We start from the raw sequence: 115,343 nt of genomic DNA, 5'->3' as shown, positions 1-115,343 counted from the left end.
GCGATGTGTACTTCAGGGTGCGTTCTTACGAGGCCTACGGCAAACTCTCTGGCCGCAGCCTCGACGAGCTGCTTTCCGGGGCGCGCGTGGCCCCCGGTGAAGAAAAGGAAGATCCGCTGGATTTTGCCCTGTGGAAGGCCGCCAAGCCCGGCGAACCCTCATGGGAAAGCCCCTGGGGGCAGGGCAGGCCCGGCTGGCACATCGAATGCTCGGCCATGAGCGAATCCTTTCTGCCTCTGGACATACACGGCGGCGGTCAGGACCTCATATTCCCGCACCACGAAAACGAAATCGCCCAAACCGAGGCTGTATGCCATTGCCATCTGGCCCGCTACTGGGTGCATAACGGCTTTGTGCAGGTCAACGCGGAAAAGATGTCCAAGTCGCTTGGCAACTTCAAAACCATCCGCGACATTCTTGAAAGCTATTTGCCGGAAACCCTGCGGTTCTTTTTGCTGGGCAAGCATTACCGCAGCCCCATTGATTTCACGGCAGACAGCATGGACGAAACGGAAAAAGCCCAGCACCGCGTGTACCTCGCCCTGCGAGAGGCGGAAAAAGCCCTTACCCGCGAAAAATGGAAGAAAGTCCCCCTGCCCCAGCAGATTGCCGATGAATGGGCAGCGCAGCCCAAGGCGCTGGACGAGGCAATGGATGACGACCTTAATACAGCGCAGGCTCTGGGGCACATATTCACCCAGGTGCGCATCATAAACCGCCTGCTGGAAGACAAAAACCTGCGCGCCAGCGAAGCAGGCCGGGATGTTCTGCAAGAATTTCTTGCCCGTGCGCAACAGTGGAATACACGCCTGGGCCTTTTTGGCCAAAACCCTGAAACCTTTCTGGCTGCTTTGCGCACTATGCGCGCCAGCCGTAAAAATATTGATATGCCCCGCGTTGAAAGCCTGCTGCGTGAGCGGCAGGACGCCCGCGCCAGCAAGGATTTTGCAAGCTCCGACGCACTGCGTCAGGCTTTGCAGGACCTGGGCGTGAGCGTACGCGATACCCCTGAAGGGCAGGACTGGGATCTGGAGTAGACCCAGTCACGGGCACTCGGGAGAACCTATGTTGCATTACTGCGCCCCACGTCGATGGACGGCCCTGATTGTACTGCTGGCCTTTCTGCTGCCGCAGATATGCCCGGCGCCCGCGCATGCCTTCTTTTTCGGCGGCGTGACCATCAAGGACGAAAAGGAGATGGGGCAGAAGTTCGACATTATGGTGCGTTCCAATCTGCCGGTCATTGAAGACCCTGAAGTCAAACAGTATGTGGACTACATGCTGTCCCGGCTGGTAAAGGCCATCCCGCCCCAGCCATTCAGCTTCAAGGCCACCACAATACTGCACAACTCTCTCAACGCCTTTGCTGTGCCCGGTGGATACGTTTATGTATTCACCGGCCTTATCATGAATCTGGATAAAGAAGAGGAACTGGCTGGCGTTTTGGCCCACGAACTGGCCCACGTCACGCAGCGCCACGTTGCTTCGCGCTTGCAGCGGGCCCAGTTTGTGACCCTTGGCTCCCTGCTGCTGGCCGTCGCGGGTGTGGCGGCAGGCGGTGCGGGCGGCGGCGCTTTGGCAGTCGGCGCCATGGGGGCCGGGCAGTCGGCCATGCTCAACTATAGCCGCATGGATGAAAATGAGGCCGACCACATTGGTCTGCAATACCTCATTGCCGCAGGCTACCCCCCGGGAGGCATGGTCGGGGGCTTCAAGGTGCTGCGCCAGAAAAGCTGGATGAGCGGCATCAGCGTACCCACCTATCTTTCCACACACCCAGACCTGGGCGACCGTGTCAACGGGCTCCAGGCGCGTATTCAGACCATGTCCAAGTCTGTTCAGGACCGCAACCAGGACAGCAAGCGCTTCACGCGTGTAAAAACCCTGCTGTGGGCCAGATACGGCGACGAACAGGCAGCCCTGCAACGTTTTTCGGCCAATGACGGACTTTCGAGCATGGGACGGGGCATTGTGCTTGCGCGGCAAAACCGCATCAATGAGGCCAGCACAGCCTTTGATCAGGCTCTCAAGGTCGCGCCCGACGATCCGCTGGTATTGCGGGAGGCAGGAGCCTTCCATTACCGCAAGGGAGATATGAGCCGGGCTGATGGTTTGTTATCCAAGGCCATGCGCATTGATCCTAAGGATTACATGGCCTCTTTCTTTTATGCGCGCATGCTGGACGAAACTGGCAGGCAGGCCCAGGCTGCCAACCACTACAAAGATGTGTTGCGGTATGTGCCAGAGGATGCCGAGGTACACGAAGCTTACGCCCGCTCACTGGGCAAGGCTGGCAATACGTCCGATGCCTACATCCACATGGCTTACAGCGCCCTGTACTCCAACAACAAAAAACTTGCCGAGCGTTACTTCAACGAAGCCAAGAGCATGTCGAGCCGCAGCACGGACAAGCGCGCTTTTCAGCGTCTTGAGGCCGCCTACAAGGAACGCAAGGAAATATGGGACAAGAATTGATGGAAACGCACGCCACAACTATTCTCGCCGTTCGTAAAAACGGTCTGGTGGCCCTGGCCGGTGACGGGCAGGTGACCATGGGGCAGACAATGATTATGAAGCATGCTGCCCAAAAGGTGCGCCGCCTGCACGACGGCAAGATTCTGGCTGGCTTCGCCGGGGCCACTGCCGACGCATTTACCCTGTTTGAGCTTTTCGAGGCCAAACTCAAGGAAGTGCGCGGCCATATGGTGCGCGCTGCCGTTGAAATGACAAAAGACTGGCGCAAGGACAAATACCTGCGCAAGCTTGAAGCCATGCTGCTTCTGGCCGACAGTGAACATATTCTGGTGCTTTCGGGCACGGGCGACGTCATTGAGCCGGACGACAATGTGGCAGCCATAGGCAGCGGCGGCCCCTACGCTCTTGCAGCGGCCAGGGCACTTTCACGCCACAGCGACCTTGACGCCGAAACCATAGCGCGCGAATCTATGCGGATTGCCGCTGAAATCTGCGTGTACACCAACGACCACGTAACTCTCGAAACCCTGTAAACCTACGGTATGAGAACAAGGATACGGCCATGAGCGTTCTCACCGCAGGCTGCAAGGTGAATCTGGGGTTGCGCATCACCGGAGTTCGCCCGGACGGCTACCACGAAATAGATTCTCTCTTTTATCCTTTGTCGCGCCCCTGCGATCATCTCAAGTTGCAGATTACAGACAACGCTGGCATTGTGGTGCGCTGCGACGAGGCAGGCCAAGCGGTACTGGATGAAGGCAACAATACCCTGACCAGGGCCTACGCGGCCTTTGCCGCCGCAGTTAGCTGCCCGGTGCCCGGCCTGAACGTACGCCTGCGCAAGGGCATTCCCTCCGGTGCGGGCCTTGGCGGCGGCAGCAGCGATGCAGCCGCGCTGCTGCGCTGGCTCAACAAAACTGTGCCCGCTCCACTTGACGCCCCGGCTCTTGCCGCTGTCGCCCTTGCTGTTGGAGCAGACGTACCATTTTTTCTTCACGAAGGCCCTTGCCGGGTGCGTGGCATAGGTGAAATTATCGAGCCTGCCGAACTGGATTTATCCGGCATGCGCATGGTGCTGGTGTGCCCGGAAATCCATGTGAGCACGCCTCGAGCCTTTGCCGATTACGATGCCTATCTGGCTTCACGCGACGGCAAAGAAGGTCAAAATAACTTGACAAGAGGCCCAAGCAAGGCTAATGGAACTTTTCTCTCCCGAGGGCGGTTTGACGCTGGCCTGGACAACGACCTCGAAACAGTTGTCTTTATGCGTCACCCCGAGCTTGCCGACATCAAGGCCACCCTGTTGCGCTGCGGCGCGGCAACGGCCTGCATGAGCGGCAGCGGCTCCAGCGTTCTGGGGCTTTTCGGGCGTGAGGCGTTTGTGGAAACACAGGCGGCCACGGCCACACTGCAGGGAGAGAACAGGCGCGTTTACGCGCATGTGCTGTAACAATACTGGGATGTAGCCAAGTGGTAAGGCAACGGACTTTGACTCCGTCATTCGAAGGTTCGAACCCTTCCATCCCAGCCACAGTATATTGCGAAGCGCGCTTTGACTGCCGGAGCGAATGTTATCGGAAGTATCCGGGCGCTCCGGTTGCCGCGCGGGAAAAATCCCGCATCCGGCGCCACAAGGGCGGTTGTCTGACAGTCAGCAACGCCTGGGGCTGGCGGCAGGCAAAGGTGTATAACCTAAATTGCTCTTTGACGCGCACAAGGCAGGGCGGTTCATGTTCAGCGATCTGAAGATCGTCACCGGTTCTTCCAATCCGGAATTGGCCAAGGCCATTTGCAACCATCTGGGCTGTCAGCTCACCCCAACGTTGTCCACAACGTTCAGCGACGGGGAGTTGCGAATTGAAATCGGCGATAATGTCCGTGGCGACGACGTTTTTGTGGTACAACCCACATGTCCGCCCACAGTCAATCGCAACCTGGTGCAGCTCTGCCTCATGCTGGACGCCCTCAAGAGGGCCAGCGCCGGGCGCATCACCGCCGTAATACCTTACTACGGCTATGCCCGGCAGGACCGCAAGGTCAGCCCTCGCGCGCCCATAAGCGCCAAGATGGTGGCTGACTTCATCAGCGTGGCCGGGGCGGAACGCGTAGTTACCATAGATTTGCATGCGGGCCAGATTCAGGGCTATTTTGATTGCCCGGTAGACAACCTTTTTGCCGTACCCGTTATGCTGGATGCCCTGCGCAAGCTTGGCGACGAAAAAATGGTCATTGTTTCACCCGATGCTGGCGGTGTGGAGAGAGCCAGGGCTTATGCCAAGCGCCTCAACGCTCCTCTGGCCATCGTGGATAAAAGACGCGACAAACCCAATCAGGCCCAGGCCATGCACGTCATCGGCGACGTGGAAGACCGGCTGGCCATTGTGGTTGACGACATGATCGACACCGCGGGCACCCTGTGCGCCGGAGCCGAAGTTCTGATGAAAAACGGGGCCAGAAAGATTGTGGCCTGTGCCACCCACCCCGTGCTGTCCGGCCCGGCCATTGACCGCATCAATGCCACCGAGGCGCTTTCACAGGTCTTTGTTACCGACACGATCCCGCTGGGCGACAAGCTGGAACGCTGCCCCAAGCTTGAGGTCATTTCTGTGGCCGCCATCTTGGGCAAAACCATTCACAACATCCATACCGGCTCGTCGGTCAGCGTGTTGTTTGTTTAGCAAAAAACCGTCGGCTCAAAGCCTTCGCGCATGACCGCACGGCATAATCCCGCAAGGGAATGGCAAGTTTACAGTAAAGAACTTTTCCGCACGTATCAGGCGGCGGTAAGCCAAGGAGTGGACCATGAATATTGAAAAGACTTTGAGCGTGCAGAAGCGCGAAGCCTGCGGCAAGGGCCCCAGCGGCCGCCTGCGTGCCGAGAAACTGATTCCTGGCGTGTTCTACACCGCCACTGGCGAGAACATTTCCGTGCAGGCTCCCGCACTGCCCCTTGAAAAGATCTACGGTGAAATGGGCCACACCACGGTGTTCAACCTCGAAATCGAGGACAACGGCCAGAAGACCATGCATCCTGTGCTCATCTGGCAGGTGCAGTTTCACCCCTACAAGCGCGCTTTCACCCACATCGACTTCTACGGCGTTGATCTGGACAAGGAAGTCACCGTTGACGTGCCCGTGGAATTCGTGGGTACCTCGCGCGGCGTGAAGCTTGGCGGCCGCCTTGAAACCTACCGCGAAATCGTGCGCCTGTGCAGCAAGCCTTTGGCCATGCCCCAGAAGATCACCGTTGACGTGACCGATATGGGCATCAACGACACCATCACCGTCTCTGATCTCAAGCTGCCCGAAAACGTGCATGCCATCTTTGATCAGAACTTTGCTCTGGTCAGCGTCATCTCCAAGGGCAAGGACGAAGAAGCTGAAGGCAAAGACGCTTAAGTTTGCCAGCGGCCTGTAAGCCGGCATGCCCGGTTACGGTCATTTCGCCTTATATATGGCCGGTTCCTTGCGGAACCGGCCTCGTTTTTGGAATTTTTGCATGCTGACGGCGCAAAAAATTCACGCTCCAAAGCCTTGTGCTCCAAGCGTGATATAGGCATTCTGCCCTTTAGAGCAGATTGACTTTGGAATACGTCGCATTTCAAAGTTGTCTTCTGCCAAAAGGACAATGTCCGGCAGAACGCATGCCGCGTTGCGGCGCGCTGCATTTTCGTGCAATGTCAGAGAGTTGAAACTTTTTCATAGTTGCAATGCTCTGGAGCAGGTATGATTGACATGCCTGCCGATCGACTGTTGAAGCCACCCATACCAGATATGCCACTTCCCGATGTGACCTACCATTCTTTGCGCCCACAGGGCAGCAAGGCAAGCCTGGAATTCTGGCCCAAGCAGAATGCCGGGGTCATATTGTTTTATCCCGGCACCATGCTGTCCCCCGTACAGTACCGCCCTCTTCTTGCGGCGCTGCATGAGGCTGGCTTTGCGGTTGCTGCGCTGCATCTCACCGGGCATGGCCGCAACAATCATTGGACAGGCTTCACTTTTGCCGATCTGCTGCAGGACGGGCTTGCTGCGGAGCAATGGCTGCGGCAACAAGGGCACAACGCCATTGCTGTCTGCGGGCACAGCCAGGGTGGTATTCTGACCTTGGCGCATGCGGCGGCCTCACAAGGGCTTACGGCTGCATTCCCCATTACTGCCATATTGCCCCAAAACGATGACGCCATCGAGCTGACGCGGTTCAGGCGCTGGAAAAACAAACGGCGAGAACTCACGGCGCGCATAAACGCTGTTGCCCGCTGGCTGCCTCGCCTTCCTCTGCCCCTGCTGAGTTATTTGTCCGTAAGGCGCATAACATCTGGAGCAAGGCGCATTATTTACAACAGAAGGTATTCTCGCCTGACCTACCCTCTGAGCTTTTTGTCCAGCCTGTTTTCAGCAAGGGTAGCCAACAAAATGCACTGCCCCCTTTATTTTTTCAGCGCCATCAATGACGCCCTGTTCACTTCAGAGACCACCAAGGCCACTTTTGAACAGCTAGAGGCTCCTGTAAAAAAACTCTTCTGGCTGCCAGGCGGCGGCCATTTGGCTGCTATGAATCCCCCACTGTGTCGGTTTATCGCGCGTCACGCCGCCGCGGCCTGTGCAGGCCTGGGTTTGCCACTACAACTGGAAAAGACGCGTCACACGCAGGGAGGCGCACGCTATGGACTATAATGGCGTTCTGGTGGGCCTGGGCAATCCGGGTTCCCGTTACGAAGGCACCAGGCACAATTGCGGCTTTGCTCTGGTGGATGCCCTTGTGGACATGGCCCAGCGCCAGGGTTCGGCGGAATCGCTTAATGGCAACAAATTTTCGTGCGAACTGTGGCGCATACGGCTGAATCAGCTCGACGGCCTATGGCTGGCCGCCAAGCCGCAAACCTATATGAATCTCAGCGGGCAAAGTGTGCAGCCCCTTCTGGCCTGGCACAAGTTGCGCCCTTCTGATCTTGTGGTAGCTCATGACGAGCTGGACATCGCGGCAGGAGAGCTGCGCTTCAAGCTTGGCGGAGGCAACGCCGGGCATAATGGGCTCAAATCCATCACAGAACTTCTGGGCACACCGGACTTCTACCGTCTGCGGATAGGCATCGGGCGGCCGCCCCACAAGGGTGACGTGACCAACTGGGTGCTGGGACGGCCGCAGGGCGAAGACGCCGAGCGCACGCAGCAAAGCATGTCTGCGGCTCTGGATACCCTGTTCGCTTTTGCTGACAAGGGGTTGGACAGCGCACTGCGCGTTGCCAGAAAGACGGCGCAGCCACGCAAAAAAAATACACCGGAAGACGCGCCCAGCGCCACCAGTGACAAAAACTAGGCCAGCATACATACTGGCCAGAACACGCGAGCATACGCCGACATGGGCCGGGGGCGGTCCATATCAGGCCATTGCCTGAAATATGAATAGTGAAGAAACCAGCCAATAAGTAGGCTTTGAAGTATTTCAAGGCGTATGCGTTTTTGCTTTTTCGGCTGGACTCTTCGCCTTTTTTGGACTAGGATAATTGAAGAGTAAGTTTCCGACTCATCTTTTTTTCAAACAAAAATTCGTGACTTCCAGCTAATTTCGCTCCAGGTCTCGTACAGTGGCGCTCCTTTGGGGCGTGTGGTGATATTCATGTTCACGCCGAACGATCTCGTGGTATATCCGGCCCAAGGGGTGGGCAAAATAGAACGCATAGACAGCCAGACTATTGGCGGCATCGCATGCGATTTCTATATTGTCCGCATTCAGGCCAACAATGTCACGCTGATGGTTCCTGTTAACAATGCCGCTCACGTCGGCCTGCGCACTCTCACTCCTCAGGATGAAGCGAGCCGCATACTTGAAGGGCTACGCAACAGCTCCGGCAAAATTGTTCACACAGGACAAAACTGGAATCGCCGCTTCCGCGAGTATTCAGAACGCCTCAAAAGCCCAGAGCTGGCCGTGGTAACGGAAGTATTGCGTGAACTGCTGCTCATCAGCCGTACCAAGGATCTTTCCTTTGGTGAACGCCGCCTTCAGGAACAGGCCATGGGCCTTGTAACTGGCGAGCTGGCCGAGGTGCTGGAAGTTGAAGAAAACAGCTTGCGGGATGAGCTGCTGGAGCTGTACGCGCCGCCGCCGCAGCCTGAAGACGATAAAGAGCAACCTGCATAGACCGCCGCTGCACAAGCGGCCCTGCGGGTACCGAGCAAGATTTTCCAACCCACTCAAATAACTGCTGGATTACTTTCCTTCGACTTCAATACAAACACGCTTTGTATAGACCAGCTTTTATTGAACTGAACCCGTCTCTGGTTCAAACAGCCACGTGACGCATTTTTTGTGGTGTGAGCGTCATTTTTCTCTTGCTATATTGTAAAAGATAAGCTAATCGCAATTTCGCACACCTATTTTGTCTCCTTACATCCGCTCATCTGCAATACAGTGTTGACTGATACTGTATAGTTTAAGTTTGTCTTCTTCAAAAGATCGGACAGTTATGCGCAAAAAGAAAGCTACTCCCACACTGTTGACCGACAGCGCCTTGAGTCTCACAGATCTCAAAACCCGCAGCATGCAGGAATTAATGGATCTGGCCGAGCAATATGAAATTGAAAATGCCAGTTCCATGCGAAAACAAGAGCTTATTTTTGCTCTGCTTTCCACCTGTGCCTCACAAAACGGGGCCATTTACGGGGACGGCGTACTGGAAATTCTGCCAGACGGTTTTGGCTTTCTGCGCTCTCCCCTGTGCAGCTACATGCCCGGGCCTGATGATATCTATGTTTCTCCTTCGCAGATACGACGGTTTTCTCTGCGCAAAGGCGACATTGTTTCAGGACAAATCCGTCCCCCCAAAGAGGGTGAACGCTATTTCGCGCTGCTCAAAGTAACCGAAATTGGATTTGAACCCCCGGAACACGCCAAGAATCTCGTTCTTTTCGACAACCTCACCCCAATCTATCCCGACCATCAGCTCGTCATGGAAAATGGCGAGAAAAATCTTTCCAATCGCGTTATCGACATCATGGCCCCCATCGGGCGCGGGCAGCGTGGCCTCATTGTGGCCCCGCCGCGCACAGGCAAAACAATCTTGCTGCAGTCCCTGGCCAATGCCATCAACGCCAACAATCCTGAAGTATACCTTATCGTGCTGCTCATTGACGAACGGCCCGAAGAAGTTACCGATATGGAGCGCACGGTCAAAAAGGCCGAAGTCATCAGCTCCACCTTCGACGAGCCCCCGCAGCGCCATGTGCAGGTCTGTGAAATGGTGCTTGAAAAAGCCAAGCGTCTGGTCGAACGCAAACGCGATGTGGTCATTCTGCTGGACTCCATCACCCGCCTGGGCCGCGCCTACAACGCTGTGACGCCCTCATCGGGCAGAGTGCTCTCCGGTGGTCTTGACGCCAACGCCCTGCAACGTCCCAAACGCTTTTTTGGCGCAGCCCGTAATATTGAAGAAGGCGGCAGCCTGACCATTATTGCCACGGCTCTCATTGATACCGGTTCCCGTATGGACGAAGTGATCTTTGAAGAATTCAAAGGCACCGGCAATATGGAAATCTATCTGGACCGCCACCTTTCGGAAAAGCGCGTCTTCCCCGCCATCGACATCAACCGTACTGGCACCCGCAAGGAAGACCTGCTTCTGGCCGAAGATGTGCTCAACCGCGTCTGGATTTTGCGCAAGATTCTGGCTCCCATGTCTTCTATCGACAGCATGGAATTCCTGCTGGACAAGATGCGCGCCACCAAGTCCAACAAAGACTTCATGAACGCTATGGGGAAGTAACCTTCCTCTTAACGGACGTTACTGCAAGCATACCGATTATTGGCCCCGGCGAAAGCCGGGGCTTTTTTCATGCGTGAAAGTATACCCGCGTTCCAGGCATATACAAATCTGCTGTAAGTATTTTTACTCTGTGCTACGGTGCAATCACAGGCGGCTTTTGCCCCTTATCGCCGTTTGGACAAAACGGCGCATATAAACAAGGAGAAACCCATGACCAAATATCTGCGACACGGAGTTCTCACGCTGGCTGCATTCCTGCTTGTAGCTGGAGTACAATCCGCAGTGGCCCAGGATGATGCACAAAAAGCTGGTGCGGAGTTGTACGCAAATAATTGCATGTCCTGTCACACTCCTACACCCGCCAAGATGATGGGCAAGCCCGTGGACGGCCTGCTCGCCAGCATGGATAAAGTCAAAAATATGAGCTCGCCCTCTGGCCCGCTGCAGAAAATGCAGCAGACCCTGAAAACACTGAGCCCTGAGCAGATGAAGGATATTGCCACCTACGTCAATCAGCTCAAACCATAACCAAGCACGGAAGATCCCCCGGATGCGCGACATACCGCATCCGGGGGCATAAAAATTTTCAAACAAATTTATTGCTGAAAGATATGACAAAAGCGCTTTTGTTGCAGCATGGCCAGACCTCGTCGCTGCAGCATGGTCTACCCTAGTCGCCGCAGGCTGCAGCAGTGAATATCTGTTTTTGCCATATTAAAATACCGGGTTGATTGCTGCGAATCCCCTATAGCGAATAATATTTTCGCGTAAGCAGAGAACGTGACGCTCGCAGGAAAGCAGACACCTCTGTTGCCGCATTTGGCCCGCCATGCATGCCTATGCTTTAAATTTGTGCATGAAAGATACCCGGTTGAAGTGTCATCAATCTGCGATCAGGCATAATTTGGTGATGACAAAGATATAAAAATACAGTAATGGTATCTTTCTTGACCGAGAATTTCGGGCAGTTAGCTCAGTTGGTTGAGCACCGCCCTTACAAGGCGGGGGCCACAGGTTCAAGTCCTGTACTGCCCACCAAATACGAAGACGGGTTACAGTTGCTCTGTAACCCGTCTTTCTTTTTCTACGCGATTCCCCACACAAACTGAAAACAAACCTGTTAAACGGCTGCTGCCCTGCAAAAAACAAGACAGAGCAAAGAGAATTATATTGAAGCAATAGCGCCTTAAAACCATCTGACGCGATGAAGGTAGTTAGCGTGTGGTCAGGTTCAAGATCAGGGCAGTAGGCAAGTAAACCGCAACACACGGTAAAAAAGCGGTCAAATTCATTATTCCTTTGAGCCCCCGAAGAAATACAGCACGTTGCCACAAGATGGCTCTGTGGCTATACTCAGCGCCCGGCGTGGCCTTTGAGGCTGACCTCCAACGAGCTGGCACAGACATCATACGATTACTGTGCGGCTGCCGGGGATTCCCCAACGCAGACAAGGCCGCTGAAGCAATAAAATGCCACTGGATGTCCGGCATCAAGCCAGCTATAGAAAAGGGCCATACGCTGCCCCGTATTGTTCCACAGCCAACCTCGAGCTTTAGCCACCCGTTATGCAGCCATGATTATCCTCGGAAACAGAGACATCAAAACGCTCCTTCTGGAACTCGCGCAGCAGCAGGCTGTGGAGGAAGTGCTTTCCCTGGTGGTCAAAAGCCTGGGAACCGCGCGTGACTCTGCCCTTGTGCGCATATGGCTTCTGGAACCCGACGACGGCTGCCCCACTTGCGTGGACAAGGCCGTCTGCGCGAGCCGAGGGCATTGCTTGCACCTCAAGGCAAGCTACGGGCAATCCCGTGTTGACGGGCAAATCTGGACCCAGACGGAGCAGTCAAACTTCTACCGCTTCCCCTTGGGCTACAGAAAGGTCGGGGCCATAGCCATGACCAACAATCCCCTTGAGGTTTCGCACATTGAAGGAAACGAAGACTGGATAGCCAGTCCAGCGTGGATGAAAGCAGAGGGCATTGTGAGCTTTGCCGGGCAACCTCTGGTGTGCCGTGGTGAAACCATCGGAGTCATCGCACTTTTTTCTCGTGCGACACTGGCGCAAGGCGCTATGGAGATGTTGCGCATGGTGGCCGATCACATTGCGTATGCCATCACCAACGCCCGGCTTTTTGAAATAAGCCGATCCATAACGCTGCGGAAAGAACTGGAAAATGCCCATCTGCGCGAGGAACTTTACGAAGCGCGGCAGTTCACGGGCATCATAGGCGAAAGTGCGGCCATCAAGGAAATTCGCGAACAAATTTTCATTGTCAGCAAAACAGAAGCTACCGTGCTTATCCAGGGCGCATCCGGTACGGGTAAAGAACTGGTAGCGCATGAAGTGCACAAGCACAGCCAAAGAAAGAATAATCCTTTCATAAAAATCAACTGCGCCGCCATTCCGCACCACTTGTTTGAAAGCGAATTTTTTGGTCATGTAAAAGGGGCATTTACCGGAGCCATCAACGACCGCATGGGGTTTTTCCAGATTGCGGATGGCGGCACCCTTTTTCTTGATGAAATTGCAGAAATTCCTCTGGAACTTCAGGGCAAACTGCTACGCGTGCTTCAGGAGGGCGAATTCAGACGGGTTGGAGAAGAAAAAAACCGCCATACTGACATCCGCCTTATCGCCGCAACCAACAAGGATCTCAAAGCGGCCATTCAAAAGCAAACATTCCGCGACGATCTTTATTACCGCCTGCAGGTTTTTCCGCTCACGGTTCCCAGCCTCAAGGAGCGGGAAGAAGATATTCCGCTTCTGGTGCGCCATTTTATTCGCATTTTCTGCCAAAAAAACGGACGCAACATTTTTGATGTGCCAGAAGAGCAGATGAACAAACTGCGCCAGTACGACTGGCCGGGCAATATTCGTGAATTGCAGAATTTTGTGGAACGTATGGTTATTACGGGACGGCCAGATCAAGCCCTGGCCTATCTTGCCCTGTACGAACCGCCGCGGCAGGAAGAATCAGTTCAGGAGCCCCGCTCTTCTTTCGGGATTCATAAAATTCTTACAGAAAAACAAGTGCGCCAGCTGGAAAAAGATAATATGTTGGCTGCGCTGGAGCGAACCAACTGGCTCATATACGGAAGCCGCGGTGCAGCTGCCCTGTTGGGTATGAAGCCGACCACGCTCATTTCCCGGCTTAAACGTTTTGATCTTTACAGGCTTCGGCCCAGTTCCATTTCAACTGACTGGCCTGTGGACCCTTCTGATACAAATTAATGCGAAAAGGCGAAGTTCCGGTGGCAATGGCATGTTCCGGAACTTCGCCCGCATTTATCTGCCTGCAGTGCAGATTGCATGATCAGGTGGCGGGATAAGGAAGCGGCCCCTAGCCCTCGCCTTCTGCCTGACTTTGCTTTCCAGCCCCTTTCAGACCGTACATGGTAGTACTTCCCGAGGACCAAAATTCCATTATTTCACTCTGTACCATAGCGGTAAGAATCTTCTTTACTTCGCGGGGGCCTTTGTCGGGAAAAATTTCCAGAAAGTCCTTGAAGTAAAACTTGGTCTTGTTCTTTGTGCTGATAAAATCAACGATCAACTGTTGATCAGGAGTCATAACGGCCTCTTTTGCTGAGCCACCCCGTCGCCGGGGTGGCTCCATTAGTAACCAGTGCTTTTTTAGAACTTGAACTGCGTGCTCTGGCGCCAGGTGTAGTAGGCGGGATCACGGAAGTCGTCGATCAGGTGGTGGGTGAACTCCAGGCCGGTCAGCTTGAAGAAGCTTTCCCAACCGATGCGTTCAGCCCAGTCGCCCAGGCGTTCGTACTTGTTGGCGTTGGCCGCGTACACTTCAATGATGTGCTTCACGGTCTTGGTCAGCGTGGGCCAGCGGGGCGGTTCGTTGGGGATGTAACCCACAACGACCTTGGAGAACTTGGGCATGCTGATGCGGTTGGAAACCTTGCCGCCAACCATGATGGCAACGCCGTCGCCTTCGCCGTCCGAAATGGGCAGCGCGGGGCACATGGTGTAGCAGTTACCGCAGTACATGCAGCGGTCTTCCTTGATGGCAATGGAGTTTATCTTCTTGCCGTCATGTTCAATCTTGGTAGGACGCACTGCTGCAGTGGGGCAAGCAGACACGGCCAGGGGAATTTCGCACAGCTGGTCAGTCCATTCGTGGTCGATCATGGGGGGCTTGCGGTGGATGCCCACAAGGCCGATGTCCGAGCAGTGCACGGCGCCGCACATGTTGATGCAGCAAGCAAGCGCGATACGCATGGGAGCGGGCAAACGCATGGACTTGAAGTCATCAAACAGGGCGTCCATCACAGCCTTGACCGGGCCAGAAGCGTCGGTGGCGGGCGTGTGGCAGTGGATCCAGCCCTGGGTGTGCACCATGTTGCTGATACCAGCGCCGGTGCCGCCCACGGGGAACTTGAACGAACCACCGTCAAACGTGCGGCTGTTCAATTCGTCGCGCAGGGCTTTCATGCCCTCTTCGCTGTCGACCATGAATTCAATGTTGCTACGGGTGGTCCAACGCAGACAGCCGTTGCAAAACTTGTCGGCGATGTCGCACAGCTCGCGGATGTGCGTCACAGACATGGTACGGGTGCCGCCTACGCGGACGGTGTAGCACTTGTCGCCGCTTTCGGCCACGTGCATAAGCACGCCGGGCTCAAGAATTTCATGATAGAGCCACTTGCCGAAGTTATTTTTGATAACCGGCGGGAAGAATTCGTCGTACTTACGGGGGCCAATATCGCTGATGCGGCCTTCCATAGGTTTGGCGGGATTGTACCCGGAAGAAATAAAAGCCATGTTTTTCTCCCCTTTTGACTAGCGTTGATGGCGTTTGCGGTAAGCAGCGAGGTCACGATCCCAGCCACCGGGCACTTCTTCTTCCTTGAAGAAGATATACGGATTGGAGCGGGGTTCCTTGACGTGGTAAGCGGCAGCAGGAGTGTCGGTGACTTCCAGCAGTTTCTGGAAGGACAGACGCTTCATGGTTTCGCCCACGCGTTCGCGGTTCTTGCCTTCTTCCATCCACCAGTCCCAAATCTTTTCGATGACTTCTTTGACGTCGTCGTAGGGAGCTTCACAGGAGACGAAGGGCACGAGCAGCGAACCCATCTGCGCGCCGTCAACCACGGGAGCCTTGGCGCCCACGAGGATGCTGGCGCCGCGTTCGTCACCAATGTGCAGAGCGCGAGGCATGGTGTTGATGCAGTGCATGCAGCGCACACAGTCAGCGGTCCTGATGGAGAGCTTGGAGCCGTCCCACTTCATGCACTGGGAGGGGCAGAGGTCCACCACTTCTTTCTGCAGGTCAAACTTGCCCCAGTCACGACCGGAGTGCGCACCGGCGTTGGGAGAAAATTCACCGGCCACGTAAGCCTTAACGGCTTCCTGGTCGATTTTGATGTCGTCCTTCCAGGTGCCGACAACGGCGAAGTCGGAACGCGCCATGGCGCACACGCAACCGTTGGGGCAGCCGTCGAACTTGAACTTGAACTTGTAGGGGAAGGCGGGACGGTGCAGTTCGTCCTGGTAGTCCATAGTGAGCTGATAGCACATGTCCTGCGTGTTGTAGCAGGCATATTCGCAGCGGGACTGGCCAAGACAGGCTTCAGGCGTACGCAGGTTGGAGCCGGAGCCGCCAAGGTCCACTTTCAGGTTGTGGGTCAGCTCGTGGAAGATTTCTTCAAGCTGAACGGTCTGGGTGCCAAGAAGCACGATGTCGCCGGTGGAGCCGTGCATGTTGGTCAGGCCGGAACCGCGCATATCCCAAATGTCGCACAGGCCGCGCAGGAAGGTACTGTTGTAGTACTTGCCCGAAGGCTGGGCAACACGCAGCGTGTGAAAATGAGCCACGCCGGGGAACATTTCGGGCTGGTCGCAGTAACGGCCGATAACGCCGCCGCCGTAACCGAACACACCCACGATGCCGCCGTGCTTCCAGTGGGTTTCCTTGTCATTGTAGGAAAGTTCAAGCACGCCAAGCAAATCTTCAGGAGCATCCACTGGAATCTGATATTCAATATTTTTGGCGTTGGCCGCGCGCTGCGCGGCTTCCTGCTTTATGTCGGACACAAAGCTCGGCCAGGGGCCGCTTTCCAGCTGGTCCAACTGCGGCGTTGCAAATTTTGCCATTATCACACCTCAAAAGTTCAATGTTATTGTACGAGCAAGCAAAGCAGACAAGCGGCGCATGAAAAGCAGGTACGGCAAAATACCTCCATGCCGGGTGACGGATATCAGCTTGCTTCATCCCCCAAATAGGCCCCCCCTGAAAACCACAGGAGCAGCAGTAACGTCACTATGTATTCAAGAATCAAGCCGTTTATTGTTTATTAATTTAAATCAGTAAGTTAATGATATTTTCCAGTAATAGCTCCCGAATATTGAATGAAATATCGCTGATTAGAACGAAACTTCGTTGTAAACTGCACAATATCATCTAGTTGTGCTAAAATGCACAATATACGCCACCACTCCCTAGGGATGCACAGAACGACAGCAGGCCAAATGGCGGCAATCCTGGCAAATCTAAATTTTTGCCATTTGTAGTTGGAGCATTTCAATCTTGAAAAAATTTGAAAGCTCTAACGCTGCACGAAACTCCAGCGCGTCACAATGCGGCATAGATTCAGCCGAAAACGGCGTTCCCACCCCAATGAACCGTTGGGCAGCGACATACTCAACGCTTAAAAACGCCTTTGCCGCGCTTTGCAGAGCCCCCAAATACCGTTGCCTCTTATGCTTGGGCGTCTGCTTACGCACCTGCCAAGGTTCTTCAAGACAAACAGGAGCCAAGGGCATGCTTTTTTCGCATCCCTCGGCTCCTTTCGTGCGCGTTACGTTGCCTAAACATCGTGCGTTATTTCTAAAAATTAATTGTACATTGCCACTCTGCATTACTTGAAAAGTGAAAAAAATCTTTATTAACAAATTATTTAGGGAATACTGGAGAGAAATTTTCCCTTATATTTTCCTTTTTTGCGAGTATAGACATGTAATTTTTACTAGAAAAAAAAATCACATTTAATATTATTTTGTGAGTATACGCACATCAACCCAATACTTTTCATGACATGCCATTGACACAATAGAATCTGGGGTATAGCCATAAAAGAAAATAGCATTTTTTGATGACAACGTAGATTTTATCCTTGGTTTAACAGTCCATTTTACGGAAACATTTGCATCGGTCTTCTGTTGAGCAACGGTCTTTTTATCCCAGGAGGCGTCCCAGCGTGACATCTCAAGAGTTGATTGACCTCATTTATATTGTCGTATTTTGCATGGGCGGCATCGGCTTTGCTGTTGGCCCCTTTATTCTTGTGTATTTCCTTCAGCCAAGATCCACCCGAAATACCGTTGGCAAAACGCTTCAGGTTGTGGAATGCGGCATGCCCCCCATTGGCGACGCCTGGATCAAATTCAGCGCGGTCTATTACCTCTACGCGCTGATGTTCGTGGCTTTTGCTGTCGATATTCTGTTTCTGATGCCTGTCGCCCTTGTTTACAACAAACCCGGACCTGTGGGCGACCTGCAGGCATTTCTGGAAATACTCATTTTTGTGGGCATCCTGTCTCTGGTTATTGTCTACGCATGGAAAAAGGGAGTGTTTCAGTGGCAACGCAAGACGTACTCGGATCAATAGTTCAGTTTTCGAAGCTGGATCAGCTTCTGAACCTGTGCCGGGCCAATTCGCTCTGGCCAATGACCTTTGGTCTGGCCTGCTGCGCCATAGAAATGATGGCTACCGGAGCTTCGCGGTTTGACCTGGCGCGTTTTGGGGCCGAGGTTTTTCGCCCGTCCCCGCGCCAAAGCGACGTGATGATTGTTTCCGGCACCATCAATAAAAAAATAGCCCCTGCGGTGCAGACGCTATACGACCAGATGCCCGAACCAAAATGGGTTATCGCCATGGGCAACTGCGCCATTTCCGGCGGGCCTTTTGTGTACAAAGGGCAGTACGGCGTTGTTGAAGGTGTGGACAAACTTTTTCCCGTGGATGTTTTTGTTCCCGGCTGTCCTCCACGCCCCGAAGCCCTCATTGAAGGCATCCTCAAGCTTGAAGAAAAGCTTACGGGTACGCGCCGTTGGCCGCGCGTTGCCCCTATTCCCCTGCCTGGCCCGGCAGCGGCCAGAGCGAAGGCGGAAGCTCGGGAAGCCAGCGAACCGCAGATGCAGCCCACACCGGATGCGTCTTCAGCCAATGACACTCCCGCAGAGTCTCCCACGCAGGCAACTTCGCCTTTGGAGGTCAAGTCATGACCCAGCAAAACGCGCCCAATGAAGCCCTTGCGGCGAAGCTTGCCGCCTTGTCGGGAGCCGAAGTGCGCCAGACGGACTACGCGGCAAAGGGCTATGATCTGGATGTAAGCCTGACCCCAGAAACTCTTGTGCCAGCCGTGACCATTATGGATGAGGCCGGATATTTTCTTGAGACCATCACAGGCGTTGACTGGCTTGGCGAACAAGCCGCCCTGCGAAAGGCTGCCGAGGCGGCTGAAGCAGCCGAAGCCAAAGCGCGTGCCGATGCACAGGCAAAACTGGCAGAAGAAACGAAGCCCGAGACTACGGGCAGTGAAAGTGCCGCTGCGACTTCGAGCGCTGCTCCAAACACCGCCCCAGGCACAGGTGCAGACGTAGGCACTGTCGCAGGCGCAGGTGCTGCTACTAATTCTGGCTCAGGCACTGCCACCAAAACTGGCGCAACTCCTGCTCAAGACACTGCCGCGCAAGTGCCGCCACCGGAAGCTGCCCCACTGCCCGAAGACGAAATTGAAGTGGTGTACGACTTCAACCGCTTTGAATCGCGCCACAGAGTCGTCTTGCGTGTACGCACGCCGCGCTCCCAGCCGCAGGTTCCCACAATCCTGAACATCTACCCCATAGCCCATTGGCACGAACGCGAGGCCCATGATTTCTTTGGCATCGTCTTCACCGGGCACTCCTACCTTGTTCCCCTGCTGCTGCCCGAAGATGCGGATTTTCACCCTCTGCTCAAGGATTACGGCGCATGAACGTTCTGCCACAATGCCCCATTGACGAATATTTCGTGCTGAACCTTGGGCCGCAGCACCCTGCGACCCACGGGGTGCTGCGTATCAAACTGGTCATGGACGGCGAGTATGTTTTCGAGGCAGAGCCGGTGCTGGGCTACATCCACCGCATGCACGAAAAAATGGCCGAAAACCGTACCTGGACACAGTTTTTTCCCAATACAGGCCGTATGGATTATTTGCATGCCCTAGCCTACAACCACGGCTACGCCTGTCTTGTGGAACGCGCCGCCGCCATCGAGGTGCCGGAACGCGCCGAATATATCCGCGTCATCACTGCGGAACTCAACCGCATTTCCAGCCATTTGCTCTGGTTCGGCGCTTTTGTGCTGGACCTCGGGGGATTTTCTCCCCTGCTCTACGCCTTTGACGACCGCGAACACATCCTTGACCTTCTGGAATCCGTCACAGGCTCGCGCCTGACTTATTGCTACTTCCGCTTCGGGGGCGTCGCCAACGATATTGACGATGACTTTATCACAGGCACGCGCGCCTTCATCAAGCGCATGCGCAGGCGGCTGCCCAAATACCACGCCCTTGTCACCAAAAATATCATCATTGTTAAGCGCTTGAAGGATATCGGCTTTATTCCGGCAGAAATGTGCCGCAAATACGGGGCCTCCGGCCCGGTAGCCAGAGGCGCGGGTATTGATTACGACGTGCGCCGCCACGAGCCCTATTCCGTCTACGGCCGCTTCAACTTTGACGTGCCCGTCTACCACGAGGCGGATTCCATGGCCCGCTACATGGTGCGGATGGATGAAATCGAGCAGAGTTTGCGCATCATCGAGCAGGCTCTGGATCAGTTGCCCGAAGGCCCCGTCATGGCGGCCAAGGTTCCCAAAACCCTCAAGCCCCCCAAGGGCGACTACTATCATGCGGTAGAAACGGCGCGTGGCCTGCTTGGCATGCGTGCCGTCAGCGATGGCACCAACACCCCCTGGCGGCTCAAGCTGCGCACCCCCTGCTTTGCCAACCTGCTGGTTTTTAGCGAGGCCAGCCGGGGTATGCTGCTGCCTGATGCCCTTGCCATGCTTGGCAGTTTGGATCTGGTTATTCCCGACATCGACAGGTGAGGACATCATGCTGCCTGATCCCGAAGTACTGCGCCTTATTGCCTATCTTGTAGGATTTTTCGCCTTTGTGGGTCTTAACGCCGCCTATCTGGTCTGGCTTGAACGCAAAGAGGCCGGGCATATCCAGCGGCGTATAGGCCCCAAGGAAGTGGGCCCGTTTGGCCTGTTGCAGCCCCTGGCCGACGCGCTCAAGCTCATGAGCAAACAGGTTTTCATTCCACAAGGTGCTGACCGGGTTCTGTACCTTGTGGGGCCAGTGCTGGTCATGACCCCGGCCTTCATGAGCTTTGTCACCATTCCCTACTCAGAAAATCTGAGCGCGCGCAATCTGAACCTCGGCCTTCTGGCCATATTCGCCTTTGCCTCCATAAACGTGCTGGGCCTGCTGCTTGGCGCGTGGGGTTCGCGCAACAAGTACGCCATCATTTCAGCAGCCCGCGTGGTTTCGCAAAACGTGGCCTATGAAATCCCCATGCTGCTGGTAGTGGTGAGCCTTGTGATGGTAACAGGCTCCCTGAATCTGCATGAGATCGTCATGACCCAGGCTGGCGGATTCTGGAAATGGAATGTGCTGCGGCTTTCGGCAAGTCCGCTCATGCCCGTGGCCTTCATCATCTTCTTCATCTGCATGCTGGCTGAAACCAACCGCGCGCCATTCGACATGGCTGAAGCCGAAAGTGAACTTATAGCTGGCGCTTTTACTGAATACGGCGGCATGGGCTTTGGCGTGTTCTTTATGGGTGAATACGCCAACATGGTGGTGGGCAGCAGTATTCTGACCATTCTTTTTCTGGGCGGCTGGGGCTGCCCTCTGGGGCTGTGGCCCGGGGTACACTGGTTTCTTATCAAGCTTTACGCCGTCATTTTCACGGTCATCTGGATACGCTGGACCTTTCCGCGCACCACATTTTACGGCCTGCTCAATCTTTCGTGGAAGGTGCTCATTCCCATAGCCCTTGCAAACCTCATTCTTACGAGCGCGCTGCTCAAGGTATTGTAATCATGACTGCCTACTTCAAAGACATTCTGGGCGGCGCATGGAGCCTGGCGGTGGGATTGTCCATCACCCTGCGCTATTTCTTCAAGCCCGTGGTGACCAAGCAGTATCCCTATGAGGTTCTGCCCATTCCACCACGCTATCGCGGGCATATTGACCTTGTGTATGACGAAAAAACCGGCTCAGACAGATGCATTGTTTGCGGAGCCTGCCAAAAGGCCTGCCCTTCGGGCTGCATTGCCCTGGCGGGTGAAAAGCCAGAGGGCGCCAAACAGAAAAAGCTTACCACCTATGAACTGGATTTCACCAAGTGCAGCCTTTGCGGGCTGTGCGTGGAAGCCTGCCCCACTGACGCCCTGGCTTTTTCCAAGGATTACAATCTGGCTGGCTTTAACGCTGAAGAATACCGCTTCGATCTTGTCAAAAGACTCAAGGAGCGTCCGTAATGCCCACATCTGATGCTTTGCAGATCATTGCCGGAGTCATCTTTCTGGTCTTTGTGGCTGCGACGTTTTTTGGGGCTGCCGTGGCTGTGACCACACGCCGCCTCATACGCAGCGTGGCAGGGCTGGCCCTGTGCCTTCTGGGCGTGGCTGGCATTTATTACTACCTGTCCAGCCCCTTTTTGGCCTTCATGCAGATACTCATCTACATCGGGGCCGTCTGCGTGACTCTTGTTTTCGCCATCATGCTGGCCGAACGGTCGCACCGGGTGCAAATGGAGCAAAAAGGGCCGCTGGTTCTGGCTCTGGGCACACTGGGCGGCAGTGTCTTTACGGCAACCCTGCTGGCCACGACGCTGACCGCCCAATGGAGCGATACGCCGCCGGCACAGGCAGACGGATCGCTTGAACGGCTCGGGCAATCTCTGCTTTCCACCTACTCTATGAGTTTTGAACTCATTTCCGTGGTGCTGCTGGTGGCGATGGTTGGCGCTCTTGTACTGGCGCGCGAAGGGAGGGACAGGCAGTGAGTATCTTCAATCTGAGCCAGCACCTTGAAACATATCTGTTCATCGGCACCCTGCTGTTCTGCATGGGGCTTATGGGCATGGCCTTCCGGCGCACCTTCATCGGAATGCTCATTGCCTCTGAACTTATTCTTTGCGGTGTTTCTGTAAATTTTATGGCCTTTGGCCGATTTGTCGCCCCCGACCAGACCACCGGGCAGATAGCCGCCCTCTTTGTCATGGCTATCGCCGCGGCGGAGGCAGTGGTGGCGCTTTCCATCATTATGGTCGTCTACCGCAACTACCGCACTGTGGAAACTGACGCCCCCAAAGAACTCAAGGGTTAACGCTGAACGGGATTTTCCGTCCCGCACCACAATCCCGTGCTCCGACGAACAGGAGAGGTACAAATGGAGATTGTTGCATCCATAAAACCGCTGGCAGCCGTGCTTTCCGCTCTGATCGGGGCGTGCCTGGTCATGCTTTCCAGACGGTACCCCAACGTACGCGAATCCTGGTCGCTGGCGGCGGCGTTGGTCATGTTTGGCATTATCCTTTCTATGGTGCCGGATGTGGCCCCGCAGCCAGTGGGGCGCGGCCTGACCCTGCATCAGACGCTTTTTCCCATCCTGCCCGGCCTGTCGCTGAGTTTTCGCGCCGACGCCTTTTCAATGGTTTTCGCCCTGGTGGGATCATTTTTGTGGGTCATCACCATATTCTATTCGGCGGGTTATATGCGCAGCCTGGAGGAACACGCCCAGACGCGCTTTAACGCCTGCTTTGCCCTGACGCTTTTTGGGGCAATGGGCGTGGCCTTTGCAGACAACCTCTTTACCCTCTACCTGTTCTATGAGGTGGTGAGCATCTGCACCTACCCGCTGGTGGCGCACCATCAGGATGAAGAAAGCTACACCGGGGCGCGCAAGTACATCGTCTACCTGACCACCACGGCCAAGGGCCTTGTGCTGCCGGCGATGATACTCATCTATGTGCTTACGGGTACGCTGGACTTCACCCATAACAGCCATCTGAGCATTCTTTCGCCAGAAATAAACGCGACACTCGTCACCATTCTTTACGTCTGCTGCCTGCTGGGTTTTGCCAAAAACGGCATCATGCCTTTCCACAACTGGCTGCCGGGAGCGATGGTTGCCCCCACCCCGGTTTCCGCCCTGTTGCACGCCGTGGCAGTGGTGACGGTGGGCGTGTTCTGCACCACGCGGGTCATGCTCTACGTCTTTGGCACCGACCTTATGACCAGACTCAACCTGGGCGTACCCACGGCCTACTTTGTTTCCTTTACCATCCTTACGGCCTCCATCATTGCCCTGAGCAAAGACAACCTCAAGGCACGGCTGGCCTATTCTACCGTGAGCCAGCTTTCCTACATCATTCTGGGTGTGGCCCTGCTGACAGTGGACGGCATACAGGGCGGCGTGGTGCACATGGCCAACCACGCCTTTGCCAAGATTACGCTGTTCTTCTGTGCCGGAGCAGTTTATGTGGCCACGCACAAAAAGTGCATTTCCGAAATGAGCGGACTTGGCCGCACCATGCCCATAACCTTCGCAGCTTTTGGCGTGGCTTCGCTTTCAATGATCGGCGCTCCCCCGGTGGCGGGTTTTGTCACCAAATGGAAGCTGCTGACCGGGGCTATGGAAATGCCCACACACGCCACAGGCATCCTGATAGTGCTTCTGGCCAGCACCCTGCTGAACGTGGCCTACTTCGCACCCGTGACCTTCAAAGCCTTTTTCGGCAAGCGCCCCGAGGGCGAAGCTGAAACCGGAATGCGCGAAGCTCCGCTGGCAATGGTGGTTCCTATCCTTATCGCAGCGGCTGTTTCCGTTTTTCTGGGCATCTACCCCGACATCATCATGGTTTTCGTGAAGGCGGTGACAGGATGATCGTAAAATTCATTGATTTCATTCGCGCAAGGCTCGCTACAACTATCAAGATATGCCTTGCCCTGCTGGTGCTGCTGGTACTGTGGGACGCCCTGCTGGTGGACAAGGAACACGCGCACACGCTTGTGGAGCGCATACCCGGATTCTGGGCTGTGTTCGGCTTTCTGGCCTGCGTGATTATCATCATCGTTTCCAAATGGTTCGGCCATCTGGGCATCATGACCCGCGAGGACTATTATGATGACTGATACCTGGATTCACCCCTCGGCAATCCTGCTGGCCGGAGCCGTCATTCTGCCCTGCCTGCCCAAAGCGTGGCGCAAGGTATTCATGATTATGGTGCCCCTGCTGGCCTTTGCCGATGTATTGAGCATGCAGGGCCATAACGGCGTGTTCGGTGTCATGAACGTTATGGACACCACAATGATTTTCGGCAGGGTGGACGCCCTGAGCATGGTCTTTGCCTACATCATGTCGCTCATGTGCATTATCGGCACTGTCTACGGGCTGCATGTGGAAAACCCGGTGGAGCAGTCCGCCGCATGGGTTTATGTGGCAGGTTCGCTGGGGGTTATCTTCTGCGGCGACTATCTGACGCTCTTTCTCTTCTGGGAGCTGATGGCCTTTTCGTCAGTATTTCTGGTCTGGTTTCGCCGCCGCAAAGAATCCCTGGCAACGGGCTACAGGTATCTGCTGGTACACACGGCTGGCGGCCTCATGCTGCTGGCGGGCATTGTGCTGCGCTTCAAGGCCACTGGCGGCGATATGTCCTTTGGCCCCATTGGTGTTGGTTCACCGCAGCTCTACACGTGGCTCATCCTTGCCGGATTTCTGCTCAATGCCGCAGTGCCGCCGCTGCACGCATGGCTGCCCGACGCCTATGCCGAGGCCACGGTGGCCGGGGCGGTGTTCATGTGCGCCTTTACCACCAAAACCGCCGTATACGCCCTGGCAAGAAGCTTTGCAGGCATGGAAATTCTGGTGCCGCTCGGGGTTATCATGGCGCTGTACGGCGTGGTCTACGCTGTTCTTGAAAACGACGCCCGGCGCCTGCTGGCCTACCACATCATCAGTCAGGTCGGATATATGGTGGCCGGGGTGGGCATAGGCACGCAACTTGCCATCAACGGCGCGTGCGCCCACGCCTTTGCCCATATTCTTTATAAGGGGCTGCTCTTTATGGGTTGCGGCGCAGTGCTGCAAATGACCGGAACCAGCAAGTTCACAGAACTGGGCGGGCTGTATAAAAAAATGCCCAAAACCCTGCTCTTTACCCTTATTGGCGGCCTTTCCATCTCTGCCTTCCCTCTGTTCAGCGGGTTCGTGACCAAGGCAATGATAGTGGCTGCCGGGTTTGAGGTCGAAAACTACTGGGCAGCCTTTCTGCTTACCCTGGCTTCAGCAGGCACTTTTTTGCACACCGGACTCAAGGTTCCCTACTTTATCTGGTTCGGCAAAAACCGCTGTTCAAAGCAGACGTGGCAGCGCGCGCAAGACCCGCCCAAGAACATGCAATGGGCCATGTTCATAGCCGCTGCCCTGTGCATATTTGTGGGCTGCTACACGCCCTATCTTTACGACATGCTGCCCTACCCGCAGGTTGCGGCTGCGTACCATCCCTATTCTGCCAGTCACATCGCTGAAACCCTTCAGATATTGCTGTTTACGGCTTTGGGATTCTTTCTGCTGCTCAAAAAGCTTGCGCCAGAACCCACCATCAGCCTGGATCTGGACTGGTTTTACCGCAAGGGCGGACGCCTTTTCTACTGGTTTGCGCGCAAGCCCGTACAAACAGCCGACACAGCCGTGGGCGAAGCCTGGAACCGTGAAGGCATTGTGCCGCTTATGCGTACGGCGCGTTTCTGGTCGTGGTTTGACTGGCACGTCATTGATACTGTGGTTGACGGTACGGCCCGCAATGTTCGGGCTCTGGGCGGCAAACTGCGGCTCATGCAGCGCGGCAAATTGCAGACCAGCATCACCTACATGGCCGTCCTGATGGCCCTCGCACTCGCGTTCCTGGCCTTGCCCTGAGCCCACCAGAGGAGATGGCAGCATGCAATTTCTGAGCATGAACACTTCGGGTTTTCCCATCCTTTCTGTGCTGATTTTCCTGCCGCTGGCAGGGGCCGCCATTCTGCCCCTGCTGGGCAGTAAAAAACAGGCGCGGATATGGACATTGCTGATAACCCTGGTCAACGGCGCGCTGTCCCTGCCGCTGTTTTACGATTTTTCCCTGCATTCGGCGCAGTACCAGTTTGCCGAGCACCATTCGTGGATAGCGTCTTTCAACATCAACTACACCCTGGGCGTGGACGGCATATCCCTGCTGCTGGTGCTCATGACCACACTTATCATGCCCTTGTGCGTTCTGGGTTCGTGGAAGTACATCCAGAGCAGGGTCAAGGAGTTCATGATCTGCCTGCTGGTTATGGAAACATCCATGCTGGGCGTGTTCATGGCCCTTGACCTTGTGCTCTTCTATATTTTCTGGGAAGCCATGCTCATACCGATGTTTCTGCTCATCGCCGTATGGGGCGGGCCGCGCAAGACATATGCCTCCATCAAGTTCTTTCTCTACACCCTTGCGGGTTCGGTTTTTCTGCTTGTGGCTATTGTGGCCCTGTACGTACACGAAGGAACCTTCAGCATCCCCGCCCTTATGGGGCAGCAGTATGCCGCCAACTTCCAGTTGCTGATTTTTCTGGCGTTCTTTCTGGCTTTTGCCATCAAGGTGCCAATGTTCCCCTTTCACACATGGCTGCCCGCAGCCCATGTGGAAGCGCCCACGGCAGGCTCGGTTATTCTGGCCTCGGTGCTGCTCAAAATGGGCACCTACGGCTTTATGCGCTTTTGCCTGCCCATTACGCCCGACGCCACCGTAACCCTGATGCCCGCCCTGCAATGGCTTTCCATCGCGGGCATTCTTTACGGCGGATTTACAGCCCTTGCCCAACAGGACATGAAGAAGCTCATCGCCTATTCCAGCGTGGGGCATATGGGATTTGTGACGCTGGGGATATTCGCCCTTGACCAGCGCGGGCTTGAAGGCGCGGTGCTGCAAATGGTCAACCACGGCATCACCACAGGAGCGTTGTTTTTGTGCGTGGGCATGCTCTATGAGCGCAACCACAGCCGCGAACTGTCGGCGGCAGCCGGGCTTGGACGCTTCATGCCCATCTATGTGACCTACCTGACAGTCTTTTCGCTGTCGTCACTGGCCTTTCCGGGCACCAACAGTTTTGTGGGCGAATTCATGATTCTGGCCGGGGCATTTTTCAACAACAAGATTGTGGCCGCCTGCGCCATACCCGGTGCGGTGCTTGCCGCGGCCTACATGCTGCGCATGCTGCAAAGGGTCGTATGGGGCGGCACCAATAACCCCGATCAATCGAAGCTCTGGGATCTGGGCTGGCGTGAAACCGTAACCCTGGCTCCCCTGCTGATCTTTGTTTTCTGGATTGGCCTGGCTCCCGAGCCTTTTCTGCGCGTCATGCGCCCGAGCCTCACGCATCTTCTGGTACAAACGGGCTACCACGCCCCGCAAACACAGGCTCTGGCGGAATTTTTCGCCCGCTGACACGAAACCACGATTCGAGACAAGGCGCACGCATGAACATACACTTTTTTCTTCCTGAGTTGGCCCTTCTGGCAGGCTGCCTTCTGGCTTTCTGCATGACCATCGGCAAGGCTGGAAAAAAAGCCATGCGCGGTGCGGTATTCTGCGCCGCCCTGGCCTATACTCTGGCCGCTGTATTGGCATTGCCGTTCAAGGGCAGCCTTTTTTACGACGCGTACCGTGTGGATCTCTTTTCGCAGATGGTCAAATGCGTCATGGGCGCCGGATTCTGCCTCATGTTGCTCTTTGGCGGGGAAATCAAGGGAATTGAGGGCGACGTAAAAGCCGAATACTACTTCTTTTTGCTGACAGCCCTGCTGGGCCTGACGTTGCTTGTCAGCAGCGTGGAGCTTATTACCCTGTTCATCGCGCTGGAACTGTCGTCATATTCCCTTTATCTTCTCGTGCCAATGCGCTCCGCACCTGACGGGCAGACGTGGCATGTGGAAGCCGCCGTCAAGTATCTGTTCTTCGGCGTTGCCAGCTCGGGTATCATGCTGTTCGGCATAAGCTGGATATTCGGTCTTACGGGAACCACCTACCTGTCCACAATTCTGCCTGTGCTGCATACGGTTTCGTCCCAGCCTGTGGGCGTTATGGCGCTTGTCATGCTGCTCTGCGGCATGTTTTTCAAACTGGCGGTCTTTCCTTTTCATTTCTGGACGCCCGATGTGTATCAGGGCGCGTCCAACGAAACCACGGCGTTCATATCCGCCCTGCCCAAAGTGGCGGCAGTTGCCGTTATGGCGCGGTTCTGCGCTCTGGCGGCTCCAGATTCCATAGCCCTGCCCACACTGCTTACCGTGCTTTCCGTGTGTTCGATGTTTTATGGCAACCTGACGGCCCTTGTGCAAAAGGACGTCAAACGCATGCTCGGTTTTTCGGGTATTGCGCACGCGGGCTATATTCTGCTGGGCATGGTCACCCTTAAAGCCTGGGGATTCGCCACGGCCCTGTACTACGGCATCGGCTATCTCTTCATGATGCTGACGGCCTTTCTGGTGCTGTACACTGTGGCTCCCAACGGCGGCAACGTAAGTGTTAAGAATCTCAATGGTCTTTCCCGCCGCTCGCCGTTGCTGGCCTTTATCATGACCGTAAGCATGTTCGCCCTGGCGGGCATTCCACCATTCGCGGGTTTTATGGGCAAATTCATGCTGCTCACAAGCGCCTACAACTCTGGCTATGTACTGTTGGTAATCATTGCGGCCATCAATACAGCCATCGGCATCTATTATTACTTGCAGGTGGTTCGTGCTGTGTACGCTGAAGACGATACCAGTTCAGCGGGTGCGCCCCTGACGACAGAAGCCGGAACCCGCGTCGCTGGCATTTGCCTTGTGGGCATAACGCTTGCTCTTGGCATCATGCCAGAAACCGTGGTGAGTATGGCATACAAAGCCATGCAGGCTGCCTGGTAAGACCGGGCAGACACCCTGTTTTACAAAGAAAATAGCGGCTCTTGCCGGGCAGGCCCTTGCTCTCTGATCTCAACGTGCGGCGTCAGCTGTGCAGGCCGCCCGAAGCTGTTTCTCTTGATGGAAGCCCTGCACCCGTACTGAAGCTGGCGCGCTGGCGCGAGAAACACTCAAATATTCAGCTTTTATATAACAAACAGACGGTTAACATTATTTACTTATAGGCAACACACGAAATGAATTCATACCTCTCTTTGCTACAATCCTTAAAAAGCTGATACCAAAGCAATAGAAAAGAGCCGGGATTCCCCGGCTCTTTTCTATTGCGGTGTGGAACCAGCTTTAATCAAGGCATGCACAAATCTCGAATCAATCAGCAACATCGCTGCATGTCACTGGGCATATTCAGTCGAAACCTTTCTTCGCGTTGACCGTTACCGCAGCTTTTCCATAACGGTTCGCAGTTCCTGCGCCATTTGAGAAAGATCACGCAGCGCGGCGGAGGATTGTATGATGCCCTCAGAAGTTTCACCCACGATGCGATTGATTTCGTCAAACGTCTGGCTGATTTCTTCTGACGTGGCGCTTTGCTCTTCGGCAGCAGCGGCGATGGAGCTGACCACTGAGGAGTTGGCCGATGCCAAGGCCACGATTTCATCAAGGGCAGCGCCAGAATCATTGGCCAGCCCGGTGGCCTCAACCACGCCATTCACAGCGCTGCGCACCTCGTCAACATTGGTTCGGGCAGAAGCCTGAATGGCAGTGATGGCCCGGCTCACTTCCTGCGTTGCGTGCATGGTTTTTTCGGCCAGCTTGCGCACTTCATCCGCCACAACTGCAAAGCCTCTGCCGGCATCGCCAGCGCGGGCAGCTTCAATGGCCGCATTGAGAGCCAGAAGGTTGGTTTGATCGGCAATGTCGGAAATAACCCCCATAATACTGCCAATACTCTCTGCCTGATTACCCAGTTCGTCCATATTGCCCTGCAGGTTGAGGGCCACGCTGTTAACGTGGTTGATGGATTGAACAACACTGTTCACCAAGTTGGAGCCGTCTTCTGCCTTACTGCGCGACTTTTGGCTCTGGTCGGCGGCCTGAGCGGCATTTCGCGCTACTTCCAGAACGGTGGAGTTCATCTCCACTATGGCGCTGGCTGTAGATTCCACACGGTTACGCTGGATTTCGGCTCCACGGGAAATTTCACCAACCTGCGCTGAAAGCTCTTCAGAAGCTGCCGCTACACGGTCAGAAATGTTCGAGGCCAGCCCGGCAACCTGCAACATGGTTCGCTGCTGGCCCTTGATGGCGGAAATATCGGTAATAAGCTGCAATACAGCGCAAATATCGCCGTGCTCGTCAAGCATTGGAATGGCAGTATAAGCAACATCCATAGCCTTCCCCTGCGGATAGGCCACGGTTTCTCCAGAGGCAGGGGCCTTGGTGTTCACAGCTATGGTGAGGCCACAGCATTCGGTGCCATAGTCGTCGCGGCGGAACATTTCGTGGCAGGTCATACCTTGCCAGCCGTCTCCCACCAGATCTCGGGCAATTCTATTGATATATGCGGCCTTGAGATCCCTGTTCAGCACAACTACTGGCGAAGGAATATTTTCCAGAACTATCTTGAACCGTTCAAGAATGTTATTTGTCCCACCAACAAGCACGGCAAATTCGCCCTCAAAAGTGCTCGCATCTCCTTCAGAGTTCAGGTAGCCATCTTCAATTTTTCCTTCCAGCCGCCTGTATTCTTCAAGAATCCTGTTTAGCGTCACGGGAATCAGCTTCATAGCTTCAACAACTTTGCCGATCTCGCCTTTCTCACGTGTTTTTGGCTGGCGGGAGACATCGCCGTGAGACACTGCGCTTGCGTACCTGGAAAGGTCAGAGAGCACACGCACGATACCAATGACAATGCCTGACGCAAGAACAAGACCCAGAATAACACCAGCAATACTTGTTATGAGCATATACCGCTGGGCTTTTTGATTTTCATTCAGGATCTGTGGCCCCAGCGCACCAAGTTCTACGGCAATACTGTCGTTGACCGTGGCCAACGAAAAATGAATGTTGTTTATTTCAGCAAGAAGATCTGTGATACCACCGTTGGCCAGCTCAAAAAGCTGTTCCATTTTGCTGACATTGGTGCTCGTAGCGCCCGTTATTCTTGAAATGTCAGCGTACAGGTCGCGCCCTTCTTGAGAAACAGCAAGATACGGACGAATTTTATCCATTTCTTTATCAAATATCTCGAGGTTAGCGCGTATTTCTTTGCCTTCTTCCAGATCACGCGATTCGTTAAAACGCTCAATGCTGGACTGCATGAATGCCATGTGTCCCCAAGCTTGAGAAAGGTCGCCCAGCGCTTCTGTATCGCCAGCAGCATACAATATTTGTCCCAGAGTTTGCATATCTTTCGTCAGTTTACGCATATCTGGCAGAAGAATGTTGTCGTGCAGTTCAGTGGCTTCATCAAGATTTTTAGTGGCAACATCAATACTGGCAGTGAGTTTTTGCGCGGATGCAAGCACCTTTTTGAGGGGCTCAATGCGGTAAGGAGTATTGGCCAGATCATTGGCCCGCTGAACCTGCGTAGTCAGTGTGTTTACGCCCTCGTAGGCCGCCTTGATTACGGTTTTATTTTTCAGGTCAGCCAGAAAACGAAAGGTGTCGGACTTTATTGCATTGGTGGTGCTGGCAGTGTCTCTGCATACGACGCTCAGATAAGCAACGCGACGGTATTCCTCAAAATTTACTGAAGATACGCCAATATTTCTGTGTCCATAATAGGCCATTGCCACCAGCAGCAAGACCATAAGCGTGAACCCGAAAATTATCTTGTATTTTGTTGTCATGCTGATGTCCTGTGGAGTGGTTAAATACATACCAGCCTATAGAAAGAAGCGATCAAATCTGACTCATCAAAACACTACATCTTTATTTATGCATGAACCAATTTGGAACATTAAATGATTTATTTATTATATAAAAAGATATTTAAAAACCCTAATAGCTATTTTCACACACATCAACAATCAATATAAAATTGAATATACACAGATATTTTTATTTCTTTCAATCCAAATAAATTTATTTTTCATTGCACGAAAATTTAGCAGACTTTTGTTTATCAAAACCAAGGTTTCTATTCTTGATTTTCTAGTTATCAAAAAATCCTGCCAATGCAAATGATAATCTATAACAGCTTGTCGGTAACATCCAAAAAAAGAATAGGTTTTCGCTTCATAAAAACTGACATCCTTGCCAATCAACGCAAGGCAAAAAATATAACCACATATATTAACTGGTTAATAATATAATAAAAATATCGCAGAGCTACACTGCAATTTTTGTGGCCAGTTTTTCGTGTGCCGATATTTTAATGCTTTTTGCTATGGTCTGATGTATCGATAAAAATCGGTCTAAAAACAAAAATTTAAAGATAAAATCTATAATATTATATATTTATGAATGATTATTTTATTTAATACCGCCTTACAACACCCTTAACAAGAATGAAAACAACATATTTCACAGTCATATATTACTTACAAACATCAAAAATGCGCTAATTTAACCACTTCATTAATTATTTACCATCAACATTTCTCAAAAACAATAATAGAATCCTTATTTTTACGTCTACAGCAAAAAAGGCAGAAGCATGTCACTGCTTCTGCCTTTTGGATGCACCCACTTCAAAAGTTTTTGGGCCATTATTGTGATGGTAGAATTATATGAATTCCAATGGGCAACAATCTCGGCAGGTGATCGTCCTCTGCCCCGAGGCTCGACCTTGCGTGGCTGTCAGGCGCAGTTGGAATATTTTACTTTGAAGGGCTTACATGATCTACCGTGAAGCGAAAATGCCGTACGCCTCAACACATAGTGGATTCTGACAAAAATACATTTTCGGCTGAACGATAACGTTGCAACGGCAACATTAAAAGTCAGCTTTGCAATGTGAAGCACTTCAACGCCAATCAGTTTCCCCGGCGCAATCAGGCGCTTCGAAGAACTATCCTCGGAATCTCCGAAGGCACGCCAAGGCGCACAGGAAAGCCGTTCCACAAGCCTGCACCGGAACTCACATACATATTTAGCGTATCAACCTTGTACTGCCCGTACAGATAGCCGCCGTTGAACCGGGCCACCACGGCATTCATGCCGATGATCTGCCCGCCGTGGGTGTGGCCGGAAAGCTGCAGGTCAATGCCGTGGCTGACGTTTTCCGGTGCATTGGCAGGCCTGTGCTCCATAAGAATACGCACAGCATCTTCCGGTGCGCCTTGAAGCGCCGCAGCGAGGTCCGGCCCGGGCAAACCAACACGTTCTGCCGCCACATCCGTCACCCCAGCGATAACCAGTGGCTGCCCCTGAATGTTCAGCACCTCATGCCTGTTTTGCAGCATGTTTATGCCAAGCGCGGGAAAGGCCTTCATCCAGCCTGTAAAATTGCTGTAATATTCGTGATTTCCCGCTGCCCCCAGTATGCCGTAGTTCGCCCGCAACCGACGCAGGGGCGCTACGTCTGCCGCCCTGACCGTTGGGTTGCCATCGACCATATCGCCTGTAAACAGGATCAAATCCGGCTTCAAGGCATTGACCCTGTCCACCACAGCACTCACCCAGGAGCTTTGCAAAAGCGGGCTTGCGTGCATATCGCTGATCTGCACGATACTGAGCCCGTCCAGCGCCTTTGGAAGCCTGGGGATGACCATTTCAACATGCCGCACGTCCGGCAGGCCAACGGCTTCACGAATCCCCCAAAACGCAGTGCCAGAGGCCAGAACAACCATCATGGCCTGCCGCCTGCCTGAAGAAAACGCTTGTGATGCCGGGGCTGATTTTGAACTGCCGCGAATTTTGCGCGCAACCCATCCAATAAGGAGCACCAGATCACGCAAAAGTGTGAATATGAGCAGCAGCACCAAAAATAAAAAGCACCAGCCCTGTAGCAGCAACAAAGAAGCAGGAATTTCAGGGGAAGCCAGCCCCCCGAAAACAAAGCGGTTGATAAAATGCTGCTGCGAAATAATAAGCAACAGCAACGCCAAGCCCAGTTTGGTTTTCTTGCCTACCCGCAGGGGCAGCAAAAGCCGGGTGCCCAGGTAGATAAAGACGATCCCGGCCATCAAATGTATGAACATTCGTGATTTCCTGTATGATTATTCAATATATGATTGATAAAATTGAAAGTTCAGGCAAAACCCTCAATCGCTCTCATGCGCGGCCAGAACAGACTCTTTAGCTGCGCATAGGCATGTTACATGATTTCATGTCAGCGATGGAATCACTTTCATTGAATAAGGATATCATCGCCCGGAGCCGTCATTATTTGCGGAATGCTCGTATGGGGACGCTACTGCTACCCTTTTTCCAAGCCTGACGGCAGCAATTCAGGCCGGAGCGGACTCAGGAACAGATCAGCGTTACCTACTGCACATTGCAAAATTGGCATTCCAATGTTGCCCCTGCAACGTTATCAAGTTATCTGAAATAAAATTTCATCTGAATATACATCATGTTACCTCGCCAGACGTTCTCATCCACAATTAGAGCAAGTGTACTTTTTCAAACTGAAAATGCTCTGGCGGCGTTCTGGTCTTCTTCGTTGCAAGAAAATATTCATGATTTCAATTATGTCCACCAAGGCATATCCTTGGCGCTTGCGGCAGTGAGAGCACGCCTTTTCTATCGGCCGCAGGCACGTGATCGTCTCAATATAATTATCTTTTCAAGCCTGCATGCGGATAACCCCGCGCAAAGCTGACTCATAAGATACGGGTCGCCTGTAGCTTCAGAGAAGCAGTCTGTTGCTGCGGTGTAGCAACAATATGGCACATGTATAGTTGGCATTCCTGTCTGGCCGGGATACAATGGCATATGTTTGAAATTCCCCGCCAGATGGGAGCATCAAGCCTTTGGGGCAACGCACTGTAACTACTGGAAGACTTCCGAACCCGGCTCGGGACAAGCTTTCATGGCCTCAGCCGCACCCCGGTGAAGCGTATACATTCAGGCGACCCGTTGCCTTTCCGTTCCGTACCTTTCCAACCTCCATCTGGCCCTTTTGTACGGCACCAATGGTTCAACCGACGATCACTTCAGTTGGCGTAAACGCAGCAGATATAGCCCAACCTGGCCTGACGGGGGCATACTGCCTTACAAGCCGGATGCACCCTGCTCCACTAGATCAAAATGCCGCATGACGGCATGGCAGCAATCTCAACATACTTTCAGGAGAATCGTTATGACCACAGCGCCTTTCGACCATCTCCACAGCGACCTGTCAGGCTTTATGCACAGCAGCATTCTGGGAGCCTTGGCCGAACTCGACTTTGGCACTGCCATTTTGCAAAACAATAACAGTCTCACCGCCGCCGAACTTGCCCAGCAGCGCGCGTGCGACGAACGTGGCACGCAAAACCTGCTCGACGCGCTTGTGGCCCTGGGCTACTTCGCCAAATCCGGCACAGGGGCAACAGCCCGCTATTCTGTTGTTGAGAAATATAAAAGCTATCTGGACAGCCGCCACCCTGCGACCTTTATTCCCATGATACGGCATATGGCATGCGTGCAACGTATGTGGTCACAGCTTGCATGGTCGGTGAAAAACGGCACGCCGCAGGAAGACATACCCAGCATTCTCGGTGCGGAGCAGGACAACGTTTCGTTTATTATGGCTATGAACTCCATTGCCATAAAGCTGGTGGAAGACACCATGAACGCATTGTTCAATGCGGGCATTTTATCTTCCATCAACAGCAACCTGCGTATTCTGGATATTGGCGGCGCGTCTGGCACATATACCGAGGCTTTTCTTAAAAAATTGCCACATAGCTCGGCTGCCATATTTGATCTGCCTGTGGCAATTGCGCAGGCTCAAATGCGCTTCAAGGGTACAGATATGGAATCGCGCGTCAGCCTGGTTGCCGGAGATTTTACAAAGGACGCCCTGCCGCCCGGGTTCGATTTTGCCTGGATAAGCGCCATCATTCACCAGATGAACCGCGAAAAGAGCCGTATGCTTTACGCCAAAGCCTTTGATGCCCTCAACCCTGGCGGCATAGTTGCCGTGCGCGATTATGTAATGCGCGAAGACCGCGCTTACCCTGTGGATGGTGCTCTTTTCGGCATCAACATGCTGGTGTGTACCCAGGACGGCATGGTGTACACTTACAAAGAAATCAAGGAAGACCTTGAGCTTGCAGGCTTTACGCAAGTGGCCCACGCCATTGACGTGCCAACCATGTCTGCAGTTGTAACGGCAAAAAAGCCTAGTTAGAGTTTTTTTGCGCTGAATCGTTTGAGTGTTTTGTGGGTAGTGTGGGTGAGGAACCTGTTCGCAAAATGGTTCCTCACCCATCTTCACCTGACACCCCCATTTTTATTCCAGTATACAGCAGCGAGCCTTCTCGCTTGAAACGGAGGGTTCCCATGCCGCGCCTTTTAAATCCTTGCCTCAAAGTTTACCCACTTCAGGTCGTGTCATCGCGAAAAAAAGTTCTTTATTTTATCAAGGAAAACGAATCTTTTATGCAGAGAGTATATTTTCATACTAGCCTTGCGAAATAAAAGGATAAGCCACACATAAAATCAACGAAACAGATTTTCATAACGACACCGCCTGGCCGCCATCCCGCCAAGAGTGTCCACCCCAGCGAAAGCTGAATCACAACATAAAAAACCTCTGTAACGTATTTTTATTCCATAAAATAATGGCCCGGACAAAGTTTGTTCCGAGCCTTTTTTATTAAAAACCATCCCCGCCGCACCCGTCTTAAATCAGCGGCACACCGCGCGCTCAAACAAAAATGATTTTTTTCTCAAATTATCATCTGGATGATGGAACCGAAATAGCACCACGCCTAGCATGAGCAATCACGCGCGTTTTGCGCAATGCACAAGAGAGGATTGGGTTATGCATCTGGATCATTCTGTAGCACGAGTGCCGATTTTGGCCTATCTTTGTGAAAATGTTCGTAAATCTGGCAACACCCCCTGTAGGGCCTTTGCCGGATTTATTCTTGCGTGGCTGGCCTTCATTCTTTTTTGGGGAATACTCAGCCCATTCCCCGGCCTTACCCCTGACGGAATGGCCGTTCTTGGCATCGTCGTCTGGGCCAGCATCATGTGGGTCAGCGAGGCCATGCCTGCGGGCATAACCGGCATTTCCATTCCCACCATGCTGCTGATTACCAAGGCCTTGCCCTGGACCAACGGCAAGCCGCCCATGGCTGTCATATTTGCTGGCTTTACAGACCACGTTATCTGGCTGTGCCTGTTTGCCTTCATGGTCGCCGCTGTCATGCAGCTCATCGGTCTGGACCGCCGCATTGCCCTGGGCATTCTGTCGCGCTTCAAGGCGTCGTCCGTCGGGCGCGTCATCTGGGGCATGTTTTTCGTCAATATAATACTCGGCTTTCTTGTGCCTGCGGCCAATGCCCGCGCCGCCACCCTGCTGCCCGTCGTGCAGGGCATCTGCAACCTGTTGGGCGACACGCCCGAAGAGCGCGCTGCCAAAAAAGCCATCGTGATTCAGTCGCTGGTTTACGGCTCGATGATCTGCGGCATGTTCATCATGACAGCCCACCTGCCCAACATGATTCTGGTGGGCCTTTTTGAAAAGAACGGCTACCCCGATTTGAACTTCCTGAACTGGATGCTCCTTCAGTTCCCCTATCTTGGCATGTTTGTGCTCACCAATTACTGGATCAGGTATCATTTCAAAACCGCCAAAGTAACCATTTCGGGCGGCGCGGCCACGCTTGAAAAAGGCTACCGCGACCTTGGCCCCATGTCTGCTCCTGAAAAAATGCTTCTTGGTATTTTCCTGTTCGTGGGCTTTATGTTTATCACGGGCAAGGGCAGCTTTATCTACGAACTGCATAGGCAACCGCTGGGCGTTATCGGTCTGCTGGGCATGATGCTGCTTTTCGCTCCCGGCATTATGCCCTGTTCGTGGCGTGCCGTGCAGCAAAAGACCATCTGGGGCACGTTCCTCCTGCTTGGCGGCGCTATGACCATGACCACAGCCATGACCCAGGCGGGCGTGGCACAGTGGCTGGCTGACCATATCCACGCCTGGGTTGTGGGCATGAACTGGTGGCAGACCCTGCTGGCCATGATGGCAGGAACACACATCATCCGTCTTGGTATGCTGTCCAACGTGGCGGCAGTGGCCATGCTGGCCCCGGTGGTATTTGCAATGGCCCCCAAACTGGGCCTGCACCCCGTGGCCTTCACCCTGCTGGTTTGCGATACCGACACCTTCGCCTATCTGCTGCCCACACAAATCACCGCAGCCGTCATAGCTCACAGCACTGACACCTTCTCAACCGCAGACTACGCCAAAGCGGGTTGGGTCTCCGTGCTTATCGCCATTGCATACGGCGTTTGCGTCATGGCTCCCTGGTACGCGCTTCTGGGTATTCCCGTATGGAATCCAGCCGCGCCCTGGCCTTTCTAGAAAAACTGACACTCAGACACGTTGCGTATTTCATAAATTAAAAAACTCCGACGAGAGGAAATTATGGCACGTATGAAAACAGGCCATACGGTTGACTTTCGGCCCACAAGCATGGCCGACATTGAAACCGTTGAGGTCACAGCCGACCTTTTGATTATCGGCGGCGGCAACGCTGGCTGCTTTGTGGCCACCGAAGCCGCGCGGCTGAACCCGCAAATTAAAACCGTCATTGTGGAAAAAGCCGATATCATGCGCTCTGGAGCCTGCTCCGCAGGTATGGACGCCATCAACACCTACATCCCCCAGGGCAAAACGCCTGAAGATCTGGTTCGCTGGAGCCGCTCGCAAGTGGGCGGCGGCCCCCTGCGTGAAGATCTGGCGCTCTCCAATGCCGAAGAACTCAACGAATGCGTGGACGATCTCGAACGCTGGGGCCTGCCCATTTTGCGGGACGAAGACGGAAAGATTCGCTATCGCGGCAAGTGGGACATATCCATCCACGGCGAGCAGTTGAAGCCCATCATGGCGGAAAAAGCCCTTGAAAGCGGCGCGGATGTTTACAACCGTGTGGCGGCCACGGGCCTGCTGATGCAGGATGGCCGCTGCGTGGGAGCCACTGGCTTTGGCGTGCGCGACGGCAAGTTTTATGTCTTTCGCGCCAAGGCTACGGTAGTCAGCACGGGCGGCGCGGGCACCCTTTACAAATCCTACACCGCAGACTCCACAGACAGCGGCTCGCAAATCTGGATGTGCCCCTACTGCGTCGGCTCCGGCTACGCTATGGGATTCCGCCAGGGCGCGGAGCTCACCAGCCTTGAACAGCGCTGGGTCGCCACACGCACCAAGGACTTCTGCGGCCCCGTGGATACCATTTCCGTGGGCTACGGCGCGCCCATCATCAACTCGCACGGCGAGCGCGTCATGAGCCGCTATGAAAGTCTCGGCGGCGACGCGGCCCCCCGGTACATCCGCGCCAACGCTCCCATGGAAGAATGGCTTGCCGGACGCGGCCCCTGCTACTGCGACACCACCCACATGTCGCCTGAAAAAACCAAGGCCATGATGGAAGACTACCTGAACGAACGGCCTTCATTCGTTCTCTTCCTTGCCAGCCGTGGGCAGGACCCCAGCAAGGAACCCATTGAAATCTTCGGTTCCGACCCCTACATCCTTGGCGGCCACACCGGCGGCGGCTACTGGGTGGATATGGAACGCATGACCACCCTTCCCGGCCTGTTTGCGGCGGGTGAAACTGCGGGCGGCAACCCCAACAAGTTTGTGGGCGGCTGTTGTGCTGAAGGCAAACTGGCCGCACGCGGAGCCCTGGCCTTTATGGCTGCCGTGGACGCGCCAGCCCCTGACGCAGCGCAGATTGAGCGCGAGAAAGAACGTGTCTATGCTCCGATGCTGACGCGTGAAGACGAGGGCATTCGCCCGGTGGAAATGAAGGAACGCCTGCAACGTCTTATGGACGAATACGCTGGCGGCTCCAGCCAGTTTTACCGCACCAACGAGCAACAGCTGGACTACGCCCTCAGGCATATCAAGATGCTGCAAAGCCAGTTCTGCCATTTGCGTGCGCAGGATTTGCACGAACTTATGCAGGCCAACGAAACAATGGACCGCGTGGATGTGGCCGAAGCCGTTGTACACCACCTCAAGGCCCGCAAGGAAACACGCTGGGCTGGCTGGCAGACGCGCTCTGACTACCCGGAACGTGACGACGCCAACTTTGACTGTTTTGTGGAATCACGCCGGGATGCCGCCACCGGAGAAATAGTCACATTCACCCGTCCCTACGAGCAGTTGTTGCCCGGCGACAGGTACAAGCCCTAATGCAGGAGAACGAACATGCCGCCAAAAATTGACTTACATAAATGTAACGGCTGTAAAGGACGCGAAGAAACCCACTGCGAAGAAGTTTGCCCCGGCAACCTCATGGCTCTGGATCAGGCCACCGGCAAGGCTTTTTTGCGCGCCGCCCGCGACTGCTGGGACTGCATGTCCTGCATCAAGGCCTGCCCTTCCGGCGCGCTTGAAATCAAGATGCCGTATCAGCTCGGTTACTTCAAAGCATCGTTGAAACCCATAATGGGATCCAACTTTATAATATGGAAATGCCGTGACATTCACGGTCAGGAACAGACCTACCGTTATGTGAACCGGCTGGACAAGGCCTAAAACCGATATTACTTCAAACTACGCCCGTCGCGTCTGCCGAACGGCGGGCGCCGTCTCTCTCCGCCGCGAACTCCATGCTTCGCGGCGGAGAGAGACGGCCCAAACGGCAGAAAATGCGCCTTTGACGCGCAGCCTGCACCAATCGCGCTTCCAGCAAGGATTACAGCATGAACACATTTTGGCACCTTGAAAAAGAGGATTTTTTCAAAGGCATAGACGACGTGAAGCGCGTCTTCCTGGAAAATTCTCACCGTCAGGAACTGGCCAAAAATGAAACTGTCTTTCTTGAGGGCGATGCAGGTGATTCATGTTTTTACATTGAATCCGGGCTGGTGCGCATCTTCGGCTCGGCTGGCTTCGGCAAAGAGATGACGTTTTCCCTGCGCATGCGTGGGGAATTTTTCGGCCTTTCGGAAGTATTGAACAGCTCCCCGCGCAAAGCAGGCGCGCAGACCGCAAGCGCCTCCGTATTATACTCCATCGGGCAACAGGCTTTTGAAGGCATGCTGCGCGAACATTACCCGCTGGCACGCCGCGTTATCACCCTGCTGGGGCGCAGGCTGCGCTATATGGGTGATATGGTGCGCAGGCAAAACAATGACGTGGCCAACCGTCTGGCAAGCCTGCTTATTTCACTGGCCTACGACACCCTGCGCACGACTGAAGAGTGGGACAAACCCTGTGAAATCCCTTTGAACATCCCGCAGGAACAGCTGGCCTCAATGGTCGGATCTACCCAGCCCACCGTAAGCGCCACCTTGCAGCGCTTTCGCACAGACGGCCTTATTGTCGGCAACGGCAGAAGGCTTGTACTGCTCAATCCCATTGAAATGATCTACAGGCTCGACCACAATCTTCTTTAAAGCAGAGTAACTTCGCGAATATATATTCTCAAAGATTAAGGCACGCTCGTTGCGGCGTTGAACCGCGCAAAGAATATAGCCGAGCTGCCTTCTTCTGTAGAGTAACGCTGAAATACTTCATATTTCTACGCTGCCATTCTGCAAAAAACCGCTCTTGTAGAATCCACCACATACTATAACGCGCTGCACTTTTGTGCAGCGTTTGTGCGTTTAAGCCTTTTCAAAATCAACACACACGAGAACATATTAATTTTGAATATGAGCATTCTCAAAGTTTAAAACCTGGACCCAAACGGTGCTTGAAGCACAAATAAAGATCCGGGCTGTCTTTGCAGCTGCCACTGCAGACCATTTTATATCTTTACCGTATCAGAACACCCACGCATTTGCCGACGCTTTCAGGCCCTGCAACACGCAACCAAGCCGTGTCTTTTCCACATAACCCCTGCCTTTCATTCTGCCGTCTCTATTTTTCTGACGCCCGGCAATATCCAGTATCGCGGTATAAAAACCCGCCGATAGCAATACCGGGAGTTGCGGCAAGGCTGCATTACCTGCTACACAACCTGTACATCTTGCGATTTTTCCCCATTTAATTCTGAAGTGGTTCAGGGAGAGGACTATGCAGCAAATTTTTTTCAATAGTTTTTTAGGTAAATCGCCGCTCTGGTATAAATATACCGTTTTGGCCTTTCTGGTGGCCAATCCCATTCTGAATATTATAGTCGGCCCCTTTATAACCGGCTGGTTGCTGCTGCTTCAGTTTATCTTCATTCTTTCTCTGGCGCTGAAATGCTATCCCATACCTGCGGGCGGGCTGCTGGCTTTGGAGGCCATCATCATCGGCATGACCTCGCCCGACGCCGTGTATAAAGAAGTTGCCACCAACCTGCCCACACTGCTTCTGCTCATCTTTATGGTGGCGGGCATCTATTATCTGAAAGATGTGGTTTTTGTTGTTTTTACCCGGCTTTTTATCGCAATTCGAAAAAAGCACTGGCTGTCATTGGCATTCTGCATTGTCAGCGCCACACTTTCCGCATTTCTGGACGCCCTGACCCTCATGGCCATCATCATAGCAGTCTGCTTTAACTTTTACGCAATTTTCCGCAAGGTTGCCGGGGCCTTTACGTCAACCAACGGCAAAGAAGCCCCGGAAGTTGAAGAATTTTGCGGTTTTTTGCGCAACATCATCATGCACGGGGCGCTGGGAACCGCCCTTGGCGGCACTATGACCATTGTGGGCGAACCGCAAAACCTCATGATCGGCACCATGATGGGCTGGTCCTTTGCAGAATTTTTCCTGCACAACGCCGTTATTGCAATGCCGGTAGCGCTTGTGGGCTTTACCCTCTGCCCTCTGCTTGAAATTTTCCGCTTTCCCGGTTTCGGATACCAATTGCCGGAGGCCATTCGAGAACTCATCGTTAAAGACGCTGAAAAAAAGGCGCGCCAGCTTTCAGACCAGACGCGCTTTCTCTACATCACCCAGTGCGTTGTGGGTGTGTTGCTGATTTTGGCTCTTGCCCTGCATGTGGCGGAAATCGGCCTGCTTGGGCTTACGCTTATCATTCTGCTTTCAGCCATGACGGGCAAAACCAAGGAACATGATTTTTCCGAGGCGTTCAACAACGCCATGCCCTTTGTCTGCCTTATCATTATTTTCTTCGGCATTCTTTCGGTGGTGCATGACCAGCATCTGGTAACACCGCTTGTGGAATGGGTTTTCCAGTTCCAGGGCAAGCCCCAGTTGCTGGCGCTTTATCTGGTTAACGGCACATTGTCCTTTGTGAGCGACAACGTATTCATCGCTTCAGTCTTTATTACCGAGATGGATAAGGCCCATGCGGCTGGCCTGTTCTCCAGCGAATGGTACGAAAAAATCGCTGTGGTGGTGAATATGGGCACCAATATTCCTGCTGTGGCAACTCCCAACGGGCAGGCTGCATTTCTCTTTCTGCTCACTTCTTCGCTGGCGCCGCTCATCAAGCTTTCGTACATGCGGATGGTCAAACTGGCCTTCCCCTATACCATTGTGATGACCGCCACCGGAGCCATTTGCATCTATTTTTTCTTGTAGCCGCCTGATTTCGCGCCAAATATGTGGAGAACCTACCAATGAATATACAGTTTTTGCCCGCCAAGCTGCTTGTGGTTTTTGCCGATTGCGGCTGCGGCATGGCCGTTGTTGATGCCTCCAAGGAAGGCGGAGCTCGCGGCGGCACAAGACTTCATGGCCGCTGCCTGGCCGAAGACGGGTGCAGCTGCGGCTCATGCCCGGATTGTGTTGATCAGGATATTATCCTCATTCTCACGCAGGATGAGACTGAAAACGTTATCACAGCCATTGTGGAAGGGACGTTGAAAAATCCCCGGTGCCGTGCAGGCGCAGCCATCGTACTGGACGTGCCGAAGACCCTGCTGCGCGCTAATCAGACCGCCAGCCACGAGCCTTTACTACATACTATTGAGGGAAAAGACATGAAATCCGGCTATACCATGATATGCAGCATCATCAATTACGGGCAGGCCGAAGAGCTCATGGCTGTAGCCCGGCAGGCCGGAGCGCGCGGCGGCACCATTTTGGGAGCCAGGGGCACCGGTACCGAGGAAGACGTGAAGTTCTTCGGCATCAGCCTGACGCCTGAAAAGGAATTTCTTGTCATTATAAGCGAAAACGCCGCAACCGACGGCATTTTAGAGGCATTGAGCAGCCAGCCTGTTTTCAGCGAACCGGGCGGCGGCATTGTCTTTACCACCAGCATTGAGCGTTATATTTCACTCAATGCCTGATCGCTGCTGAAACAGAAAAATATCAGAGGCCGGAGCGGCGACAGCCGCTCCGGCCTCTGGATTTAAGGCATATTAGCTTTGAAAAAATTTAAATGCTCTAGCACTGCGCAAGAATGTAATACACCGCAACGCCAAGAAAAAAAATGCCCCCAGTATACCCCGCAGCACGCTACCGGGCTTCAACCGCCCACTGTGCTTCCACGGGCAACCCGGCAAGATGCCTGCGCAGCATGTCCAGCGCATGGCTTGAGGCCAGCCGCCGCGTCCACTCCCGGCCAAGATAGCGTCCCTGTGGGCGGAGCTCACGCAACCACACATCTTGCCCATAGCTCAAGGCCACATACACAAGGCCCACGGGCTTGCTTTCCGTTCCGCCGCCGGGTCCGGCCACGCCGGTAATGCCAAGGCCATAGTCCGCCTCATAGCGTTCACGTACTCCCACGGCCATGCAACGGGCCACTTCAGGGCTTACAGCTCCGTGTTGCGCCAGCATTTCTTCAGGTACACCCAAAAGTTTGGTCTTGGCTTCATTGGCGTAGGTAATCAGCCCGTAGCCAAATACTTCTGAGGAACCGGGCTGGTCTGTAATACGCTTGGCCAGCAGACCTCCGGTGCACGATTCCGCCGTGGCCAGGCTCTGCCCGCTCTCCCGCAGCTTATCCACCACCACGGCCTCCAGGCCCGTCACATTGATACCATAGACCACGTCGCCCAGACGTGCGCGCACCTCGTCCACCACGGGCATCGCCAGAGCTTCCGCAGCTGCGGCGCTTTGCGCCTTGGCCGTCACACGCACGAACATTTCTGCATCACTGGCGTAAGGAGCAGCTGTGGGGTTACCGCCCTCAGTCAGATCGGCAATACGCAACGCCGCAGCGCCCTCGCCTATGCCAAAGGTACGCACCATAAAAGACGCTATGACCGAATCCGCCATCTTCTGCAAAAATGGCATTACGCTGTTTTCGAGCATGGGCAAAAGCTCGGAAGGCGGCCCCGGCAACAGAATAACCCATTGCCCGGTCCCCACGGGCACGGCGCAACCGGGGGCAGTGCCAGCGTCATTGGGAAAGGCTACGGAGCCGCGCGGCAAGCAGGCCTGCTTGAGCTGATTGGCAGATATGGGCCGCTCGCCAAAATATTCCCGCAAACGGCGCAGGCTGTCCGCATCTTCTTCAAGGGGGCATTCTGTAACACGGGCCACGGTTTCCTTGGTCATGTCATCATCCGTGGGTCCAAGCCCGCCGGTTGTGATGATTATTTGCGCGCGTCCAAGAGCTTCGCGCAATGCGGATTCAAGCCGCCCGCCATTGTCACCCACCGTGTGCACCTGTAAAAGGTCCATACCCAAAGACGAAAGCGCTCTGGCCACATGCGTGGCGTCAGTATTGATGGTGTGCCCCAGCAGAAGTTCCGTACCCACTGAAATGATTTCCGCCCTCATGCGGCCTCCTTGCATCCTCTTACGAATTCTCCGCCTCAAAAAGGCGGCAGGGCAAGAATATTAGCCCTTGGACGCCTGCCCTGCAACTGTACCCCCCTGCTCTGCACTGGGTAGGACTCCTACACGAACCTGCCAAAATTACGATTTTGACAAAGTGCATCTATGACTGTAGTGCCCGTAACGGGTATTGACAAAGGCAATTGCCTGCGACATGGTATTACATACCAAATCAATAAGAAAACAAACTACGGCACAGCAAGCCGTTTCAAAACTAAGAATAGCGCGGTTTGACGCGAGGGGGAAACCACAATGAATCACGAAAAAGGGCTGCGGTTTGAAACCCTGCAAGTGCACGCCGGGCAGGAAAAACCTGATTCAGCCAGCGGGGCAAGGGCAGTGCCCATTTACCAGACGACATCCTATGTCTTTGACGACTGCGCTCACGCAGAGGCCCGGTTCAACCTGACCGACCCCGGCAATATATACAGCCGTCTGACCAATCCCACGCAGGATGCCCTGGAACAGCGTGTGGCAGCGCTTGAAGGCGGCGTGGCGGCTCTTGCCACGGCCAGCGGCGCAGCCGCCGTAAGCTATGCCCTGCAAAACCTGGCCCGTGCCGGAGACCATATTGTTGCCGCCAAAACCCTGTACGGCGGCACCTATAACCTGCTTGCCCACACGCTCAAAAGCTGGGGGGTTGATACAACCTTTGTAGACCCCGCCCATATGGACTGCTTTGAAGAAGCCATAAAGCCGGAAACCCGCGCCATATTTGTGGAGAGCATGGGCAACCCCCACAGCAATATTGTGGATATGGAAGCCCTTGCAGCCCTTGCCCACAAACACGGTATTCCCCTGGTGGTAGACAATACCTTTGCCACACCCTGGCTTATGCGCCCCATTGAATACGGCGCAGACATCGTGGTGCATTCTGCCACAAAATTTATGGGCGGGCACGGTGCGGCTTTGGGCGGCGTTATTGTTGACAGTGGCCGCTTTGACTGGGCCGCGTCTGAAAGATTTTCCTACATGAGTGAGCCGGATCCGAGTTATCACGGATTGAGCTTCACCAAGGCCGTCGGGGCGGCGGCCTATATTGTGCGGGCACGGGCCATATTGCTGCGCGATCTTGGCGCGGCAATAGCCCCCCTGCACGCTTTTCTGATCCTTCAGGGGCTTGAAACCCTGTCCCTGCGCGTGGAACGCCATGTGCAAAATGCCCTGGCTGTTGTGCAACACCTGCACGCCCACCCCAGGGTCGAGGCAGTCAACCACCCAAGCCTGCCCAACAGCCCCAGCCACGCGCTGTACAAGCGTTACTTCCCCAACGGGGGCGGCAGCATCTTCACCGTTGAAATCAAGGGCGGCGCGGCTGAGGCCAGAGCCTTCATTGACAAACTGCGCGTCTTCTCCCTGCTGGCCAATGTGGCTGACGCCAAATCACTTGTGATCCACCCTGCGTCCACAACCCATTCGCAAATGACGGAAGAAGAGCTGGCGCTTACGGGTATTTGGCCCAACACTGTACGCCTGTCTATCGGCATTGAGCATATCGACGACATACTGGCTGACCTGGATCAGGCATTGGCCTCCCTGTAGCAATAGAACAAAGCCTCCTCACAAGGGCCCTCATGACAAGCGCATGGGGGCTTTTTTCGCGTTGTCTTGAGCGGATGCACGCTTACGATTGGCTATCGGCTTTGCCTAAAATACGTGCATGTTGCCCGGGCCGCGCCGAAATCCATTGTCTTTTTTATGGTCATTGCATAAAGTTGACAAAGTTGGCGTCATGCCCGCACAGAGCAAAATGTTTTGCCTATAAATGCGGCGCACCATAGCGTATACTGCGCACCCCTCTGAGGAGAACTTTCATGTTGAAAAAGCTTGTGGCCTTCGTGTTTGTTATGCTTCTGGCCATGCCAGCTCTTGCGGAAGAGCTGAACACCAAATATTTCACTGTCAATGTGCCCGAAGGCTGGAAGGTCATCATGCCTCCCACTGAAAATCAGGGCACCACCAGCGCCATCTTCGCCAATTCCGCCGGGGATGCCTCCGTTACTTTTGTAATCGGCCCCAACAGCGGTGCTGACACCAAAACCATCGCGGATATGTTCGCCAAACAGTTCAAGGCGGCCAAACCCCCGGTAGAAAAAAACGGTCAATACACATTCACCTTTGCGCAGCAGGACATCACCAGTCAGGCCTATGTGGCCTCACAGGGTGACGTGTTCATGATCACCGTCATGGCTGGGGATCGCAAATCGGCTTCTGCTTTTGTGAAAAAGCATGTTAAAAGCGCAGATTTTCCTGCCTTGCTGCCCAAATAAGAAAAATCAACCTTTTTGATAAAAAGCGGCCATCCCTCAAGGAATGGCCGCTTTTGTGTTCTGAAAATGCAGCAATATTACCCGTGGCCGCAGTCTTGCCATATTTTTTTAAGGTACACGACGAATTTTTCATCATATGTACCGTCTTTTCCATATCTTGCTCTTCTTCTATCCAGCAACTGCTTACTACGTGCGAGGGCCTTTCGTACTGGCGTATAGGACGGATCTTCCTCAACCGTGACTTCATGATCTTCATTTACATCCAACACCCGGTAACGCCTGGGCACTTTCCAGAATCGAATGCACATTTGAAACAAAAAACTGTTTACGTTGAAAAGTCCCATGCCACCTTTTTGGGGCGCAAAAAGTTCGGTATACTCCTGCCGTTTATCCAGGCCGATTTTCTCATAACCCGTGGCGCTGTTAAAGCCAAGATCAGTAAAATAGGATGCGGAATGGTAGTAGTACTGAGGCAAGTCAGCGCAGTTCATACGCACACCGTAGTCGCCGTCTTCCGCGCCATAAAGCCCGTAATCTTCATTCCAGACGCCAAGAACATCCGACACGGTCTTGGGAACCAGCATGCACTGACCTTGCAGGTTACTGAAGCAAATACCCAGCCGTCCGTCAGGCGTCTCTATTCCCCCGGGGTTCATGTGCATCTGTTCAACAGTGTGGCTGGGGCCAAGAGTAGAAAGCGGTTTACCGTGTTGCCACAAGGAGAAGAGCCTTTCCAGCCAATCTGGCCCCTTTACGCATACATCATTGTCCAGCTTCAGGTAATAGGGGGCGTCCACGGCATCCCAGCCTATATTACAAGCGCATGATATGCCCATATTTTCTGGCAGAAGAAAGAGATTGTCGATAATTCCGTCAGATTTGAACTGCCGCAGGCGTTCTCGCAGTTCCGGTGAGCTGCCATTGTCTACAACAGTCACCGTATACGGAATAGCAGAGCTGGTTTTACGCAGAGCAAGAATGGTCTTTTGTGTAAACAGAGGCCTGTGAAATACGGGAATAGTTATATTCACCAGAGGAGAAGACACGTTTGCTCCCTTATTTTTGTGACCACCCGTGTGGTGCTCTGCCGGACCAGCTACAGCCTGCAAGGTAATGGCACCGTTACTTTGCCGTATGCGCTATTGCTGAATACTGACGCGCACCTCGCAATTCTGCTTGGATATGTGGCCGAAAGACATGAGATACGAAACAGACATTCATTACAAAAACAAGGGACTCCATTTCGGCAGTGCATACAGTCTTCGCTTTATGCCTGCAATATTACCATTTTCCATAAACAAGAAGAGGCATGACAATAAAAATATCACAAATATCCATATCCACCTTGCATAAAAAGAGCAATCAGCCACGTGTGTGCCACACCAAAAGGGCAAATGTCAGGAGCACAGGGAAGGCACCCCGCTGCCGAGCCCGTACATACAATCTTCTTGCTACTTTTTATTTTTTTGTGTTACTAAAGATGAAGCGTCACGATGCCGCCAAACTTTATCCAAGGCCGAAAAATTCAACGGAAGGATGCAATTATGTGGAAATTCTGCTGCGTGTGTATGGCCCTTGCACTGCTTTGGGGAACCCAGGCCCAGGCCCATTTTGGCATGGTCATTCCTTCCACTCCCACCATCACGGATAAAAAAGAATCCCCCTTGAAGCTTGATATTGCCTTTGCGCATCCAATGGAACTGCAAGGCATGCCCATGGTGGAACCCAAGGCTTTTACCGTGACTCATGACGGCGCAGCCGAAGATCTCAAAAGCCTTCTCAAGCCCGCAACCATTCTGGGCAACAAAGCCTGGACAGCATCCTACACCATCAAGAAACCCGGTGTGTATCAGTTTGCCGTGGAACCGCAGCCTTATTTTGAACCTGCCGAAGACTGCTACATCATCCACTACACCAAGACAGTGGTTGCGGCCTTTGGCGAAGAAGAAGGCTGGGGCCAGCCCTTGGGCCTCAAGACAGAAATCGTTCCGCTCACCCGTCCCTTTGCCAATTATTCGGGCAACGTTTTTCAAGGTCAGGTCTTGCTGGACGGCAAGCCCGTGCCCGGTGCAGAGGTAGAAATAGAAAGCTACAACAAAGGCAAGGGACACACCGCGCCCAACGAATTTTATGTCACACAGGTCGTCAAGGCCGACCAGAACGGCGTGTTTACTTATGGTGTGCCGTGGGCTGGCTGGTGGGGCTTCGCTGCCCTGAATACAGCCGAGGAAAAGATGGATCATCAGGGTGAGGCCAAATCCGTTGAACTGGGCGCCGTAATTTGGGTCAACTTTGCCGCGCCCCGCGTAAAATAAACTGCTTTCAGTTCCGTCAGGCGCTTGCAGCTCTGGTATCCACAGGATATGATAGAAAATGTGAGCAAAGTCTGCCCCAAGGCCCCATGCCGCAGTTCACGGCATGGGGCCAGATTGCAAAAAGTTCAGACGGCATGTTCCGCATGTGTCCGCCCGGTATAAGGATAACCTATGCATATCGCTGAAGGCGTTCTGTCCCCTCCCATTCTGGCCGCCGGGTACGCACTGACAGCCATTGGCACGGCCATCGGCCTGCGCAAGCTGGACTACGACCAACTCATGACCGTGGCCATTCTTGCGGCAACCTTTTTTGTGGGATCCCTTATTCATGTGCCCATAGGCCCCTCAAGCGCGCACCTTATTCTCAACGGTCTTCTGGGCGTTCTGCTTGGATGGGCTGTCTTTCCTGCCATTTTATCGGCGCTGGCCCTGCAGGCTTTACTTTTCCAGTACGGAGGAATCGTAGTTCTGGGGGTTAACACCTTTACCATGGGCTTTTCCGGCCTTGTGGCCTGGTATGTTTTCCGCCTTCTTGTCCGGCTTTGGCCCGGTATGAAAGGACTGAGAGCTGCGGCCTTTTGCGGAGGAGCCATAGGGGTATTAGGCGCGGGTTTGCTCACGGCGCTGGCTTTGGCGTTTAGTGACGAAGGTTTTCTTACAGCCGCGCGGCTCATTTTTCTCGCGCACCTGCCCGTGATGCTGGTTGAAGGGCTTATAACCATGTTCACTGTGGGTTTCATTGCCAGGGTTCGCCCGGAAATGTTGCACCCTTCCTGCCCGCAATGCCCGCAACATTCGGCCTGAGCGCCACCAGAACAGGAGCGTTTATGTTCTACTGTCGTCACGCCTCCGCTCACGCTGCCAGCACAAGCTGTCACACTGACATGCCCTGCGGTTTCGGGGCGCGGCCGTGCCTTGGCGCTTTGGCTCCACTTTCCACGTCACTTGTGATCCTTGTGCTCACTACGGCCTTGCTGCTTCTTTTTCAGGTTCCGGCAATGGCCCACAGGGTCAATATCTTTGCCTGGACCGAAGGGCCGCAGGTTATTGTCAAATGTGGTTTCAGCGGCGGCAACAGCGTCAAAAACGGCGACATCACAGTATATGACGCTGCAACCGAAAAAGTACTGCTTCAGGGCCGCACCAATGCCGAAGGCCTTTTTCGTTTTGACATTCCGCCCGCAGGAAAAGAGCACGGCCTGCGTATACGCATCAATGCGGGCGAAGGACATCAAAACGAATGGCAGATGGATGCAGCCGAGTTGGCGCAGGCTCCTGCCACCACAACAGCCAGCGCGGCTGCCGGAGTAACAGGCGAGGCAACAGGCGGGCCAACGCCAGCCCTGCCACAGAATGCCGGAGACGTACATTCCCCAAAAACGGAAAACGCAAAGAGCAGTCAGCCAGCATTGCTGCTGAAAAACTCGGGCGCGCCAGCAACCGACCCCCAAATTTCTGGCTCCGGCCCTGCCAGCGCGGAAGAAGTACGCAGCATTGTTGATGCCGCCCTTAACGCGCAGACAGAAAAATTCAACGCTCTGCTCGACGCCCGCCTGTCCCCCCTGCGGCGCCAGCTGGCAGAAATGCGCACAGAAGGCCCGGGCGTGCGCGAAATTGTAGGCGGTATGGGCTGGTTTGTTGGATTGGCCGGGCTTGCCCTTTACTTCCGCTCACGGCGGCGTTAACAGTCGGCATGCTTGACCAACCCTTTGTTCGCCCTTCGGTCATACAGAACATTGACCCGCGCGCGCGCATGGCAGTTGCGGGGCTGACCGCCCTCTGCCTTTCGCTGTTGCAGAACGTGGCCGCGAGCCTCGCTGGCCTGGGTCTGGGCCTGTGCCTGCTGGCCCTGGCGCGCCCGCCCCTGCGCCCTCTGCTGCACCGCCTGGCCATAGTAAACATCTTTGCGCTCTTTCTGTGGTGTGTTACCCCGCTGACCATGCCGGGTCAGGAAGTGGCCCGCTGGGGCATTGTGAGTCTGAGCGCCGAAGGCCTACATCTGGCCTTGCTGGTTACCATCAAATCCAACGCCATTGTCTGCGTTTTTCTGGCCCTGATTGCCACAATGAACACGCCAACGGCAGGGCATGCCCTGGAATGCCTGCATTGCCCCCGCAAACTGGTTTTCCTTTTTCTGTTTACAGCCAGGCATGTGTACGACATTGCCCAGCAATGGGAGAGTTTGAGCGTGGCCGCACGTCTGCGCGGCTTTCGCCCGCGCACAAACGTGCACACCTACCGTACGGTGGCGTCCCTCCTGGGGCTTTTGCTGGTGCGCAGTTACGAACGCTCGCAGAGAGTGCGCGAGGCAATGCTGCTGCGCGGATTTTCAGGGCAGTTCCGCACGGTAGCGGTATTCAAGGCACGGCCTGCGGATGCCCTTTTTGTTCTACTGATGCTTCTTTGCCTTGCGGGGCTTATTGCTATGGAACACCGGGATAAAATTTATGGCCTGTAGTATGGAACCGAAGCACATCTTCCGCCTTGAGAACATCCATTTTCACTACGAGCGGGACGGCAACATTCGCCCCGTGCTCCAGGGCGTTGACCTGAGCCTTATGCCCGGTCAGCACATTGGCTTCTACGGCCCCAATGGCAGCGGAAAAACAACGCTTTTTCGTTGTATTACGGGCCTGATAAAACCCCAGCAGGGCTGCGTGCGCTTTCATGGCCAGAAAATGTACACCGATAAGGATTTTCACAGCCTGCGTTGCGCTGTGGGTTTTGTGCTGCAACATGCCGGGGACCAGTTGTTCTTCCCTTCTGTACTGGAAGATGTGGCCTTTGGCCCTCTCAATTTGGGTCTTTCCCCTGAAGAAGCACGGCAACGCGCCCTGGAGACATTGCAGGAACTGGGTCTGGATGGCTTTGAAAACAGGCTTACCCACAGGCTTTCCGGCGGCGAAAAAAAACTGGTTTCTCTGGCGGCAGTACTGGCCATGCGGCCCGAAGCCCTGCTGCTCGATGAGCCCACCAACGGACTAGACAACGAAGCCCGGCAGCGCATCATTGATATTTTGCAAAAGCTTCCAACAGCCCGCATAACCATATCGCACGATTGGGATTTTCTTGCCCAGGTATCCTCAACGTACCTGACCTTGTCGCAGGGCCGCCTTGACGGTTGCGCGCCCAGTTTCAACCATGTCCACGCACATGCACATCCTCTGGGCGACGAACCCCACGCCCATTGACCTGACATCAAGATTTCTGCACTGACATACGGTTAAGAGAACTCCATAAAAAAACACCTCTCCCAACGAGGTGTTTTTTCTATAACTGCTGGCAGGACTATACCCCAACACCGACCGCTCTCAGTTTATCAATAAATTAACTCTAATACGCATATCAGCGTTGCTAAAATATTCTATTAACACGATGCCGTAATAGAATACTAATTTCCATCTCAATCTGAGCGGCAGATGCGGCAATGGCATAATCATTCCATACCTGGGACACCCTAACTAATCTAATAAGTTAAAAAAAATCACCTCAACACCAATGTTGGTAACTAGTACTAGATTTTTACCTTTATACAGGGTATTTTTTAACCGTATTTACCCAATAATGTAATTTGCACATATTCCAAAAAGTATTCTTCGCCTGCCATTTGCCATATCTTTTCAACATATTAATTTTTTTGACCAAAAATCAAAAAAAGGCCTTTTATGCCCAAACAGTCGAGTCTTTTCGCCCAATTCATACAAATTGAAACCCGCGATCCTGTGTGGGAATGGCATATCCCGTCAGACAGACTTTTTTTGAGCTCTGGAGCTGTCACCCAGCTGCGGCTTCAAGACAATATCCCCCACAGCATGAAAGAATTTTTGACCCACTGCCCCCTGGAGGGATTGTCCTCATATCTCGAATCAGTAGAAAAAGTTCTCAATGGCTCACAAGGCCCGCACCTGGAGCTTATTTACCCGTTAGACAATCTTATGGTGCGTGCGCAAATGCTGGTTTTACAGCGCGATATTTTTGGCCGTGGTTCTATTTTGGTGGGTAGCCTGACCGTCATTGACAAACAAACATTCGGCCCCGTCGTTGTACCTGTTATGGACGCCCCCCCGCAGACTCAAACTGCAGATTCTTTTACTGATGCCAGCCGCCTGCTACTGGCCCTCAACGCTGCAAGTGACGGACTATGGGATTGGGACACCAGCACCAATGCCATCTATTTCAGCCCGCGTTACTTTTCAATGTTGGGATATGATAATGACGCGTTTCCTCATGTGGCAGAATCCTGGATCAGCAAAGTTCACCCTGATGATTTTGAAAATATCATTTCCGAGCAGATGAAAATCATCCAAACCGCCGCATATGGCGACAACTTCGAATGTACCTACCGGATGCTTCGTGGCGACGGCGCATGGGCCTGGATTCTAAGCCGGGGCTATGTCACCCATCGGGACGCCAGTGGGAAGGCCACCCGCCTTGTGGGACTGCATACAGATGTGAGCGCCAGTCAGGGCGACCGCGCAAGGCTTGAAGACCTGGTGCGTAATGATGCCCTTACCGGCCTGCGCAGTCGCGCCTACTACGGAATGACAGTAGAGAGGCTGGAGCAGCAAAAAGTGCGCCCAGTCAGCATCATCTTCTGCGATATGGACGGTCTCAAGCTGGTTAACGACCATCTGGGGCATCCCGAAGGCAGCAAAATGCTCTGCCAGGCAGCGCTTATTTTGCGCCACAGCCTTTGCGCCGTTGACTGTATCGCCCGCATGGGCGGTGACGAATTCGTCGCCATATTGCCGGAATGCCTGCCAGAGCAACTTACGGTTGCCATTGAACGTATTAATAAAGCCTTTGAGGAGTATAATACCGACCCGGATAATATTCCGATACGCATGTCCATCGGCAGCGCCTGCGCCGAAGATATGGAAACGTCGTTGGCTGATCTTCTGGTTACCGCTGACCGGGACATGCTGCGGGTGAAACACCTAGGACGCGCGTCCTGGCGCGCTCACATCAAAAACTGGATAGAAATGCACACAGATAAAACCGTACAGCTTGAAGACGCCCGCTATATGTAACCCCATGCAAAGCATGCCCCTTGACGCGGGCTGTGCTTTGCGACAAAGTGTGTCCATGTCGGACGATAACCCTCCCCCTACTCTGGCCGTGGACTCTCCCGCAACTGAATGCCCCGTTGTGCAGGAGACCGAGAGCGGCCAAAAGTTACTACAGTTTTTGCAGCGCCGTCTTAATCTCCCTCAAGCCATGTTGCACCGCTGGGTGCGCACTGGTCAGGTGAGGATAAACGGTGGCCGATGCAAACCTTTTTCTCGCGTACAGGCTGGCGATACTGTTCGCCTGCCCCCCTTTGCCATAAGGATGTCCGCGCAGTGCGACTCGGCGCTGCCTGAACCCGTACGCGAAGCACGCAGTGATAAAGACCCTGCAAGCGCGCCGCCTCTGCCTCCTCTTGTGGGCACCAGCGGCTACCTGTGGGCCTTTGACAAGCCCGCAGGGCTGCCTACCCATCCCGGTACCGGGCACGAAGACAGCCTGACAACACGGCTGGCACAGCATTTTTCAGAAGCAAGCTTTATGCCCACCCCTGTACACAGGCTGGACAGGGAAACTTCTGGCATTCTGCTTGTGGCCGCCTCTTACGCAGCCCTGGATGAAGCCCAGCGTGCCCTGCGCGGGCAGCACATGGTCAAGGAGTACGTGGCCTGGATTACAGGCCGCTGGCCCCATGAAGAAACCTGCCTTGTGCGGCATTTTTTGCGTAAGGACAGCGTGCGCGGCTTCGAAAAAATGTGCGCTGTAAGCGCAGACGCCCCCGAAGGCAAAGAAGCGCTTTGTCTGGTACGGCCCATACAGGTTGAAGACGGAGCAAGCCTCGTGCAGATTCGTCTTCTTACAGGCCGCACGCATCAGATACGCGCCCAGCTTTCAAATCTGGGGTACCCAGTGCTTGGCGACGCCAAATACGGCACTGGCCGACCAGGAACTGCGCTGTATCTGCACGCGCTGCGGATGGTTCTGCCCGAAAGCCAGGCGTTTACCAGCTTGCCTGCCTGGACAGGCCAACGTGCCCTGCGCTCCCTGCCTGAACCCATTGACTGTGGCGCCACACTGGCCTCACCGTCGGCCCCCCAGTGCGGGGTCTTCCCATTGGGCGACGATGGTGCTACAATTTCTCTTTTACATTAGAGTCCGCACTGGCGGGCCACACAAATGCGCCCCGCGCACTGCACGCGGCCTCATCTTCAGGCCGCCACAAGGTTATCGTCATGGCTGAAAATCTGCCACGCATCATTCTTGTGGGCCGCCCCAATGTGGGCAAGTCCACTTTGTTCAATCGTCTCATCCGCAGCAATCGCGCTATCACCCACGACAGGCCCGGCATCACCCGCGACCGTATGGACGGTGTGGTACGGCGCAAGGACATGCCCGTCTTCGGCATTGTGGACACAGGCGGCATCACGCTTGACGCTCACGCCATGGTGGTTGAAGGCCCGGAGGGCATTCGCGGTTTTGAGCAGGATATTCTGAACCAAACCGAGGCAGCGCTGAAAGACGCGACCGCCGTGGCCTTTGTTGTGGATGGCCGCGATGGCCTGCTGCCGCTGGACGAACATCTGGCCGCGCATGTCAGGCGTAAGGGCTTGCCCACGCTTTGCGTCGTCAACAAGGTAGACGGCGCGGAGCACGAAGACGAGCGCATGGCGGAGTTTCACGCCCTGGGCTTTCCCCTGCTGGCCGTCTCTGCCGAGCATGGCCACAACATGAATGCCCTTGTTGAAGACCTCACCGCCCTGCTGCCCGAAGAAAGCTCCGAAGAGCCTCCGGCCCCGCCAACGCTGCGCCTGGCCATGCTGGGACGCCCCAACGCGGGCAAGTCTTCTCTTATCAACGCGCTGTCGGGCGAAGACCGCATGATTGTTTCCGACGTGGCTGGCACCACCCGTGACAGCGTGGACGTACGCTTCACCAAGAATGGCAAAGACTATACCTTTGTCGATACGGCGGGTGTTCGTCGGCGCACAAAAATTACGGATAACGTTGAAAAGTATTCGGTCAACTCGGCCATCAAGTCGACCACCAAGGCAGACGTTACCCTTCTGACTCTGGATGCCGCCGAAGGCGTTAGCCAACAGGACAAGCGCCTGATGGACATGCTCAACACGCGTAAGACCCCCTTTATGATCCTTATCAACAAATGCGACCTTGCCCCGCGCAACGCATTGGATCAGCTGAGAAAAAATATCAACGAACTGCTGTCTTTCTGCCAGCATGTGCCTGTTCTGCTGGTTTCTGCCCTGTCGGGCAAGGATCTGCACAAGATTTTGCCTCTGGCACAAAAAATTCATGAAGAATGCAGCGTCCGTATCTCCACGGGCAAGCTCAACCGCGCGATGGAAGAAGTGCTTACCCGCCACCAGCCCCCTGTGGTCAAAAGGTCACGGGCCAAGTTCTTCTACCTTACCCAGGCTGAATCCCAACCGCCGACCTTTGTCTTTTTCGTGAGCGATTCCGAGCGCGTGCCTGAAAGCTATGTTCGCTACCTTGAACGGGCTCTGCGAAAAATATTTGAAATCAGCCACGCCCCCATGCGGTTACACCTGCGTTCAAGCCACAAGAAAAAAACTAAATAGCGCCGTTTTTGACAGCCAGTTCCTGACCAGGTGTTGCTGTCACGCCGCATATGTTTGCAGAAGTTCGAATGTGAAAAAAACGCATTCGAACTTCTGTTTTACATGGGCCGCAACCATGCCCATCACCCAGTTGAGACTTGACAAACGCCGGAACCTCGCATTGACAGAAGGTCTGCAATAAGGCAATAAAAAAGCCTTCATCTAATCTGACGTGCAAAGTCTGCGCGCACAATTTCTCGTAGGAGGGGCAGATGAAAAAAGGTATGACATGGCTTGCCGCAATGGCTGTTTGCGTGACTTTGGCCGCGCCTGCTCAGGCTGCTGATCCCATCAAGATCGGCGTTCAGGGTGCCCAGTCCGGCGATCTGGCCTCTTACGGCGTGCCCAGCTTGAACGCTGTGAAGATCGTTGTGGACGAAGCCAATGCCAAGGGCGGGCTGCTTGGCCGCACCATTGAAGTGGTGGCTCAGGACGACCAGTGCAAGCCTGAAATGGCAACCAACGCTGCAACCAAACTTATTTCCGATAAAGTTGACGCCGTTGTTGGCCCCATCTGCTCTGGCCCCACCAAGGCTTCGCTGCCAATGTTTCAGGAAGCCGCCCTTATTGCAGTATCCCCCACTGCGACCACGCCTGGTCTGACGGAAGACGGCAAGAACCCGCTCTTCTTCCGCACAGTGGCCAACGACAATGCCCAGGCCTCGTTGACCAGCGACTTCATGCTCAACAACCTCAAGGTCAAAAAAGTCGCCTACCTGCACGATAACGGTGACTACGGCAAGGGTTTTGCCGATAAGAACCGCGAAATAATGGAAAAAGGCGGCACGGAAACCGTGCTTTTTGAAGCCGTTACTCCTGATGCCGTGGACTTTTCCGCTGTGGTGCGCAAACTGCGCCGCGCCAAGCCCGACATCATTGTTTTCGGCGGTTACCAGCCCGTGGCCTCCAAGCTGTTGCAGCAGATGCGCCGCGACAACCTGAAGACCCCGCTCATCGGCCCCGACGGCGTGAAGGACGAAACCTTCCTCAAGATGACTGGCAAGGACAGCGAAGGCACATACGCCTCCTACCCCAAGGACACCAGCACCCTGCCCGAATACAAAAAGGCGCGTGAAGCCCACATCAAGGCTTTCGGCAGCGAACCTGGCTTCGGCTACTACAACGCCTATGCAGCGGCCCAGTGCCTGCTGGCCGCAATGGAAAAGGCCGGCAGCACCGATACCGCCAAGATCAAGGACGTTCTGCGCGAAAACCAGGTGGACACCCCGCTGGGCAAGCTCAGCTTCAACGCCAAGGGTGATGCCGCTGGCATGGGCCTTTCCATTTACCAGGTCAAAGACGGCAAGTTTGTGGAACTCGACCACAGCATCGTCCTTGAATAGATGATCAAGGGGGGCGCGGCCAAGGCCGCGCCCCCGTTTTCGCACGCATTTTCGGCCCCGGCCGACGGCACAACGGAACTTATGCCAGTGAACAACTGATTTCTGGCACGCGGGACGGCATGGATATCCAATTTTTTATAGAACTTTTCTTTGGTGGGCTCACCAGAGGCAGTATCTACGCGCTCATTGCCCTGGGGTATACCCTGGTTTATGGCATTATTGAGCTCATCAACTTTGCGCATGGCGAAATTTACATGCTCGGTGCCTTCACGGCCCTGTTGGTAGCCGGAGTGCTGGGCGTGTACGGCTTCCCCGCCGGGGGCATTCTGATAGTTGCAGCCCTGGCGGCCATCGTCTGGTGTGCGGCATACGGCTACACGCTCGAAAAGGTGGCTTACAAGCCCTTGCGCGGCGCCCCCCGCCTTTCGCCCCTTATTTCCGCCATCGGCATGTCCATTTTCTTGCAGAACTATGTGCTGCTGGCTCAGACGGCGGACTTTGTGCCCTTTCCGAACCTGCTTCCGGAAATGGAATTTCTTGACCATATCGGCAACGTTATGGGTCCCAGCGATTTTCTCATTCTGATGGTCAGCACCCTGGCCATGTTGGCCCTTTCGCTCTTCATCCGCTACACCAGAATGGGCAAAGCCATGCGCGCTACGGCGCAGAACCGCAAAATGGCTCTGCTGCTGGGCATCAACGCCGACCGCATTATTTCGCTGACATTTATCATTGGCTCATCCCTGGCGGCTTTGGGCGGCGTGCTCATTGCCTCCCATATGGGGCAGGTCAACTTTGGCATAGGCTTTCTGGCGGGTCTCAAAGCCTTTACGGCGGCAGTGCTTGGCGGCATCGGCTCCATCCCCGGAGCCATGCTTGGCGGCCTTGTGCTGGGACTGGCCGAAAGCTTCACGACTGGATACTTTTCGGGCAACTATGAGGACATGCTGGCCTTTGCCATACTGATCCTCATCCTTATCTTCCGGCCCGACGGCATTCTGGGCAAAGCCAAAGTGCAGAAGGTGTAGCCATGCAAAGAGTTATCAAGGCCGCTATTGCGGCACTCTGGTTCATGCTGCTCACGCTGCCCGTTCTTGGCATCAAGCTGAACACCATTGAACGCACAGTCTCTTGGCGTCTGGACCGTATCGTACTTTTGGGCATAGCCATTTTCGGGCTTGCCATGCTTTGGGACTGGTGCTTCTCACGCAAGGCAAGAGGTCTTGCCATCATCAAACTTCCTGATGGTTTTGGACTTGGCCCCGCCATGGCCGCCCTGTCGCAAAAGCCCAAGCTCATGATGACCAGCCTGGCGGTTCTTGCGGCAATCATGATTGCCATGCCTCTGGTGAGTTCATTTTACCAGACCAACATCATGATCTCGGCCTTGCTCTATGTGATGCTGGCTCTGGGTCTGAACATCGTGGTTGGCCTTGCCGGGCAGCTCGTGCTTGGCTATGTGGCTTTTTATGCCGTGGGTGCTTACGCTTATGGCCTTCTGCACCAGTTTTTCGGCTTTGGCTTCTGGGTATGCCTGCCCATTGGCGGCTTTGTAGCCGTTATTTTTGGCCTGGCTCTGGGCTTCCCGGTGCTGCGCCTGCGCGGCGACTATCTTGCCATTGTCACACTTGGTTTTGGTGAAATAGTGCGTCTGGCCCTGCAAAACTGGACCAGCCTCACAGGCGGGCCGCGCGGCGTGAGTAATATTCCCCGCCCCGGCTTTTTTGGCATGCAGATGGACATCAGCACCAGCACTACCTATGTGTACTACCTTGTACTGGTGGCGGTGGTGGTTACTATCGTGGTTATCAGCAGGCTCAAAAACTCACGAGTGGGCCTGGCGCTGCAAGCCCTGCGCGAAGATGAAATAGCCTGTGAAGCTATGGGCATCGACATCATGCGCGTCAAACTTTCGGCCTTTGCCCTCGGCTCCTGCTGGGCTGGTTTTGCCGGAGTTATTTTTGCGGCCAAGACCACCTACATCAATCCGTCAAGCTTCACCTTTATGGAATCAGCCATGATTTTATCTATGGTGGTGCTTGGTGGCATGGGCTCCATTACGGGCGTGGCCATAGCTGCTCTCATTCTTATTCTCGCACCGGAATATTTACGGGCCTTTTCAGAGTATCGCATGCTTATTTTCGGAGCCATCATGGTCATCATGATGATTTTCCGGCCTCAGGGTCTTATCAGCGGTGAACGCCGCCGGTACCGCATCAGCGCCCTCCACGGCACTGAAGGAGGCCGCCAATGAAACCCGTACTTGAAGTGCAGGATCTGTCGCAGGATTTCGGTGGTCTGCGGGCGCTCAACGAATTGTCGCTCACAGTCAACAGCGGCGAAATTGTAGCTCTTATCGGCCCCAACGGCGCTGGTAAAACCACGTTTTTCAACTGTGTGACTGGCATCTACACCCCTACCGAGGGCAAGATGTTTCTTCACAACAGCCAGGGCGAACCCCAGTTGCTCAACGGCAAAAAGCCGCACGTCATCACGGCTATGGGCATGGCCCGTACCTTTCAGAATATTCGCCTTTTCAGCGATATGACGGTGCTTGAAAACGTCATGATTGGCCGCCACTGCCGCACACGCACGGGCATTATGGGCGCCATCATGCGCGACGGCCGCAGCCGCCGTGAGGAACAGGAGAGCATCGACGCAAGTTACGCCCTGCTGGAACTTGTACGCTTGCAAGACTTCTGGAATGAAGCCGCGCGCAACCTTCCGTACGGCGCGCAGCGCCGGCTGGAAATTGCCCGCGCTCTGGCCACGGAGCCGCGCATGCTGCTGCTGGACGAACCCGCCGCAGGCATGAACCCGCAGGAAACCAACGAGCTCAAGGATCTGGTCTGCTCTATCCGTGACAATCAGCAGCTTTCGATTCTGCTGATTGAACACGATATGGGCATGGTTATGTCTCTTTCAGACCGTATTTACGTTATGGAGTACGGTTCGTGCATCGCCACCGGCAAACCCGAAGAAATACGCGCCAACCCGCGCGTCATCAAGGCATACCTGGGAGAAAGCGATGCTTGAGCTGCGTAACGTTGATACCTTTTACGGCAATATTCAGGCCCTGCGGGATATTTCTCTCAAGGTGGATGAAGGTGACATCGTAACCCTTATCGGGGCCAACGGTGCGGGCAAGTCCACCACTCTCATGACCGTGTGCGGCATAAACCGTCCACGTCAGGGTGAAATATTCTGGTACGGCAAGCCCATACATACGCTGCCCCCGCACGAAATCGTGGCTCTCGGCATTTCTCAGGTGCCGGAAGGCCGCTTGATCTTTCCTGATTTGAGCGTGCGCGAAAATCTGGATCTCGGAGCTTTTTTGCGGCAGGACAAGGACGGGGTCAAGGACGATCTGGACTATGTGTTCACCCTGTTTCCCATTCTTGCAGAGCGCCGCAAGCAGGCTGGCGGCACGCTTTCTGGCGGTGAGCAGCAAATGCTGGCCATCAGCCGCGCCCTTATGGGACGCCCCAAGCTGCTGCTTCTTGACGAGCCCTCGCTGGGTCTTGCGCCCATTATAATTCAGCAGATTTTTTCCATTATCCAGAAGGTCAACGCCAACGGCACCACGGTCTTTCTGGTGGAACAGAACGCCAACCAGGCTTTGCGCATTGCCACCCGTGGTTATGTGATGGAAAATGGCCGCATTGTCATGAGCGACAGCGCCGCCAACTTGCTGAAAAGTGAAGAAGTGCGCACCGCCTATCTGGGCATGTAACTCGGCTGACTAAGTCTGCCCTTTTGGGCGCAAATATATTTGGCGTGGCGTTCTCTGCTGGAGAACGCCACGCCTGTTTTTTCATGCCCCGCCGTACAGGGGCTGTTTCTAGATTAATAATTTTGCGCCAAGGGCAAGGAAAAAGGCTTTTTTACGAGAGGAGTGCACTTTTGCGGTACATGACGGGAGTAAAAAATGGTCTTTTGACGTAGCCAGTTGGACAAAAGAATTATTTAAAAATAGCCCCTAGAGCAGAGTAACTTTGAAAGAATTTACCTGATACAGCATGGCAACTCCCTGCCAACACAGCGCTATCTTGCAGTATACCCGCCATCCACAGGATAAAATCCGCCAGTGATAAAAGAGGCTTCATCGGACAAAAGAAAGGCTGCCGTCCTGCCAACTTCAGACGGTTCGGCCATGCGTCCCATGGGGTGCGTTGCCGCCATTTGCTGACGCACATCATCCGGCAGTTCCTTCATGCGTGGTGTGTCTACATATCCCGGCGCGATGGCGTTAATGCGCACCCCGGCCGTCGCATACTCCAAGGCAGCTGACCGGGTCAGGCCGAGCACCGCGTGCTTTGCTGCGGTATACGGCGCAATGCCGGGTATGCCTACGGCTCCGTTCACGGCAGACAGGTTGAGCACTGCGCCGCCTCCAGACGCCAGTATGGCGGGTATGGCGTACTTCATACCATAAAAGACGCCGCTCACGTCCGTCTGCATGACATCCTGCCAGTCGTCGACGCTGTAATCGCAGATGGATACGCCGTGCGGCCCGGTAATACCCGCATTGTTGACCATGTAATGGAGCGCGCCGAAGCGCTTCATTACGGAATCCACAAGATTTTTCACTGAAAGGTGGTCTCTGACATCAACTTCCATCGCCACAGCCCGCGCACCTGAAGGATCAATACGCCGGGCGGTGTCTGCAGCGCCAGAAAGCCCGCGTGCCGTAATGACGACCGTAAGGCCATGCTCGAACAAAGCCTGCGCGATTGCTTCACCAACGCCAGTGGAGGCCCCGGTAACGATAACTATACTGCCAGTAAATTTCATCAGCGTGTTCCTCTTTTATTTCACTCTTTGCAGCACGAATTTTCCGAACCAGTAATCTTGCGGCAAAGATCGGAAAACATTTTGATTTCCTCTGGCGACAAAGCGTCTTCTATGCGCACAAGAATTTCACTTCTGAATTTTTCGGCCCGCTCAAGAAAGCCCCTTCCCTCATCTGTGATAGATATGTGGTACGAACGCCTGTCATGCTCGCTTCTTTTCTGTTCAATGTATTTTTTATCAAGCAAGCGCTTGGTCAGCTTTGAGGCCCCTGACTGCGATATGCCCCGAAGAGCTGCCAGTTCTTTGGTGGTTTTGCTTTCACAGGATGCCAGAGCGTCCAGCACCTGATACTGCGCCGTGGATACGCCGCCAACACTAAACCTGTTGAGCGCGCTGATTACCAAGCATTGAAAGGGAATATAGGATTCTTCGAGGTATTCGCCGTGCATTGCTTCTCCGTATTTTGGCATGCCAGAGCAATTGTATGACTGACGAAATATATGACTATGTCATATATCAGTCAACACGCTTCCCCATCTGCAGTTCGCAACCATTGGGGATGCCCTGGCCTTATTTTCCGGTAACGTTGCCGGGCATGGCCGCTATGGATTCCCCGTCCACGTTGTGTGCATGAAAATTCTTGCGCGCCACCACTTCTGAGGTGTTGGCATAGCAGTAGATGCAGCCGTGCGGGCAGGTGTTGTACTGGCCTACGTCTTTGCAGGGCACACACAGGCAGACCGCCCGCTGGCCGGAATCACGGGAATACTCTGCTTCCAATGAAGAGCCCAAAACGCTGCGCACGCCCGGCAGCCCCATTTGTTCAGCAGCGGCAAGGCCGAAAAGATCCAGTATATCGGGGTGACGGGAAGTCAGGCGAAGTATGAGTTCAGGGTCAGTGCAACGGTTGTGGGCCACACCCTGAGCAGACAGATCTATCTTTTCGCCGCAAGTGAAGGCCCGCATGCCATTCCGAGCGCAAATGGCCGCTATGGCTGCCGCCATATAGCGCATTTCGGCAGGCGTAAAATCTCTCCAGATTACACCCTTGCGCCGCAAATTACCCGCCACCTTGCGGTAAGGAGCAATGTCGGCAAAGCTGAAAACAAGTTTTGTCGTGCAGCCCGCAAGGGATGCAGCCAGCCGCTCCAGCCGATCCAGCAAATCTTCACAGGTGAGCATACGGCTGCCGGAGTTGGCGGCCAGCATAAGAGGATCGAACCGCCACACCACACGTTCCGGCCCCAACAAACCCGCCAGCTGGCGGAACGTTTCTACCCGCTGTGAAATTGGCGGTAGTCCCGGCTCCCAGCCTTCAGCCTCATAATCGTTAAGCGTAAACTGCACATAGTAGGCAAACCCGCGCGCCTCCAGCTCTGTCTGGTACTGGATAAGAGATCCGGGATTCTTGCTCCAGAAGACAACGGCGCGGGCGCGAGTCAGCGACACATACTGCGGCTTGCCGCTGAAAGGGTTGACCCAGCAGGCATACCCGGCCTGTAACCTTTTTATGAACCAGGGCATGTAAAAAGCCGGAACATCTGTGGCGCGGCTCACCGCCAACAGCGAGGGAGCCACGGCCCGCACTGTGCCGGACTCGGTATTTATGGTAACAAGAGGCCATTTCATGAGGCCAGTGTGGCAAGGGCGAGGGCGGGCGTCAATACGCTCCTGAGGGGCCGACGCCCCGTAAGCTTGTTTTGACAAATCTCACGCAGTTGCTATTCTGGCAAAAGAAAAGCCCGTGGGCAAAACCCTAAAAATGCTGGTATTACATGTCTTTTTTCTCCTGGTTACAGCGCATTTTCACTCCCCCATCCACGGGCGACCCTGATCTGGATGTCGAAACACCCAACTTTCAGTGGAACCAGAACGCACGCATTGTGCTGGCCATTATTGTTGTCATTTTATCGGCCTTCGTGGTCTACAGGATATTGTCCTGATGTCAAAAAAACTCTGGCGTCTTACGGTACGAGATGATTTTTCCGCAGGGCACGCGCTGCGACACTACGAAGGCAAGTGCGAGCGCATGCACGGCCATAATTTTGCCGTGGAGCTTACCGTAGAAGGCGAAAAACTTGCTGCTGGCACCGAAATGCTGCTGGACTTCAAGGTACTGAAAAAAGGCCTCAAAGCAGTGCTGGACGCCCTTGACCACCGCCTGCTCAACGAAACGCCGCCCTTTGACCGCATAAATCCTTCATCGGAAAATCTGGCGCGCCATATCTGGCAGGGCATGGAAGCGTTGCTGGCAGCCCACGACGACCCGCAGGCACAGCTTGTACGCCTGTACAGCGTTACTGTTTCCGAGAAGGGCGCGCAAAGCGCCACCTATCTGGAAACAAATTAGGCCAGCCTTACCCGCCACGGAAAATTCCCATGCCACAGGCTCTCTGTCTTCTGCACGCCAATTGCCAGGGCGAAGCATTGCGGCCCTTGCTGGAGAACACCCCGGCCTTTGCGCGGCGCTTTGCCGTCCGCCATTACGTCAATTACACGCGGGAAAATATTGACGACGGCAATTTGAACCAATGCGCGCTCTTTCTTTATCAGCGCCTTGCTCCAAAATGGGGCGACATTTCCACCGATCAGATTCTGCCCCGCCTGCCAAAGAGCTGTCAGCCTATTGAAATTCCAAATCTTTTTTTTAAAGGATATTGGCCGTTCTGGACCAACAAGACGGACATCAACTTTGGCGACAGCTTGCTTGAAAGCCTGCTTGCGCGTGGTCTGACCCCGGAAGAAGCGCTGCATGTATACTTGCGCGCCACACCAGCCATTATGGGCGATGTGGCCGCCGTGGCAGAAGAAAGCCTGCGGCGTGAAGAAGAAAAGCAGGTCGAAAGCCCTATTGTTTGTGCGCCGTTATTGCGTGAACTGTGGCAGCAAGAGCAGCTTTTCATCACCGTTAACCACCCGGGCCGTACCTTGCTGTTTCATGTGGCCGACAGCCTGCTGCGCCTGCTCGGTTTGGGCGGCCTGCCGCAAGAAACCCGGCGTGCCTATGTGCACCCGCTTGAAGACTTCTGGCTGCCCATACACCCCAAAGCCGGAGCAGTTTTGCGCCTGCCCTTTGCCTCCGCCACACGGCGCTACCCGGCGTACCAGACCAGTCTGACCCATGCGCAATATACTGGCTGTTATCTGGCATGCAGAGGCCACAATACAACGGATCTGATAACTTTTTTAAAAAATCTGCCGCCCGAGCATGATGCCTGAACGGCTAAAAAAGGAGTTCTTTATGAAGGTGCTTCTTATCAACGGCAGCCCGCATCCCAAGGGCTGTACTTTCACGGCGCTGTCAACCGTTGCAACGCAACTGGAAAAGAACGGCGTCGAAAGCCAGATGATCCAGATCGGATCCAAAGTCATACGCGGCTGTATTGCCTGTGGAAAATGCAAAGATACGGGCTACTGTATCTTCAAAGATGACCCGGTCAATGACGTGATTGACCTGCTGCGCGCCGCTGATGGCGTGGTTGTTGGCTCCCCCGTGTACTATGCAGGCCCCAACGCTACGCTCTGCGCGCTGCTGGACCGTGTGTTCTTCATGAAATCCGCGCCTTATGCCTTCAAGCCCGCAGCAGCCGTTGTAAGCTGCCGTCGTGGTGGGGCCAGCGCGTCTTTCGACAGGCTGAACAAGTACTTCACCATTGCCCGCATGCCCGTGGTTTCTTCGCAGTACTGGAACTCCGTGCACGGCAACAATGCCGAAGAAGTGGTGCAGGACAAGGAAGGCATGCAGATCATGCGTACCCTTGGCGACAATATGGCGTGGCTTGTCAAATGCATTGCCGCTGGCAAGACCGCCGGAATCAATCCGCCCACCCCTGAATCCTGGGATGCTACCAACTTTATCCGTTAGGCACTCTGCAACTAGAACAGATTAACTTTGAAATGCATTACATTTCAAAGTTGTCATTCTGCCGAAAATGCGATTTTCGGCAGAATCCACGCCGCGTTGCGGCGCGCTGCACGCTTGTGCAGCGTTAGAGCATTTAGACTTTTTCAAAGTTAAAGTGCTCTAGCGGTTTTTGCTATTTGCTGTAAACAGATCAACTGTTGACTGTTCCAAGGGTTTCTCTGAAAACAGAATACAAAACGCCCGAAGACCTTTGCGTCTTCGGGCGTTTTCAATGAACGGCCATCTGCCGTTCATCCGTAACTTGCTCTAGGGCAATTGCGGCTTCAAGGGCATAAGCGCCTTGTAAGGACCGCGAATATTGTACACGAAGTTGGCCATTTTCAGATCGCCGCTGACCAGCATCATGAGCAGCACATTTGAAGCCTTGTCTTCCCGCACGATTCCGTAGCCTTTGACGCCCTGCTGCTCAAAAGTGAATTCCCACTGGCCCTGGCGCTGTACCGGGGTGCTTCCACCCAGACGCTGCGCATTGGCCTTGACCGCGGCTTCGGCTTCTCCTGCCTTGGCAGGGCCGACGATTATAAGAATCGAGGCTTTATGGTCCTTTTGGCCAAGCAGAACCTGAATAGCATCCTTCACCTTGCCTGGGCCGTTAACCACCACCCAGTCGGCAGGCAATTCGAGGCTGTAGTATTTGGTTGTCACAGGCACAGCCTGGGCGCTGCTGGCCAAGGACGACAGCCCCAAGAGAGCCAGAAGGCAAAACAGCGCCCATGTAGTTTTAAAACGGCAAAAAAAGGGCATGGCATTCTCCATTATTTTCTTGAGCAAGCATTTTGAAATTGCCCTGTAGCGGCGTGAGCCGCTACCCGCCACGAGGACGCGGCACTGTTTGTGTGTCTCCACAAATGAAGATGGGGCATTTTCAAGCTTTCAACATATGAATTCTTAAAGATAATCTGCTCTGACAGATCTTACCAGAATCACTTTACGGATCGCGGGCTTTCGTGTCCACAAAAAGGACTTTGTCCCCCCTTGCCCGACGGTAACAATATTTGTAGTATCGCCTCCTAGTGAGGGGTACCATGCTGCAAAAACTGAATTCTTATCGCGCAAAGCTCTATGTTTACCGGTTTGAGATGTTGATGGCTTCCCTTCTTTGCGTTTTTGTTTTCAACATTTTTTTCCCCGACAATATATATGGCGGCATGGCCCAGTCCATCTATTTGCCGTTTCAGTTGCTGGCCGGACTGGTGCTCTTTGAATTCAAAAGGCGCGTCATCTGGCTCATCGTGCTTTTTGGCGTGTTGCTGATGATCTGTCGGTCGCTGAACCTCTTTTTTGCCAGCAGTCTGCTGGCGGAAGTGCTGCTGCTTTACATCTGTTTTTTTGGCAGCGTGACTCTTGAGGTTTTTCGGCAAATTGCCCGCGCCCATATGGTCACCACCCGCATAGTTTACGCGGCCGTGTGCGGCCTCATGCTCATCGCCTACTGCGGTTTTTACCTCTTCCTGGCCATTGAATTTGCCACCCCCGGCTCCTTCAACGGTCTGGGCGAAGGCGAAAATGCCATCAACAATCTTTTCTATTTCAGCTACATCACCATTCTGACCATAGGCTACGGCGACATCACGCCCAACACCTGGATCGCCAAAAATGCGGTGGTGCTGGTGGGCTTTATTGCCTACGTCTACTCCATTGTGGTCATAGCCACCATTGTGGGCAGAGTGCAGCGGGTGCCGCACCCCACCCCAACAGGACAAGACAGCGGCATGCCCAAGGCAGTTCCCCCTGCTTCTCATGCAGTGGCAGGCGCGCAGGGTGCACAAACCGCTCAGGCAAACCCTCAGGCCAATACCCAGACGGCAGCGCATGCCGGACAGGGCACCGCACATGCCGTAACAGATACCCCCGCACATACCGGAACACATACCACAGACCAGGCGCCCCAAGGCTCGATGCAGCAACATGTGGCGCAAGGCTTCGGCTCCGGCCACAGCCAATCCTGACAATATTCAGCTCAAACTCGGCCTTACCGGGCCGCAAAACCATAAAACGTCGGCTGGTCTGCAAAAACCAGCCGACGTTTATATATTTGACTTCCAGCTCTGACAAACCGTTATTCTGCACGAACAACACGCAACAGTGCGCAACGGCAGAAAACAGCGGAAAACAAGGGGCAGACGGGCGGCGCGTAAGCCTCCACAACGGCTGGTTACCGCCTGAAACCGCCTATGCCTTGCGCCGGAACATCCATACCGCCACGCCCACAGTCACAATGCTGATGCAGGTTATCTTGCCCAGGCTGACCGCCGCCGCAGCCACGGTGATGTCTTTAAGAAAAACCCCTTGCGTGATGGCCGTAAAATGCCGCAAAGGATTCAGCTGACTGGCATGCTGCAAAAACAGGGGCATATTCATAACGGGCGTCACTGAGCCTGAAATAAGTATACAGGGCACCCCCACTGTAAACGCGCCCAGAAAAGCCTGCTGCTGTGTGGCCGACAGTGAGGACACCATAAGCCCCACCCCGCCCGCAGCTGCCGCAAATACCAGCATGGCCAGATAGAGCAGCACCACTGACCCGGTAAATGGCACGCCAAAGCCAAACACTGAAATAAGTAAAAATATGGTGCCGTGTATCATGCCGATAAGGCAGCCGGGAACCAGCTTGGCCAGGGCAATCTCAGTGGGTATGGCAGGCGAAACCAGCAGTTGGTCAAAAGTGCCCACCTCACGTTCACGCGCTACGGAAAGCCCTGTGACTACCAGCCCCAGCATAAAACTCAACATGCCGATCAGGTTGGGCAGAAAAAACCATTGAAATTCCAGGTTGGGGTTAAACCAGCAGCGCATGCGTATATCCAGCCGGGGAACCTCGGCGGCAGCGCTTTGCATGGCCTCACCGCGCGGCGTGGCAGCCGCTACCTGGGCAACCATGCGCTCAAGATAATAGGCCGCAATCTGCGCGGCATTGGAGCGCCGTCCGTCCAGAATAACCTGCGCCTCCGCTGGTTCGCCCCTATCAATGCGGCGCGAAAATTCCTCATCAAAAACCAGTACAAAAAGCGCTTTTTGCTGATCTATGGCCGGGCGTATCTGCCCTTCGCCCTGTAAATGCCCGACGCCGCGAAAGGTAGGCGACCCTTCAATGGCGTGTAGTATGTCGCGGCTCCAGCGCCCGCTGTCGTAGTTGAGCACGGCCACGTCCACATTGCGCACTTCCATCGTGGCTGCCCAGCCGAAGATCACAATCTGCATGAGGGGCGGCACAATAATAAGCATGCGCGAAACGCGGTTGCACAGCAGTACCAGCAGTTCCTTGCGCACAATGACGGCCATGCGCCGCACATTCAGGCGAGGAAAAAAATCGCCAAGGCGGGCAGCCGCCCGCGCCCAAAACCCCTTGGCCAGGGGGGAAGCAGAAGATACCGTGCTGCGCCCCGCCATCACACATCCAGCCTTTTGACGAGATTTTTGTAAACCAGCCCCAGCAATATGGCAGCCAGCAGCCCCATAAAAGCCAAACTGGGAGCAAAAATCTCCCACACATCGCCTGTCAGAAAAATGGTGCGCAGGCAGGTATTGAAATAACTGACGGGCAACAGCCGGGTAAGGGCCTGTAAAACGGGAGGCATGCTATTGATGTCAAAAACAAAACCCGACAACAGCAGCGCTGGCAGAAAACCAGAAAACAGGCCAGCCTCTGCGGCCACAAGCTGCCCGCGCAGCGTCACGGAAATCAGCAACCCTTGTCCAAGCGCACTGAGCATGAAGACTGAAGACAGCAACAACAGCACCAGCCAGGACCCGCGAAATGGCACGGCAAAAAGCAGCACTGCCGCCCCTGCGCACAGGGCCATGCTGAACATGCCCATGCAGAAATAGGGTATGAGTTTGCCCAGCAACAGCTGCATGCGGCTGACCGGCGTTGCAAACATTGCCTCCATAGTGCCGCGTTCCCACTCGCGGGCGAAAACCAGAGACGTCAGCAAGGTGCCGATGAGCGTCATGATAACCGTAATGGCCCCCGGCACCAAAAATTGCACGCTTTTGGCCGCAGGATTGTACCAGAAGCGGGTTTGCAGATTAATGGGCTGCTGCGCCGCCACACCGCCGGGCAAGGACGTGGTCTGCCACCGGGTCACAAGCCCCTGACTGTAGCTCTGGATATACTGAGCCGTATTGGGTTCAGATCCGTCCACCAGAACCTGCAGTTCCCCCACCCCGCCACGCTCCAGCGCCGCGTCGAAATCCTGCCTGAACACCAGAATTCCCTGCACGCCAGAATCGCGCATTAGCCGGGCGGCCTCGTCCATACTGCCGACGCCATGCGTGGAAAACCAGGGCGAGTGCGCAAAGTTGGCTGCAAGGTCCAGGGAATGCCTGCCGCCACTTTCATTGAGCACAGCAAGGCGCAGCACGCCCGCATCCAGCGTGATGCCAAACCCGAAGAGCAGCAGAAAGATCAGCGGCAAAACCCCGGCCACCAGATAGGAGGACGGGTCGCGCACGATTTGCTGAAATTCCTTACGGACAAGGGCAAACAGCTGCTGGAGCCAGAGGTTTTGCTTCATACATCTTCACAAAAAGCAGGCGCGCCGTGTTGGCTGACGCGCGTTGTGGTCCGTGCATGCACGAACTATTGAGGGTGCTGCCTGTCGTACTCTTCAATGCTGGCGATAAAGGCTTCTTCCAGCGTGGGGTCTTCCACTGTTTTGCAGGAAGCCTTGAGCTCGTCGGGCGTGCCCATGCGGATCATGGCCCCCCGGTAAATAAGGGCAATGCGGTCGCAGTATTCCGCTTCTTCCATAAAATGCGTGGTGACCAGAACAGCGGCCCCGGCAGTGGTCATTGCCGAAATATGCTTCCAGAAGTCGCGGCGGGTGCGGGCATCGACGCCGGAGGTGGGTTCGTCCAGAAAAAGTACGGGCGGCTCGTGCAGGGTGGCGCACAGCAGGGCCAGGCGCTGCTTCTGCCCCAGTGGCAGATCAGCGGTGCGGCTGCGCAAAAAACTCTGCAAATTCAGGGCGTTCGCCAGCACAGGCAGCAGGGCATCGCGGCGCTTGCGGCTGAGTCCGTAAAGTTCTGCAAATATTTTTATGTTTTCCAGCACCGGAATATCCGGGTACAGAGAAAATTTTTGCGCCATATACCCCAGGTGGGCGCGGGCCTCGCTGCCCGCCGTGAGCAGGTCCATGCCGTCAACAGCGCATTGGCCGGAAGTTGGACGCGAAAGACCGCAGAGCATGCGAAACGTGGTGGACTTACCTGCACCGTTGGGGCCAAGCAGGCCGAAAATTTCGCCGGGCCGCACGTCAAAAGTGATGTCGCGGGCGGCGGTAAAATCGCCAAAGGTCTTGGTGAGCCCCTTGGCCTCAATACTTGGCTGGGACGGGTAATTTGAATCAGGCCCGCCTTGTAACTGACCTGCTCCATCTCCCACATGCAATTTTCCGTAGGGCGAAGGATTTTGATCAATGCCGCCCACAGCGCTCATATAAGCGTCTTCCAGCCGTGGGGGCACTGCCTCGCCGCCTTTGTCCAGAACCTCGCGCCGAAGTTCCGGGGAAGCGCCTTCCGCCAGCACCAAACGGATGCGGCTGCCCTGCACAAGCGCATCCTCAATACCCGGGCACATGCTCCAGGCGGCCAGTTCCTGTCTGTGGGCTCCGGCAGGAGTTTTAAGCAGAAAAACCCGCCCCTGTGCACGCTTGGTGAAATCCTCCGGATCTCCGGCGTAAAGAACGCTGCCCTCGTCCAGCACAATAACCTGTGCGCAGCGCTCGGCCTCATCCAGATAGGCAGTGGCCCAAATGACAGTCATACCATCACGGCTGAGATCCTGCACCATGCGCCACAATTCGCGGCGTGATTGCGGGTCTACCCCCACCCCCGGCTCGTCCAGAAGCAGCAGGCGCGGCGACCCCAAAAGAGCACAGGCAATACCGAGCTTTTGCTTCATGCCGCCGGAAAGACGCCCGGCCAGTCTGTCAGTAAACGGCGCAAGAGAAGTAAACTGCAACAGGCGGTCAAATATGTTCTGGCGTGCCTGCCCTTCCAGACCGCGCAGGCTGGCGTGCAAAAGCAGGTTGCCCATAACGCTGATGTCTTCATACAGGCCAAAACGCTGTGGCATGTAGCCTATGCTGTTGGCGCTCTCGCTCACAAGTTTTTGTGGCGGCCTGCCAAAAACCACCGCTTCGCCGTGCGTTGGAAGCATCAACCCCGCCAAAATGCGCATAAGCGTGGTTTTACCCGCTGCATCCGGCCCCACAAGACCTGTTATACATCCGGCGGGCACCACGGCGGAAATGCTGTTCAAGGCAGTTACTGCATGATTTCCCTTGCCGAAAACCATGCCCAGATCACGCAACTGTACGGCTGAATCACCCTCAATACACGGGGTGTGAGCCGTCGTCATTGCGCTCATGGCCGGGCTGCCTCTTCAACAATAATGGTAACGGGCATGCCCTGACGCATGAGATTTTCCGGGTCTTCGGCCTGTACACGCAGCCGATAGACCAGCGCAGTGCGCACCTCACGGGTTTCCACAGTTTTGGGCGTAAACTCCGCTGTGGGTGAAATGAACCCCACCTTACCGGGAAAGCTTTTGTCAGGAGCCGCATCCACCAGCACGCGCACCGCCATGCCGGGCTTGATGCGCCCAAGATCAGGTTCATCAACATAGGCCCGCAGCCAGACCGGATCTGTAAGCGTGAGCGTATAGACAGTCTGCCCTGTCTGCACGATGGCTCCTGCCTCGCGGGCGCGGGTGAGCACAACGCCTTTTTGCGGGGCCGTCAGTACACTGTCGCGCAACTGGATTTCTGCCCGGTTCAGGGCGGCTTCGGCAGCAGCCACGGCAGCGCGCTGGGCCTGCACTTCCTCTTCTCTGTAGCCGGAAAGCAGCATGTTCAGCTGATCCTGAGCGGAACGGAGCCTGGCCGCAGTTTCGCGAGACTGCGCGCGGGCGTTGTCCAGTTCTTTCTGGGAAATGGCGTTGGATGTGCGCATGGCTGTAACACGGCGCAGATTGATGGCGGCGTTTTCAGACAATGCCGTTGCTGCGCTTACCGCCGCCTTGGCCTGAGCGACTTCTTCAACGCGGTAACCACGCTCAAGCCGCGCCAGAGAGGCTTTTTCTCCCTCAAGGCGGGCGGCGGCCTCATCACGCTGCTGGGTCAGCAAATCGGCGTCCAGCTGCGCCAGCGCCTGCCCCTCGGCCACACTGTCGCCCTCGTCCACAAGAACAGCATTAATGCGTCCTGCCACACGAAAGGCCAGGTCAACCTGACGGATATCCACATTGCCATAGAGCGTGAGACTTCCGGCATGCCTGTTGTCCAGCCAGCGCCATAAAAAAAAGGTTGCCAGCACTACGCCTGCCACAGCAGCTATGCCCGCAACCTTACGAGAAATATGCATGGGCCCTCCGATCCCCTGAGACGTTCAGTATTCGTCTTCCGGTGGTTGGCGGGCAGCCCTCGGGCTTCATGATTTCACTGCCCGGCCCGCCGTGTTGTAAACAGCCGCCACATGGGGTGCTGCGGCAGCAGGTGCAAAACATACTCAGTGCCGCGAGCCTTGTCCACAAAAGCTGTTTTGTGAAGAACAGCAACGCCAATGGCAGGTTCAGATCAACCGCTCCCCCCATCTGATGAACGTCATGTACCCTTGGCAGTTTTTTACTCTGTTCGCCCCACTCCATTCTTGCCGGGCCATAACGCGCCCGCCCCGGCTTTGTTAAACCGGGGCGGGATATTTATGGCAGCTTGCACTGCCGCGTGAAGAGCAGGAACCGACAGGCGTTACGTCTTCTATTTTATATTTCGGAAGGATCTATGCCGCAAGCGCGAGCCACGCCCGCGCCATAAGCCGGATCAGCCTTGGCGCAGTTACGGATGTGGCGCAGTTTTATGGTCTTGGGCGCATCGCCCAGCTGACGGGCGGTATTGCCGAACAGGGCGTCCTGCTGCTCGGGCGTCATAAGACGGAACAGCTTGCCGGGCTGTTCATAGTAGTCAGCGTCGTCGCAGGGGTAGGACCAGTGGTCAGCATCGCCGTTGATCTTCAGCGGCGGTTCGGCGGCGTCGGGCTGTTCCTGCCACGCGCCGTAACTGTTGGGCTCATAGTTGGTATAGCCGCCATAGTTGCCGTCCACACGCATCTGGCCGTCACGGTGATAGCTGTGGAAGGGGCAACGCGCCTTGTTGACCGGGATAAGATGATGGTTCACGCCCAAGCGGTAGCGCTGGGCATCACCATAGGAGAACAGACGTCCCTGAAGCATTTTATCCGGCGAAAAACCGATGCCGGGCACAATGTTGGCAGGGTTGAACGCAGCCTGCTCCACCTCGGCAAAGTAGTTTTCAGGATTGCGGTTCAGTTCCAGCACACCCACTTCATGCATGGGCACGTCTTTGTGGTACCAGACCTTGCTGAGGTCAAAAGGATGGTAGGGAAGTTTTTCGGCATCAAGCTCGGGCATAACCTGTACAAAAAGGGTCCATTTGGGAAAGTCGCCTTTTTCAATGTGCTCGAACAGGTCGCGCTGATGGCTGTCGCGGTCGCGCCCGATCAATTCCTGGGCTTCGGCGTCAGTAAGGTTTTTGATGCCCTGCTGGGTTTTGAAATGGAACTTGACCCAGTAGCGTTCATTTTTGGCATTGATAAAGCTGAAGGTATGGCTGCCAAAACCGTGCATATGCCTGTAGGAAGCGGGAATGCCACGGTCGCTCATAACGATGGTGACCTGATGCAAAGCTTCGGGAAGCAGAGTCCAGAAATCCCAGTTGTCGTGAGCGCTGTGCATGTTGGTGTGCGGATTGCGCTTCACCACATGGTTGAGGTCGGGAAATTTCAGGGGGTCACGCAGGAAAAAGACGGGGGTGTTGTTGCCTACAAGGTCAAAGTTGCCTTGATCGGTGTAAAACTTCATGGCAAAGCCGCGGATGTCGCGCTCTGCGTCAGCAGCGCCACGCTCGCCAGCCACCGTGGAAAACCTGATAAACAAATCAGTTTTTTTACCTACCTGAGAAAACATCGAGGCCTTGGTAAAACGCGTGATGTCGTGTGTGACGGTAAAGGTGCCATACGCTCCTGAACCCTTGGCGTGCATGCGCCTTTCTGGAATAAGTTCCCTGTCGAAATGGGCCAGTTTTTCGAGAAACCACACATCCTGCAAAAGCATGGGACCACGTGGCCCGGCTGTGAGCACTCTGTTGTTGTCAGCCACCGGCGCACCGGCATTGTTAGTGAGCTTGCTTTGATCGTTCGGCATTGTGTCTCTCCTTGGTTTGCCTGTGGGGGGGCCAAGGGGCAGCTACTGCCTGCCCTCCCTCAGACTATGGCATAAATAGGATGAGCTTGTAAACAGTAATCATTACTATTTTCAAATAAGCTGAACATCTCTCTGAACCCTCTGAACATCATCAACAATTTACTGTTTCACCGGAGTCTTGCTGCGTAAAATGGGCTTGCCCAGATTTAAACTTTCACAGGCATGCACCACTTCCGCAGCCCTGGCCTCATTGCCCCTCAAAAGAACCAGGATCACCAGCAGCTTGCCCGAACGCTGCAGGCGGGTTCTCAGGCCGCGCCCCTCAAGGCGCTGGCGTAAGCCGTCAACACTTTCTTCATCCTTGAAGGCTCCGACCTGAAAAACGTAGTCAAACATATTCCCCACAGGCTGCAGGCTGTTCAACACTACAGGGTGGTTTTCCTGAGTGGCTTGCGCTGCCTGCCCGGCAGGCGTTGCGGAAGTATTTACAGGTGCGCCGCCCTGCTGGCGTTGTGCGCCGGGCTGTGCCGCAGGCTGACCCGCCGGAGCCTTGGCACCGGGCTGGGCAGCTGCTTGCGCGCCCACGGCGGGTGCAAGGGGTTGCGGGCCGTCGGTCATTCCTGGCGGCAGCGTTTCACCTCGCAGCAATCTGGCAAACCGCAACTCTTCAGGTGCAAGAATGCGCTGTTTGGGCGCAGTTTCATCTATTGGCTCAACAATGACGCCCTTGCCCTGAGCGCCCTCCACAACAACAGATTGCGAAGCGTGAGAACGCCAGTACGCCCTGCCGCTCATGACGCCGCCCACATAGGCAAGCGCAATGGCCGCCACAACCAGAAAACTGGCCGCCAGCAATGAGGTGGGCCGCAGGCACAGGCGTTTTGGTGAATCTTCCTGGCTTGACGGCGAATTATGCGACGCTGGAGGCATATCTTTTCCTTTAATCCTGATAAATGATATATATACTTCTATTGGAGTTCAAACATGCTTAACATAGCAGGCGCGGCTTCAAGCGTAAAGTATGCCAACAAAGCCCGGCCCGGCTGACTTGCGGGTACGCCCCGCGCTCTGGTATAGGTTTTGTGTCTTACAAAGACTTCGGGAGTTTGCTCATGATCATCAGTAATAGTTCGCGGCTTGGCCTGCCTTTGGTCCTCGCCTGCTTCATATTCCTTTTGTGGAGTACAGCCAGCATGGCCGCCGCTCCGCAAAACCTGTCCATTGCCAACAACACGGGTGAAGATCTGCTCAACATTCATCTGCAGAAGGGCAAGGTTACGCAGTTCATGCGTCTTGATATGCCCCCCGGCGGCAGCGAAGAAATTGAGAACCCCGGCGGCACGGTTGAGTTGCGGCTGGATACGGGGCTGGCCCTGTGGACCTTCAGCCGCGTGCCCCTGGCACAGGCTGCAAGCCTGACTTTTGGCCCGCAGCCCGACACCCTGACCCTTGTTACGGGCAAGGGAGACAAACGCCAGTTCAGCGCCCGCATGCGCAGCCTTTTGCCTGATGAAAACAGCGGCCCGGTCTGCGCGCTGGACCAGTTTCGCCCCGGTATGCACATGAAGGATGTTTGCGCCCTGCTGGATCAAAGCCCGCCCCACGACGACAACGACGCCGTGCTTACCAGCCTTGGCTTTGCAGGCATGGTTTGGGCAGCCCGGCTGTTGCCGGGTCAGGCGGAAAACGGCAAATCCGGCATATTCCGGTCGGCTGGCCCTGACCGCCTTGAGCATATGGAGCTGCGCCGCAAGCTGGACGCCGCCACGCTGCACAAGCTGCTGACAACCCTGTACGCGCAGGGCTATGCTCCCTGGCAGGCCGAATTTCCCGGTCTGGATATGAACTTTGTTGAAATGCCCAAGAGCGACAGCGCCAGACACAAAGAAATATTGCAGCAGGTGCTGGACTATTTTATGGCTTCCGGCCAGGGCGAAGCCACTGTCATGCTGGCGCCATCGGCCATGCTGCCCAATCTGGCCGATGCCGACAAGCCGCAAAGCGATGTACAGCTGTTTACGCTGACCCTGCGCCACAGCTCAAAAAATCTGGTGGTGGATGTGGCTGCCTATCAGGCTAGTGAAGGCGGCCGCTAGACAGCGCAGCTCGTTGCCGCCACGTTGAACGTCACCTTTTATTCCAGCCGGGTGCCGTAGGAGTACACGGTCGGCGGAACAGGTTCGTTCCGCCGAGATGACAACGTTAACCAGCTCAAGAACAATCTGCTTTAAAGATGTTCTGGCATAGAATATTCTGGTCGCCCTGCAGCAGTGGGGCCATTGGTCAAATTCTGCCCGATGAGTAGCTGCAGCAACGGTCAGTTTTTATAAGAAATCCCGGTATGGATTCGTCCATGCCGGGATTTCTTATAAACAAGCTCAACTGGCAGCACTACTTTGCCGAAAATCGTATTTTTCAGCAAAATTGCAACGTGAATCTGCTCTAGATGGGACGCCCTTCTTTTTTGGCCGCCCGCTTGTCGCGCAGCCAAGCGTACCACTCTTCCAGCCCCTGACCCTGACGGCAGGAAACTTCAAAAATATCAAGATCCTTGTTCAGCTTGGTGGCAAAATTGCGGGCGCGCTGCATGTCAAAGTCCACATAGGGCAGCAGGTCCACCTTGTTGAGCACAAGGGAGCGCGCCAGATTGAAAAGCAGAGGATATTTTTCAGGCTTGTCGTCGCCTTCAGCCACGCTCAGCAAAGCAACCTTGGCGTCTTCGCCGCAGTCAAATTCCACAGGGCACACAAGATTGCCCACATTTTCAATAAACAGAATATCCACACCTGTGAGATCAAGGCTGTCCAGCGCGGTCAGAATCATGTTGCTGTCGAGGTGGCAGCCGCCATCGGTGTTGATTTGCACAGCCTGAGCGCCAGTGGCGGCCACGCGGCGGGCATCGTTATCTGTTTGCAGATCGCCTTCAACCACGGCCATGCGAAATTCTCCCGCCAGATCGGTCAGCGTGCGTTCGAGCAGGGTTGTCTTGCCCGCGCCAGGCGAGCTGATGAGATTCAGTGTCAGAATCCCATTTTCAGACAACCGCTTGCGCACATGAGCCGCCATTTTTTCGTTGGCTTCCAACACATTGCGAACCACGGGAATTTGCATGCCGGTCTCCTTGCAGACTCCTTGCGGAGCCTTGTCTGAAGTAGTGGGCTGATGGGGGGACAATATCGACAAAAAAACGCCCGACAGCAAAGCCGCGCCTGCCATCGGAATACAAAGCCTAAGTACGGCTGCTCATTATTGGGAACAATTCATTGCTCAAGCCGCCGAATGATATAAACAGAGGTTCGCCGGAACTAGCTGGCCTCAAGGCGGTTCAAATACAGTTCACGCCCCTGTTTTACCACATGTCCGAATTGCTCGCCGCAACCGGGACAGGGCTGTATAAGAGCGTCCTGCCCTTCGCCGCCAAAATCAGCGCCGCAAAACGGGCAGTGCAACTGCAAAGGCAGCTCTTCCAGTTCAAGGCGCGCGCCCTCGTGAGGTGTGCCCTGAATCATCGTTTCAAAGCAGAACTGAAGAGACTCGGGCACTATTCCGGCAAGTGCGCCATACTTGACGTTTACAACCTCAAGACGTGTGCAGCCCTGACGGGAGATTTCCTCTTCCGACATCTTCAGCAAACTTTGTGCAATGGACATTTCATGCATGCCGCCATATTAGCGCAAACCCCCGGCAACGTAAAGCCAGGAAGGCATTCTTGCCATTCGGCGTAAATAATGTACATTTCAGCCATGCGTCGCTCAAAATTTTCAGGCGTGTACTCTTTTTCCACCGACTGGACGGAAAATCGCCGCAAAAACCACTACTTCGTATGGGAACTTCCCGACGGAGCTTTTGCAGTACAGGAACTCAACAAAGCGTTCCAACCGTTAGCCGAACCAGAAAGAATCAGCGCCAGATCATTTGCCAAAAACTTCAGGGCAGAACCAGAAATACTGGCAATGCCCGTCACTACGCCGGATCTTTCGCACTTCGAAAATAAAGAGAAGGCCGCCAGCAGTACAGATGCTGTACAACAGGCGGTATCTACTGGTGCGGAATTGTCTGGCATTTCCCCGTCGCTCTCGCAAAATTCAGCTGCCAGTGCTGCCCGGCCCAATGCCGTAGCTGCCGCAGCCCAAGGCGCGACACAGGCAGCCCCGCAAGCCGCCGCCCAAGCACTTGGGCAAAGTGCAGCAAAGGTACCCACGCAGATTCAGCCGCGCGGCGCTATGGCCTCTGCCCGTGATGCGGGCAAATCCGCCACCACAGGTGCAAATGCCGGGCAGCGCGCCGCCACGCCGGGCAAAGACGCAGCTTCTTTCAGCCAGCCCGGCGACCCTGCCACTGCCGTTGCGGCAAAGCACGGTGCGCAGCGTTTGCAGGCAACCCCAAAAACGTCTTCCCAGCAACTCCGGATGGTTGTTGCAGGCGAAGACCAGGGCCCGGCCTTTCAAAAAATGCCTGCGCCCCCGTCCAAGGGAGCGCCTGCTGTCTCCAGCGCTTTGAGCCAAGGGACCAGCCGAGCAGGAAATAAGATTTCCCTGGCTGAACTAGACAGGGACGCGAAGTTGCCGTTACCGGGCTCAAGCCCTGCGCCAGCGAGCAGCCCAATGAGCCTGGAGGCCATGCGCAAGGCCAAAATGACGGAATCGCGATTGCGCGAAACATTCCGCCAGACCTTGCTGCGGCTCAGACGCCCACGCGAGCGCCAGGCCGCCTTGAGCGCCCTTGAGCAGCTGGCCGGGTCTACAGAAGACATCTGCACAATGCATAAGCATATGTTCAGGGATTTCGGCGTCAGGCTGCGCCAGAGTTCGCAACCGGCTCTGGCCCTTTTGTTCAGCCGCAAGGTTGTGGAACTTGCGCCGGACGATGACCACGCCCACTTCAATCTTGCCCGTATTCTCTGTTTGCTCGGCCAGTTTGATGAGGCCGCCGCTCACATTCGGGCAGCAATGACTATGGGCGGTGAAGAACCCACATATTTTCGAATGCTGGTACACATCCGCAAAGAAAAGATGCAAAACCAGGGACAATCCAGTTCCCGTGGCCGCTGAAAATATTCAGGACAAACTAGTTTTGGCAGGAGCCTTTAGGCATGAATAAAGTGATACTAAGTCTTCTTCTGGCAGTCTGCGTGTTGGGCATGGCCCTCATTATGCTTAATGAAAAACTGCGTAAGCCAGAGCAAGCGCCCATTACACAGGCAACTCTGAGCCAGGGTGCTGACGCCGGTGCAGACAGCCCGGCAGTTCCTGATATGGAATTGCCGCCTCTTGGCGATACCGGGCAGGCTGCAAAAACCGGCGGCCCTGCCGAGCAGCCTTACCTTCCGCCTCTGCCAGTGGAATCTGGACATAGCCCTGCCCCGCTTGACCGGGCTCCTCAGTTGGAAAGCAATACCCTGCGCAGCGCTGACGCGGCTTCTGTTCATGCTCCGCTGCCCGAACCGGTAAAGCATAAGCCTGAGCCTGTCAGTGCGGCTGACAAGGCCACCAGCGCTTCCAAGCCCGAAGCGACCAGCCCCGCCAAGCCTGCTGCTCCTGTTGCGCCCGCCGTGCCTGCAGCCCCTGCGGCCCCGGAAAAAACCAAAGCACCAGAAAAAACCGCGCAGGACAAGCCCAGCAATACGGAAAAGGCGGCCAAGGCAGCGCCACAAAAACAGGAAATCACACGTTTTGTAGTTTTTGCCCGTGACAAGGGCGCTACCATTCGGCTTGTGGGCACAGCCCCCCTCAACTACAAAAACATGACCCTCAACAGCCCCGAAAGGCTGGTGCTGGATCTGGAAGGCAAGTGGCAGGTCAAAGCGCCTGGCGTGCCCAAAAATCCTTTGGTCACCAACATTCGCTTGGGTAAGATGGACGACAAGACCAGGGTTGTCATTGACCTTTCGGGCAAGCCTGCGCATGTTCGCTACGTTCTTTCCAAAGATAAGCTTTCGCTGGACATTCGGGTAGATCAGTAGCCATCAGTAGTGGTTGCACCGGATTTAAAGTATTCTGTGTGAAAGGCCTCGGCAAAAGCCGAGGCCTTTCACTTTCGAAAATATTTCCTGAGAGCCAAAAGACTTCACTGCTTTTTGACCATATGAATCTGCCAGCCCCTGCCCCATATTGCCCCCAGTTTTGCCGCAATCCACATGCAGGAGATTGACGGTGAAAGCCTTTATGCAGGGCTGTGCCGCAATTACGTTTACAGAAAATGCCTGAAATATAGCAGAATATGAAATCATAGTCGCTGCGAAAACAGCTGTGCACGAGCCTCGCGCAAACACGTTTGGCCGCATGCCTGCCAACATCACGCAGGTCGCTGTATGTCAGATCAGAACACCAAACGTCACTGGCATAATCATGCAACCCAATATTTTGCTTGAGTTTTATAGCGCCTTCCGGGCAAGGTGCGAAAAACAGGTGGTGCAATGAATCCTTGCGACCTCATAATGGTACTTTCTTCACTGGCTTCAATGGCGGCAGGCGTTTTTTTGCCGCAGTTGGCCGCTCCGCTGTCAGCCATGCCGCGGCTTATTCTCATCTTTATGCTGTTCATGAGCTTTCTGGCTGTGGGCGCTGAAGAATTGCGAAAAGAAACCCGCGCTATGGCAGCGCCGCTGTGCCTGTTGACGTTTTACCGCCTCGCGCTGCTGCCAATACTTTGCCTGGCTGTTTTTCGCCTTATCATGCCCCAGTTCGCCTTGGGGGCGTTTTTGCTGGGCGCGGCCCCGGTGGGTGTAATGGCCGCAGTTTTTTCTCTTATGCTTGGAGCCAATACGGCGCTTATTCTTGTGGCAAACATCGCCACATCCCTTCTGCTTCCCCTGAGCCTGCCCGCCATGCTTTCCCTCACCGACAGTGCACTACGGCTACTTGGGCTCGCTCCTCTGAATTTGCCCCCGCATCTGGAACTGGGACATATGGGCCTTTCGCTTGCCGTAACCATTCTGCTGCCCTTTGTCGCCGCCCACTTCACCCGCATGTACTGGAACAGATTGCGCTGTTCTTTGCTGCGCCACCAGTTTCCTTTGCTGACCGTCGCCATAGCAGTTTCAAACATCTCTATTTTCAGCAATTATGGGGGATTACTGCGGCAATCGCCATCGTTCATTCTTCAGGCGCTGGGCGCGGCCTGCCTGCTGTGTGTGCTCATGACGCTGGCGGCGCTGCCCATCACCCGCCACATGACGCGACAAACACGCCTTGCCTTTCTGATCTCTTTTGGCGTCATCAACAATGTGCTGCTCATGATCGTGTGTATGGAATTCTTTAGCGCGACAGAAGCGCTGATGGCTGCCGCCTATCTGGCCCCTCTCTATGTGCTGCTGTTCTACTACCGCCTGTGCACCCGAGATCCCGCGCGCACGTAATACAGCCATTTGAAAGCCTCCATAGCCATGCAAATCCGTAGCACCTTCAGTTAGTTTGTAAGGAGCAGCCCTTTTGCAAAAGGGCCGATCCTCACTCCCCTTACAAAAAAACTTATTCTATTCACTAAATTACAAAAATATTGCGGTTTGACACGAAGCCTTTACAGGCCGCGCTTTTCAGACATCACACAGGTTCAAAGCAAGCCTGTTTTGATCTTTTTACACCGTGGCTCGCGGCAGCAAAGTGCCTTTTCAGTCCACAAAAGACTTGAGTATGCCTGCCCTCCCAACCCGCAGATAAAACAAAATTTTCTCATTTCGTCATAAAAAACACAAAAACCTGGTTTTCATATTTTTTAATCTTTCCAGTACGATCCATGCTGGAGCAAAAAAGCAAACTAACGGCAGAAATAAGCCTACTATTTTATTATTATAAAAATATATCGACATTAAAAACACCATTAAACAGTATATAAACAAAAATTTTGAAGCGCCATAGCCAATTCTTAATTATTAACTACATATAATAAGACAATAATAACATTATAAAAATTTATATACGAAAACTACCCACAATGATAAACAAAATAAAAATAATATTATAAATTACACACATCATTATATATGCGTTCGCAAGACCATTATGGAAAATTATTCGCGACTGGTTTATGGTGGCGAACTTTTTGACATCCATTTTGATTCTTCTATCGCCTTAAACGTCTTGCCAACCTGATTCCTCCCAAAGGAGAACGTTCATGACTGGAGCGTCTTTTGAAGCGCTGAATCCTCGCCAGATGTACGGCAAGGTTGTGGAAACAATGATAATCAAGGCGACAAGGCCTCCTCGTCAGGCTTTTTTGCTGGCAGTGATGGCGGGCCTGTTCATCGGGCTGGGCTTTGTATATTGCGCCGTGGCAAACGTTACCGGGGCAGGAAAAATTGTTGGCGGGCTTGTATTCAGTCTTGGTCTTATGCTTGTTGTGGTGTTGGGCGGCGACCTTTTCACCTCAACCACTATGACGCTTGTTCCGCGCGCCAGCCGCAAGATCACCTGGCGGCAGATGTTCTCCAACTGGGGCGTTGTTTATGCGGGAAACTTTATTGGCGCTATTGCGCTGGTGGCCCTCATTCTTCTTAGCGGGCACCCCTGGAAAGACGGCGGCAGCATTGCCCTTTATTATATCAAAACCACTGAATACAAACTGACGTACACCTTCACCGAGGCCCTCTTTCTTGGGGTCATGTGCAATCTGATGGTCTGCCTTGGCGTTTGGATGGGCTACTCTGGGCGCTCGCTTTTTGACAAGATGGCCGCCTGTCTTTTTCCCGTGGGCTTGTTTATTTCATGTGGATTTGAGCACAGTATCGCCAACATGTTCATGATCCCCATCGGCATACTTTGCAGTGGCATGATGCCCCCCGAAGTGGCGGCCAAACTGGCGGACCCGGTTAACACCCTCTCTTTGCTCACCTGGGAAAACTTTGTGCTGAAAAATCTTATTCCGGTGACGCTGGGCAACATACTTGGCGGCGGCGTACTTGTGGGGTTGTTCCACTGGCTCGTTTTTGCGCGTGAAAGTGCTCAGGAAGCCAGCGCAACAACCCCCAGCCACGAAAGTCTTGATGAACCAAACGCAGGCTGATTCAGGGCAGCCCCAAAGCATTTTTTCTATTTGCCAAAACGGCATGTAAGCCGATTTTAACAAAAATTTGCCGCAGCCGCCGAAGGGCGCACAAAAAAGCTGCAAACATTCAGATACTCCCCCCATAAGGCAACATGTGCTCCCTTGCTAAAACTGATTGCGAGGGAGCACATTATTTTTACAATCTTACAAAGGCACAGGTTCGTTGCCAATCATCCACTTTTGCACGTTGGAAAAATATTTTCCTGCAAGATGACAATGATCTCCTGCGCACATTACCCTTGATGCATTTTTGTTTTCACACTACCATTATCGAAAAATAACCTGCTGAATCAAAAATATTGCAAACAGATTTTTTGCGCTTTGCCTGCAAAAAAACAAAGTACGTTCTAATGGCATGAAATTGCATAGCACACCAATTGTACTGAATCTTTCTAGCTCCCACCGGGCTTTTCCTGTTGCGCGCCATATGCAGCAGGGCAAACTCACCAGTGGTGGCACCTGACGTTGCGGCGCTGTGGGGCAGGTTGTCTCGCATTATCCTTCACGCAGGGCCAGCACATAATCCTACCATTTCCGCCCTGCCTGACAGGGTTGCCACAACCATATTTCGCAGCGCAAGTTTCGCATAATCATGCGGAACTTTTTTTTATTTTGACAATTTTTTCTGTCATATCTCTCTGTTGCGCACTTGCTTGCAACAACGAAAACAAACCGGGGTGGCGCAGCGCGGCAGACTTTCTGTTGAAAAGAACAGTATCGGCAGAGCGCCAATACAAATTTTCGGTATGGCAAAATCAGTTTGGTGCGAAGCTACAGATGCAACAGACATGTCTTGTTGCAAGGCAAGTATGGCTGCCTGCACGCAAGCATGCAGATTATGATTTCTCAATCCTTTGAGGGAGGCTGGTATGGATACAAAAGGAAATGGGCGGCGCGGTTTCATCAAATCGCTGGCACTGGGCGCAGCCGGGGCGGCGCTCATAAGTCCGCAGGCTGCAAGGGCCGCAAACGGTGGAACGTTGCAGGTATGGTCATGCGGCGGGCTTGCAGAAGCTATGTGCCCGGCGCACGCGGAGTATACGCGGCAATCTGGCGTCGACATTGTTTATACAGGAGCTTTTGCCGCTGCCCTTGGCAAGTCCTTGCTTACCGGCAGCGGGCATACCGAAGTTTTTGCCGGACGTGTGCTCGCTCTTGCACAGAACCTGCGCAAGGCTGGCAAGATGATATATTTCAAGCCCCTGTGCTTTACGAGCTATGTCATCGCTGTACCCAAGGGCAACCCCGCCAATATCAGCGGCATTGAAGACCTTGCCCGGCCCGGCGTGCGCGTGGCTATGGCAAAGGAAGCCTCCGCCCCCGGCGGTCAGGCTGTTATGGGCATACTCAAAGCAGCTGATCTGACCCCAAAGGTTTTGGCCAACGTGCCGGAACAGGGAACCTGTGTGCAAAGGTCTGTAAAGGACGTCGCCACTGGCAGCGCTGACGCGATGATTGTTGAACGGCGCATCTGCCGTATGGAACGTTTTGCCAATCAGCTGGAGGCCGTGGAAATTCCCGAAAAGTTTTTCCCCGCCGGGCCACTGACGTTTACTGTGGGCCTTATGGCAGACGCGGCAGACAAAGACAGGGCCGTTGCCTACATCGATTGGCTGACAAGCCCGCAGGGGCAGGAATTTTTTGAAAAGGCCGGATTTTACACATCCCTTTCTCCCAAGGGACAGGAGCTGATTGAAAAGCTGGGGGTAAAAGATGTTGCATGAAATAGTTGCCCGCCCCAGCCGCAGACTACGGGCGCTCCATTGGTGTAACAGGGCCGTGCTCGTCATTTCCACTATTTTCATTGGCGAGTGGGGCCTGTACGGCGTATTTCGTTGCCCCTTTGTAGTTCCTTTTGTCAGCTGCCAGAACTGCCCTGTCATGGCCTGCCCTGGTCAATTATCCCGCCTGTTCTGGGGATTTTGGGGCGTCTGGCTGGCTGTGGCTATTTTCTTCGGCAGGGCTTTTTGCGGCTGGCTTTGCCCGGGAGCCCTGACCAACCGCGTTCTGGCGCTTAACCCCTTCAAATTCGGCCCCAACCCCGTGGGCGTGCGCAACTACAGGTGGGCCAAATATCTTATGCTGGCCGCTGCGCTGCTGGCATGGTTCGCCCTGGGCCAGCCACGGGTGAATGTGCCCCTGCGCGTAGGTGAATTCTGGCCCTCGGTATGGCTCACATGGGAGCATGCCTTTCCCATGTGGCAACTGCGCTTTGTGCTTACAGTGGGCATCCTCGCGCTGGGATTGGGCATCGTCATGTGCTGGTGCCGTTTTGCCTGTCCCTTTGGCGCAGCCCTTGAACTGGTGCGGCGTTTTACCCTCTTTCGCTTTTACAAAACGTCCGAATGCAATGACTGCGACAAATGCCGCAAGGTTTGCCTCATGCGTACCAGGCCGGACGAAGAAAACTGCACCAACTGCGGTGACTGCGTAGGATCGTGCCCCAAAGACTGCATACGGTTTGGCCTGAAGCCAAGGGGCAAGGAATGAGCATACACCAGCCAGACAGTGCGCGGCACCCCTGCTTCAACCCGGAGGCGCACCGCGCATTTGGCCGGGCGCATCTGCCCGTGGCGGCAAGCTGCAACGTGCAATGCGGATTTTGCGACCGCCGCTATTCCTGCGTTAACGAATCCCGCCCCGGTGTGACGGCGCGCCTGCTCACTCCCGATGAGGCTGTGGACGCGGCCCTGCGTGCTGTGGCCCGCATGCTGCACCTGAGTGTCATTGGTATTGCTGGCCCTGGCGATCCTCTGGCCAATGCCGCTCCAACCCTAAAAACTCTTGCAGAGCTGCGCAAGGCGCTGCCCGGCATTCTGCTTTGTCTGTCCACCAATGGGCTGGCGTTGCCGCTGCACGCGCAAACCCTGGCCGGCCTCGGCGTCGGGCATGTGACGGTAACCGTCAATGCGGTCAGACCCGACGTGGGTGCAGCCATCTATAACTGGGTCGATGACGGCGGTAAGCGCCTGTCCGGGCGGCAGGGGGCAGCCCTCTTGCTCGAAAGGCAGAAAATAGGAATACGCCTGCTTAAATCACTGGGTGTCACCGTCAAGGTGAACGCGGTGGTCATACCCGGCGTAAATGATGCGCACATGTCTGACATAGCCAAAGCCGTCGCCGCCTGGGGAGCAGACCTCATGAACAGCATCCCCTTATTGCCTGTGGCGAATACACGCTTTGCCCTCACCTCTTCGCCCTCGGCGCAGTTGATGCACAGCATCCGGGCTGAGGCTGGCGAAGTGATTCCCCAGATGCGCCACTGTACGCGCTGCCGTGCTGACGCCCTGGGCCTTCTGGGCGAGGATGGCCAGCTTGACGACATCTGTGGCGCTCAGCCTCGGGCGCAGGCACAAATGCAAGCGCAGGAACCGCCCAAGGCTCATGAATACGGTCAGTAGGCAATAAGGCCATACTTGCCCCGCTTGCCAACAGATCACAGCGGCAGACCGATGTGACTGAAACACTGTGCAAATATATTTGCCAAGGATGTAACAAGAATTTTCTCATTAAGCACAAAAAACTGATGGAGGTACTATGCGCACCCTGTTTGGTAAAATGCTGGCAACAGCGCTTTTGCTCGCCCTTGGTGTTGCCGCGCAGGCGGCGGAACTGCCCCGACTGAAAGTCGGCTACATTTTTACCACCAACCATACGCCCCTCATGGCCGCTATGGATATGGGCGAAAAGCTGCCTGTTGAAGGCATGTGGATGCAGCCCATAGTGCCCAAAGAAAAGTATCAGCTCATGAAAGACGGCAAGCCCGTGGCGGTGCTTGATATTGTTGTTATCAAAAGCGGCTCGGAAACTGCGACCTTGTTCGCCCAGAAGCAGCTTGATATCGGCCTCGCTTCCATAACCGCCATTATGGCCGGCATCGACAAAAACATCCCCATCAAGATTGTGTCCCCTCTGGTTCTGGCCAGTGGCGGCGTGGTTGTATCCAACGATGTTCCCGCCAAAACGTGGCAGGAATTTGTTGCCTACATCAAAAAATCGTCCAAACCTGTGAGCATCGGCTACCACTCGCCCAGCAGTGCGCCCATCATAATTCTTGAGAGCGCGCTCAAATCAGAGGGCATCACCTACACGAGCAACCCGCTGGACCAGAAGGCGCAAGTGGTTCTGGTAGACCTGAAGGGCATGGCCAACCTCATTCCCGCCCTGAGCAGCAAACAGGTTGACGCGGTGGTCGGGCCGGAGCCCTTTCCCCAGACAGCCGCAGGCAAAGGCGCTGGCTGCGATATCAGCATGCTCCGCAACCTTCCGCCTGAAGGCAAGTGGACAGACTACCCCTGCTGCGTTATCGCCGCGCGCGACGAGGTCATTGCCACGCACCCTGAACTGGTGCGGGATTTTGTGAAGCTTATGGCCGGAATTGGCCGCTGGTGCAATGAAGACCCGCAGCGCGCCGGAATTCTTGGCTCCAAATGGATAGGCCTGCCGGAAGAGATCGGCAAGAATTCCAACCTCCGCTTTTTACAAAGCTTTACTGACGGCTGGAAAGAAGGTGCAGACGGCTACCTGAACGACCTGAACAAGGCCGGATACTTCAAGGGCGCTTTGAAGGATAAAACCTTTAAAGAGGCAGAAAGCCTTCTTGTGGACCCACAATTTCTGAACGGTAAATAAGCCTTATCCATTGTCTGCCCCGGTTTGCGGCTGCACGCCGGGGCAGACTAAAAAGGGTGAAAGCTGCTTGAAGCCACGCGGCCCGGCCCGAGAGCTATACTGCATGCACGCTTTCATCTTGCGGTCATAACCAATGAAAAATATTAAAGCATTTTTTCTTCCACTCGTATTTCCGCTGTTATTTTTACTCTTATGGCACCTGATGGCCCATGTGGTGAAAAACGACATTATTCTGCCGGGTATTCCGCAGGTCTGGAGCCTGCTGTCCAGCCCCAGCGATGACGTCATTTCAATGGGTACCCTGCCTGCCAACACGCTTATAAGTCTGGCGCGGGTTTTTGCGGGATACATCATTGCGGTGCTTCTGGCTGTTCCGCTTGGAATCATCATGGGCTACAAGCCCGACGTAAATACCGCCCTTAATACGTTTCTTGGCCTGTTTCGCTCCATCCCTCCTCTGGCCTGGGTTCCCCTGGTACTGGCGTGGTTTGGCATGCTGAGCCTGGCCGACGTTTTTTCCGTGCCTATCGGGGCCGCATATCCATATTTTCATAATATCAAAGTATCTATGATTTTTATCATTTTCATCGGCGGGTTTTATCCCATACTCACCAGCGCCATACACGGCGTGGGCATGGTGCCGCAAACACTTACGGATGCGGCAAGGGTTCTGGGGGCCAGTCAGATAGATATTTTCCGCAAGGTGCTGCTCCCATACGCCGCGCCATCCATCATCAATGGCCTGCGCATTGGCCTTGGCGTGTCCTGGATGTGTCTTGTATCAGCCGAGATGTTGCCGGGCAGCCTTTCAGGCGTGGGGTATCTTATTACTCACGCCTACACCGTGGGCCGAACGGACGTCGTTATAGCGGGCATGATAAGTATCGGGCTTGTCGGGGCGTTGCTGGACAGATTATTCAGGCTCTACGAAGACAGGAAGTTTGTATGGAAACGACTGACAAAGTAATGGACGCTGCCTTACTGCATTCAGAACTCGTGGTCGCTGACGTATCAAAAACTTTTGTGACCAAAAGCGGCCCCATTGAAGCCCTGCACCACGTTAATATGACGGTGGAGCACGCGCGCTTTGTCTGCATAGTTGGGCCTTCTGGCTGCGGGAAATCAACCCTGCTGCGCATGATGGCTGGCCTGAGCCCCTGTGAACAGGGAGAAATTCGCTTTCGTGGCGAACAGCGGCAAGGCCCGTGCCGGCAAATCGGCATGGTTTTTCAGGAATATTCGCTTTTTCCCTGGCTGAATGTGCTTGATAATACGGGGATTGGACTGCAATTCAACGGCATGGGCAAGGATCAGCGCGAGCAGGAGGCACGCCGCTATCTTGGCATGGTGGGGCTTGAGAAATTCGCGCTGGCCATGCCACATGAGCTTTCCGGCGGCATGCGGCAAAGGGTGGCCATTGCGCGTGCCCTGACCAACGCGCCTGACGTGCTGCTTATGGACGAACCCTTTGGAGCCATTGACGCGTTTACGCGCATTACGCTGCAAAAAAGGCTGCTTGAAGTTTGGGAACAAAGCCGGAAGACAATCGTGTTCGTCACGCACAGTGTGGATGAATCCGTCTACCTTGCGGACGAAATCATTGTTATGGGCACCAATCCAGGGCGCATTGTGGACAGGTTTGCTGTGGAGTTGCCCCGCCCCCGGCGAAGAGACGACCCAGCCTATGCAGGCTTGGTTGCCCGCATTCTGACGCTTCTGGAGCAGCAGGACGATATGACCGCCTGACAGATACCCACACGCTCAACACTATTGGCAGTTCATACGCCTTCAATACGGATATTGATAAGGGATAATTTTGTAGCTAGAGGTGATTAACCTCGAGAATACATATTCTTAAAGTTTAGTACACGCGCGTTACGGCGTTTGCCCAAGCCCTCTCTACGGCAATTTCACATCATCTATGTGAATTACGTTCAGGCATATCAGATGGTTCATTCATCTCTTTGATTATTCACGGTATAGCGCAGCCATACGCTGCCCCCACTTTTCACTTTTGCGCTTTTGAGCGTAAAACCAACAGGATTGCTGATCGAAAACCCGTCTCTTGCTTCAAACAGTGCAGGCGTTGCCGAAGAACCGTCCGCAACAGGTGCAACAACGACGCTAAGCTCATCACACATTCCGGCCTGTATGAAAGACCAGTTTAAAACCCCGCCTCCACCGAGCATCAGTGTCTGAATATTAAACAGATTTTTTAATTTCTTCAGGGCGAGGGCGTAATCCAAAGCCCCCTCACCTGCGATAATGTAAGAGATGCCAAGGTCACGCAGAAAAGCTTTGTAGGCATTGCTGGCCTTACCTGTCAGCACCTCAATTACGTGTGCTGTGGTGTCAATATAGATCAATTCGTTTTTCTTCCAGCCCAGCTTGCCAGAGGGATCAACGGAAACGTAGAACATGCCGGCGTCAGGCCTAGCAACATAATCGCCAGCTGCCACCAAAGGAGCGTTTTGGTCCAGGAGAGGTTTTTCATACAGTGTGAAATTATCGTCCGTGGTTACCCTGCCTGACAGCCAACCCTGGTGCTTGTAGTAAGGCTCTTTTCCAAAGGCGATGTTGTAAAATACGTCTCCTGCAACTTCACCTTCCCGAGTTTCCATATATGAGCCCATAATTTTTCCATCCAGAGAAGTCATCATGTGGCAAAAAACGTATGGTCTGTTCACAGGTATATTTCCTTGAGTTTATATTGATGACTTTTCATTTTTATAAACAGAGCGCATATGCAGGTACGCGCCCAGTGATATCAATGACAGCGTGCTTCCGGTTAGCGCCGTGGGCGTCCACCCAAAGTTGGTGTAAATATATGGTCCCCAATATGAACCCAGGGCTCCCCCTGCAAATGCCACTGAAATAATCAGCGCGTTGAGGCGGCTGCGCGCATTGGCGTTTTCCAGAAGTACAGCCTGCTGAATAAACACGTTGGATATATTAAGGCCGGAGTCCATAAAAATGATAGCCAGCAACATAGTTGCTGTTGCAAGCCCGAGAAGAGGCGTTATTAAAAACGCCAGCAGGCAAAGAAATGCACCAAAGCCAATAATGGCTAACCGCCAGCCCTTATCTGCCATCGATCCGGCCACCACCACACCGAGGGGAGCTGCAAGGCTGGCTAGCGAAAGCATGGCAATATCATTGTGTGTAAACTGCAGTTCAGAGGCCAGCATAATGGGAAAACTGGCCCAGAAAAGTGTAAAACCGGTGAAGTTACACAAAAGCATGAAAACCTGGCTGCGAACCTTGGGCATTGTGACAAAGAGCTTTCCCATTGAAACAAAAATACCAGGATAGGATAATTTTTTCGCAAAACACGCTTTTGCCGGAATGGAATAATAAAACAGGATGATGATGGCACAAACAGAACCTGCCGCCATCAAATACACTCCCCTCCACCCCGTAAGACCCGTCAAAAAACTGAATATTGGCCTGCCCAGCACCATGCCCAATGCAGCCCCTGCCACAATAATACTACTGAGACGTCCGCGCTGACTGGGGCGTATCAGCCCGATGCTGAACGGAATAATCAGCTGCACCACTGAAGAGCACAATCCAACACAAAAAATGGCGGCATAGAACACCAGCATTCCCGCTGCCAGATGGACCATGAACAGTGCAATTGCCAGACAGCAAAGCAGCAGCAGGATAAGGCGTTTATTTTCAAACGAATCACCCAGGGGAACGATAAACAGCACGCCAACGCCGTATCCAATTTGTGCCAGGGTAAGTATAATACCACTTGATTTAATAGGAATTGCAAGATTGCTGGCAATGTCGCTGATGATCGGCTGTACGCCGTACATATTGGCTATAAGCAAGCAGCAGGCAATTGCCAGAAAAAAGACCTGACGAATGGAAATATAATGCTCTGATGGGTCATCAATCATCCAGTTTTTACCTGCCCTGGAGGACTCCGGAGCAGATGCTTCAGATTTTGAGGAATGTTTCATAAATAATTTTGTGTATCCGTAGGTAAAATCTTTTCAGAAGGGCATAGCTCCTGCCCTGCGCCGTTCCCCGAAGCTCTTTTGGCTTTACAGATTTGGCATTTAAAAAATCACCCTGCTTTTCAGCCATCTGCCTCGTGTATTGTGGCTTATCCTGCAAGTTAATATGGTAAACCACTGAGAATATTACGTTAATTTTACATTATTCAGGATACCCAAGGGAATAACTGGATATTTAACGGCGTCTTCAAATATTCAAGAGAAAGAGAAGCCGTAGCATGTTCCGAATTTTTACCCTGAATTTTTCATTTACCAGTGTTCTAGTTTGAATCCTGGTGCGACAAGAAAACAGCGCTTACGTTTATGTAACCCCTTATCATTTACATACTGCGCAAAACTAGACCCAATCCTGCCTATTTCTTATCTGCTTCTCCCACTTGCCAACCTCAATAAATAATGGCTGCTTCGACCTGATGCACGCTGATAAGAAAACGACGGAGAAAAGGAGAGATGGAGATAAGAAGCCGACCAGCCTTACAGGCGGAAATGCGGCGGATGTTGAAAGGCCTATTCAGAATCTGCCATAACAGAAAAAGCCCTTACGATTTTCATCGTAAGGGCTTGATTCTTTAGTGGTGCGCCCGAAGAGATTCGAACTCCTGACCTACAGGTTCGTAGCCTGTTGCTCTATCCAGCTGAGCTACGAGCGCGCAACGAAGGGGAATCTATATTAAGCTGCAGTCGCCGTCAAGCTTTTTTTCAAAATATTTTTTGAAAATCTGCGAACTTAGTTGAAATTTTCAAAACAGCATTCACCCGAAGGGAGTGATTACAAGCAACGCAGCGCGTTGTCAAGAAACAATAAACTGTTGGCAGAAAAAATCTGCCTCAAAGGCTTGGCGACTAGGCTTCGATGCCGTTAACGGCACGGGCCAGACGCGAAATCTTGCGCGCGGCCTTCTTCCAATGCATGGCGCCCTTGCTGGCGGCCTTGGAAAGCACGGAAGTAGCGGCCACCAGAGCTTCACCAGCCTGAGCCTTATCGGTGGCCGTGATGGCGGAGCGCACCTGTTTGATGGCGTTCTTCACGCGGGTACGGGCGGCGCGGTTGCGACCGGCCTTCTGCAAGCTCTGCCTGTGACGCTTGATGGCTGACTTATGGTTGGCCACGGTATCCTCCACTATGTTGGGCTTGCATTGGCAAGCCGAGACTCTGAATTATATTGCGCTATCGCGAAGACGGGTTGTTAGCATAGCCCCGTATGGCTGTCAAGCGCCGTGCCGGATTTCCGGCGGTATATCTTTTCTTATCAAACATTCCGGCGGTTCCGCTCTGCGTTTCGGCAGCGCGGAACAACCGGACATGGAACATATACGGACAAAGCTACATTTGCAAGGCCGCAAAATCAGCCAGCCGGGCAAAGCGCCCACCCAGAGCCTGCAACATAGCCAAACGGTTACGCCGCAGGTCCGTGTCTTCACACATAACCATTACGCCGTCAAAGAACGCATCCACAGCCGGGCGCACTTCACTCAGGCAGGCCAGGGCAGCCGCATGGTCCTGATCGGTCCACATCTGGTCAAGCTTCGGCAGCAATTGATCCAGCGTGGCGGCCAGGGCTTTTTCCGCGTCTTCCTGCAAAAGTTCCGCCTTCCATTGGGCCGGAATTTCTTCAGTCTGCCCCTGCTTGCGCAAGATATTGGCCACACGCTTGAAAGTTTGAGCGGCCTCGGCAAAACCAGCCTCGCGGCTAAAGGCCGCCAGAGCGCTCAAGCGCGCGCCGCATTCCTTCACCTGGGCAGAGCCCGCGCCGAGGGCAGCGTCAACCAGCAATGTGTCCTGTCCCTGACTCATGAAATAGTTACGCAGGCGCGCTGCGAAAAATTCCATAAGTTTGTCCAAAGCCTCATTGGGGGCCAGCTTCCACTGCCTGTCGCCATACAGTTCCTGCGCCTTGGCGAAAACCTGGCGCATGTCCAGCGGCAGTCCGAAATCCAGCACTATCCGTATGATGCCAAGCGCGCAGCGGCGAAGGCCGTTGGGGTCGGCAGCGCCAGTGGGGATCATTCCCAGACCGAAGCAACCCGCGAGGGTGTCGGCTTTGTCGGCAAGGGACAGCAGCGCTCCGGCCATACTGCCCGGCAAGGGAGAATCCGGCCCGGCAGGAAGATACTGCTCGGCCATTGCCTGGGCCACAGTGGGATTTTCACCCTTGCGGCCCGCGTAGATGCCGCCCATGATGCCCTGAAGCGTATCAAATTCGCCAACAAGCCCACTGACCAGATCCGCCTTGGAAAGACGCCCGGCCCGCGCTGCGTCAGACGCCAGCTCAGGCGCGCACGTTTCAGCCAGCCAGCCACACAGCGCTTCAAGACGACGTGTTTTGTCGCCCATGCTGCCAAGATCGCCGATAAAGATAACCGTATCCAGCTTTTGCAGCCAATGGTCAAAAGGTTCGCGCAGGTCGGCTCTCCAGAAGAAACGGGCATCGTCCAAGCGGGCGCGCAGCACTCTCTCCCACCCGCGTTTGACAATCCCCATATCCTCGGGGGTGATATTGAGAACTGTCAGAAAGTGCGGCAACAGCTGGCCATTGGCATCTTCAATACCAAAGCTTTTCTGATGGCTTTCCATACTGGTCAGCAGCACTTCGCGCGGCACTTCAAGGTAGGCCGGATCAAAATCCGCCAGCAACGGCACAGGATGCTCGGCAAGCCCCTGCACTTCGTCAAGCAGGCTGTCTTTCCAGAGAACCTTGCCATTGGCCGCCACAGCCTGGGCATTACCGCCCTCAATGATGATCTTGCGGCGCTCTGCCGGATCAAGAGTGATGGCGCAGGGGCCAGCCAGGGTCTTCAAAAACTCATCGGCATGCGTCACGGCAAAGGGGCCGGGACCGTGGATGCGGTGGCCGCAGGTTTCGCGTCCCGAAACCTTGGGGCCGACCTCAAAGGAAATCACATCGCTGTCCAGCAGAGCCAGTATCCAGCGCAAAGGACGGGCATAAGCCAGGGAGTAATCACCCCAGCGCATGCGCTTGGCAAAAGGCAGAGCCGTGATGATGGCCGGGCATATGGCGGCCAGCAGTTCGCTTGCATGCGCGCCGCCGGTGTGCTTGCGCACAGCCACATAAACGCCCTTTTCCGTCTCTTGCTGAAAAACGTCGTCCAGGGTGCAGCCGTTGGTGCGCACAAAGCCTTCGAGGGCCTTGGTGGGCTTGCCTTCAGCGTCGTAAGCCACACGCACGGGCGGGCCGGAAACGATTTCTTCGCGCTCGACCTGCACGGGGTTGAGATCTTCAATCATGACCACAGCGCGGCGTGGCGTGCTCATCACACGCAGAGCGCCGTGCTCCAGCCCAGCTTCATCAAGGGCGGTGGTAAAGCGGGCAGAAAGTTCCGCCTCTTCGGGAGCCAGAAAACGGGAAGGCAGTTCTTCGCTGCCAATTTCAAGCACAAAGGTGGCCACGGCTTTACCTCGCATCCTTTTTGAGCATGGGATAGCCCAGTTCTTCGCGCTGAGCCGCATACAGACGGGCCACGCCCGCCGCCAGGGCACGCACCCTGCCGATGTAGCCGGTGCGTTCGGTGATGGATATGGCCCCGCGCGCATCCAGCAGGTTAAAGGTATGCGAACACTTCAGGCAGTAATCGTACGCGGGCCAGGGCAGGCCCAGTTCCAGCATGGCCTTGCTCTGCCCTTCAAAATCGCTGAAATGACGCAGCAGCATCTGCGCGTCGCTGGCCTCAAAGTTGTGGCGCGACTGCTCCACTTCGTTCTGGTGATAGATGTGCCCGTAGGTAACATTTTTATTCCAGGCCAGATCGTAAACGGATTCCACACCTTGCAGATACATGGTCAGACGTTCCAGGCCGTAGGTCAGCTCAACGCTGACAGGCGAAAGATCAATGCCGCCCACCTGCTGAAAATAGGTGAACTGGCTCACTTCCATACCGTTGAGCCATACTTCCCAGCCAAGTCCCCAGGCGCCAAGAGTGGGTGATTCCCAGTCATCTTCCACAAAGCGGATGTCGTGCTGCGCGGGATTGATGCCCAAAGCATTGAGGCTTTGCAGATAGAGGTCCTGCACGTTGTCCGGCGAGGGCTTCATGATGACCTGAAACTGAAAGTAGCGTTGCAGGCGGTTGGGATTTTCGCCGTAACGGCCGTCTGTGGGACGCCGCGAGGGCTCCACATAGGCCACGCTCCAGGGTTCGGGACCAATGACCCGCAAAAAAGTATGGGGGTTGAAAGTACCTGCCCCGCACTCCACGCCGGAGGGCTGCTCAATGACGCAGCCCTGTTTGGCCCAGTAATCCTGTAGGGTGAGTATCACGTCCTGAAAATACATGTGCTGTCCTTTAGGAAACGCTGATTGAAATGGCTCACGGCTTTTGCCCCGCCAAGGACGCGCACGGCGCGCACCTCGACCTTTTGAAGCATTGCACACTTGAAAATCCCGCAAGGATTCGTCTTTAAACACTTGCCCCTGGTCAAACCAGGCCAGGTTTAGGGCAGGTTCAGGCGCAGGCGGGCTTTGCTGGCCCTTGAGCGCCTGTTGAACACTTTGCCTGCTCCAGCAGGTACACTTTAAGAGTATGATCTCTCAAAGTTTATGACGCGCCCGTTACGGGTGCACCTGCCCTGCAATCCCAGAATAGTTTCAGGTGGCTCTGCTCCAGAGCAGATTGGTTTTGAAACGCTTTACATTTCAAACCTGTTGTTCTGCCAAAAATTGCAATTTTTGGCAGAATCCACGCCACATTGCGGCGCGCTGCACTTCCGCGCAGCGTTTGAGCACGTAAAAATGCTCAAAAAAAGCCCGCATACCTGTGGCAGTTGGGCGAAGACAAGAGAGCCGTTTGTCAATGATTCCCTTGTTATGCAGTGCCCCAAAAGCCTGGCCGCGCGAAGACGCAATAGAACCAGTCTCTTAACCCGCAGCAACAGGTCAGGCGATGCCCTTCCTGCTATACGCGGCGGAAAAAACCACCCTCCCACGCCAGCCCCAGATGGTATTGCACAAAACCGTCAATAACACGCGAGCAGGCCCGTCTGTCCACAGAAGGCAGTTCCTCCGCATGCCAGCCGGATGGCAATTCTTGCTGTACATGACGCAAAAGGTCAAGTCCGTCTGTGCTCAATTCCACGCCATATCGCACAGGCCCGGCTTCCGCACGGCAGGAAGGACAACGCACATGACCTTCATCCACAACAAACTGCCCGGGGCCTTGCAAGGCACAACCGCACACGCCGCAGACATCCAGACTTGGTGCAAAACCCAGAGCCCCCGCCAGACGCAACCGGAAAAAAAGAGGAAAAAGTGCGGGCAGCGTGGCGGCTTCTTCAAGCGTTCGCCGCATATCTTCCACCAGCGTAAAGGCTTCATCCGCCCCTTCGTCGCCCACGCCAAGCGATTCGACAAACCGCATGCAGTTGGCGGCCAGCCCCATACGACGCCAATCGCGTCTGAGCGCTTGGGGGCCGCCCAGCAGCACGGCCTCTTCAAGGTTGAGAAAACCGCCCCGTGGCGAAGCTTTAACCCGGCAGTGCAGGCTGTTGAGCACGTCGAGGCAGCCACAAAAGCGACGCCTGCTTCTGCTTCCGCCAAAGGCGAACAGCGTCAGCAGGCCGTGCTTGCGACAAAGGGTTCTCAGCCAGAGGTCCGACTCACGAAAGTGCCCCATGCGCAGCACAAGCGCGTGATCGGCCCATTCGGTCATGGGAGTGCCGGCGGGAAGGTCAGCGTGCGTACCTGACCACTTGCGCCTGCAGGGGGAAGCTCCTCGCCGTCGTAACGGAGGCGTACCCCGCCCGCATTACCGAGCTTCAACTCCAGGCTTTTATTAAACGTAAGGGCAAAGGTGTCACCCTTGCGCAAAGAAAACTGTCTGGTGTCCGTATTATCCGCATTGGAGTGCACCCAACATTCTTCCGTAGCGGTAATAATGAGCTTGTGCGGCCCCGTAACGGGCGTCTGCGTTGCTGCGGCCCCAGTGGGCGCAGCAGCCACTGGCGCGGCAGGAGCGGCAGGCGCAACAGGGGCGGCAGGCGGTGTGGGCGTGCCGGGAGCAGCAGGAGCGCCAGATGTGCCAGATGCAGCAGAGGCACCGGGCGCAGCGGGTGCCACGGATGTGGCAGAACGGGCCGCCTGAGTACCGTTGTCGGCCGCAGCCGTTGCAGATTGCCCCGCGCTGGCTCCCTGACGGGATTCACGATTGGCGGCAACACTGCGGGAGCCTGCGCCAAGAGAGGAAGTATCGGCGGTATCCGGGCTTTGCATGGGCGCGGGTTGCGCCATGCGGCGGGTCTGGCTGGTCAGAAATTCCAATGCGCCATGCTGCCATGCGGCATACGCGCCTACGCCCAGCAAAACCACCACAAAAGCAGAAAGAAAAGGCTTCATGCTGCGGCGCGGGGCCAGGGTAATGTCCGGCATGGGCGCCTGCTGCACAGTGGTTTCTTCATTGCTGGCTTCCAGAGCAGCCAGCGCAGCGCTGACTTCTTCAGTGGAAAGCCCCACATAAGAAGAATAGGAACGAATGAAGCCCTTGGTATATGCCAGATGGGGCAGAGAAGATGTGTCCCCGGCCTCAAGCGCACGCAAAAGACGCGCGCCAATCTTCAAATGATTAGCCGCATCTTCGATGCTCAGACCCCTCTTTTCACGCTCAGCGCGAAGGACCGCACCCAATTCCTCTAAGGTCATGCAAAGCCTCGGTAAAGGTCTTTGCCGCCCCGCGGGCGGCTGTTACCAGCAGCATATCCGGCCATAAGCCGAAAAACAGTTCGCCACCGGAAAGACGCGGCGCGGCACAAGCCGCGCGCACGCCAGAACAATCACGCTACAGCCGGATGTCAATCACGGCCTTTTTGCGCAGCTGCCCCGTATAGTCGTCAAAGCGCTCCATAGCCTTGGGCTGACGCAAAATGGCGTCAATCTGCGGCTTGGCTTCTTCAAAGGAGAGCATCTTCACACCACCGCCACCGGGACGGAAAAGATGCACCTGCGCCTTGTGCCCCTGAAGGTCAAAAACGTCCGTAACGTCGCCGGGCTTCATCTTGGTAAGACGGCCTTCCCATTCGGGATTCAGGCGGTCCCATTCTACCGGGCCCATATCGCCGCCTTTTTCCTTGTTGGGCGCAATGGAGTATTTTTGCGCGGCTTCTTCAAAGGTCAGTGCCCCAGAGCGTATCTGGGCGGCAATGGCGGCAGCGTTGACCTTGGGCGAATAGACCATAACACCCATATGCAGGCCGCTGCGGTCATACATGGTAGCCTTGTTGGCTTCGTAATAGGCCTGAATTTCTTCGGGGGTAACCACAACCTTGCGGCCCACTTCCATGCTCATGATCTTCTGACGCAGCAGGGTCTTTTCTATATTGCCGCGCAGTTCGGCCACACTGCTCTTCTGGCGAACGAGCTGTTCTTCGAACTGCTGCTTGGTCATATTGCGGCCCTGCATGATCTTGGCAATCTCATTGTCAATATCCGAAGGGGAAACGGAGACTTTCAGTCTTTTAGCTTCCTGGGCGATGAGAATATCCATAATCATCAGGTCCAGAACCTTACGAAAAACCGTGTCCACCTGCTTGGCATTGGCGGGATTGTCCGGATTGAGACCATTACGCATCAGGTCTGGCAAAGCATTTTTTTGCAGGTCAAACATGGTGATGACTTGTCCATTGACCACCGCAGCCACCTTATTGAGCTGGGCGGCCTGCACACCGCATACGGTCGTAAGCATGATCGCCAGCAGCAAAACAAGAGTTTTCCTCACAGGTATTCTCCCTCATACAAAGCGCCAGGTGCGCCTGTTTATCGTCAGATTTTTAGCCCAAAACAGCACGACATGCAATGACCGTCCGGCAAGGCTACAAGCCCTGCCGGACTTGCTTGCCGGGCGTCCCCGTTTTTTCATATGGTCCGTCTGTTTCCCCACCGCCCCCCGGGGTATCCGCGCCTTCCTCTCCATCTGACGAACCGGGCCCGGCATCGCCGGAGCCGTTGACGCCACCGTGTGAGGAAAGGCCATTGCCCGCACCGGAGCCGTCTTCCCGCATTGCGGGCCGTGCAGAGGGCGGCGTGAGCAGATCAGCCATAAGGTCAGGATTCACACGCACCTGCGCGCGTTCCAGAGCCGCAGTCAGCCAGCGTTCGAAAGCGGCTTCCTTACGCTGTTGACGCAAAATGTTCTCAATGAGCGGATAGGCCTCGGCCACGCCCATCGTGTGAGCGGGATTACGCCCTTCCAGTGCAAGCCCGTACCAGCGTCCGTCCTCCTGAACAGGAGAAGCACACTGCCCCGGCGCGAGCTTTTCAGCTTTTTTCCGCCAAGCGGCCGGCAACTGGGCCAAATTCATTTCCTGGCACTGCAATAAAATATCCCTGGCCTGCTCTTCGCGTGCCGGGCGGCCAGAGACGAAAGACGCGCAAAAACTGTCTACAAGCTGGCGTTCTACGGCTGAAATCAGGCAAACGTCCAGCGTTTCAGGTAGGTTGAATTCAGTTTCGTGTTCCTTGTAATATACTCGCACGTCGTCCAGAGAAATTCGAATACCGGGCAAAAGAATGCGCTTTTCAAAACTTTGAATGGCCAGATGATCGCGCATGAGCACCCGCCATTCGTTTTCGTCCAGCGATTCGTCAGCCAGAAAACGCGCCAGCCCTTCCTGACCGCCGTAGTCAGCCCTGATGGCAGCCACCGCGGCTTCAAGGGCAGCGTCTGTGACAGGGATTTGCAGGTCGCGCAAATCCTGGCGTACCAGGGCGTAAATAATCAGTGTGCTCAAGGCATCGCCGTACTGCCGCTTCATATTTTCCAGCGATGGCCGCTGCATGGTGCCCAAAGCCGCTGACCGGCTGTCCAGCAGGGCCTGCACGGTACGCAGGTAAATGGGCTCGCTGTTGACCGTGGCCACCACGCCCTCAGGCAAGCGCGCCTCGAAACAGGCGGTCAGCATGAAGCAGCAGACAAGCAGCGCCAGACGCGCCATGCGAGGTAAAAACGCAGCCGTCAGCCCCGACACGGAGCGCGCCGCATGCCCACACAACCGCCCTGGCGTTCCGGCCACCTGTGCAGAAACCGTTGGCGGCAGCTTTTTGTGGTCGCCGTGTTCAGCTGAAAAAAACAAGGGCATAGACTTCCTCTTCCGGCAACGGCTGGCCGGAGAAAAACGGTCAAGGGCGGCGCATGGCCGCCCTGTCAGATCAGGACGAGACCTGTTCCGCAATGGGCATGCGTATGTCTTCCAGTGCCTGACGCAGTCTGTCAAGTCCCTGTGCAAAAGAAGCGTCTTTTTCCAGAGGCAGTGTCAGCCCCGCAGGGGGTTGCACGCGCGCGCCCGGCATGGAGGCAGCAAGGGCTACAATGCGCTCGGGCTGCACGGCGGTCTGCCCGTCGGGCCAGGTCAGGCGCACATAGCCGCGGTGCACGTCGGCCTTTTGCACCTGAAGCTCGGTAAGAAACTGCTTGAGGTCGAGCACTGCCAGAAAGTTCGCCAGCTCTTCGGGGAAAGGCCCGAAGCGGTCGCGGATGGACAGGGCCGTTTCTTCCCGCGCAGCTCCGCCCGAGGCCGAGGTCAGCGCCTTGTAGCAGCGCAGACGTTCGCGCCCGTCGTCAATGTACGAAGCAGGAATATGCGCTGGCAGGCCCAACGTCAGTTCCGTTTCGCTCACCAGACTTTCGGGCATGCCCTTGAGGCGGCCCACGGCTTCTTCAAGCATTTCTAGATACAGATCCAGACCCACACGGCACATGTGGCCCGACTGCACTTCGCCCAGTATATTGCCAGCCCCGCGCAGACGCAAATCTTCCATCGCCACCTGAAATCCCGCGCCCAAGTAGTCCATATCCATAATAATGCGCAGGCGTTCTTCGGCTATGGCAGTCAGGCGCTCGGCATCGGGCACAACAAAAAAGGCATAGGCCTGCCTGTCGCTGCGGCCAACTCGGCCGCGCAACTGGTACAATTGCCCAAGCCCGAACATCTGGGCCTGATCCACCACCAGAGTATTGGCACGGGGGAAGTCCAGACCGGATTCCACAATGGAAGTGCAGACCAGCACATCCAGTTCACCATGCCAGAATTTGTGCATGGTATCTTCCAGCTCGGTTTCAGACATCTGGCCGTGGGCCATACCCACCCGCGCGGCAGGAACAAGCCCGCGCACATATTCAGCCACGCGCTCAAGCCCCTGCACCCGGTTGTATACCCAGAATATCTGGCCCTCGCGCTCCATCTCGCGCTCCATCACCTTGCGCAGCACGTTATCATCCCTGCGCAGCACGGCGCTGGCCACGGGCTTGCGGTCCTGCGGCGCGGTTTCAATAATGGAAAGCTCGCGTATGCCGGACATTGAAAGCTGCAAGGTACGCGGAATGGGTGTGGCCGTAAGCGTCAGCACGTCCACATTTTTCTTGAGGGCCTTGAGTTTTTCCTTGTGACGCACACCAAAGCGCTGTTCTTCATCAAGGATAAGCAGGGTCAGGTTGGGCAGCTTCACGTCTGTGGACAAAAGACGGTGGGTGCCTATGAGTATGTCTATCTGCCCTGCGGCGGCAGCCTTGAGCACATCCTTCTGCTTTGGACGCGACACAAAACGGCTGAGCAGGCCCACGTTGACGGGAAAGCCCGCCAGACGCGCCCTGAACGTCTGATAGTGCTGTTCGGCCAACACCGTCGTGGGACACAACATGGCCACCTGCCGCCCCTCGGAAGCAGCGCGGAAGGCAGCGCGCAACGCCACCTCAGTTTTACCGAAGCCCACGTCGCCGCAAACAAGGCGGTCCATCGGGCTGGTTTTATCCATATCGTCCAGCACGTCCTGAATGGCCTTGGCCTGATCGGGGGTTTCCTCAAAGCCAAAGGTGGCTTCAAATTCGTGATACAGTTCGCCAGGCGGATCGTAGCGAAAGCCCTTGGTTACCTTGCGGTAGGCGTACATTTCCACAAGATCTGCGGCGATTTTTTCAATGGCCTTGCGGGCTTTTTCCTTGCCAGAAATCCAGGCTGCGCCGCCCAGACGGTCAAGAGCAGGCTCTACACCTTCTGTGCCCTTGAAACGCTGGATGAGGCCCAGGCGGTCGGCTGGCACATAGAGCTTGTCCTTGCCGGAATACTCCACCAGCAGAAAATCGTTGGCCGCAGCATTGATGTCCATATGGTGCAGACCAGCGAAACGTCCGATGCCGTAGTCGCGGTGCACAAGAAGGTCGCCGGGCTTGAGATCGTCAAAGGAGTCCAGGCCCTTGAAGACGCGGGACGACACGCGCGGCGTTTTTTCAGCCTTGGGATAAAGGATGTCTTCGCCAAGAACCAGAGCGTCGTCCCATACCAGATCCGCACCGGATCTGAACTGCGAAACGAGGGCGAAAATCCCCCGCTGCTCCGGCGCATAGCGCATGGCGGGTGCGATGCCGTCCTGTTCGGCCAGCTTCAAAAATCTGGCGCGGCTTCTGCCCGATGAAAAACTGAGCACCACCTGACGGCGGCTGCCCCGCCACTCCTTGAGGGCAGCGGCAAGATGTTGCCAGGGGCGATCCTGCGCGCCCGGCACCGGAAAAAGCTCGGTAAAGGAATGCAGGGGGCGTTCAGCAAGATCAAGGCCCCTTTCTTCCACGCCCATGACCAGAGGTTCTGCGTACACGCGCTGAAAACTGTTCCAGGGCGCGGGCTGCGAACTTTTGCGCAGGGCAAGGGCCGCTGGCTGCGGCAGGGGTGAATCGGGAGCTTCCAGCCTTTCCTTGAGGCTCAGGCGGCTATTGCGCAAAGCATCGGCGCTGTCGGCCTCGCCGGGCAGAAGCCACAGGCTGTTTTTGGGCAGCCAGTCTTCAATAAAACTGGTCGTTTCAAGCACGCTGCCGGGCAAAAGGCCAAGGCCGCCGCTGTCCAGTGATTTTTTGAAGGAATAGCATTCGTTTTCGCCAATGCGGCCTTCAGCGAACATGCGGTCGCAACGTTCCCGTGCCGCAGCCAGAGCCTTGGTGTCCAGAGACAACGGGCTGGCAGGCAGAAGCGTCAGTTCGTCGCAACCCTGCAAGGAGCGCTGGCTTTCAGCATCAAAAACCCGCATTTCATCAAGAGTATCGCCAAAAAATTCCAGACGCACAGGTTTGGCGTATCCCGCAGGAAAAATGTCGAGAATATCGCCCCGGCGGGCCATTTCTCCTGGCCGCGTGACCATTGCCACGCGCTCGTACCCCCACTCAACTGCCTGATCCAGCAACAGTTCAGGCGCGTAATCGCTGCCCTTGCGCAGATCAAGGTTGCGTGAAGAGAAAAAATTCAGGGGCACATGGCGCAACAAAAGACTTTCTACACTGCAAACCAGGCAGCGCGGCTGGCCCAGACCAAGCCCGTAAAGGGCAGCCAGGCGTGACGCCCATGAGGCCCTGTCCTGCCGCTGGCTCAAGGCGGGCAGCGCCAGACAGGGGCTGCGCCACAAGGGCTCGGACAGCGATTTATCGCCAAACGAAAGCTCGGGGGTAAAGAGCGTCAGTAACGCACGGGCAAGATTGTATTCTTCGCGCTCGCGCGCAACCAGAACAACAGTGCGCCCCTGAGCCATAGCTTCGACGGCAAGACGACAACGCGTGGCCATGCCACTGCGCTCAATGTAAATCTGATTTTCCTGACTTGCCAGTACTGTGGTAAAACTGTCCATTAACCTGTTTCCATATGGCTGACCGATGTTCCTGCCCGGCCATGCTGTGCACGCGGGCGAATCCCGCAAAGCTTTTGCTGAAAATTACGAAATCTGAAAAGGCTGCTTTACCCTATGACAATGTTGCCAGAGTGCTGTCGCCAGCCGAACGCCCTTCGGGCAACGGCTGCCGCAAACCACCAGATAAATACAGTACGCAAACAACGCGGTCTGTTCTTCGCAATTGCTGCACCATTCATAAGGCCTGCGAATTTGCCAACAGTTGCCGCTCAGGCCGTGCTTGTACCGGCCCTGCTGCCCGACGCAGCGATTTGCGCCATAGGCAGTTTCGCAGACTTGACCCGCAAGACACTTGCTAACAACTCAGGCAAGCTTTTGACCACACCCTATAACAGAGAAAAAGTCTGCCGTATCAAATACTTGCGCAACCAACAGCCAAGGTGCGTGTTTGGCGCTTTGAGCGTGCATAACCGCTGCAACCGTATGCTTAAAACAGACGCGGGGGCGGCTCTAAAGCCGCCCCCGGTCAAATGTACCTGTCTGCTTGCTAATTGGTGCCGCAGCCGCCGGAGCAGCCGGAGCAGCCGCCCTCGCTCTGGGGCAGGGGAATGGTGGGTTCCACCATAAAGCCCATATAGGTGAGGTCGATTTTCACGCCTTCAATCTGAGTCAGCAGATCTTTGTTGATGCAGAAGGTGAAGCCACCCTGCTCTTCGCTCTGGTCCTCATCAGTGGCGGCGTCAAGAGCCAACGCAAGACGGGGACCGCTGCAGCCACCGGGGGCAAGATAGACGCGGATGTCGCTTTTTTCCTTGCCTTCAAAGTAGGCTGCCAGTTCTTTCTGGGCGCTTTCGGTAAGTTCGAGCATGGTTCCTCCATGATTTTTTTCGGGCATATTATATGATTTATATTCCGAAAAACAGGCTGTATGCTTCAGTGGCCAACGGGGAACCAGGCCCGTTTGGTTAGTGGCTTCCGCAGCTTGAGCAGCTGCTGCAACCATCGCCTTCTGAAGCAAGGGGCACGTCTGGGGTGATCGTAAAGCCCATATACGTTAAATCAACAGTAATTCCCTTCACTTCATTCAGCAAGGCTTTGCTCATGCAGAAGGTATACCCAGCCTGTTCCTCGGTTGTATCCTGGTCATTCGGCTCATCCAGAGCCAGAGCGAGGCGCGGGCCGCCTCAACCAGCCGAGAGGTAAATCCGAATCGGATCCTTTTTCTTGTCCGCAAAGAAGGTATCAAGTTCCTTGCGGGCGTTGTCGGTCAACTGAATCATGATGTCCTCCATATTTCTGGTGCCATAGTAACTAAGGCCATGCTTCTACCTTGTCAATTGGTGGGGGACTTTTCTTCAACCACAAAAAGCGTTAGGCTTTGGGCAGGTAGACGTTACGGGAGGATACATGAGCACTACCCTGCTGCTTGAGCAACACGAAATGGCGCGAATGTTGGAGCGTCTGGCGTCCCAGATTCTGGAGCGTCACGACCGCTGCGACCATGTCATGCTGGTCGGTATAGAACGGCGTGGCGCAGACCTTGCGCACCGCCTCTCTGCCCGGCTTGAAGAGCGCCTTGGGCACCCTGTGCTGCTGGGCACACTGGACATAAACCTCTACCGTGACGACTGGACCAGCCTTGAAGGCAAGCCACACATCGGGCAGTCGCGCATACCTGCCAGCGTTGACGGGCGCGTCATTATTCTGGTTGATGACGTTCTTTACACAGGCCGCACCATACGCTCCGCCCTGGAAGCCCTGCTGGACTATGGCCGCCCCAAGGCTGTGGAACTGCTTACCCTGATTGACCGTGGACATCGTGAACTGCCTATACATGCGGACTATGTGGGCCGATCTGTCAATACAAGCCGCCAGGAGCGCGTGGACGTGCTGCTGGCTGAAAGAGACGGTGAAGACGCCGTTCATTTGACGACAAGCTCCACATAGCACATGGCGAGGCACGGCCTCGTCCGCATACCCAAATGATCCGGCGGCTCTTTCAGCCGTCAACCCGCACAGACAGCATCTGTGCGGCCAAACAAGGATCGAGCATGCCCAAGCGCAAAACCTGACGCAATCCCGGCAACTTCACGGTGTGGAGTGTATGCGGGCGGCGGCGCGTTTTGTGGTATAGGAGCATGACGTGGCAAAACTGAGCACGAGGTAATCCTCCGTCCGCTTTCTGTCGGCCCCGATGGCCGTACAGGCAACGGGCGCACGCCCACAAGCAGGAGCAGGAGGATACCCATGAAACAGTATTTCAACGTCCTTTCCACCACAACAGGCATAGTTGTAGTGGGCCTCATTTTTGGCGTTGTGGCAGTATTGCTGCAACAGGCTGGCAATCCCGGCAATATGGGCATTTGCGTAGTCTGCTTCAACCGCGACATCGCCGGGGCGGTCGGCCTGCACAGAGCTGAACTTGTGCAGTACCTGCGCCCTGAAATTCTGGGCATGGTGCTTGGAGCCTTTGCGGCAGCCATGCTTTTTGGCGAGTACAAGCCACGCGGCGGTTCTGCCCCCATTACCCGCTTTTTCCTTGGAGCCATCGCCGGCATAGGCGCACTGGTTTTTCTGGGTTGCCCCTGGCGCGTCATTCTGCGTCTGGCAGGCGGTGACGCCCACGCTCTTTTTGGACTTGCTGGCCTTATTGTTGGTGTAGGCATTGGCACCGTATTTTTCCGCATGGGATTTTCGCTTGGCCGCAGCCAGAATCAGGGCAAGATCTCGGGCCTGCTGCTGCCCGCGATGATGCTTGGTCTTGTGGCCCTGTATCTTGCTGATCCGCAGATAATCGGCGAACTCAAGAGCGGCGTGCTCTTTTATTCCATAAAGGGTCCCGGCTCACAGCACGCGCCCTTTATCTTCTCTTTGTGCGCAGGCCTTGCCGTGGGCTTTCTGGCCCAGCGCAGCCGCTTTTGCACAATGGGCGCGCTGCGCGACGTCATTCTTTTCAACCAGTGGTATCTGGCCCTCGGCTTCATTGCGATGTTTGCAGCAGCTCTGGTCATGAACCTCAGCTTTGGCTCCTTTCACTGGGGCTTTGAAAACCAGCCTGTGGCACAGCCCAACAACCTCTGGAACTTTATGGGTATGGTTACAGCTGGTCTTGCCTTTGCCCTGGCCGGAGGCTGCCCTGGCCGTCAGCTTTTCATGGCTGGCGAAGGCGACAACGACGCCGCCGTTTTTGCTGTCGGCCTCATCGTGGGCACGGCTATGGCCCACAACTTCGGCATGGCCTCCAGCACGGCTGGCATCGGCCCCCACGGCATGGCCGCCACACTGGCAGGACTTGGCATTTGCCTGTTCATAGGATTCTTTAATTGCAAGAGAGGCGCGTAATGTCTGAACTTATTGATACCCGCGGCCTTTCCTGCCCGCAGCCTGTGCTGCTCTTTCTCAACGCCGCCAAAGCTGATGCTTCCAATGCTTTCAGCGTGCTGGTGGACAATGACGCCAGCCTTGAAAACGTCAGCCGCGCCGCACGCAACCGGGGCTACAGCGTGGAGACCGCCGATGAAGGCCAGGGCATAACCCGGCTGGAAATCCACAAGTCCTGACGCCCTGCTCCAGCCATTTGCACTGGGCAGTGCCGTCACGAAATGGATTTCCTTGGTATATCAAGAAGAGCAAGCCTTTTATGCAGGGAGTGTACTCTTATGGTACTCGACCGGAATAAAAGGCAAAGTTCGACGTAAAAATACCAAGAAAGGCGCTCGTGACGGCACTGTCCAGAACCATCCGGGCGGGCTTGCCCGCCCGGCAAAGGGCCACAATGACCAGTAAACCCACTGACATCAGCAAGAAATCCGGCGGATTATTGAGCAGGCTTCGTCAGGCCCTGAACGGGCTTGGCAACGGGGCTGCCCGAGGGATTAGCCGTGGACCAGCCCGTGGGACGGCTCGTGGGCCTGTTCCGGCGAATGGCCGGCCCGCTTCAAACGAAGTTTCCTCAGACCAGGGCGCAGCCAAAGCGCTCAGTGACCGTGGGCTGCTGGTGTTTTCTCACACGGGTGAAGTCATCAAGGCCGAAAGTCTGCTGCGCAAGGCCGGACTGGCCGTTGAAGTCAAAGGCCCGCCGCCGCAATTACGCACAGGCTGCGATATGGTGGTGGTTTTTGAGCTGGTCAGTCAGACGCTGGTGCTGGAAACACTGAACAAAGGCGGTCTTCGGCCAGAACAGGTCGTCACTGCCCACGATGTGCTGCTTGAGCCTGTGTCTCTTTATCAGGTCAAACACCTGGAGCACTGGATCATGGTGCGCGCCGCCAATATGAAGATTACCCTCGACAAACGCGATGGCCGCATTGTGAATATATCCGGCGGCGGCTGCCCGGACGTTCCCTGGCTTGCGCACTGCCTGTGCGGCCTGCGGCTGGACGAAGCCCCGGAACCGCGAAGTCTGGGGCAGACGCTGTGCTGCTACAGCCTGCAAAAGGCCTACGAAGAACTGCGGAGGCAATATCCGTGTGGTACATAGCGGGAACACTGCCGAATAAGGATATGGGCCTTTGCGAAGCGGCGGCCCAGGCTCCGGCGCATGTGCGCGGGGGCATGCTGCATCTGGCCGACGAAAAATCCATCCCTGTGCAGCGCGGCACTGCGGCGCTGGCCGCCACTGCACTGCTGGCCTGCGAAGCTCTGGGCTATGAGCCTCCACGCCTTTTGCTGGCAGGAGACATCGGTTCCGGCGCTGGCAGCCGCGCCCTTTACGCGTGGCTCACAGAACATGTCGAAAGCCTGGCCCCCGAAGGGCTGACCTTTCACTATCTTTTCCCGGATGTTGACTGGCACAACCGTGTGCTCATGGCCATACAGGCGATGCAATCAGCCCCTTTGCTGGTCGCGGACGCGGGGTTCATGTATGTGGCCAAGATGAGCGGTTATGCCGACGCTTATGACCTCTTCACGCCCGACCTGGGCGAGATGGCATTTCTGGCTGACGAAAAAGCCCCGCATCCTTTCTATACCAGAGGATTTTTGCTGGCAGAGGAAGAAGACATTCCTGCATTGCTGGCCCGAGCCCAAGCGCACGGCAACTGCCCTGCCAACCTCATCATCAAGGGCCGCGCCGACCATATTGTCTGTGACGGACAGCTTACCGCAACGGTTGAGGAACCTTCGGAACCAGCGATGGAATGCATCGGCGGTACGGGTGATCTGGTGACAGGTCTCGTCACGGCCCTGCTGGCGGGCAAGGTGCCGCTGTGCAAAGCCAGCCTCGCCGCCGCACGCCTTGCCCGGCTGTTGGCGCGGCACTGTGCGCCTGACCCCGGCACGCAGGTAGCGCAACTGCTGGAACAATTGCCTCAGGTTTTACACCGTCATGCAGAAGATGTTTTGAAGGCTGATTAATGCAGCGCTGCCTCCTTCCCCCCATGCCCACCCTTGTGCGCGTCAGGAACATCCTGAAAAATCTGTGTGGTGCAAGCCATATACTTGAAGCGCCTGTCCCGCGCCTCCCAGTCCGGCTTCGCACGGCTCCATCAAAAACCGTCTGCATGTTTTAAAACATTTTTGCTTTGAACAGCTTTGTGGATGAGGGAGCTTTTTACACAAAAATCTCCGCCGACACGCCTTCCCTTCAAAATATTCATGTTATTCAAGCGTATTACCAAACCTATCGTAACTTGAAACGCGAACCTAGAGGCTGCGTCTGATCACGCCGCCGCTAGAAAATTTCAAGGTTAGGCTACTCCAAGTGTTGTAGCCCGCTGGTAAATATTGCCAAGCCAAATCGTTTTATGCCGCTAAAAATACTAGCAAAAGTAATAAATCATTGCATTCTAGCATATTATAGAGCACACACTGTTGCCTATAAGTACTAGCATTTTTCTATGTTACCTATTATTGTGCGTTATCCATAAGAATGTCTAAAATATAGGCATATAGTTTTATAAACATTAATCTGTGGGTGATGTTGTATTGTATTTTCATAAAAATGCGATACTTCATGCAGCTATATTCATTTTTATCATACAGCCATTGCGCCTTTGTATCCACATATAAACATATATAATTTAACATATGACCTAGATATAGTAATACAAAATAACATTACAATTTATACGGTAGTGAGTAAGGCAATCGACCTGACCAGCATTTAAATGCGTTGTTACACCTTAAAACAGACAGCTCTTTCTCACATGGCAGTTGCGTGACTATGCTCAACGATTCGCAGCAACAACAAACAATATTAGCCAACCTGCCCGCCCTTGGAATTTAAGGAACTCCGGCGGGCGGCAGAGCAATACCAAAACAAAAGCAGCGCTATGAACACTGACAGCGTTAAATGCGATATTTGTTGAAACGTCTGTGGCAGCCCCAGCAAAGAAGGTCCGCCAGCAGCAGACAGTGCGTGAGTGGCAAAAGTAATCCGCAGTAACTATGGAGCCATGCATGGGAAAACAATTGAAAGATCGCCGATATTTCTATGCAGCGTTTGCCGTATCATTGTTGCTGGCCTTTCTGGGAACATGGTTTCTTGTCCAGCGCAACTCTCAAATTCGCACGGCAGAACTTAAAAGTGTTTTTACCCTGCAAAGAGAAAAACTGACCAGCGTTCTGACAAAATTTTTCTATAAAACACAGACTCTTGCCACGCTTGTTATTGCAAACAACGGAAAAATTGAAGCTTTTGATCCGGTAGCTGCCGCGCTTATTGACGATTCTTCCATCCAGGCCATCGTTATGGCGCCCAAAGGCGTGGTAAGCCATGTGTACCCGTTGCAGGGCAACGAGGCTGTGATGGGCAAAGACTTGTTGTCGTATTCCTTCGGCTGTGAAGAAGCGATAAAAGCCAGACACAGTAGCCGCATAGTTATGGCTGGCCCCGTGCCGCTCATTACAGGCGGCATGGGTCTGGTGGGCAGACTTTCAGTTTATACCAAGGACAAGAAGGGATCCCGACAGTTCTGGGGGCTCGTTTCCATTGCGCTCAATTTTCCCGAAGTGCTTAAAGACGCGGAACTGGGGCTGCTTGACGATCTGGAGCTGCCCTATGAAATTTGGCGTACCAACCCGGATAACGGCGAACGTCAGGTAATTGCCGAGGGAAACAGCCCGGAATCAAAAGGCGCACCCTATCTGGAAATGCCCATGCAGATACTTAACGCCCAATGGTTCTTCAAACTTTCGGCCAAGCACGCATGGTACCAGCTCACTGAAACATGGTTTTATGTGGGGTGCAGCGTACTGTTCAGCCTGCTGTTTGCCATGCTGGTGCAGCGCAGCTACGACATCATGGTGGCGCACCGTCGGCTGGAAGAAATAGTGTATCTTGATGCCCTGACAGGAATTTTCAACAGACGCGGCCTGTTCAACGATCTCGGCCAACGCATCGAAAATAATCCAGAAAAAAAATTCAGTCTGTACTATCTGGATCTGAACAAATTCAAACCTATCAATGACACCTACGGGCACAAGGCCGGAGACCGGGTATTACAGCACTTTGCGGCCACGATGGGCAAATTCGCCCC

General features: G+C 54.7%; 101 protein-coding genes, 3 tRNA genes and 1 pseudogene (2 of these 105 cut by a window edge). 71 read left to right on the top strand and 34 right to left on the bottom strand.

Annotated elements, in window-relative coordinates; all coding sequences use genetic code 11:
* The 14 genes from cysS to HNQ38_RS03790 all read left to right on the top strand — a co-directional run.
* Positions 1-1,037: the 3' portion of a cysteine--tRNA ligase gene (cysS, locus tag HNQ38_RS03855; protein WP_183718096.1), read on the top strand. Its footprint begins 415 nt before the window's first position; the window shows 1,037 of its 1,452 coding nt (coding positions 416-1,452); the start codon falls outside the window, past its left edge; the stop codon is at positions 1,035-1,037.
* Positions 1,038-1,065: 28 nt separating this feature from the next.
* Positions 1,066-2,475, top strand: a complete 1,410-nt coding sequence (locus HNQ38_RS03850; RefSeq protein WP_183718095.1) for a M48 family metallopeptidase — start codon at positions 1,066-1,068, stop codon at positions 2,473-2,475.
* Positions 2,475-3,008, top strand: a complete 534-nt coding sequence (gene hslV / locus HNQ38_RS03845) for an ATP-dependent protease subunit HslV (RefSeq protein ID WP_183718366.1) — start codon at positions 2,475-2,477, stop codon at positions 3,006-3,008. Before HNQ38_RS03850 ends, hslV begins: the two co-directional genes overlap by 1 nt.
* Positions 3,009-3,037: 29 nt before the next feature.
* Positions 3,038-3,925: a 4-(cytidine 5'-diphospho)-2-C-methyl-D-erythritol kinase gene (ispE, locus tag HNQ38_RS03840; protein ID WP_183718094.1), complete on the top strand. Its 888-nt coding sequence runs from the start codon at positions 3,038-3,040 to the stop codon at positions 3,923-3,925.
* 6 nt (positions 3,926-3,931) lie between these two features.
* Positions 3,932-4,006, top strand: a tRNA-Gln gene (locus tag HNQ38_RS03835).
* 199 nt (positions 4,007-4,205) lie between these two features.
* Positions 4,206-5,153, top strand: coding sequence for a ribose-phosphate diphosphokinase (locus HNQ38_RS03830; protein WP_183718093.1), 948 nt, complete (start codon positions 4,206-4,208; stop codon positions 5,151-5,153).
* A 124-nt stretch (positions 5,154-5,277) separates the two neighbouring features.
* A complete protein-coding gene (locus tag HNQ38_RS03825; protein ID WP_183718092.1) occupies positions 5,278-5,874 on the top strand; it encodes a 50S ribosomal protein L25/general stress protein Ctc in 597 nt (198 codons plus the stop codon).
* Positions 5,875-6,201: 327 nt separating this feature from the next.
* Positions 6,202-7,152, top strand: a complete 951-nt coding sequence (locus HNQ38_RS03820) for an alpha/beta hydrolase (protein ID WP_246387978.1) — start codon at positions 6,202-6,204, stop codon at positions 7,150-7,152.
* Entirely contained in the window at positions 7,142-7,795 is a 654-nt protein-coding gene (gene pth / locus HNQ38_RS03815; protein WP_183718091.1) for an aminoacyl-tRNA hydrolase, read from the top strand. Before HNQ38_RS03820 ends, pth begins: the two co-directional genes overlap by 11 nt.
* Positions 7,796-8,095: 300 nt before the next feature.
* Complete coding sequence (locus tag HNQ38_RS03810; protein WP_183718090.1) at positions 8,096-8,620, top strand: CarD family transcriptional regulator; 525 nt, start codon at positions 8,096-8,098, stop codon at positions 8,618-8,620.
* 325 nt (positions 8,621-8,945) lie between these two features.
* Positions 8,946-10,241, top strand: coding sequence for a transcription termination factor Rho (rho, locus tag HNQ38_RS03805; protein WP_183718089.1), 1,296 nt, complete (start codon positions 8,946-8,948; stop codon positions 10,239-10,241).
* Positions 10,242-10,451: 210 nt separating this feature from the next.
* Positions 10,452-10,769 carry a c-type cytochrome gene (locus HNQ38_RS03800; protein ID WP_183718088.1) on the top strand — a complete coding sequence of 106 codons (318 nt, stop codon included), beginning with the start codon at positions 10,452-10,454 and terminating at the stop codon, positions 10,767-10,769.
* A 434-nt stretch (positions 10,770-11,203) separates the two neighbouring features.
* Positions 11,204-11,279 (top strand) — tRNA-Val (locus HNQ38_RS03795).
* Positions 11,280-11,814: 535 nt separating this feature from the next.
* Entirely contained in the window at positions 11,815-13,473 is a 1,659-nt protein-coding gene (locus HNQ38_RS03790; RefSeq protein WP_183718087.1) for a sigma-54-dependent Fis family transcriptional regulator, read from the top strand.
* Positions 13,474-13,582: 109 nt separating this feature from the next.
* Here the strand turns inward: HNQ38_RS03790 and HNQ38_RS03785 are convergent, their stop codons facing one another.
* The 4 genes from HNQ38_RS03785 to HNQ38_RS03770 form a co-directional block, all read right to left on the bottom strand.
* Complete coding sequence (locus HNQ38_RS03785) at positions 13,583-13,813, bottom strand: dissimilatory sulfite reductase D family protein (RefSeq protein ID WP_183718086.1); 231 nt, start codon at positions 13,811-13,813, stop codon at positions 13,583-13,585.
* Positions 13,814-13,875: 62 nt separating this feature from the next.
* Complete coding sequence (dsrB, locus tag HNQ38_RS03780) at positions 13,876-15,021, bottom strand: dissimilatory-type sulfite reductase subunit beta (RefSeq protein ID WP_183718085.1); 1,146 nt, start codon at positions 15,019-15,021, stop codon at positions 13,876-13,878.
* A gap of 18 nt (positions 15,022-15,039) precedes the next feature.
* On the bottom strand, positions 15,040-16,353 hold the full coding sequence (gene dsrA, locus HNQ38_RS03775; RefSeq protein ID WP_183718084.1) for a dissimilatory-type sulfite reductase subunit alpha: 1,314 nt from the start codon (positions 16,351-16,353) through the stop codon (positions 15,040-15,042).
* Positions 16,354-16,749: 396 nt separating this feature from the next.
* Complete coding sequence (locus tag HNQ38_RS03770; RefSeq protein WP_183718083.1) at positions 16,750-17,022, bottom strand: hypothetical protein; 273 nt, start codon at positions 17,020-17,022, stop codon at positions 16,750-16,752.
* A 434-nt stretch (positions 17,023-17,456) separates the two neighbouring features.
* Here HNQ38_RS03770 and HNQ38_RS03765 point away from each other — a divergent pair, with 434 nt between their 5' ends.
* From HNQ38_RS03765 to HNQ38_RS03705, 13 genes and pseudogenes are all read left to right on the top strand, one after another.
* Complete coding sequence (locus HNQ38_RS03765; protein WP_221277798.1) at positions 17,457-17,867, top strand: NADH-quinone oxidoreductase subunit A; 411 nt, start codon at positions 17,457-17,459, stop codon at positions 17,865-17,867.
* Positions 17,816-18,316: pseudogene (locus HNQ38_RS03760) on the top strand (NADH-quinone oxidoreductase subunit B); the annotation flags it as partial. The gene HNQ38_RS03765 and the pseudogene HNQ38_RS03760, both read left to right, overlap by 52 nt.
* A gap of 164 nt (positions 18,317-18,480) precedes the next feature.
* Entirely contained in the window at positions 18,481-19,236 is a 756-nt protein-coding gene (locus HNQ38_RS03755; protein WP_183718081.1) for an NADH-quinone oxidoreductase subunit C, read from the top strand.
* Complete coding sequence (locus HNQ38_RS03750) at positions 19,233-20,351, top strand: NADH-quinone oxidoreductase subunit D (protein WP_183718080.1); 1,119 nt, start codon at positions 19,233-19,235, stop codon at positions 20,349-20,351. The genes HNQ38_RS03755 and HNQ38_RS03750 overlap by 4 nt, the downstream gene beginning before the upstream one ends.
* Positions 20,352-20,358: 7 nt before the next feature.
* Positions 20,359-21,351 carry an NADH-quinone oxidoreductase subunit NuoH gene (gene nuoH / locus HNQ38_RS03745; protein WP_183718079.1) on the top strand — a complete coding sequence of 331 codons (993 nt, stop codon included), beginning with the start codon at positions 20,359-20,361 and terminating at the stop codon, positions 21,349-21,351.
* A 2-nt stretch (positions 21,352-21,353) separates the two neighbouring features.
* Positions 21,354-21,794 carry a NuoI/complex I 23 kDa subunit family protein gene (locus HNQ38_RS03740; protein WP_183718078.1) on the top strand — a complete coding sequence of 147 codons (441 nt, stop codon included), beginning with the start codon at positions 21,354-21,356 and terminating at the stop codon, positions 21,792-21,794.
* Positions 21,794-22,321 carry an NADH-quinone oxidoreductase subunit J family protein gene (locus HNQ38_RS03735; RefSeq protein ID WP_183718077.1) on the top strand — a complete coding sequence of 176 codons (528 nt, stop codon included), beginning with the start codon at positions 21,794-21,796 and terminating at the stop codon, positions 22,319-22,321. The genes HNQ38_RS03740 and HNQ38_RS03735 overlap by 1 nt, the downstream gene beginning before the upstream one ends.
* The gene (gene nuoK / locus HNQ38_RS03730) at positions 22,318-22,644 is read left to right on the top strand and encodes an NADH-quinone oxidoreductase subunit NuoK (RefSeq protein ID WP_183718076.1); all 327 of its coding nucleotides are present in this window, start codon (positions 22,318-22,320) and stop codon (positions 22,642-22,644) included. The genes HNQ38_RS03735 and nuoK overlap by 4 nt, the downstream gene beginning before the upstream one ends.
* 63 nt (positions 22,645-22,707) lie before the next feature.
* On the top strand, positions 22,708-24,204 hold the full coding sequence (locus HNQ38_RS03725; protein ID WP_183718075.1) for a monovalent cation/H+ antiporter subunit D family protein: 1,497 nt from the start codon (positions 22,708-22,710) through the stop codon (positions 24,202-24,204).
* Positions 24,201-24,452: a hypothetical protein gene (locus HNQ38_RS03720; RefSeq protein WP_183718074.1), complete on the top strand. Its 252-nt coding sequence runs from the start codon at positions 24,201-24,203 to the stop codon at positions 24,450-24,452. The genes HNQ38_RS03725 and HNQ38_RS03720 overlap by 4 nt, the downstream gene beginning before the upstream one ends.
* Positions 24,442-26,238: a Na(+)/H(+) antiporter subunit D gene (locus HNQ38_RS03715; RefSeq protein WP_221277797.1), complete on the top strand. Its 1,797-nt coding sequence runs from the start codon at positions 24,442-24,444 to the stop codon at positions 26,236-26,238. The genes HNQ38_RS03720 and HNQ38_RS03715 overlap by 11 nt, the downstream gene beginning before the upstream one ends.
* Before the next feature lie 22 nt (positions 26,239-26,260).
* The gene (locus HNQ38_RS03710) at positions 26,261-27,784 is read left to right on the top strand and encodes an NADH-quinone oxidoreductase subunit M (protein WP_183718073.1); all 1,524 of its coding nucleotides are present in this window, start codon (positions 26,261-26,263) and stop codon (positions 27,782-27,784) included.
* 32 nt (positions 27,785-27,816) lie between these two features.
* Positions 27,817-29,244, top strand: coding sequence for an NADH-quinone oxidoreductase subunit N (locus tag HNQ38_RS03705; protein ID WP_183718072.1), 1,428 nt, complete (start codon positions 27,817-27,819; stop codon positions 29,242-29,244).
* Positions 29,245-29,675: 431 nt separating this feature from the next.
* Here the strand turns inward: HNQ38_RS03705 and HNQ38_RS03700 are convergent, their stop codons facing one another.
* Together HNQ38_RS03700 and HNQ38_RS03695 are read right to left on the bottom strand one after the other, a co-directional pair.
* Entirely contained in the window at positions 29,676-32,093 is a 2,418-nt protein-coding gene (locus HNQ38_RS03700; protein WP_183718071.1) for a methyl-accepting chemotaxis protein, read from the bottom strand.
* Between the two features lie 1,146 nt (positions 32,094-33,239).
* Positions 33,240-34,388: a metallophosphoesterase gene (locus tag HNQ38_RS03695; protein ID WP_183718070.1), complete on the bottom strand. Its 1,149-nt coding sequence runs from the start codon at positions 34,386-34,388 to the stop codon at positions 33,240-33,242.
* A 1,103-nt stretch (positions 34,389-35,491) separates the two neighbouring features.
* Here HNQ38_RS03695 and HNQ38_RS03690 point away from each other — a divergent pair.
* The 7 genes from HNQ38_RS03690 (at position 35,492) to HNQ38_RS03660 (ending at position 44,547) form a co-directional block, all read left to right on the top strand.
* Entirely contained in the window at positions 35,492-36,526 is a 1,035-nt protein-coding gene (locus tag HNQ38_RS03690; RefSeq protein ID WP_183718069.1) for a methyltransferase, read from the top strand.
* Positions 36,527-37,162: 636 nt separating this feature from the next.
* Positions 37,163-38,710: an SLC13 family permease gene (locus tag HNQ38_RS03685; RefSeq protein ID WP_183718068.1), complete on the top strand. Its 1,548-nt coding sequence runs from the start codon at positions 37,163-37,165 to the stop codon at positions 38,708-38,710.
* Positions 38,711-38,773: 63 nt separating this feature from the next.
* Entirely contained in the window at positions 38,774-40,546 is a 1,773-nt protein-coding gene (locus tag HNQ38_RS03680) for an adenylyl-sulfate reductase subunit alpha (RefSeq protein ID WP_183718067.1), read from the top strand.
* A gap of 15 nt (positions 40,547-40,561) precedes the next feature.
* Positions 40,562-40,891 carry a 4Fe-4S dicluster domain-containing protein gene (locus tag HNQ38_RS03675; protein WP_183718066.1) on the top strand — a complete coding sequence of 110 codons (330 nt, stop codon included), beginning with the start codon at positions 40,562-40,564 and terminating at the stop codon, positions 40,889-40,891.
* A 167-nt stretch (positions 40,892-41,058) separates the two neighbouring features.
* Positions 41,059-41,754: a Crp/Fnr family transcriptional regulator gene (locus HNQ38_RS03670; RefSeq protein WP_183718065.1), complete on the top strand. Its 696-nt coding sequence runs from the start codon at positions 41,059-41,061 to the stop codon at positions 41,752-41,754.
* A 622-nt stretch (positions 41,755-42,376) separates the two neighbouring features.
* A complete protein-coding gene (locus HNQ38_RS03665; protein ID WP_183718064.1) occupies positions 42,377-43,834 on the top strand; it encodes an SLC13 family permease in 1,458 nt (485 codons plus the stop codon).
* A gap of 38 nt (positions 43,835-43,872) precedes the next feature.
* Positions 43,873-44,547: a P-II family nitrogen regulator gene (locus HNQ38_RS03660; protein WP_183718063.1), complete on the top strand. Its 675-nt coding sequence runs from the start codon at positions 43,873-43,875 to the stop codon at positions 44,545-44,547.
* A 169-nt stretch (positions 44,548-44,716) separates the two neighbouring features.
* Here HNQ38_RS03660 and HNQ38_RS03655 read toward each other — a convergent pair whose 3' ends face one another.
* On the bottom strand, positions 44,717-45,988 hold the full coding sequence (locus tag HNQ38_RS03655) for a competence/damage-inducible protein A (RefSeq protein ID WP_183718062.1): 1,272 nt from the start codon (positions 45,986-45,988) through the stop codon (positions 44,717-44,719).
* A 309-nt stretch (positions 45,989-46,297) separates the two neighbouring features.
* Here HNQ38_RS03655 and HNQ38_RS03650 point away from each other — a divergent pair, with 309 nt between their 5' ends.
* Both HNQ38_RS03650 and HNQ38_RS03645 read left to right on the top strand, forming a co-directional pair.
* Positions 46,298-47,587, top strand: a complete 1,290-nt coding sequence (locus tag HNQ38_RS03650; RefSeq protein ID WP_183718061.1) for an O-acetylhomoserine aminocarboxypropyltransferase/cysteine synthase family protein — start codon at positions 46,298-46,300, stop codon at positions 47,585-47,587.
* Between the two features lie 272 nt (positions 47,588-47,859).
* Positions 47,860-48,315, top strand: coding sequence for a hypothetical protein (locus HNQ38_RS03645; RefSeq protein WP_183718060.1), 456 nt, complete (start codon positions 47,860-47,862; stop codon positions 48,313-48,315).
* A gap of 77 nt (positions 48,316-48,392) precedes the next feature.
* Here the strand turns inward: HNQ38_RS03645 and HNQ38_RS03640 are convergent, their stop codons facing one another.
* The gene (locus HNQ38_RS03640) at positions 48,393-49,361 is read right to left on the bottom strand and encodes a glycosyltransferase (RefSeq protein WP_183718059.1); all 969 of its coding nucleotides are present in this window, start codon (positions 49,359-49,361) and stop codon (positions 48,393-48,395) included.
* 498 nt (positions 49,362-49,859) lie between these two features.
* Between HNQ38_RS03640 and HNQ38_RS03635 the strand changes: the two genes are divergently transcribed.
* The 13 genes from HNQ38_RS03635 to HNQ38_RS03575 all read left to right on the top strand — a co-directional run bounded on the left by HNQ38_RS03635 (position 49,860) and on the right by HNQ38_RS03575 (position 63,349).
* Positions 49,860-50,630 (top strand): DUF4198 domain-containing protein, encoded by a 771-nt coding sequence (locus tag HNQ38_RS03635; protein ID WP_183718058.1) that lies wholly within the window; start codon positions 49,860-49,862, stop codon positions 50,628-50,630.
* Positions 50,631-50,801: 171 nt separating this feature from the next.
* Positions 50,802-51,434, top strand: coding sequence for a cobalt transporter CbiM (cbiM, locus tag HNQ38_RS03630; protein ID WP_183718057.1), 633 nt, complete (start codon positions 50,802-50,804; stop codon positions 51,432-51,434).
* A gap of 23 nt (positions 51,435-51,457) precedes the next feature.
* The gene (locus tag HNQ38_RS03625; RefSeq protein ID WP_246387976.1) at positions 51,458-52,315 is read left to right on the top strand and encodes a cobalamin biosynthesis protein CbiL; all 858 of its coding nucleotides are present in this window, start codon (positions 51,458-51,460) and stop codon (positions 52,313-52,315) included.
* Positions 52,316-52,323: 8 nt separating this feature from the next.
* Complete coding sequence (gene cbiQ / locus HNQ38_RS03620) at positions 52,324-53,088, top strand: cobalt ECF transporter T component CbiQ (protein ID WP_183718056.1); 765 nt, start codon at positions 52,324-52,326, stop codon at positions 53,086-53,088.
* Entirely contained in the window at positions 53,078-53,821 is a 744-nt protein-coding gene (locus tag HNQ38_RS03615; protein WP_183718055.1) for an energy-coupling factor ABC transporter ATP-binding protein, read from the top strand. Before cbiQ ends, HNQ38_RS03615 begins: the two co-directional genes overlap by 11 nt.
* 474 nt (positions 53,822-54,295) lie before the next feature.
* Positions 54,296-55,660, top strand: coding sequence for a sensor domain-containing diguanylate cyclase (locus HNQ38_RS03610; RefSeq protein ID WP_183718054.1), 1,365 nt, complete (start codon positions 54,296-54,298; stop codon positions 55,658-55,660).
* A gap of 55 nt (positions 55,661-55,715) precedes the next feature.
* The gene (locus HNQ38_RS03605; RefSeq protein ID WP_183718053.1) at positions 55,716-56,789 is read left to right on the top strand and encodes an RluA family pseudouridine synthase; all 1,074 of its coding nucleotides are present in this window, start codon (positions 55,716-55,718) and stop codon (positions 56,787-56,789) included.
* 80 nt (positions 56,790-56,869) lie between these two features.
* Entirely contained in the window at positions 56,870-58,234 is a 1,365-nt protein-coding gene (gene der, locus HNQ38_RS03600; protein WP_183718052.1) for a ribosome biogenesis GTPase Der, read from the top strand.
* 251 nt (positions 58,235-58,485) lie between these two features.
* Positions 58,486-59,616, top strand: coding sequence for a branched-chain amino acid ABC transporter substrate-binding protein (locus HNQ38_RS03595; protein WP_183718051.1), 1,131 nt, complete (start codon positions 58,486-58,488; stop codon positions 59,614-59,616).
* A gap of 119 nt (positions 59,617-59,735) precedes the next feature.
* Positions 59,736-60,644 carry an ABC transporter permease subunit gene (locus HNQ38_RS03590; RefSeq protein WP_183718050.1) on the top strand — a complete coding sequence of 303 codons (909 nt, stop codon included), beginning with the start codon at positions 59,736-59,738 and terminating at the stop codon, positions 60,642-60,644.
* Positions 60,645-60,646: 2 nt separating this feature from the next.
* Positions 60,647-61,870, top strand: a complete 1,224-nt coding sequence (livM, locus tag HNQ38_RS03585) for a high-affinity branched-chain amino acid ABC transporter permease LivM (RefSeq protein WP_183718049.1) — start codon at positions 60,647-60,649, stop codon at positions 61,868-61,870.
* Complete coding sequence (locus tag HNQ38_RS03580) at positions 61,867-62,652, top strand: ABC transporter ATP-binding protein (protein ID WP_183718048.1); 786 nt, start codon at positions 61,867-61,869, stop codon at positions 62,650-62,652. The genes livM and HNQ38_RS03580 overlap by 4 nt, the downstream gene beginning before the upstream one ends.
* Positions 62,645-63,349: an ABC transporter ATP-binding protein gene (locus tag HNQ38_RS03575; RefSeq protein WP_183718047.1), complete on the top strand. Its 705-nt coding sequence runs from the start codon at positions 62,645-62,647 to the stop codon at positions 63,347-63,349. Before HNQ38_RS03580 ends, HNQ38_RS03575 begins: the two co-directional genes overlap by 8 nt.
* A 311-nt stretch (positions 63,350-63,660) precedes the next feature.
* Here HNQ38_RS03575 and HNQ38_RS03570 read toward each other — a convergent pair whose 3' ends face one another.
* The 3 genes from HNQ38_RS03570 to HNQ38_RS03560 all read right to left on the bottom strand — a co-directional run bounded on the left by HNQ38_RS03570 (position 63,661) and on the right by HNQ38_RS03560 (position 66,039).
* Positions 63,661-64,410: an SDR family NAD(P)-dependent oxidoreductase gene (locus HNQ38_RS03570; RefSeq protein WP_183718046.1), complete on the bottom strand. Its 750-nt coding sequence runs from the start codon at positions 64,408-64,410 to the stop codon at positions 63,661-63,663.
* A 20-nt stretch (positions 64,411-64,430) separates the two neighbouring features.
* Positions 64,431-64,859 carry a MarR family winged helix-turn-helix transcriptional regulator gene (locus HNQ38_RS03565; RefSeq protein ID WP_183718045.1) on the bottom strand — a complete coding sequence of 143 codons (429 nt, stop codon included), beginning with the start codon at positions 64,857-64,859 and terminating at the stop codon, positions 64,431-64,433.
* A 121-nt stretch (positions 64,860-64,980) separates the two neighbouring features.
* Positions 64,981-66,039 carry a DUF1848 domain-containing protein gene (locus HNQ38_RS03560; RefSeq protein ID WP_183718044.1) on the bottom strand — a complete coding sequence of 353 codons (1,059 nt, stop codon included), beginning with the start codon at positions 66,037-66,039 and terminating at the stop codon, positions 64,981-64,983.
* Positions 66,040-66,185: 146 nt separating this feature from the next.
* Between HNQ38_RS03560 and HNQ38_RS03555 the strand changes: the two genes are divergently transcribed.
* The 4 genes from HNQ38_RS03555 to HNQ38_RS03540 are packed head-to-tail and all read left to right on the top strand — an operon-like array spanning position 66,186 to position 68,275.
* Positions 66,186-66,353 carry a hypothetical protein gene (locus HNQ38_RS03555; RefSeq protein WP_183718043.1) on the top strand — a complete coding sequence of 56 codons (168 nt, stop codon included), beginning with the start codon at positions 66,186-66,188 and terminating at the stop codon, positions 66,351-66,353.
* Entirely contained in the window at positions 66,353-66,760 is a 408-nt protein-coding gene (queD, locus tag HNQ38_RS03550; RefSeq protein WP_183718042.1) for a 6-carboxytetrahydropterin synthase QueD, read from the top strand. The genes HNQ38_RS03555 and queD overlap by 1 nt, the downstream gene beginning before the upstream one ends.
* Positions 66,761-66,789: 29 nt before the next feature.
* Positions 66,790-67,629 carry a WcbI family polysaccharide biosynthesis putative acetyltransferase gene (locus HNQ38_RS03545; RefSeq protein WP_183718041.1) on the top strand — a complete coding sequence of 280 codons (840 nt, stop codon included), beginning with the start codon at positions 66,790-66,792 and terminating at the stop codon, positions 67,627-67,629.
* A 22-nt stretch (positions 67,630-67,651) separates the two neighbouring features.
* Complete coding sequence (locus tag HNQ38_RS03540; RefSeq protein ID WP_183718040.1) at positions 67,652-68,275, top strand: flavodoxin family protein; 624 nt, start codon at positions 67,652-67,654, stop codon at positions 68,273-68,275.
* A 306-nt stretch (positions 68,276-68,581) separates the two neighbouring features.
* Here HNQ38_RS03540 and HNQ38_RS03535 read toward each other — a convergent pair whose 3' ends face one another.
* Entirely contained in the window at positions 68,582-69,079 is a 498-nt protein-coding gene (locus tag HNQ38_RS03535) for a hypothetical protein (RefSeq protein ID WP_183718039.1), read from the bottom strand.
* Between the two features lie 341 nt (positions 69,080-69,420).
* Here HNQ38_RS03535 and HNQ38_RS03530 point away from each other — a divergent pair, with 341 nt between their 5' ends.
* A complete protein-coding gene (locus tag HNQ38_RS03530) occupies positions 69,421-70,284 on the top strand; it encodes an ion channel (protein WP_246387975.1) in 864 nt (287 codons plus the stop codon).
* Between the two features lie 223 nt (positions 70,285-70,507).
* Here HNQ38_RS03530 and HNQ38_RS03525 read toward each other — a convergent pair whose 3' ends face one another.
* The 6 genes from HNQ38_RS03525 to HNQ38_RS03500 form a co-directional block, all read right to left on the bottom strand.
* Positions 70,508-71,725 carry an ABC transporter permease gene (locus HNQ38_RS03525; protein WP_246387974.1) on the bottom strand — a complete coding sequence of 406 codons (1,218 nt, stop codon included), beginning with the start codon at positions 71,723-71,725 and terminating at the stop codon, positions 70,508-70,510.
* Positions 71,725-72,852, bottom strand: coding sequence for an ABC transporter permease (locus HNQ38_RS03520; protein ID WP_183718037.1), 1,128 nt, complete (start codon positions 72,850-72,852; stop codon positions 71,725-71,727). Before HNQ38_RS03520 ends, HNQ38_RS03525 begins: the two co-directional genes overlap by 1 nt.
* 65 nt (positions 72,853-72,917) lie before the next feature.
* Positions 72,918-74,708: an ATP-binding cassette domain-containing protein gene (locus HNQ38_RS03515; protein WP_221277796.1), complete on the bottom strand. Its 1,791-nt coding sequence runs from the start codon at positions 74,706-74,708 to the stop codon at positions 72,918-72,920.
* Positions 74,705-75,703 carry an HlyD family secretion protein gene (locus HNQ38_RS03510; protein WP_183718036.1) on the bottom strand — a complete coding sequence of 333 codons (999 nt, stop codon included), beginning with the start codon at positions 75,701-75,703 and terminating at the stop codon, positions 74,705-74,707. The genes HNQ38_RS03515 and HNQ38_RS03510 overlap by 4 nt, the downstream gene beginning before the upstream one ends.
* A 397-nt stretch (positions 75,704-76,100) precedes the next feature.
* Positions 76,101-77,558 carry a catalase gene (locus HNQ38_RS03505; protein ID WP_183718035.1) on the bottom strand — a complete coding sequence of 486 codons (1,458 nt, stop codon included), beginning with the start codon at positions 77,556-77,558 and terminating at the stop codon, positions 76,101-76,103.
* Positions 77,559-77,717: 159 nt separating this feature from the next.
* Positions 77,718-78,488: an SPOR domain-containing protein gene (locus tag HNQ38_RS03500; protein WP_183718034.1), complete on the bottom strand. Its 771-nt coding sequence runs from the start codon at positions 78,486-78,488 to the stop codon at positions 77,718-77,720.
* Between the two features lie 182 nt (positions 78,489-78,670).
* Between HNQ38_RS03500 and HNQ38_RS03495 the strand changes: the two genes are divergently transcribed.
* Positions 78,671-79,654, top strand: coding sequence for a peptidoglycan glycosyltransferase (locus tag HNQ38_RS03495; RefSeq protein ID WP_183718033.1), 984 nt, complete (start codon positions 78,671-78,673; stop codon positions 79,652-79,654).
* Between the two features lie 346 nt (positions 79,655-80,000).
* Here the strand turns inward: HNQ38_RS03495 and hypB are convergent, their stop codons facing one another.
* Positions 80,001-80,669 (bottom strand): hydrogenase nickel incorporation protein HypB, encoded by a 669-nt coding sequence (gene hypB, locus HNQ38_RS03490; RefSeq protein ID WP_183718032.1) that lies wholly within the window; start codon positions 80,667-80,669, stop codon positions 80,001-80,003.
* A gap of 194 nt (positions 80,670-80,863) precedes the next feature.
* A complete protein-coding gene (locus tag HNQ38_RS03485; RefSeq protein ID WP_246387973.1) occupies positions 80,864-81,208 on the bottom strand; it encodes a hydrogenase maturation nickel metallochaperone HypA in 345 nt (114 codons plus the stop codon).
* Between the two features lie 78 nt (positions 81,209-81,286).
* On the opposite strand from HNQ38_RS03485, the gene HNQ38_RS03480 reads away from it, so the two are divergent.
* The 4 genes from HNQ38_RS03480 (at position 81,287) to focA (ending at position 86,558) form a co-directional block, all read left to right on the top strand.
* The gene (locus tag HNQ38_RS03480; RefSeq protein WP_183718030.1) at positions 81,287-82,609 is read left to right on the top strand and encodes a tetratricopeptide repeat protein; all 1,323 of its coding nucleotides are present in this window, start codon (positions 81,287-81,289) and stop codon (positions 82,607-82,609) included.
* A gap of 41 nt (positions 82,610-82,650) precedes the next feature.
* Positions 82,651-83,520: an AMIN domain-containing protein gene (locus tag HNQ38_RS03475; RefSeq protein ID WP_183718029.1), complete on the top strand. Its 870-nt coding sequence runs from the start codon at positions 82,651-82,653 to the stop codon at positions 83,518-83,520.
* Positions 83,521-83,973: 453 nt separating this feature from the next.
* Positions 83,974-84,915 (top strand): symporter, encoded by a 942-nt coding sequence (locus HNQ38_RS03470; RefSeq protein ID WP_183718028.1) that lies wholly within the window; start codon positions 83,974-83,976, stop codon positions 84,913-84,915.
* Between the two features lie 755 nt (positions 84,916-85,670).
* The gene (gene focA / locus HNQ38_RS03465) at positions 85,671-86,558 is read left to right on the top strand and encodes a formate transporter FocA (RefSeq protein ID WP_183718027.1); all 888 of its coding nucleotides are present in this window, start codon (positions 85,671-85,673) and stop codon (positions 86,556-86,558) included.
* Positions 86,559-86,856: 298 nt separating this feature from the next.
* Here the strand turns inward: focA and HNQ38_RS03460 are convergent, their stop codons facing one another.
* Positions 86,857-87,096 (bottom strand): hypothetical protein, encoded by a 240-nt coding sequence (locus tag HNQ38_RS03460; RefSeq protein WP_183718026.1) that lies wholly within the window; start codon positions 87,094-87,096, stop codon positions 86,857-86,859.
* 373 nt (positions 87,097-87,469) lie between these two features.
* Here HNQ38_RS03460 and HNQ38_RS03455 point away from each other — a divergent pair, with 373 nt between their 5' ends.
* From HNQ38_RS03455 to HNQ38_RS03430, 6 genes are all read left to right on the top strand, one after another.
* Positions 87,470-88,324 carry a substrate-binding domain-containing protein gene (locus HNQ38_RS03455; RefSeq protein ID WP_183718025.1) on the top strand — a complete coding sequence of 285 codons (855 nt, stop codon included), beginning with the start codon at positions 87,470-87,472 and terminating at the stop codon, positions 88,322-88,324.
* Entirely contained in the window at positions 88,314-89,090 is a 777-nt protein-coding gene (locus tag HNQ38_RS03450) for a 4Fe-4S binding protein (protein ID WP_183718024.1), read from the top strand. Before HNQ38_RS03455 ends, HNQ38_RS03450 begins: the two co-directional genes overlap by 11 nt.
* Positions 89,087-90,001, top strand: a complete 915-nt coding sequence (gene nifB, locus HNQ38_RS03445) for a nitrogenase cofactor biosynthesis protein NifB (RefSeq protein ID WP_183718023.1) — start codon at positions 89,087-89,089, stop codon at positions 89,999-90,001. The genes HNQ38_RS03450 and nifB overlap by 4 nt, the downstream gene beginning before the upstream one ends.
* Before the next feature lie 136 nt (positions 90,002-90,137).
* Positions 90,138-91,232, top strand: a complete 1,095-nt coding sequence (locus HNQ38_RS03440; RefSeq protein WP_183718022.1) for an ABC transporter substrate-binding protein — start codon at positions 90,138-90,140, stop codon at positions 91,230-91,232.
* Positions 91,233-91,434: 202 nt separating this feature from the next.
* Positions 91,435-92,199, top strand: coding sequence for an ABC transporter permease (locus HNQ38_RS03435; RefSeq protein ID WP_246387972.1), 765 nt, complete (start codon positions 91,435-91,437; stop codon positions 92,197-92,199).
* Complete coding sequence (locus tag HNQ38_RS03430) at positions 92,178-92,978, top strand: ABC transporter ATP-binding protein (RefSeq protein ID WP_183718020.1); 801 nt, start codon at positions 92,178-92,180, stop codon at positions 92,976-92,978. Before HNQ38_RS03435 ends, HNQ38_RS03430 begins: the two co-directional genes overlap by 22 nt.
* A 206-nt stretch (positions 92,979-93,184) precedes the next feature.
* On the opposite strand, the gene HNQ38_RS03425 is transcribed toward HNQ38_RS03430, so the two are convergent.
* From HNQ38_RS03425 to HNQ38_RS03365, 13 genes are all read right to left on the bottom strand, one after another.
* Positions 93,185-93,919: a dihydrofolate reductase family protein gene (locus HNQ38_RS03425; protein WP_183718019.1), complete on the bottom strand. Its 735-nt coding sequence runs from the start codon at positions 93,917-93,919 to the stop codon at positions 93,185-93,187.
* A gap of 18 nt (positions 93,920-93,937) precedes the next feature.
* On the bottom strand, positions 93,938-95,200 hold the full coding sequence (locus tag HNQ38_RS03420; protein WP_183718018.1) for an MFS transporter: 1,263 nt from the start codon (positions 95,198-95,200) through the stop codon (positions 93,938-93,940).
* Positions 95,201-95,830: 630 nt separating this feature from the next.
* Positions 95,831-95,907: transfer RNA gene (locus tag HNQ38_RS03415), tRNA-Arg, on the bottom strand.
* 193 nt (positions 95,908-96,100) lie between these two features.
* Positions 96,101-96,367 (bottom strand): 30S ribosomal protein S20, encoded by a 267-nt coding sequence (rpsT, locus tag HNQ38_RS03410; protein WP_183718017.1) that lies wholly within the window; start codon positions 96,365-96,367, stop codon positions 96,101-96,103.
* A 214-nt stretch (positions 96,368-96,581) separates the two neighbouring features.
* Entirely contained in the window at positions 96,582-98,666 is a 2,085-nt protein-coding gene (glyS, locus tag HNQ38_RS03405) for a glycine--tRNA ligase subunit beta (protein ID WP_183718016.1), read from the bottom strand.
* A gap of 4 nt (positions 98,667-98,670) precedes the next feature.
* Complete coding sequence (gene glyQ / locus HNQ38_RS03400) at positions 98,671-99,549, bottom strand: glycine--tRNA ligase subunit alpha (RefSeq protein WP_183718015.1); 879 nt, start codon at positions 99,547-99,549, stop codon at positions 98,671-98,673.
* A 619-nt stretch (positions 99,550-100,168) separates the two neighbouring features.
* A complete protein-coding gene (gene recO, locus HNQ38_RS03395; protein ID WP_183718014.1) occupies positions 100,169-100,921 on the bottom strand; it encodes a DNA repair protein RecO in 753 nt (250 codons plus the stop codon).
* Positions 100,918-101,907, bottom strand: a complete 990-nt coding sequence (locus HNQ38_RS03390) for a helix-turn-helix domain-containing protein (RefSeq protein ID WP_183718013.1) — start codon at positions 101,905-101,907, stop codon at positions 100,918-100,920. Before HNQ38_RS03390 ends, recO begins: the two co-directional genes overlap by 4 nt.
* 136 nt (positions 101,908-102,043) lie before the next feature.
* The gene (locus HNQ38_RS03385; RefSeq protein WP_183718012.1) at positions 102,044-102,979 is read right to left on the bottom strand and encodes a SurA N-terminal domain-containing protein; all 936 of its coding nucleotides are present in this window, start codon (positions 102,977-102,979) and stop codon (positions 102,044-102,046) included.
* 94 nt (positions 102,980-103,073) lie between these two features.
* Positions 103,074-104,339: a peptidylprolyl isomerase gene (locus tag HNQ38_RS03380; RefSeq protein WP_183718011.1), complete on the bottom strand. Its 1,266-nt coding sequence runs from the start codon at positions 104,337-104,339 to the stop codon at positions 103,074-103,076.
* Between the two features lie 70 nt (positions 104,340-104,409).
* Entirely contained in the window at positions 104,410-107,865 is a 3,456-nt protein-coding gene (mfd, locus tag HNQ38_RS03375; protein WP_183718010.1) for a transcription-repair coupling factor, read from the bottom strand.
* A gap of 547 nt (positions 107,866-108,412) precedes the next feature.
* A complete protein-coding gene (locus HNQ38_RS03370; protein ID WP_183718009.1) occupies positions 108,413-108,733 on the bottom strand; it encodes an IscA/HesB family protein in 321 nt (106 codons plus the stop codon).
* 97 nt (positions 108,734-108,830) lie between these two features.
* On the bottom strand, positions 108,831-109,145 hold the full coding sequence (locus HNQ38_RS03365) for an IscA/HesB family protein (protein WP_183718008.1): 315 nt from the start codon (positions 109,143-109,145) through the stop codon (positions 108,831-108,833).
* A gap of 127 nt (positions 109,146-109,272) precedes the next feature.
* On the opposite strand from HNQ38_RS03365, the gene pyrR reads away from it, so the two are divergent.
* The 6 genes from pyrR to HNQ38_RS03335 all read left to right on the top strand — a co-directional run.
* Positions 109,273-109,812 carry a bifunctional pyr operon transcriptional regulator/uracil phosphoribosyltransferase PyrR gene (gene pyrR, locus HNQ38_RS03360; protein WP_183718007.1) on the top strand — a complete coding sequence of 180 codons (540 nt, stop codon included), beginning with the start codon at positions 109,273-109,275 and terminating at the stop codon, positions 109,810-109,812.
* A gap of 300 nt (positions 109,813-110,112) precedes the next feature.
* Positions 110,113-111,207 carry a YedE family putative selenium transporter gene (gene yedE, locus HNQ38_RS03355; protein ID WP_183718006.1) on the top strand — a complete coding sequence of 365 codons (1,095 nt, stop codon included), beginning with the start codon at positions 110,113-110,115 and terminating at the stop codon, positions 111,205-111,207.
* Entirely contained in the window at positions 111,207-111,425 is a 219-nt protein-coding gene (locus HNQ38_RS03350; protein WP_183718005.1) for a sulfurtransferase TusA family protein, read from the top strand. Before yedE ends, HNQ38_RS03350 begins: the two co-directional genes overlap by 1 nt.
* 158 nt (positions 111,426-111,583) lie before the next feature.
* Positions 111,584-112,345, top strand: coding sequence for a putative Se/S carrier protein (locus HNQ38_RS03345; protein ID WP_343060078.1), 762 nt, complete (start codon positions 111,584-111,586; stop codon positions 112,343-112,345).
* Positions 112,333-113,220 (top strand): NAD(P)H-hydrate dehydratase, encoded by an 888-nt coding sequence (locus tag HNQ38_RS03340; RefSeq protein WP_343060077.1) that lies wholly within the window; start codon positions 112,333-112,335, stop codon positions 113,218-113,220. Before HNQ38_RS03345 ends, HNQ38_RS03340 begins: the two co-directional genes overlap by 13 nt.
* A gap of 1,044 nt (positions 113,221-114,264) precedes the next feature.
* Positions 114,265-115,343, top strand: the 5' portion of a protein-coding gene (locus HNQ38_RS03335) for a diguanylate cyclase domain-containing protein (RefSeq protein WP_183718004.1). The gene runs 286 nt beyond the window's last position; only the first 1,079 of its 1,365 coding nucleotides appear in the window; the start codon lies at positions 114,265-114,267; its stop codon lies off the right edge, out of view.

Origin of the sequence: Desulfovibrio intestinalis, from assembly GCF_014202345.1 — a bacterium.
GTDB classification, from domain to species: Bacteria; Desulfobacterota; Desulfovibrionia; order Desulfovibrionales; family Desulfovibrionaceae; genus Desulfovibrio; species Desulfovibrio intestinalis.
This window is presented reverse-complemented; position numbering and strand designations above follow the sequence as displayed.

Bases quoted from the DNA above. Each gene is read 5' to 3' on its own strand.
- HNQ38_RS03850 (WP_183718095.1), top strand. From the start codon at position 1,066: ATGTTGCATTACTGCGCCCCACGTCGATGGACGGCCCTGATTGTACTG.
- hslV (WP_183718366.1), top strand. From the start codon at position 2,475: ATGGAAACGCACGCCACAACTATTCTCGCCGTTCGTAAAAACGGTCTG.
- ispE (WP_183718094.1), top strand. From the start codon at position 3,038: ATGAGCGTTCTCACCGCAGGCTGCAAGGTGAATCTGGGGTTGCGCATC.
- HNQ38_RS03830 (WP_183718093.1), top strand. From the start codon at position 4,206: ATGTTCAGCGATCTGAAGATCGTCACCGGTTCTTCCAATCCGGAATTG.
- HNQ38_RS03825 (WP_183718092.1), top strand. From the start codon at position 5,278: ATGAATATTGAAAAGACTTTGAGCGTGCAGAAGCGCGAAGCCTGCGGC.
- HNQ38_RS03820 (WP_246387978.1), top strand. From the start codon at position 6,202: ATGATTGACATGCCTGCCGATCGACTGTTGAAGCCACCCATACCAGAT.
- pth (WP_183718091.1), top strand. From the start codon at position 7,142: ATGGACTATAATGGCGTTCTGGTGGGCCTGGGCAATCCGGGTTCCCGT.
- HNQ38_RS03810 (WP_183718090.1), top strand. From the start codon at position 8,096: ATGTTCACGCCGAACGATCTCGTGGTATATCCGGCCCAAGGGGTGGGC.
- rho (WP_183718089.1), top strand. From the start codon at position 8,946: ATGCGCAAAAAGAAAGCTACTCCCACACTGTTGACCGACAGCGCCTTG.
- HNQ38_RS03800 (WP_183718088.1), top strand. From the start codon at position 10,452: ATGACCAAATATCTGCGACACGGAGTTCTCACGCTGGCTGCATTCCTG.
- HNQ38_RS03790 (WP_183718087.1), top strand. From the start codon at position 11,815: ATGATTATCCTCGGAAACAGAGACATCAAAACGCTCCTTCTGGAACTC.
- HNQ38_RS03785 (WP_183718086.1), bottom strand. From the start codon at position 13,813: ATGACTCCTGATCAACAGTTGATCGTTGATTTTATCAGCACAAAGAAC.
- dsrB (WP_183718085.1), bottom strand. From the start codon at position 15,021: ATGGCTTTTATTTCTTCCGGGTACAATCCCGCCAAACCTATGGAAGGC.
- dsrA (WP_183718084.1), bottom strand. From the start codon at position 16,353: ATGGCAAAATTTGCAACGCCGCAGTTGGACCAGCTGGAAAGCGGCCCC.
- HNQ38_RS03770 (WP_183718083.1), bottom strand. From the start codon at position 17,022: ATGCCCTTGGCTCCTGTTTGTCTTGAAGAACCTTGGCAGGTGCGTAAG.
- HNQ38_RS03755 (WP_183718081.1), top strand. From the start codon at position 18,481: ATGACCCAGCAAAACGCGCCCAATGAAGCCCTTGCGGCGAAGCTTGCC.
- HNQ38_RS03750 (WP_183718080.1), top strand. From the start codon at position 19,233: ATGAACGTTCTGCCACAATGCCCCATTGACGAATATTTCGTGCTGAAC.
- nuoH (WP_183718079.1), top strand. From the start codon at position 20,359: ATGCTGCCTGATCCCGAAGTACTGCGCCTTATTGCCTATCTTGTAGGA.
- HNQ38_RS03740 (WP_183718078.1), top strand. From the start codon at position 21,354: ATGACTGCCTACTTCAAAGACATTCTGGGCGGCGCATGGAGCCTGGCG.
- HNQ38_RS03735 (WP_183718077.1), top strand. From the start codon at position 21,794: ATGCCCACATCTGATGCTTTGCAGATCATTGCCGGAGTCATCTTTCTG.
- HNQ38_RS03725 (WP_183718075.1), top strand. From the start codon at position 22,708: ATGGAGATTGTTGCATCCATAAAACCGCTGGCAGCCGTGCTTTCCGCT.
- HNQ38_RS03720 (WP_183718074.1), top strand. From the start codon at position 24,201: ATGATCGTAAAATTCATTGATTTCATTCGCGCAAGGCTCGCTACAACT.
- HNQ38_RS03715 (WP_221277797.1), top strand. From the start codon at position 24,442: ATGATGACTGATACCTGGATTCACCCCTCGGCAATCCTGCTGGCCGGA.
- HNQ38_RS03710 (WP_183718073.1), top strand. From the start codon at position 26,261: ATGCAATTTCTGAGCATGAACACTTCGGGTTTTCCCATCCTTTCTGTG.
- HNQ38_RS03705 (WP_183718072.1), top strand. From the start codon at position 27,817: ATGAACATACACTTTTTTCTTCCTGAGTTGGCCCTTCTGGCAGGCTGC.
- HNQ38_RS03700 (WP_183718071.1), bottom strand. From the start codon at position 32,093: ATGACAACAAAATACAAGATAATTTTCGGGTTCACGCTTATGGTCTTG.
- HNQ38_RS03695 (WP_183718070.1), bottom strand. From the start codon at position 34,388: ATGTTCATACATTTGATGGCCGGGATCGTCTTTATCTACCTGGGCACC.
- HNQ38_RS03690 (WP_183718069.1), top strand. From the start codon at position 35,492: ATGACCACAGCGCCTTTCGACCATCTCCACAGCGACCTGTCAGGCTTT.
- HNQ38_RS03685 (WP_183718068.1), top strand. From the start codon at position 37,163: ATGCATCTGGATCATTCTGTAGCACGAGTGCCGATTTTGGCCTATCTT.
- HNQ38_RS03680 (WP_183718067.1), top strand. From the start codon at position 38,774: ATGGCACGTATGAAAACAGGCCATACGGTTGACTTTCGGCCCACAAGC.
- HNQ38_RS03675 (WP_183718066.1), top strand. From the start codon at position 40,562: ATGCCGCCAAAAATTGACTTACATAAATGTAACGGCTGTAAAGGACGC.
- HNQ38_RS03670 (WP_183718065.1), top strand. From the start codon at position 41,059: ATGAACACATTTTGGCACCTTGAAAAAGAGGATTTTTTCAAAGGCATA.
- HNQ38_RS03665 (WP_183718064.1), top strand. From the start codon at position 42,377: ATGCAGCAAATTTTTTTCAATAGTTTTTTAGGTAAATCGCCGCTCTGG.
- HNQ38_RS03660 (WP_183718063.1), top strand. From the start codon at position 43,873: ATGAATATACAGTTTTTGCCCGCCAAGCTGCTTGTGGTTTTTGCCGAT.
- HNQ38_RS03655 (WP_183718062.1), bottom strand. From the start codon at position 45,988: ATGAGGGCGGAAATCATTTCAGTGGGTACGGAACTTCTGCTGGGGCAC.
- HNQ38_RS03650 (WP_183718061.1), top strand. From the start codon at position 46,298: ATGAATCACGAAAAAGGGCTGCGGTTTGAAACCCTGCAAGTGCACGCC.
- HNQ38_RS03645 (WP_183718060.1), top strand. From the start codon at position 47,860: ATGTTGAAAAAGCTTGTGGCCTTCGTGTTTGTTATGCTTCTGGCCATG.
- HNQ38_RS03635 (WP_183718058.1), top strand. From the start codon at position 49,860: ATGTGGAAATTCTGCTGCGTGTGTATGGCCCTTGCACTGCTTTGGGGA.
- cbiM (WP_183718057.1), top strand. From the start codon at position 50,802: ATGCATATCGCTGAAGGCGTTCTGTCCCCTCCCATTCTGGCCGCCGGG.
- HNQ38_RS03625 (WP_246387976.1), top strand. From the start codon at position 51,458: ATGTTCTACTGTCGTCACGCCTCCGCTCACGCTGCCAGCACAAGCTGT.
- cbiQ (WP_183718056.1), top strand. From the start codon at position 52,324: ATGCTTGACCAACCCTTTGTTCGCCCTTCGGTCATACAGAACATTGAC.
- HNQ38_RS03615 (WP_183718055.1), top strand. From the start codon at position 53,078: ATGGCCTGTAGTATGGAACCGAAGCACATCTTCCGCCTTGAGAACATC.
- HNQ38_RS03610 (WP_183718054.1), top strand. From the start codon at position 54,296: ATGCCCAAACAGTCGAGTCTTTTCGCCCAATTCATACAAATTGAAACC.
- HNQ38_RS03605 (WP_183718053.1), top strand. From the start codon at position 55,716: ATGTCGGACGATAACCCTCCCCCTACTCTGGCCGTGGACTCTCCCGCA.
- der (WP_183718052.1), top strand. From the start codon at position 56,870: ATGGCTGAAAATCTGCCACGCATCATTCTTGTGGGCCGCCCCAATGTG.
- HNQ38_RS03595 (WP_183718051.1), top strand. From the start codon at position 58,486: ATGAAAAAAGGTATGACATGGCTTGCCGCAATGGCTGTTTGCGTGACT.
- HNQ38_RS03590 (WP_183718050.1), top strand. From the start codon at position 59,736: ATGGATATCCAATTTTTTATAGAACTTTTCTTTGGTGGGCTCACCAGA.
- livM (WP_183718049.1), top strand. From the start codon at position 60,647: ATGCAAAGAGTTATCAAGGCCGCTATTGCGGCACTCTGGTTCATGCTG.
- HNQ38_RS03580 (WP_183718048.1), top strand. From the start codon at position 61,867: ATGAAACCCGTACTTGAAGTGCAGGATCTGTCGCAGGATTTCGGTGGT.
- HNQ38_RS03575 (WP_183718047.1), top strand. From the start codon at position 62,645: ATGCTTGAGCTGCGTAACGTTGATACCTTTTACGGCAATATTCAGGCC.
- HNQ38_RS03570 (WP_183718046.1), bottom strand. From the start codon at position 64,410: ATGAAATTTACTGGCAGTATAGTTATCGTTACCGGGGCCTCCACTGGC.
- HNQ38_RS03565 (WP_183718045.1), bottom strand. From the start codon at position 64,859: ATGCACGGCGAATACCTCGAAGAATCCTATATTCCCTTTCAATGCTTG.
- HNQ38_RS03560 (WP_183718044.1), bottom strand. From the start codon at position 66,039: ATGAAATGGCCTCTTGTTACCATAAATACCGAGTCCGGCACAGTGCGG.
- HNQ38_RS03555 (WP_183718043.1), top strand. From the start codon at position 66,186: ATGTCTTTTTTCTCCTGGTTACAGCGCATTTTCACTCCCCCATCCACG.
- queD (WP_183718042.1), top strand. From the start codon at position 66,353: ATGTCAAAAAAACTCTGGCGTCTTACGGTACGAGATGATTTTTCCGCA.
- HNQ38_RS03545 (WP_183718041.1), top strand. From the start codon at position 66,790: ATGCCACAGGCTCTCTGTCTTCTGCACGCCAATTGCCAGGGCGAAGCA.
- HNQ38_RS03540 (WP_183718040.1), top strand. From the start codon at position 67,652: ATGAAGGTGCTTCTTATCAACGGCAGCCCGCATCCCAAGGGCTGTACT.
- HNQ38_RS03535 (WP_183718039.1), bottom strand. From the start codon at position 69,079: ATGCCCTTTTTTTGCCGTTTTAAAACTACATGGGCGCTGTTTTGCCTT.
- HNQ38_RS03530 (WP_246387975.1), top strand. From the start codon at position 69,421: ATGGCTTCCCTTCTTTGCGTTTTTGTTTTCAACATTTTTTTCCCCGAC.
- HNQ38_RS03525 (WP_246387974.1), bottom strand. From the start codon at position 71,725: ATGGCGGGGCGCAGCACGGTATCTTCTGCTTCCCCCCTGGCCAAGGGG.
- HNQ38_RS03520 (WP_183718037.1), bottom strand. From the start codon at position 72,852: ATGAAGCAAAACCTCTGGCTCCAGCAGCTGTTTGCCCTTGTCCGTAAG.
- HNQ38_RS03515 (WP_221277796.1), bottom strand. From the start codon at position 74,708: ATGAGCGCAATGACGACGGCTCACACCCCGTGTATTGAGGGTGATTCA.
- HNQ38_RS03510 (WP_183718036.1), bottom strand. From the start codon at position 75,703: ATGCATATTTCTCGTAAGGTTGCGGGCATAGCTGCTGTGGCAGGCGTA.
- HNQ38_RS03505 (WP_183718035.1), bottom strand. From the start codon at position 77,558: ATGCCGAACGATCAAAGCAAGCTCACTAACAATGCCGGTGCGCCGGTG.
- HNQ38_RS03500 (WP_183718034.1), bottom strand. From the start codon at position 78,488: ATGCCTCCAGCGTCGCATAATTCGCCGTCAAGCCAGGAAGATTCACCA.
- HNQ38_RS03495 (WP_183718033.1), top strand. From the start codon at position 78,671: ATGATCATCAGTAATAGTTCGCGGCTTGGCCTGCCTTTGGTCCTCGCC.
- hypB (WP_183718032.1), bottom strand. From the start codon at position 80,669: ATGCAAATTCCCGTGGTTCGCAATGTGTTGGAAGCCAACGAAAAAATG.
- HNQ38_RS03485 (WP_246387973.1), bottom strand. From the start codon at position 81,208: ATGTCCATTGCACAAAGTTTGCTGAAGATGTCGGAAGAGGAAATCTCC.
- HNQ38_RS03480 (WP_183718030.1), top strand. From the start codon at position 81,287: ATGTACATTTCAGCCATGCGTCGCTCAAAATTTTCAGGCGTGTACTCT.
- HNQ38_RS03475 (WP_183718029.1), top strand. From the start codon at position 82,651: ATGAATAAAGTGATACTAAGTCTTCTTCTGGCAGTCTGCGTGTTGGGC.
- HNQ38_RS03470 (WP_183718028.1), top strand. From the start codon at position 83,974: ATGAATCCTTGCGACCTCATAATGGTACTTTCTTCACTGGCTTCAATG.
- focA (WP_183718027.1), top strand. From the start codon at position 85,671: ATGACTGGAGCGTCTTTTGAAGCGCTGAATCCTCGCCAGATGTACGGC.
- HNQ38_RS03460 (WP_183718026.1), bottom strand. From the start codon at position 87,096: ATGCGAGACAACCTGCCCCACAGCGCCGCAACGTCAGGTGCCACCACT.
- HNQ38_RS03455 (WP_183718025.1), top strand. From the start codon at position 87,470: ATGGATACAAAAGGAAATGGGCGGCGCGGTTTCATCAAATCGCTGGCA.
- HNQ38_RS03450 (WP_183718024.1), top strand. From the start codon at position 88,314: ATGTTGCATGAAATAGTTGCCCGCCCCAGCCGCAGACTACGGGCGCTC.
- nifB (WP_183718023.1), top strand. From the start codon at position 89,087: ATGAGCATACACCAGCCAGACAGTGCGCGGCACCCCTGCTTCAACCCG.
- HNQ38_RS03440 (WP_183718022.1), top strand. From the start codon at position 90,138: ATGCGCACCCTGTTTGGTAAAATGCTGGCAACAGCGCTTTTGCTCGCC.
- HNQ38_RS03435 (WP_246387972.1), top strand. From the start codon at position 91,435: ATGGCCCATGTGGTGAAAAACGACATTATTCTGCCGGGTATTCCGCAG.
- HNQ38_RS03430 (WP_183718020.1), top strand. From the start codon at position 92,178: ATGGAAACGACTGACAAAGTAATGGACGCTGCCTTACTGCATTCAGAA.
- HNQ38_RS03420 (WP_183718018.1), bottom strand. From the start codon at position 95,200: ATGAAACATTCCTCAAAATCTGAAGCATCTGCTCCGGAGTCCTCCAGG.
- glyQ (WP_183718015.1), bottom strand. From the start codon at position 99,549: ATGTATTTTCAGGACGTGATACTCACCCTACAGGATTACTGGGCCAAA.
- recO (WP_183718014.1), bottom strand. From the start codon at position 100,921: ATGACCGAATGGGCCGATCACGCGCTTGTGCTGCGCATGGGGCACTTT.
- HNQ38_RS03390 (WP_183718013.1), bottom strand. From the start codon at position 101,907: ATGACCTTAGAGGAATTGGGTGCGGTCCTTCGCGCTGAGCGTGAAAAG.
- HNQ38_RS03380 (WP_183718011.1), bottom strand. From the start codon at position 104,339: ATGCCCTTGTTTTTTTCAGCTGAACACGGCGACCACAAAAAGCTGCCG.
- mfd (WP_183718010.1), bottom strand. From the start codon at position 107,865: ATGGACAGTTTTACCACAGTACTGGCAAGTCAGGAAAATCAGATTTAC.
- HNQ38_RS03370 (WP_183718009.1), bottom strand. From the start codon at position 108,733: ATGCTCGAACTTACCGAAAGCGCCCAGAAAGAACTGGCAGCCTACTTT.
- pyrR (WP_183718007.1), top strand. From the start codon at position 109,273: ATGAGCACTACCCTGCTGCTTGAGCAACACGAAATGGCGCGAATGTTG.
- yedE (WP_183718006.1), top strand. From the start codon at position 110,113: ATGAAACAGTATTTCAACGTCCTTTCCACCACAACAGGCATAGTTGTA.
- HNQ38_RS03350 (WP_183718005.1), top strand. From the start codon at position 111,207: ATGTCTGAACTTATTGATACCCGCGGCCTTTCCTGCCCGCAGCCTGTG.